This is a genomic window from Dyella sp. BiH032 (assembly GCF_031954525.1).
Lineage (GTDB): Bacteria > Pseudomonadota > Gammaproteobacteria > Xanthomonadales > Rhodanobacteraceae > Dyella_D.
On sequence record NZ_CP134867.1, the window covers coordinates 4,622,414 to 4,735,130 of the forward strand.

General features: G+C 65.0%; 106 protein-coding genes, 2 tRNA genes and 3 rRNA genes (1 of these 111 only partly in view). 38 read left to right on the top strand and 73 right to left on the bottom strand.

The window, feature by feature from the left end:
* Window positions 1-78, top strand: the end of a protein-coding gene (locus tag RKE25_RS20370; protein WP_311839907.1) for a TonB-dependent receptor. 2,544 nt of this gene lie to the left of the window's left edge; only the last 78 of its 2,622 coding nucleotides appear in the window; its start codon lies beyond the left edge, outside the window; its stop codon occupies window positions 76-78.
* A 139-nt stretch (window positions 79-217) separates the two neighbouring features.
* Here the strand turns inward: RKE25_RS20370 and RKE25_RS20375 are convergent, their stop codons facing one another.
* Window positions 218-1,111, bottom strand: coding sequence for a LysR substrate-binding domain-containing protein (locus RKE25_RS20375; protein WP_311842450.1), 894 nt, complete (start codon window positions 1,109-1,111; stop codon window positions 218-220).
* A 120-nt stretch (window positions 1,112-1,231) separates the two neighbouring features.
* Here RKE25_RS20375 and RKE25_RS20380 point away from each other — a divergent pair, with 120 nt between their 5' ends.
* Window positions 1,232-2,095, top strand: a complete 864-nt coding sequence (locus RKE25_RS20380; protein WP_311839908.1) for an aldo/keto reductase family oxidoreductase — start codon at window positions 1,232-1,234, stop codon at window positions 2,093-2,095.
* Window positions 2,096-2,194: 99 nt separating this feature from the next.
* Window positions 2,195-3,643 (top strand): FUSC family protein, encoded by a 1,449-nt coding sequence (locus tag RKE25_RS20385; protein ID WP_311839909.1) that lies wholly within the window; start codon window positions 2,195-2,197, stop codon window positions 3,641-3,643.
* Here RKE25_RS20385 and RKE25_RS20390 read toward each other — a convergent pair.
* The 10 genes from RKE25_RS20390 to RKE25_RS20435 form a co-directional block, all read right to left on the bottom strand.
* Window positions 3,601-3,873 carry a hypothetical protein gene (locus tag RKE25_RS20390; RefSeq protein ID WP_311839910.1) on the bottom strand — a complete coding sequence of 91 codons (273 nt, stop codon included), beginning with the start codon at window positions 3,871-3,873 and terminating at the stop codon, window positions 3,601-3,603. The genes RKE25_RS20385 and RKE25_RS20390 overlap by 43 nt on opposite strands.
* A 121-nt stretch (window positions 3,874-3,994) precedes the next feature.
* The gene (locus RKE25_RS20395; protein WP_311839911.1) at window positions 3,995-4,918 is read right to left on the bottom strand and encodes a M14 family metallocarboxypeptidase; all 924 of its coding nucleotides are present in this window, start codon (window positions 4,916-4,918) and stop codon (window positions 3,995-3,997) included.
* 78 nt (window positions 4,919-4,996) lie between these two features.
* Window positions 4,997-5,362, bottom strand: coding sequence for a hypothetical protein (locus RKE25_RS20400; protein ID WP_311839912.1), 366 nt, complete (start codon window positions 5,360-5,362; stop codon window positions 4,997-4,999).
* Between the two features lie 47 nt (window positions 5,363-5,409).
* Window positions 5,410-6,285, bottom strand: a complete 876-nt coding sequence (locus RKE25_RS20405) for an SAM-dependent methyltransferase (RefSeq protein ID WP_311842451.1) — start codon at window positions 6,283-6,285, stop codon at window positions 5,410-5,412.
* Window positions 6,286-6,334: 49 nt separating this feature from the next.
* Window positions 6,335-6,790: a hypothetical protein gene (locus RKE25_RS20410; RefSeq protein WP_311839913.1), complete on the bottom strand. Its 456-nt coding sequence runs from the start codon at window positions 6,788-6,790 to the stop codon at window positions 6,335-6,337.
* A 27-nt stretch (window positions 6,791-6,817) separates the two neighbouring features.
* Complete coding sequence (locus RKE25_RS20415; protein WP_311839914.1) at window positions 6,818-7,198, bottom strand: hypothetical protein; 381 nt, start codon at window positions 7,196-7,198, stop codon at window positions 6,818-6,820.
* Between the two features lie 104 nt (window positions 7,199-7,302).
* Window positions 7,303-7,893: a porin family protein gene (locus tag RKE25_RS20420; RefSeq protein WP_311839915.1), complete on the bottom strand. Its 591-nt coding sequence runs from the start codon at window positions 7,891-7,893 to the stop codon at window positions 7,303-7,305.
* Window positions 7,894-8,314: 421 nt separating this feature from the next.
* On the bottom strand, window positions 8,315-10,012 hold the full coding sequence (locus tag RKE25_RS20425) for a cyclic peptide export ABC transporter (protein ID WP_311839916.1): 1,698 nt from the start codon (window positions 10,010-10,012) through the stop codon (window positions 8,315-8,317).
* A 13-nt stretch (window positions 10,013-10,025) separates the two neighbouring features.
* Complete coding sequence (locus RKE25_RS20430) at window positions 10,026-12,890, bottom strand: type 2 lanthipeptide synthetase LanM family protein (protein WP_311839917.1); 2,865 nt, start codon at window positions 12,888-12,890, stop codon at window positions 10,026-10,028.
* Between the two features lie 71 nt (window positions 12,891-12,961).
* Window positions 12,962-13,150, bottom strand: coding sequence for a DUF6229 family protein (locus RKE25_RS20435; protein WP_311839918.1), 189 nt, complete (start codon window positions 13,148-13,150; stop codon window positions 12,962-12,964).
* 639 nt (window positions 13,151-13,789) lie between these two features.
* On the opposite strand from RKE25_RS20435, the gene RKE25_RS20440 reads away from it, so the two are divergent.
* Window positions 13,790-16,021: a prolyl oligopeptidase family serine peptidase gene (locus tag RKE25_RS20440; protein WP_311839919.1), complete on the top strand. Its 2,232-nt coding sequence runs from the start codon at window positions 13,790-13,792 to the stop codon at window positions 16,019-16,021.
* A 58-nt stretch (window positions 16,022-16,079) separates the two neighbouring features.
* Here RKE25_RS20440 and RKE25_RS20445 read toward each other — a convergent pair whose 3' ends face one another.
* The 5 genes from RKE25_RS20445 to RKE25_RS20465 all read right to left on the bottom strand — a co-directional run bounded on the left by RKE25_RS20445 (window position 16,080) and on the right by RKE25_RS20465 (window position 19,357).
* Complete coding sequence (locus RKE25_RS20445) at window positions 16,080-16,268, bottom strand: hypothetical protein (RefSeq protein WP_311839920.1); 189 nt, start codon at window positions 16,266-16,268, stop codon at window positions 16,080-16,082.
* Window positions 16,269-16,303: 35 nt separating this feature from the next.
* Window positions 16,304-16,735 (bottom strand): hypothetical protein, encoded by a 432-nt coding sequence (locus RKE25_RS20450; RefSeq protein WP_311839921.1) that lies wholly within the window; start codon window positions 16,733-16,735, stop codon window positions 16,304-16,306.
* A 138-nt stretch (window positions 16,736-16,873) separates the two neighbouring features.
* Window positions 16,874-17,641: a hypothetical protein gene (locus tag RKE25_RS20455; protein WP_311839922.1), complete on the bottom strand. Its 768-nt coding sequence runs from the start codon at window positions 17,639-17,641 to the stop codon at window positions 16,874-16,876.
* A 157-nt stretch (window positions 17,642-17,798) separates the two neighbouring features.
* Entirely contained in the window at window positions 17,799-18,380 is a 582-nt protein-coding gene (locus RKE25_RS20460) for a hypothetical protein (protein WP_311839923.1), read from the bottom strand.
* Window positions 18,381-18,490: 110 nt separating this feature from the next.
* On the bottom strand, window positions 18,491-19,357 hold the full coding sequence (locus RKE25_RS20465) for a LysR substrate-binding domain-containing protein (protein WP_311839924.1): 867 nt from the start codon (window positions 19,355-19,357) through the stop codon (window positions 18,491-18,493).
* Between the two features lie 253 nt (window positions 19,358-19,610).
* Between RKE25_RS20465 and RKE25_RS20470 the strand changes: the two genes are divergently transcribed.
* Window positions 19,611-21,155 (top strand): MFS transporter, encoded by a 1,545-nt coding sequence (locus tag RKE25_RS20470; protein WP_311839925.1) that lies wholly within the window; start codon window positions 19,611-19,613, stop codon window positions 21,153-21,155.
* Window positions 21,156-21,197: 42 nt separating this feature from the next.
* Here the strand turns inward: RKE25_RS20470 and RKE25_RS20475 are convergent, their stop codons facing one another.
* Together RKE25_RS20475 and RKE25_RS20480 are read right to left on the bottom strand one after the other, a co-directional pair.
* Window positions 21,198-21,788, bottom strand: a complete 591-nt coding sequence (locus RKE25_RS20475; protein ID WP_311839926.1) for a hypothetical protein — start codon at window positions 21,786-21,788, stop codon at window positions 21,198-21,200.
* Between the two features lie 82 nt (window positions 21,789-21,870).
* Entirely contained in the window at window positions 21,871-22,794 is a 924-nt protein-coding gene (locus RKE25_RS20480; RefSeq protein ID WP_311839927.1) for a winged helix-turn-helix domain-containing protein, read from the bottom strand.
* A gap of 235 nt (window positions 22,795-23,029) precedes the next feature.
* Between RKE25_RS20480 and RKE25_RS20485 the strand changes: the two genes are divergently transcribed.
* A complete protein-coding gene (locus RKE25_RS20485; RefSeq protein WP_311839928.1) occupies window positions 23,030-23,671 on the top strand; it encodes a YceI family protein in 642 nt (213 codons plus the stop codon).
* 63 nt (window positions 23,672-23,734) lie between these two features.
* Here RKE25_RS20485 and RKE25_RS20490 read toward each other — a convergent pair whose 3' ends face one another.
* The 3 genes from RKE25_RS20490 to RKE25_RS20500 form a co-directional block, all read right to left on the bottom strand.
* Window positions 23,735-24,484: a hypothetical protein gene (locus RKE25_RS20490; protein WP_311839929.1), complete on the bottom strand. Its 750-nt coding sequence runs from the start codon at window positions 24,482-24,484 to the stop codon at window positions 23,735-23,737.
* 7 nt (window positions 24,485-24,491) lie between these two features.
* A complete protein-coding gene (locus RKE25_RS20495) occupies window positions 24,492-25,748 on the bottom strand; it encodes an N-acetylmuramidase domain-containing protein (protein WP_311839930.1) in 1,257 nt (418 codons plus the stop codon).
* 208 nt (window positions 25,749-25,956) lie between these two features.
* Complete coding sequence (locus RKE25_RS20500; RefSeq protein WP_311839931.1) at window positions 25,957-26,652, bottom strand: TetR/AcrR family transcriptional regulator; 696 nt, start codon at window positions 26,650-26,652, stop codon at window positions 25,957-25,959.
* Between the two features lie 161 nt (window positions 26,653-26,813).
* On the opposite strand from RKE25_RS20500, the gene RKE25_RS20505 reads away from it, so the two are divergent.
* From RKE25_RS20505 to RKE25_RS20530, 6 genes are all read left to right on the top strand, one after another.
* Window positions 26,814-27,338 (top strand): hypothetical protein, encoded by a 525-nt coding sequence (locus RKE25_RS20505; RefSeq protein WP_311839932.1) that lies wholly within the window; start codon window positions 26,814-26,816, stop codon window positions 27,336-27,338.
* Between the two features lie 93 nt (window positions 27,339-27,431).
* The gene (gene motA / locus RKE25_RS20510; RefSeq protein WP_311839933.1) at window positions 27,432-28,301 is read left to right on the top strand and encodes a flagellar motor stator protein MotA; all 870 of its coding nucleotides are present in this window, start codon (window positions 27,432-27,434) and stop codon (window positions 28,299-28,301) included.
* Window positions 28,298-29,287 carry a flagellar motor protein MotB gene (gene motB / locus RKE25_RS20515; protein ID WP_311839934.1) on the top strand — a complete coding sequence of 330 codons (990 nt, stop codon included), beginning with the start codon at window positions 28,298-28,300 and terminating at the stop codon, window positions 29,285-29,287. Before motA ends, motB begins: the two co-directional genes overlap by 4 nt.
* Before the next feature lie 255 nt (window positions 29,288-29,542).
* Window positions 29,543-30,184: a hypothetical protein gene (locus RKE25_RS20520; protein ID WP_311839935.1), complete on the top strand. Its 642-nt coding sequence runs from the start codon at window positions 29,543-29,545 to the stop codon at window positions 30,182-30,184.
* 11 nt (window positions 30,185-30,195) lie between these two features.
* Window positions 30,196-31,671, top strand: coding sequence for an XVIPCD domain-containing protein (locus RKE25_RS20525; RefSeq protein ID WP_311839936.1), 1,476 nt, complete (start codon window positions 30,196-30,198; stop codon window positions 31,669-31,671).
* Window positions 31,672-32,163: 492 nt separating this feature from the next.
* Window positions 32,164-33,708, top strand: coding sequence for a glycoside hydrolase family 30 beta sandwich domain-containing protein (locus RKE25_RS20530; protein WP_311839937.1), 1,545 nt, complete (start codon window positions 32,164-32,166; stop codon window positions 33,706-33,708).
* A gap of 149 nt (window positions 33,709-33,857) precedes the next feature.
* On the opposite strand, the gene RKE25_RS20535 is transcribed toward RKE25_RS20530, so the two are convergent.
* The 4 genes from RKE25_RS20535 to RKE25_RS20550 all read right to left on the bottom strand — a co-directional run bounded on the left by RKE25_RS20535 (window position 33,858) and on the right by RKE25_RS20550 (window position 35,574).
* A complete protein-coding gene (locus tag RKE25_RS20535) occupies window positions 33,858-34,340 on the bottom strand; it encodes a hypothetical protein (protein WP_311839938.1) in 483 nt (160 codons plus the stop codon).
* Between the two features lie 37 nt (window positions 34,341-34,377).
* Window positions 34,378-34,590 carry a DUF3820 family protein gene (locus RKE25_RS20540; protein ID WP_311839939.1) on the bottom strand — a complete coding sequence of 71 codons (213 nt, stop codon included), beginning with the start codon at window positions 34,588-34,590 and terminating at the stop codon, window positions 34,378-34,380.
* A gap of 105 nt (window positions 34,591-34,695) precedes the next feature.
* Window positions 34,696-35,037, bottom strand: a complete 342-nt coding sequence (locus RKE25_RS20545) for a ribonuclease E inhibitor RraB (RefSeq protein ID WP_311839940.1) — start codon at window positions 35,035-35,037, stop codon at window positions 34,696-34,698.
* 45 nt (window positions 35,038-35,082) lie between these two features.
* Entirely contained in the window at window positions 35,083-35,574 is a 492-nt protein-coding gene (locus tag RKE25_RS20550) for a hypothetical protein (protein WP_311839941.1), read from the bottom strand.
* Between the two features lie 478 nt (window positions 35,575-36,052).
* Here RKE25_RS20550 and RKE25_RS20555 point away from each other — a divergent pair, with 478 nt between their 5' ends.
* The 4 genes from RKE25_RS20555 to RKE25_RS20570 all read left to right on the top strand — a co-directional run bounded on the left by RKE25_RS20555 (window position 36,053) and on the right by RKE25_RS20570 (window position 37,058).
* Complete coding sequence (locus RKE25_RS20555; RefSeq protein WP_311839942.1) at window positions 36,053-36,262, top strand: hypothetical protein; 210 nt, start codon at window positions 36,053-36,055, stop codon at window positions 36,260-36,262.
* A gap of 86 nt (window positions 36,263-36,348) precedes the next feature.
* Window positions 36,349-36,540 (top strand): hypothetical protein, encoded by a 192-nt coding sequence (locus RKE25_RS20560; RefSeq protein ID WP_311839943.1) that lies wholly within the window; start codon window positions 36,349-36,351, stop codon window positions 36,538-36,540.
* Window positions 36,540-36,839 (top strand): YkgJ family cysteine cluster protein, encoded by a 300-nt coding sequence (locus tag RKE25_RS20565; protein WP_311839944.1) that lies wholly within the window; start codon window positions 36,540-36,542, stop codon window positions 36,837-36,839. Before RKE25_RS20560 ends, RKE25_RS20565 begins: the two co-directional genes overlap by 1 nt.
* Before the next feature lie 69 nt (window positions 36,840-36,908).
* On the top strand, window positions 36,909-37,058 hold the full coding sequence (locus tag RKE25_RS20570; protein WP_311839945.1) for a hypothetical protein: 150 nt from the start codon (window positions 36,909-36,911) through the stop codon (window positions 37,056-37,058).
* Between the two features lie 91 nt (window positions 37,059-37,149).
* Here the strand turns inward: RKE25_RS20570 and RKE25_RS20575 are convergent, their stop codons facing one another.
* The 4 genes from RKE25_RS20575 to RKE25_RS20590 all read right to left on the bottom strand — a co-directional run bounded on the left by RKE25_RS20575 (window position 37,150) and on the right by RKE25_RS20590 (window position 40,310).
* On the bottom strand, window positions 37,150-37,560 hold the full coding sequence (locus RKE25_RS20575; RefSeq protein ID WP_311839946.1) for a pentapeptide repeat-containing protein: 411 nt from the start codon (window positions 37,558-37,560) through the stop codon (window positions 37,150-37,152).
* A gap of 53 nt (window positions 37,561-37,613) precedes the next feature.
* The gene (locus tag RKE25_RS20580) at window positions 37,614-38,951 is read right to left on the bottom strand and encodes a DUF6438 domain-containing protein (protein ID WP_311839947.1); all 1,338 of its coding nucleotides are present in this window, start codon (window positions 38,949-38,951) and stop codon (window positions 37,614-37,616) included.
* A 40-nt stretch (window positions 38,952-38,991) separates the two neighbouring features.
* Complete coding sequence (locus RKE25_RS20585; RefSeq protein WP_311839948.1) at window positions 38,992-39,609, bottom strand: cytochrome c oxidase assembly factor Coa1 family protein; 618 nt, start codon at window positions 39,607-39,609, stop codon at window positions 38,992-38,994.
* A gap of 161 nt (window positions 39,610-39,770) precedes the next feature.
* Window positions 39,771-40,310, bottom strand: a complete 540-nt coding sequence (locus RKE25_RS20590) for a hypothetical protein (RefSeq protein ID WP_311839949.1) — start codon at window positions 40,308-40,310, stop codon at window positions 39,771-39,773.
* A gap of 252 nt (window positions 40,311-40,562) precedes the next feature.
* Between RKE25_RS20590 and RKE25_RS20595 the strand changes: the two genes are divergently transcribed.
* The 3 genes from RKE25_RS20595 to RKE25_RS20605 all read left to right on the top strand — a co-directional run bounded on the left by RKE25_RS20595 (window position 40,563) and on the right by RKE25_RS20605 (window position 42,647).
* On the top strand, window positions 40,563-40,994 hold the full coding sequence (locus RKE25_RS20595) for a hypothetical protein (protein WP_311839950.1): 432 nt from the start codon (window positions 40,563-40,565) through the stop codon (window positions 40,992-40,994).
* Between the two features lie 582 nt (window positions 40,995-41,576).
* Window positions 41,577-41,942, top strand: coding sequence for a hypothetical protein (locus RKE25_RS20600; protein WP_311839951.1), 366 nt, complete (start codon window positions 41,577-41,579; stop codon window positions 41,940-41,942).
* Between the two features lie 285 nt (window positions 41,943-42,227).
* Entirely contained in the window at window positions 42,228-42,647 is a 420-nt protein-coding gene (locus RKE25_RS20605; protein WP_311839952.1) for a hypothetical protein, read from the top strand.
* Between the two features lie 154 nt (window positions 42,648-42,801).
* Here RKE25_RS20605 and RKE25_RS20610 read toward each other — a convergent pair whose 3' ends face one another.
* From RKE25_RS20610 to RKE25_RS20620, 3 genes are all read right to left on the bottom strand, one after another.
* Window positions 42,802-43,251 (bottom strand): hypothetical protein, encoded by a 450-nt coding sequence (locus tag RKE25_RS20610; RefSeq protein ID WP_311839953.1) that lies wholly within the window; start codon window positions 43,249-43,251, stop codon window positions 42,802-42,804.
* Between the two features lie 355 nt (window positions 43,252-43,606).
* Window positions 43,607-44,947: an XVIPCD domain-containing protein gene (locus tag RKE25_RS20615; RefSeq protein ID WP_311839954.1), complete on the bottom strand. Its 1,341-nt coding sequence runs from the start codon at window positions 44,945-44,947 to the stop codon at window positions 43,607-43,609.
* A 30-nt stretch (window positions 44,948-44,977) separates the two neighbouring features.
* Window positions 44,978-45,475: a hypothetical protein gene (locus RKE25_RS20620; RefSeq protein ID WP_311839955.1), complete on the bottom strand. Its 498-nt coding sequence runs from the start codon at window positions 45,473-45,475 to the stop codon at window positions 44,978-44,980.
* Between the two features lie 761 nt (window positions 45,476-46,236).
* Between RKE25_RS20620 and RKE25_RS20625 the strand changes: the two genes are divergently transcribed.
* Both RKE25_RS20625 and RKE25_RS20630 read left to right on the top strand, forming a co-directional pair.
* Window positions 46,237-46,539, top strand: coding sequence for a hypothetical protein (locus RKE25_RS20625; protein WP_311839956.1), 303 nt, complete (start codon window positions 46,237-46,239; stop codon window positions 46,537-46,539).
* A 162-nt stretch (window positions 46,540-46,701) separates the two neighbouring features.
* Window positions 46,702-47,634, top strand: coding sequence for a hypothetical protein (locus tag RKE25_RS20630; protein WP_311839957.1), 933 nt, complete (start codon window positions 46,702-46,704; stop codon window positions 47,632-47,634).
* Window positions 47,635-47,752: 118 nt separating this feature from the next.
* On the opposite strand, the gene RKE25_RS20635 is transcribed toward RKE25_RS20630, so the two are convergent.
* The 4 genes from RKE25_RS20635 to RKE25_RS20650 form a co-directional block, all read right to left on the bottom strand.
* The gene (locus tag RKE25_RS20635) at window positions 47,753-48,013 is read right to left on the bottom strand and encodes a hypothetical protein (RefSeq protein ID WP_311839958.1); all 261 of its coding nucleotides are present in this window, start codon (window positions 48,011-48,013) and stop codon (window positions 47,753-47,755) included.
* Window positions 48,014-49,166: 1,153 nt separating this feature from the next.
* The gene (locus tag RKE25_RS20640; RefSeq protein ID WP_311839959.1) at window positions 49,167-49,622 is read right to left on the bottom strand and encodes a hypothetical protein; all 456 of its coding nucleotides are present in this window, start codon (window positions 49,620-49,622) and stop codon (window positions 49,167-49,169) included.
* 119 nt (window positions 49,623-49,741) lie between these two features.
* Window positions 49,742-50,365 (bottom strand): hypothetical protein, encoded by a 624-nt coding sequence (locus RKE25_RS20645; RefSeq protein WP_311839960.1) that lies wholly within the window; start codon window positions 50,363-50,365, stop codon window positions 49,742-49,744.
* A gap of 76 nt (window positions 50,366-50,441) precedes the next feature.
* On the bottom strand, window positions 50,442-50,879 hold the full coding sequence (locus tag RKE25_RS20650) for a VOC family protein (RefSeq protein ID WP_311839961.1): 438 nt from the start codon (window positions 50,877-50,879) through the stop codon (window positions 50,442-50,444).
* Between the two features lie 1,198 nt (window positions 50,880-52,077).
* Between RKE25_RS20650 and RKE25_RS20655 the strand changes: the two genes are divergently transcribed.
* Complete coding sequence (locus tag RKE25_RS20655; RefSeq protein WP_311839962.1) at window positions 52,078-53,025, top strand: sce7725 family protein; 948 nt, start codon at window positions 52,078-52,080, stop codon at window positions 53,023-53,025.
* Between the two features lie 321 nt (window positions 53,026-53,346).
* Here RKE25_RS20655 and RKE25_RS20660 read toward each other — a convergent pair whose 3' ends face one another.
* From RKE25_RS20660 to RKE25_RS20675, 4 genes are all read right to left on the bottom strand, one after another.
* The gene (locus RKE25_RS20660; protein WP_311839963.1) at window positions 53,347-54,693 is read right to left on the bottom strand and encodes a hypothetical protein; all 1,347 of its coding nucleotides are present in this window, start codon (window positions 54,691-54,693) and stop codon (window positions 53,347-53,349) included.
* A 129-nt stretch (window positions 54,694-54,822) separates the two neighbouring features.
* The gene (locus RKE25_RS20665) at window positions 54,823-55,587 is read right to left on the bottom strand and encodes an NrdJb (protein ID WP_311839964.1); all 765 of its coding nucleotides are present in this window, start codon (window positions 55,585-55,587) and stop codon (window positions 54,823-54,825) included.
* 105 nt (window positions 55,588-55,692) lie between these two features.
* The gene (locus RKE25_RS20670; RefSeq protein ID WP_311839965.1) at window positions 55,693-56,223 is read right to left on the bottom strand and encodes a hypothetical protein; all 531 of its coding nucleotides are present in this window, start codon (window positions 56,221-56,223) and stop codon (window positions 55,693-55,695) included.
* Between the two features lie 115 nt (window positions 56,224-56,338).
* Window positions 56,339-58,501, bottom strand: coding sequence for an adenosylcobalamin-dependent ribonucleoside-diphosphate reductase (locus RKE25_RS20675; RefSeq protein ID WP_311839966.1), 2,163 nt, complete (start codon window positions 58,499-58,501; stop codon window positions 56,339-56,341).
* 505 nt (window positions 58,502-59,006) lie between these two features.
* Here RKE25_RS20675 and RKE25_RS20680 point away from each other — a divergent pair.
* The 4 genes from RKE25_RS20680 (at window position 59,007) to RKE25_RS20695 (ending at window position 65,619) form a co-directional block, all read left to right on the top strand.
* Window positions 59,007-60,380 (top strand): Do family serine endopeptidase, encoded by a 1,374-nt coding sequence (locus RKE25_RS20680; protein WP_311839967.1) that lies wholly within the window; start codon window positions 59,007-59,009, stop codon window positions 60,378-60,380.
* Window positions 60,381-61,175: 795 nt separating this feature from the next.
* Window positions 61,176-62,450 carry a substrate-binding domain-containing protein gene (locus tag RKE25_RS20685; RefSeq protein ID WP_311839968.1) on the top strand — a complete coding sequence of 425 codons (1,275 nt, stop codon included), beginning with the start codon at window positions 61,176-61,178 and terminating at the stop codon, window positions 62,448-62,450.
* Window positions 62,451-62,458: 8 nt separating this feature from the next.
* Complete coding sequence (locus RKE25_RS20690) at window positions 62,459-63,154, top strand: HAD family hydrolase (protein ID WP_311839969.1); 696 nt, start codon at window positions 62,459-62,461, stop codon at window positions 63,152-63,154.
* A 1,085-nt stretch (window positions 63,155-64,239) separates the two neighbouring features.
* On the top strand, window positions 64,240-65,619 hold the full coding sequence (locus tag RKE25_RS20695; RefSeq protein WP_311839970.1) for a leucyl aminopeptidase family protein: 1,380 nt from the start codon (window positions 64,240-64,242) through the stop codon (window positions 65,617-65,619).
* A 143-nt stretch (window positions 65,620-65,762) separates the two neighbouring features.
* Here the strand turns inward: RKE25_RS20695 and RKE25_RS20700 are convergent, their stop codons facing one another.
* On the bottom strand, window positions 65,763-66,128 hold the full coding sequence (locus RKE25_RS20700; RefSeq protein WP_311839971.1) for a DUF559 domain-containing protein: 366 nt from the start codon (window positions 66,126-66,128) through the stop codon (window positions 65,763-65,765).
* A 222-nt stretch (window positions 66,129-66,350) separates the two neighbouring features.
* Here RKE25_RS20700 and RKE25_RS20705 point away from each other — a divergent pair, with 222 nt between their 5' ends.
* Window positions 66,351-68,102, top strand: coding sequence for a M1 family metallopeptidase (locus RKE25_RS20705; protein ID WP_311839972.1), 1,752 nt, complete (start codon window positions 66,351-66,353; stop codon window positions 68,100-68,102).
* 197 nt (window positions 68,103-68,299) lie between these two features.
* Here the strand turns inward: RKE25_RS20705 and RKE25_RS20710 are convergent, their stop codons facing one another.
* The 14 genes from RKE25_RS20710 to RKE25_RS20775 all read right to left on the bottom strand — a co-directional run bounded on the left by RKE25_RS20710 (window position 68,300) and on the right by RKE25_RS20775 (window position 83,553).
* Entirely contained in the window at window positions 68,300-68,920 is a 621-nt protein-coding gene (locus tag RKE25_RS20710) for a DUF4126 domain-containing protein (RefSeq protein WP_311839973.1), read from the bottom strand.
* A 101-nt stretch (window positions 68,921-69,021) separates the two neighbouring features.
* A complete protein-coding gene (locus RKE25_RS20715; RefSeq protein WP_311839974.1) occupies window positions 69,022-69,984 on the bottom strand; it encodes a glutathione S-transferase family protein in 963 nt (320 codons plus the stop codon).
* A 115-nt stretch (window positions 69,985-70,099) separates the two neighbouring features.
* Window positions 70,100-72,337, bottom strand: a complete 2,238-nt coding sequence (locus tag RKE25_RS20720; RefSeq protein ID WP_311839975.1) for a carboxy terminal-processing peptidase — start codon at window positions 72,335-72,337, stop codon at window positions 70,100-70,102.
* 10 nt (window positions 72,338-72,347) lie between these two features.
* Entirely contained in the window at window positions 72,348-73,352 is a 1,005-nt protein-coding gene (lipA, locus tag RKE25_RS20725; protein ID WP_311839976.1) for a lipoyl synthase, read from the bottom strand.
* A gap of 10 nt (window positions 73,353-73,362) precedes the next feature.
* Window positions 73,363-74,031 (bottom strand): lipoyl(octanoyl) transferase LipB, encoded by a 669-nt coding sequence (gene lipB / locus RKE25_RS20730; RefSeq protein ID WP_311839977.1) that lies wholly within the window; start codon window positions 74,029-74,031, stop codon window positions 73,363-73,365.
* A gap of 146 nt (window positions 74,032-74,177) precedes the next feature.
* On the bottom strand, window positions 74,178-74,468 hold the full coding sequence (locus RKE25_RS20735; RefSeq protein ID WP_311839978.1) for a DUF493 family protein: 291 nt from the start codon (window positions 74,466-74,468) through the stop codon (window positions 74,178-74,180).
* Between the two features lie 13 nt (window positions 74,469-74,481).
* The gene (locus RKE25_RS20740) at window positions 74,482-75,717 is read right to left on the bottom strand and encodes a D-alanyl-D-alanine carboxypeptidase family protein (RefSeq protein ID WP_311839979.1); all 1,236 of its coding nucleotides are present in this window, start codon (window positions 75,715-75,717) and stop codon (window positions 74,482-74,484) included.
* Window positions 75,718-75,775: 58 nt separating this feature from the next.
* Window positions 75,776-76,717, bottom strand: coding sequence for a septal ring lytic transglycosylase RlpA family protein (locus tag RKE25_RS20745; RefSeq protein WP_311839980.1), 942 nt, complete (start codon window positions 76,715-76,717; stop codon window positions 75,776-75,778).
* Window positions 76,714-77,724 carry a lytic murein transglycosylase B gene (mltB, locus tag RKE25_RS20750; RefSeq protein ID WP_311839981.1) on the bottom strand — a complete coding sequence of 337 codons (1,011 nt, stop codon included), beginning with the start codon at window positions 77,722-77,724 and terminating at the stop codon, window positions 76,714-76,716. The genes RKE25_RS20745 and mltB overlap by 4 nt, the downstream gene beginning before the upstream one ends.
* A 132-nt stretch (window positions 77,725-77,856) precedes the next feature.
* Window positions 77,857-78,975, bottom strand: a complete 1,119-nt coding sequence (gene rodA / locus RKE25_RS20755; RefSeq protein WP_311839982.1) for a rod shape-determining protein RodA — start codon at window positions 78,973-78,975, stop codon at window positions 77,857-77,859.
* The gene (gene mrdA / locus RKE25_RS20760; RefSeq protein WP_311839983.1) at window positions 78,972-80,984 is read right to left on the bottom strand and encodes a penicillin-binding protein 2; all 2,013 of its coding nucleotides are present in this window, start codon (window positions 80,982-80,984) and stop codon (window positions 78,972-78,974) included. Before mrdA ends, rodA begins: the two co-directional genes overlap by 4 nt.
* Window positions 80,985-80,988: 4 nt before the next feature.
* On the bottom strand, window positions 80,989-81,477 hold the full coding sequence (mreD, locus tag RKE25_RS20765) for a rod shape-determining protein MreD (protein WP_311839984.1): 489 nt from the start codon (window positions 81,475-81,477) through the stop codon (window positions 80,989-80,991).
* Window positions 81,474-82,487: a rod shape-determining protein MreC gene (gene mreC, locus RKE25_RS20770; protein WP_311839985.1), complete on the bottom strand. Its 1,014-nt coding sequence runs from the start codon at window positions 82,485-82,487 to the stop codon at window positions 81,474-81,476. The genes mreD and mreC overlap by 4 nt, the downstream gene beginning before the upstream one ends.
* Before the next feature lie 19 nt (window positions 82,488-82,506).
* A complete protein-coding gene (locus RKE25_RS20775) occupies window positions 82,507-83,553 on the bottom strand; it encodes a rod shape-determining protein (protein ID WP_311839986.1) in 1,047 nt (348 codons plus the stop codon).
* 271 nt (window positions 83,554-83,824) lie between these two features.
* Here RKE25_RS20775 and RKE25_RS20780 point away from each other — a divergent pair, with 271 nt between their 5' ends.
* Window positions 83,825-84,760 carry a carbohydrate kinase family protein gene (locus RKE25_RS20780; RefSeq protein WP_311839987.1) on the top strand — a complete coding sequence of 312 codons (936 nt, stop codon included), beginning with the start codon at window positions 83,825-83,827 and terminating at the stop codon, window positions 84,758-84,760.
* A 776-nt stretch (window positions 84,761-85,536) separates the two neighbouring features.
* Here the strand turns inward: RKE25_RS20780 and rrf are convergent.
* The 5 genes from rrf to RKE25_RS20805 form a co-directional block, all read right to left on the bottom strand.
* Window positions 85,537-85,649 (bottom strand): 5S ribosomal RNA (gene rrf, locus RKE25_RS20785).
* 118 nt (window positions 85,650-85,767) lie between these two features.
* A 23S ribosomal RNA gene (locus tag RKE25_RS20790) occupies window positions 85,768-88,646 on the bottom strand.
* A gap of 188 nt (window positions 88,647-88,834) precedes the next feature.
* Window positions 88,835-88,910, bottom strand: a tRNA-Ala gene (locus tag RKE25_RS20795).
* 4 nt (window positions 88,911-88,914) lie between these two features.
* Window positions 88,915-88,991, bottom strand: a tRNA-Ile gene (locus RKE25_RS20800).
* A 110-nt stretch (window positions 88,992-89,101) separates the two neighbouring features.
* Window positions 89,102-90,646 (bottom strand): 16S ribosomal RNA (locus RKE25_RS20805).
* The 16S, 23S and 5S rRNA genes sit together here with 2 tRNA genes alongside, the layout of an rRNA operon.
* 449 nt (window positions 90,647-91,095) lie before the next feature.
* On the opposite strand from RKE25_RS20805, the gene RKE25_RS20810 reads away from it, so the two are divergent.
* Window positions 91,096-91,551 (top strand): DUF192 domain-containing protein, encoded by a 456-nt coding sequence (locus tag RKE25_RS20810; RefSeq protein WP_311839988.1) that lies wholly within the window; start codon window positions 91,096-91,098, stop codon window positions 91,549-91,551.
* 234 nt (window positions 91,552-91,785) lie between these two features.
* Here RKE25_RS20810 and RKE25_RS20815 read toward each other — a convergent pair whose 3' ends face one another.
* Window positions 91,786-91,974, bottom strand: coding sequence for a rubredoxin (locus RKE25_RS20815; protein WP_311839989.1), 189 nt, complete (start codon window positions 91,972-91,974; stop codon window positions 91,786-91,788).
* A gap of 88 nt (window positions 91,975-92,062) precedes the next feature.
* Between RKE25_RS20815 and thiE the strand changes: the two genes are divergently transcribed.
* The 4 genes from thiE to RKE25_RS20835 all read left to right on the top strand — a co-directional run bounded on the left by thiE (window position 92,063) and on the right by RKE25_RS20835 (window position 95,574).
* On the top strand, window positions 92,063-92,701 hold the full coding sequence (gene thiE, locus RKE25_RS20820) for a thiamine phosphate synthase (protein ID WP_311842452.1): 639 nt from the start codon (window positions 92,063-92,065) through the stop codon (window positions 92,699-92,701).
* Window positions 92,698-93,978 (top strand): glutamate-1-semialdehyde 2,1-aminomutase, encoded by a 1,281-nt coding sequence (hemL, locus tag RKE25_RS20825; protein WP_311839990.1) that lies wholly within the window; start codon window positions 92,698-92,700, stop codon window positions 93,976-93,978. Before thiE ends, hemL begins: the two co-directional genes overlap by 4 nt.
* Window positions 93,978-94,592: an HAD-IA family hydrolase gene (locus RKE25_RS20830; protein WP_311839991.1), complete on the top strand. Its 615-nt coding sequence runs from the start codon at window positions 93,978-93,980 to the stop codon at window positions 94,590-94,592. The genes hemL and RKE25_RS20830 overlap by 1 nt, the downstream gene beginning before the upstream one ends.
* A 115-nt stretch (window positions 94,593-94,707) precedes the next feature.
* Complete coding sequence (locus RKE25_RS20835; protein ID WP_311839992.1) at window positions 94,708-95,574, top strand: ion transporter; 867 nt, start codon at window positions 94,708-94,710, stop codon at window positions 95,572-95,574.
* A 9-nt stretch (window positions 95,575-95,583) separates the two neighbouring features.
* Here RKE25_RS20835 and RKE25_RS20840 read toward each other — a convergent pair whose 3' ends face one another.
* The 6 genes from RKE25_RS20840 to RKE25_RS20865 form a co-directional block, all read right to left on the bottom strand.
* Window positions 95,584-96,819 carry an acetylornithine transaminase gene (locus RKE25_RS20840; RefSeq protein ID WP_311839993.1) on the bottom strand — a complete coding sequence of 412 codons (1,236 nt, stop codon included), beginning with the start codon at window positions 96,817-96,819 and terminating at the stop codon, window positions 95,584-95,586.
* Window positions 96,820-97,377: 558 nt separating this feature from the next.
* Entirely contained in the window at window positions 97,378-98,715 is a 1,338-nt protein-coding gene (locus RKE25_RS20845) for a sigma-54 dependent transcriptional regulator (protein ID WP_311839994.1), read from the bottom strand.
* A gap of 199 nt (window positions 98,716-98,914) precedes the next feature.
* Window positions 98,915-99,337: a VOC family protein gene (locus RKE25_RS20850; protein ID WP_311839995.1), complete on the bottom strand. Its 423-nt coding sequence runs from the start codon at window positions 99,335-99,337 to the stop codon at window positions 98,915-98,917.
* A gap of 19 nt (window positions 99,338-99,356) precedes the next feature.
* Window positions 99,357-99,803: an HIT domain-containing protein gene (locus RKE25_RS20855; protein ID WP_311839996.1), complete on the bottom strand. Its 447-nt coding sequence runs from the start codon at window positions 99,801-99,803 to the stop codon at window positions 99,357-99,359.
* A 5-nt stretch (window positions 99,804-99,808) separates the two neighbouring features.
* On the bottom strand, window positions 99,809-100,627 hold the full coding sequence (locus RKE25_RS20860) for an NAD(P)-dependent oxidoreductase (protein ID WP_311839997.1): 819 nt from the start codon (window positions 100,625-100,627) through the stop codon (window positions 99,809-99,811).
* 83 nt (window positions 100,628-100,710) lie between these two features.
* Window positions 100,711-101,313, bottom strand: a complete 603-nt coding sequence (locus RKE25_RS20865; RefSeq protein ID WP_311839998.1) for an LON peptidase substrate-binding domain-containing protein — start codon at window positions 101,311-101,313, stop codon at window positions 100,711-100,713.
* Window positions 101,314-101,407: 94 nt separating this feature from the next.
* On the opposite strand from RKE25_RS20865, the gene RKE25_RS20870 reads away from it, so the two are divergent.
* Window positions 101,408-102,331, top strand: a complete 924-nt coding sequence (locus tag RKE25_RS20870) for an ABC transporter ATP-binding protein (protein WP_311839999.1) — start codon at window positions 101,408-101,410, stop codon at window positions 102,329-102,331.
* The gene (locus RKE25_RS20875) at window positions 102,328-103,740 is read left to right on the top strand and encodes a hypothetical protein (protein ID WP_311840000.1); all 1,413 of its coding nucleotides are present in this window, start codon (window positions 102,328-102,330) and stop codon (window positions 103,738-103,740) included. Before RKE25_RS20870 ends, RKE25_RS20875 begins: the two co-directional genes overlap by 4 nt.
* A gap of 6 nt (window positions 103,741-103,746) precedes the next feature.
* Here the strand turns inward: RKE25_RS20875 and mpl are convergent, their stop codons facing one another.
* A complete protein-coding gene (mpl, locus tag RKE25_RS20880; RefSeq protein WP_311840001.1) occupies window positions 103,747-105,117 on the bottom strand; it encodes a UDP-N-acetylmuramate:L-alanyl-gamma-D-glutamyl-meso-diaminopimelate ligase in 1,371 nt (456 codons plus the stop codon).
* A gap of 118 nt (window positions 105,118-105,235) precedes the next feature.
* Window positions 105,236-105,820 (bottom strand): adenylate kinase, encoded by a 585-nt coding sequence (locus RKE25_RS20885; protein ID WP_311840002.1) that lies wholly within the window; start codon window positions 105,818-105,820, stop codon window positions 105,236-105,238.
* A gap of 201 nt (window positions 105,821-106,021) precedes the next feature.
* Here RKE25_RS20885 and RKE25_RS20890 point away from each other — a divergent pair, with 201 nt between their 5' ends.
* Window positions 106,022-107,293, top strand: coding sequence for a 6-phosphofructokinase (locus RKE25_RS20890; RefSeq protein WP_311840003.1), 1,272 nt, complete (start codon window positions 106,022-106,024; stop codon window positions 107,291-107,293).
* On the opposite strand, the gene RKE25_RS20895 is transcribed toward RKE25_RS20890, so the two are convergent.
* Complete coding sequence (locus RKE25_RS20895) at window positions 107,283-108,002, bottom strand: NAD(P)H-dependent oxidoreductase (protein WP_311840004.1); 720 nt, start codon at window positions 108,000-108,002, stop codon at window positions 107,283-107,285. The genes RKE25_RS20890 and RKE25_RS20895 overlap by 11 nt on opposite strands.
* 135 nt (window positions 108,003-108,137) lie before the next feature.
* Here RKE25_RS20895 and gcvA point away from each other — a divergent pair, with 135 nt between their 5' ends.
* Window positions 108,138-109,007 (top strand): transcriptional regulator GcvA, encoded by an 870-nt coding sequence (gene gcvA, locus RKE25_RS20900; RefSeq protein WP_311840005.1) that lies wholly within the window; start codon window positions 108,138-108,140, stop codon window positions 109,005-109,007.
* On the opposite strand, the gene RKE25_RS20905 is transcribed toward gcvA, so the two are convergent.
* From RKE25_RS20905 to RKE25_RS20915, 3 genes are all read right to left on the bottom strand, one after another.
* Window positions 108,997-109,764 (bottom strand): alpha/beta hydrolase, encoded by a 768-nt coding sequence (locus tag RKE25_RS20905; RefSeq protein WP_311840006.1) that lies wholly within the window; start codon window positions 109,762-109,764, stop codon window positions 108,997-108,999. The genes gcvA and RKE25_RS20905 overlap by 11 nt on opposite strands.
* Before the next feature lie 3 nt (window positions 109,765-109,767).
* Entirely contained in the window at window positions 109,768-110,247 is a 480-nt protein-coding gene (locus RKE25_RS20910; RefSeq protein ID WP_311840007.1) for a hypothetical protein, read from the bottom strand.
* Between the two features lie 126 nt (window positions 110,248-110,373).
* Window positions 110,374-111,984 carry a methyl-accepting chemotaxis protein gene (locus tag RKE25_RS20915; protein ID WP_311840008.1) on the bottom strand — a complete coding sequence of 537 codons (1,611 nt, stop codon included), beginning with the start codon at window positions 111,982-111,984 and terminating at the stop codon, window positions 110,374-110,376.
* 229 nt (window positions 111,985-112,213) lie between these two features.
* On the opposite strand from RKE25_RS20915, the gene RKE25_RS20920 reads away from it, so the two are divergent.
* Entirely contained in the window at window positions 112,214-112,609 is a 396-nt protein-coding gene (locus tag RKE25_RS20920; RefSeq protein WP_311840009.1) for an RcnB family protein, read from the top strand.
* Window positions 112,610-112,717: the final 108 nt, after the last annotated feature.

Consider the following 112,717-nt stretch of genomic DNA (forward strand, 5'->3'; position numbering starts at 1 on the left):
AACGGCACGCCGAACCAGCCGTACAACGCCTACAAGAACGGCCGCACGTACACGCTGAGCATGAACTTCAAGCTATAAGAAGCACGCATCAGGACGGTCGACACGGGCCCGCGGAAAACCGCGGGCCCGTTTCCGTTTGGGAAGCGCGTAGCGAAAGCGAACCCTAACGATCGTCCCAGATAAGCCCTGCCGCGGTTCGCCTTCGGCTCACCGCGATCTAGGTCGCCTGCGAATCACCCCGTGCCTTCACGAAATCCACGAAGGCGCGCAAGGGCGCCGGCAGGTGCCGCCGCCCGGGGTAATAGAGAAACGGGCCGGAGAACGCCTGCCACCACGGCTCGAGCACCGGCTCCAGCGCGCCGCTGTCCAGGAATGGCTGCAGCATGTCTTCGTAGAGATGGATGACGCCAAGGCCCGCGACGGCCGCCTGGATCTTCAGATCGATCGCGCCGCCGGGCCGAGCGATCAGCGGGCCGGCGGGATCGACGCACACCACCTCGCCTTCGCGTTCGAACTCCCACAGCGGCATCGCGCCGCTGGCGAAACGCCCGCGCAGGCAGGCGTGCTCCAGCAGATCGCGCGGATGCTCCGGCCGGCCGCGCGCATCGAGATACGTCGGCGCGGCGGCCGTGGCGAAACGCTGCACGCGCGGACCGATCGGAATCGCGACCATGTCCTGCTCCAGCCGCTCGTCGTAGCGGATACCGGCATCGCAACCTTCGGACAGCACGTCCACGAAGCTGTCCTCGACGATCACGTCCATACGGATGTCGGGGTACGCCTTCATGAAGTCGATCAGGATCGGCGGCAGCACCGAGCGCGCGACGCCCGCGGGCACGTTGAGCCGGAGCGTCCCGGCGGGTCGGTCGCGGAAGCCATTGAGCACGTCCAGCGCGCCTTCCATCTCGGCGAGCGCCGGCGCCAGCCGCTCGATCAGGCGCGCCCCAGCTTCCGTCGTCGTCACGCTGCGCGTCGTGCGGTTGAGCAGGCGTATGCCGAGCTTCGTCTCCAGCCGCGTCACCGCGGCGCTCAGGCCGGAGGCGGAGACGCCGCCCACGCGGGCGGCGTCGCGGAAACCACCGGAGCGGACGACGGCAACGAACGCCATCAGATCGTTGACCTCGGCCATTGTTCATTCCTTCGCACAACCCGTGCACATTGAGCTGGATTATCCAACAGCCGGGGCTTCCCCATAGTGAGCGCCATGACCGCTCACCACGAGGAACATTTCATGTCGCCGCCTCCCTCCAGCTACCTCTTCGCCGGCCGCCCCGTGAACCGCATGGGCTACGGCGCCATGCAGCTCGCCGGCCCCCAGGTCTTCGGTCCGCCCAAGGACCGCGCTGCGGCCGTCGCCGTGCTGCGCGAGGCCGTGGCTGCCGGCGTCGACCACATCGATACCAGCGACTTCTACGGCCCCCACGTCACCAACCAGATCATCCGCGAGGCTCTGCACCCCTACCCGGACGACTTGCTGATCGTCACCAAGGTCGGCGCGTTCCGGGGCGATGACGCCTCCTGGCTGCCGGCGCAGGAGCCCGCGGATCTCGAACGCGCGGTGCACGACAACCTGCGCAACCTCGGCCTGGACGTGCTGGACGTGGTCAACCTGCGCGTGATGGGCGACATCCATGCCCCCTCGGAAGGCTCCATCGCCCGCCAGGTCGCCGTGCTGGCCGAGCTGCGGCAGCGTGGCCTGATCCGCCACATCGGCCTGAGCAATGCCACCTCCGCCCAGGTCGCCGAGGCGCAGGGCATCGTGCCGATCGTCTGCGTGCAGAACCACTACAACCTCGTGCACCGCGCGGACGACGCGCTGGTGGACGAACTCGCCGCCAAGGGCGTTGCCTACGTACCGTTCTTCCCGCTCGGCGGCTTCACGCCCATCCAGTCCGGCGAACTGGCCCGCATCGCCGGCACGCTCGGAGCCACGCCCTTGCAGGTCGCGCTGGCCTGGCTGCTGCATCGCTCGCCGAACATCCTGCTCATTCCGGGCACGTCGTCGGTGGCGCACCTGCGCGAGAACCTCGAGGCGGCGAAGCTTCCGCTCTCCGCCTCAGTGATGGCGGAACTCGACGCGCTGGGCGCGCGCTGACCGCCCGACGGAGCAGCGGCGCGGCCACGATGACGAACGGGCCGCGCCGGCCTTCCACGGCGCGGCTAGCATGACGCACCCTCCCGCGCCGGAGTGCCCATGCCGCTCAAGGACGTCGCAAGAACTCACGCAAGCCGCATCGACCGGACGGCGCTGACGCACGCGCTCGTCGATGCCGTCGCCACTATGCTGGCAGCGATCGCCACGCTGCTGTGCACGCTGGCCCTCGCTCCCGGTGCCGGCCCGGCCATCCTCGCGGTCGTGCTGTGTATCTCGCTGTCGCGCAGCCAGCTCGATCGCGATCTGAAAGGGCGCCTGGAAGCCGCCCTGGTGCTGCCTGTCGTAGGCCTGGTCGCCCTCGCGGTCGGATGGCTGCTGCGGCACGCCCCATGGGCAGGCGCCACGGTCTTCGTCGCCGGCATGTCCGTGTCCATCTGGTTGCGCCGCTTCGGCGCGCCGGCGCGCCGCGCCGGCAGCCTGATCGCCCTGCCCTTCGTCGCGCTGCTCACCGTGCCGCACATCCAACCGACGGCCGGGGCGCAACTGCCGAGCTGGCTGGTGCCTATCGTGGTCGCCTGGCTGGCGCTTCTCTGGGTCGCGGTCTTCCATGGGCTTGCCGATCGACTGAGCGCACGCAGGAAGGTTGCGCACGCTGCGCCGGCGTTGGTTCCTGCGCCGGCGGACGGCACGCGGCTGCCGGCCAGCACGCGGATGGCCGTCCAGATGGCCGTGGCGCTGGCCGCTGCGTTCGTCGCAGGGTTTCTGGCCTTTCCGGAGCGCTGGGGCTGGGTCGTGCTGACCGCCTTCATCGTCAACAGCGGCAACCAGGGCCGCCTGGACGTCGTCTACAAGAGCGGCATGCGCGTGCTCGGCGCCGGCGCGGGAACGGCGCTGGCCCTGATCATTGGCACGCATGCGGCCGCCAGCCCCGGCGCAACGACGGCATGGATTCTCGCCTCGCTCTTCCTCGGCGTGTGGCTGCGCCCGTTCGGCTATGCGTGGTGGGCGCTGTTCGTGACGGTGGCGCTGGCACTGCTGCAAGGCTTCGCCGACGCTGCCCCAGCCGCACTGCTATGGCTGCGCATGGAGGAAATCATGATCGGCGCGCTCATCGGCATCGCCGCCGCATGGCTCGTTCTGCCGGTGCGCTCCACGGACGTATTGCGGCGACGGTTAGCCGACGCGCTGGCCGTACTCAGCGAGGCCATGGATCCAACTGCGGAACACCGCCAGACCGTGGCATTCGACGTGGCGCTGGATCGGCTCGAACAGGTCGCCGCGCCATTCCGGGCCGTCCGACTGCTGAGCCGCCGGCGCCATGCCGAAGCCGCCGACTGGGCGGACGCGCTGCTCGACTGCCGCCGACCGGCCCGTGCGCTGGTCGACCTGGGCCAGGCGCCGGCCCAGGTACGCCGGGCGATCGGTGCCGCGCGACGCGCCCAGCGCGGACCGGATTCGCTGTTACCCGCGCTGCACGAGCTGCGCACCGTGCTGCGCAGCGCGGCTCAGCGCTCTACCGTTCCGTTGGCCGCCGACAACTCACCGTAGCGGCGAAACAAGGTCGCCGTGCCCCAGATCGCCACCGCCATGCCAGCCACCGAGAGCGCCAGTCCGATCCAACTCGCGATCACCTGCGCGCTTTCGGGAAGGGTGAAGGACGAGACCATCGGCAGGCACCAGATGACCGTGCTGCTGATCAGCAGCACGGACGCCACCACCAGGCGCACAAAGCTGGCGTGTCGATAACGCCGATACGCGTCGGCTTGCAACGCAAGCAAAAACAATTGCGCGGGATCGTGAATCCCACAGCCAGCAACCCGATCAGCTGAAGCTGTTCCGCAAGCGACCCCATACCCTTTCCTCCCTGCACGGCGGTGATGTCGACATCCGGCGAATCGTTCAGCCCGCATGCGCCAGCGCGAAATCGATCGCCGCGCACACCGCCGCCGCCTGCGCCGCATTGCACTGCTCGGGCGTGGCGCGCGGGCTGTCGGGATAGACCTCGGTGGTGGTGGTGTAGCGCGCCGACGTCACGCCCGCGCACAGGCCGAGCTGGCGCAGCGGGTAACGGATGACGCCCGGCGCCACCACCGGCGAGCCGATGATCTCGCCCTTGGCATCGGCCGGCGCGATGTGGGTGACCTTCGCCACGGCGTCGATCACGGCCTGCTGGAAGGCCGGCTGCGGGTTTTCCGTGTCGTCGACCAGATAGAAACCGTCCGGGATCTCGCCCGGCTCGAACGGCTTGCCGTCGCGCGCGGCCAAGGCCGGGCGGAACTCGCTCTCATCCGTATCGGTGGTCTCGTGCAGGTCGATGTGCATCAGCACGCGGTCGCGGAACGGCGCCACCAGCCGCCACAGCGCGGCCGACTCCTGCGCCGGGCTGTTCTCGCGGAACGAACGGTTCGGGTCGATGGCATGCGGGTTCCAGCGATGGATGCGCTCGTACGCCCAGGGACTGATGCACGGCGCCACGACCAGGTTGACGCGCCCGTCGTAATCGGCCGCGTGCCGGTCGAGGAACTGCAATGCGCCGTGCACACCGCTGGTCTCGTAGCCATGCACGCCGCCGGTCACCAGCACGATGGGCAAGCCATCGCGCCACGCGCGGCTGCGCACCGCCAGCAGCGGATAGCTGTCGGGGGCATAGTCCAGCCGGCCGTATTCGGCAACGTCGAAGCGGGAGCGCAAGGCGTCGATCTTGGTCAGCACGTCGTACGCGTAACTGCGCTGCTTGCGTTGCCGGTCGAGCCACGCGGTCTTCTCCGCTTCACCCCATGGGGTTCCGGGGGTGCCGATCGGGTAGAAGGCTTCGGTCGTCATGGCGTGGTTCGCTCGCAGGCATGGGGACAGGCGACGCACTTTAGCATCGCCCACGCAAGGCGCCGCCGACGAGGACGGCTACCGATACCTGGCGAAGTCCACCTCTTCCTTCACGAACTGCCCGGTGCGCAGCAGGGCCCGCTCGATATCGGCGATCACCGCGGCATGGTTCTGCGTTGCCGTCACGAACAACCCCCAGGTGTCGTCGTCGATCTCGTACGCGCCGCCGGCGTACGTCCAATAGCTGAAAAAGCGCTGATGCAGCAGCGCAATAACGGGCCTGTCCATGCCTTCGGGATGGGGCTCCCGCCGGGCACCCAGCTCGTGGCGAAGGATGCCGGCCAGGTCGGGAAAGCCGTCGACGCGATGGTCGTCGGCGATCTCCACCAGCAGTTCCGAACCGTGGTACACGGGACGCACGTAGAACCGTATGGGCTTCGTCACTGTCCTTCCCCCGGGAAAAACATCCTGTTGGCCATGCGGCCCTTCTCTCAGCGCCGCACCGCCAACACGCCATCCAGCGCCAGCTGCGCCTTGAAGCCCGCCTTCTCCAACCGCTTCGCGACTTCGCGCGGCACGTCCCGGTCGCTGGTCAGCTTGTTGGGGCTGCCGGTGTAATGGAACATCCGGCCGCCGCGGCGGATGACGCGCGCGAGCTGATCGTAGAACGCCTGCGCATAAAGTTCGCCGGCAATGCCGAAGCGAGGCGGGTCGTGCAGCACCGCATCCACCGACGCCGCGGGCAGCGCGGCGATGGCCTGCGATACGTCGGCATGCGTCAACTGCAGGCGGCCGCCGGCCGCCGGCGCTTCCGGGTCCGGCGACCACGGATTGAGCGTGCGCAGCCACAATACGTCGGCGTTCTTCTCGAACGACAGGAGGCGCATCACGCCGGCATCCAGGCAGCAGCCCGCGAAATAGCCCAGCCCGCCGCAGGTATCGAGCACCACCTTGCCGCGCGGCTCCACCAGCGCCACCTTCTGCCGCGCATCGTCGACGGGCGATGCCTTCGAGGTAGGCAGCATCTTGATGCCATCGATCTCGAACGTAGGCGCACCCCATTCGGTCGGCACCAGCTTGATCAGCGAGCCGGAGAACCGCGACACCGGCGCGAATTCGTCGCCATCCCAGTAATAGATGGTGCGCTCCTTCACCTTGCCGGGATACGGATAATGCACCCCCTTCCACGCCCAGGCATCGGCCTGCAGCGCAGCCGTGCCGCGCGAGCGTTCCAGGTCCAGCGAACCCGTCCACGTATCCGCGCCGGCACCGCGCGCGGCCAACAGCGACTCGGCGGCGGGCAAGGTGAGCAAGGGGCCGGAATAATGCGGCACGTCGGCGTCTTCTCCAGGGTGGGAGGCGAAGATTACCGGACTTGCGTGGTGTGATCCCGTATCTGCCAGGTCATGCCGCTGGTCAAGACGCCCGTCCGAAAACCTTTCGATAGATGCGCGGGGTCCCGGTGAGCATATGCCTGACGCGATCATCGGAAAGGCTACGCCAAGTCCAGGCGATCTCCAGCGGCGGTTGTTCGCCCATGGAGATCAACGCCTTCGCTGCCCCTGCCCTGACACTGCCTTGGCCGATCGCCACGGCGAAATGGCCATCGGTGTCCTGGCAAAGCCAGTTGGCATCGATGGCATAGACCACGCCGTAACGATCGGTTGCCGCATGGGTGCGCCATCGGTGCACCACGCGAAGCTCAGTCGTGGGTATTTCCTTGCCGTGGACCATGGCGCGCTGAGTCGTGAACGAGGCCCGCAACAGCTTCGCTCCAGTCCTGCCACCGAACCCGGACAGGTAATAGACGCCCAGAGGCAGTGCCAATACGAACACTGCAACGCAGAGTACGACTTCGACCGAAGCACCCACCTGCCGCTCCTACTTACGCGAAACGAGCTACCAGATCTCGATCGTCGGATGGAACGCGCCATCCGCATCCGGTTTCCAGGCCTTGATCACGATCCGGGCGGGCACGAAGCTGTTGCCCTTGTATTCCGGTGCGGCCGCGTACTGGGTCACCTGCCCTTCCTGGATCAGCTTCAGGATCGTCCCGTCGGCCATGGCCTTGGCCTGGCCCACGCCCACGGGAACGTAAGTGATATTCGCCAGCACGTCTTCGCCGCCGAATTCCAGCGGGAACAGGTGGATCTTCTCCAGCTGGCCCTGCCCGACCAGGGCCTCGGCTTTCTCGCGGGAATCGACGTGCGAGAAATCGGCGGCGCGTGCGGGCGGCTCTCCGCCGGCCTTGCCTTTCGTACCAAACCATTTCCCGAACATGTGGCCTCCCGGATGATGCCCGCGCGGGCTGGTACCCGTTCCCATCGAATCCGTGCCGGGGCAACAGCGCCGCGCCCGGCACGAAGCACGTTCCGCCGCAGCGGTCAGTGGATGTTGAAACGGTACTCCAAGGTCGCCGAGGCCATGTACGGGCTGTTGGTGCCGTCGATGATGCGCTTGGCCTTGGCGCGATAGTGATCGATGTTCAGACCCAGGCTGAGGTTGGGGCTGAAGTCGTAGCCGATGCCCGCGCCTACGTACAGGTTGGTGTCGGTGTTCGAATCCTCGCCAGTGAGATAGCCGCCGGCGGTGAGCTTGGTCTTGGAGAAGAACGCGCCCAGGCGCGCGCTGGCGTGCCAGTTGCCGCCGAACGTCCAGCGGCCGTTGGCACCCAGCGTCCAGCCCGAGACGTTGAGGTCGAGCTTGTACGGCTGGCCGTTGTAGAAGGCCTTGACCTGCGGCTTGCCCAGGTCGACGTAGCCGGCCTCGATACCCCAGGTGTCCTGCCAGCGATAGCCGAGGTTGAGGCCGTAGCCCCAGCTGTTCTTGTCGGTGAGGCCGGACACGTTGGAGTGCGTCACGCCCGCGCTGACGTTGACGAACATGTGGTCGGGGTCCGCGTTGCCGGCATGGGCGGCGAACGAAGCGGCGGCCAGGGCGACGCCCAGCGAGGCGGTCAGAAACAAGTGACGCATGAGTACCTATCCCTAGTGACGTTGAAATGCGTGGTGAGGTTGAAGTGCGTGGTGAGGTTGAAGTGCGCCCGCGGCGCGAGTGAAATCCCTCGGCAGGCCGCGGCGACCAAGGCGCGCACAGCTCGGCGCACCGGTTTCCGCAGCGGCGGACGGTGTCCTGGCGACCTGACGATATGGAACAGCCATCCCTCTGGCCGAAAGCGCATCCCTGCCCCCTGACTTGACCGGCAGCTTGCCGATCCGGCGCAAGACATTAGCAGCAAGCAGGCAGAGGCGCGAGTGAGCGCAGCCAACCTCTCCCGACCGCCCGCCCCTCTTTCCGCCGGGGAAAGGGCTGGGATGAGGGGACCTACGGAGCGCAGAAGCAGAAACCCCAAAACATGCCTCGCACCGCCGCGCTCACCTCACGAATCCCGCTCGCTCATCCGGACGTGACCGAAGGGATTTCCCGTGGAACCACCTTCCCCGCGGAAGAAAGACCGGACGCCCCCTGGCTGACCTGCCGCACATCCGACACCACCGCCCCCGCCTCCAGCGTGATCACCCGATCGGCCATAGAGAAATACCGGTCGTCGTGGCTGATGGCGATCACCGTCTTGCCGTTCGCCTTCAGCGCCGGCAGCAGGCTGCGATAGAAGTAATCGCGGAAGTGAATGTCCTGGTCCGCAGCCCATTCGTCGAAGAAGAAAATGTCGCGGTCCTCCGCATAGCACTGCAACAGCGCCAGCCGCTTGCGCTGCCCGGTGGAAAGGGCCAGCCGCGACAGCTCGCCCTCGTGCGTCTGCACCTGCTCGCCCAGGTCCAGCACGTCCAGCAGCTGGCCGATGCGCGCGTCCGAAAGCGGCTGGCCTTCCGCATCGAGCACGTGCGGAAAAAGAAAGAAGTCGCCGAAGACGCCCGTGAAGCGCTCGCGATACCAGCGCAGATCGGCATCGACCGGCGTGCCGTCGATCGCCATGCGCCCTTCATGGGGCGCAACCAGCGAGCTGAGCAGAAGCAGCAGCGTCGACTTGCCGCTGCCGTTGCCGCCGACGATGAAGAGCATTTCGCCGCGCGCGACGGTGAGATCGATGGGCCCGATCGTGGGCTTCGCTCCCGTGCTGCCCGGATAGCTGTAGCAGACGCCCTCCAGGCGAATCTGGCTCCAGCCCTCCTGCGCATGCGCCCCGGCCGCACGTGGCGCGGACTCCGGACGTTCCGTCGCGGTATCCAGCCCCATGCGCTCCAGATGCCTGAGGCTCGCGGTGCCGACGGCGACCTGCCGTCCCGCGCTCACGATGAAACCGACCGGCCCGCCGAGGAAGACCGCGCCGATCACGAAGTGCACGATGGTGTCCTGCGTCAGTCCCAGCAACGCATAGCCCAGGTACACGATCAGGAAGATGGCGCCGTACATCACGGCCATCGACCAGGCCTCGTTGAGGCCCAGGCCGGTATAGGCCCGCACCATCAGCCCGCGCGCGCGCAGAATCGCCGGCGTCATCAGCTCGCCGGTGAAATGCGCCGCGCGCGCGGCATTGAGGGTCATCTCCTTCTTGCCGTCGCTGATGAAGCGGAAGTACTCGAACACCTTTTCGTTGGCGCGCCGCAGCTCGTCCAGCTTGCCCCGCATGGCGCGCGCCAGGGCCAGCGATACCGCGAACGTGGCGCCGAGAAACACGGCCAGCATGCCCAGCAGGGGCAGCGACACGGTAGCGAGGTAACCCGCGTACAGCACGGCCAGCAGTACGTTGTAGGCCAGGAGCGGCGCCACCAGGGCCAGCGGTGCGATGTTGGCGACGTCGTCGATCAGCGAGCCGAACACCGTGTGCCGGCGCTCGGCCAGCTTCTCGTATTCCAGTTCGATGAAGCGCTTCGACAGCTCCATGCGCAACTGCGCCACCAGGTTGCCGCCAAGCCGGGCCAGCATCAGCTGCGCGCACGCGCTGGTCGCCAGCAGGGCGAGCAGCCAGCCCACGCCGACCAGCAGCGGCCGCAGGGACTGCCCGAGCACGCCCTGCGACGCCAGCCGGTTGATGTGCGACAGCAGGGCCACCGTGCAACCCGCGCTGGCGCAGGACAGCAGCGCCGCGCCGGCGAGCGCCCGATAGTGCCGATACAGGAAGCGCCTGAGGATCATCGCGCGGGCAGCCTCAGGCCGACAGCCGTTCGCGCTCGAACGCTGCCAGCTGCCCGCTCTCGCGGCTTTCCAGCAGCAGCGGCGACGGCATCGCGCAATCCGGATGCATGCGCACCAGCTGCAGGATGGAACCGGAGATGCCGCTCATCAGCCCCGGCGTGAATGCATCCCTGGCCAGGCCACCCACGATGCCGTGCTCCTCGATGCTGGAAAGGATCAGCGCGCTGTCGGGCATACCCGCCGGCGGCTGCAGATCCGGCGCGACCCGGCTCGCGCGCGACAGCAGCTCCCACAGACTCAGGTCGCCATGGCACAACGTGTGGCTGTAGCCCCAGCCGCTGCGCCTGGCCACGCGCACCGCGCGGCGCAGCACGTCCAGATGGCGCTCGCCACCCGTGCGGGCATAGAGATCGCACGCGGCAAGGCCGATGCCTACGCTGCCGTGGCACCAGGTATTGGGGAAGTCCAGGCTTTCCGGCTTGCGCACGTCGATCCAGTTGCCATGTTCAGGGCGGAACAAGGTTTCCTCGAAGTCGAACGCGCCCTCGCCCAGGGCGAGCCAGCGCCGGCGCTCCTCCGCGTGGCCGGCCGCACTCAGCCCGAGGCGGGTCAGCGCCCAGCCGATGCCGGTGGCGCCATGCGCGAAGCCGCCGATCGGCTCGTTGAACACAGACGCCGGCCAGCGCGCGCCGCGTTCATCGACGATCGCGGCCTGCTCCAGCCGCCGCCCGGCCTTCGCCGCCAATTCGAGCCAGCGCGCGTCCCCGGTCGCGTCGGCAAGCTGCAGCACGGGCACGATCGCGCCGGCCACGCCTTCCAGGATGTCCAGCACGCGCGCGTCGTCGAAAGGCCACTGCTCCATCGCATGGCCCTGCTTCACCGCCAGGGCGAGGAAGCCGGACTGCGGCTGCAGCTCATGCAGGGTGAGCCAGGCGAGGATCTGCGAGCCCAGCCCGATGAAACCGCCTACCGCCTCGGCGGGCCGCGCCTCCTCAGTGCTGCGCAACACCTTGAGCACGCCGCCCAGCGCTTCTTCCACGCCGTCCACCGCATCGACGCGGCCATGCCGCATTTCCTGCTGATAGGCGGCTAGCGCGATGGCAATGCCGCTCAGGCCGACGTAGAGATTCGCCTCCAGGCTGCGCATGGCCCAGCCGCTGCGGCCGAGGACCGGGCTGATCCAGGTGAGCGTGCCGTCCTGGCCGCGCACCGACAGTTGCAGCAACTCTTTCAGTGTCAGCGCCGCCATGGTGCGGCGGCGGCGGTCCAGATCGTCCGCGCTGGGCCGCGCCGGCCGCAGGTCGTAGGGCACGCGCCGGTCGTCGTTCAGGCGCGCATTGAGATGGGCCGTGACCATGGCACCGCGGATGGTGAGTTCCTCCAGGTCCGCGCGCATCGCCAGCCAGCCGTGGAAGACCTCGTCGAGCTGCGCCTGGTCGAGCGCGTTGGCGAACACCGGGATGTCGCCGTAGCGCATGTCGTCGATCTCGGCCGCGATGGCCGCCGGCTCAGACGGCGCGATCAGCGAGACGGCCGAGTTCTTTTCCAGCAGATCGCGCGCGCGCTCGATCGCGGCCGCCTCGTCGTGCAGCGACGCCGGATGCCACAGCATGCGCAGGATTTCCACGTAGACCTGCGTCGGCCGGCGAATGCGGCGGATGCGGCAGCCGAGGAACGCCGCCAGCTTCGGCGCGAGCGCGCCCTCGCGATGCATCGCCGCGAAGCGGGCGGTAAGCGCCTGGAAGCCATCGACGATGTCGGACCAGTAGTGCGCGATGTTCGGTTGCTCGCACGGGTGGTTCCTGGCCACGTCGATGTCGACGCTGACCAGGCCGAAGTGCGCCTCGGCGGTGCCATGCCGGATGATCTCCGGTACGCGGATCTTCGGCTGCTCGCCGGGCAGCGCGCCGATCGCCGAGATGTCCACGCCGTCCAGGCCAAGCACCGGCGCGCGGAACGGCACCAGGCCGGTGCGCAGTACCGACGAGCGGATCATCGCGTCGGCCAGGTCGACCGCCTGGCCCAGACCGGACGGCTTGCCGGGCGGATCGGGCACGAACAGGCTTTCCACGTCCACCACGTAGGGCACCGGTCCCGATGCAATCAGGTTCTCGTGATGGATGTCGGTGCCGCCGAGCAGGCGCATCACCGCCAGCCAATGGCCGATGTTGCGATAGAAGGTCTTGAGCTCCGCATCGTCGGCGCAATAGCGGTGTTCGGCGAAAGCCGTCCACCCGTAGGCGCCGCGATCGAGCACGGAAGGCACGCGGATAGGATCCGCCTCGCCTTCGAACAGGCCGTCGAGAAAAGCCGCCAATACCGCGTCTACGCGCAGCGAGCGCGGCTTGTACATCGCCTTGCCGCCGGCGAATGCGAGCTGCGCCACGGTCTGCCCGCCATCGTGCACATCGCCTTCGCCCAGCCGGACGGCCTGCAAGGCACCGAGGGGACGACCGATGAACGCCGACAGCGCTTCGCGGTCTTCGGCGATCCGCGCGGCCATGGTGACGATGGCGTTGCCCAGTTGCGCCAGCGCGCGGCCCAGCCGCGCCTCCAGCACCGGATAGCGCCGGCGCAAGGCATCCTTGAACGGCTCCTGCGTGGCCAGCTCCAGGAACTGCACGAACTTCTCGCGCTCGTCTTCCGCCGTGAGCTGCCCGGAGAGCTTGGCCGCGTGCAGTTCCAGCAGCAACACGCGGTTGAGCTTGCGCGAGGCGCTCTCGCGCAGCGCGCGCAACGCCTCCTGCAGGAGCACGGCGCGTTCCTCGGCGCCCAGTCCCGGCACCGACAGCAGCCGTTCCGTCATCGCCTGCCGGGCATCGGCCGTGAGGAAATCGATGATGACGAGGAACGTATCGTTCGAAGGCGCTTCGCTCATGCTCCATCCCCGGCGGTCAGGAAAAAGGTTCGTCCGCAGCCGTGGCGCGCCACGGCTGCGGCGAAGTCACATCAACAACACAGGACGGGGCGCGACGCCGTGCACGAGCTGCAGTTGGTCAGCAGCGCGATGTCGGTATTGGTCACGGCGGCAATGGTCACCACCTGGCCTTCGGTGTACAGCGGGCCCGCCGGGTTGGCGTAGCCGTTCACGCTATCGGAGCCCTTCAGCCAACCTTCCAGGATGTTCTCGGTCTGCATGGGTGTCACTCCTTACGTTGATTGAGTTGGAACAAGGCGCTCGATGGACGCACGTGCCTTACCGCAGTGAGCGCTGCTGCGATGAGATACCGACGCCTTGCGCGGCCGCGATGATCCGGCGTTCAGGCCGGTGCGGGGCGATACGGCGGAAAAGAAGCGCGGACGTCGCGCGGAGGCGAAAACACACACGAACACGGTGGCGCGATGGCGGTCCTGCGCATGGACAACGGCAGCGGGGTCATGCGTCGTGCGCGACGATGGACCGCTTCCTTGCCATCGACGTCCTTGCCATCGGTGACTCCCCTGGTGGCGATCCAGTCTCGCCCTGTCTGCTCCATCACGCGATGCCCCCTGCATGCGCTCTGGCCACCTGCTGTGGCCGTGTCCTTGAAATGCCCTGGCGGGCATGCCGATATGTCCGAAGATTTATCAATCAACGATCCGCGTGAAGGGAATGTGATCCCGCGTCGCCATTGGGTTTGCCGGTCGTCGATGCGCGTTTCTTCATCCCGGCCAGGTTTGTCCAATGCGATGGCGATCACATTCCGTCACGTGCATGACGAATGGCGGCGCGGATTCGCGGTTCCCGCTAAAACGCTACCCTTCGCCCACTCCCGCGCTTTCCCCGAGGACATCTTCATGGCTTGCAGCTCTTCGCCAAAACGTCAGCGGCTTGCTTTTCGCCTCGCGCTCGCCGTCTGTGCCTTCGCGCTGAATCCGCTATCGGCCCACGCCACCGTGACCGACGGGAAGACAGACGATCCGCCGCGGGCGCGGGCGGACGACGTGGTCGAGCACGTCTTCGGACAGACGCTGCACGATCCCTATCGCTGGATGGAAGGCGAGAACAACGCCGAGTTCCAGCGCTGGCTCACCGCACAAGGCCAGTACACACGCGCCAAGCTCGATGCGCTGCCCACGCTGAAGTCGTGGCAGGAGATCCTGCAGAAGACCAGCGGCGGCACGGTGATCCACCGCATGCAGCGCTATGCGGGCGGGAAACTGTTCTTCATCCGCCAGGAGGGCCAGGGCAGCGGCACGCTGATGGTGCGCGAGAAAGACGGTACCGAGCGCGTACTGCTCGATCCGGCCGCGCAGCAGGTCGAAGGCGGCCACGCTTCGATCACCCTTTACGTGCCTTCGCCCGATGGCAGCAAGGTGGCGGTGAACACCGACCGCGGCGGCAAGGAAGTGACGCGGCTGGAAGTGTTCGATGTCGACACCGGTAAATCGACCGGCGACGCGGTCGAACCCGTATGGGGCGAGTTCGGCGCGGACTGGCTGCCCGATGGCAGCGGCTTTGCCTATACCCAGATGGCACCACCGGACCAGCGCACCGGGGGCGATCCGATCCAGGACATGCGCTTGCGCTTCCACCGCCTCGGCACGCCCCCGGCGCAAGACCCGTTCCTGTTGCGTGCCGGCCACGGCGAAGGCAGCAACGCCTCCTTCCCCATTCCTTCCAACCGTTTTCCCACGGTGGACTTCCCTGCCGGATCGCGCTGGGCGCTGGCCGCGGCCTCCGGCGCGCAGCCGGAGATGCGCTATTGCGTGGCGCTCCAGGCCGATGCCGTCAAAGCGGACGCGAACTGGCGCTGCATCGCCGGCCTCGACGACAAGGTGCAGGCGGCCGCACTCCACGGCGACACGCTCTACCTGGTCTCGGCCCGCACGCACTCCAACGGACAGTTGCTCGCGCTGGACCTGGCGCGCCCCGACGCCACGCTCGCGGACGCGCGCCCGCTCCTGCCGCTGCAGGATGACGAGATCATCGTCGGCATCACGCTGACCGATACCCAGACGCTCGTCGCGGCGCGCGATGCGCTGTACGTCAAAGTGGCCAAGAACGGCACCGACAGCATCCGCCGCATCGACTACGCCACCGGCGAGGACGAGGCGGTACCGATGCCACTGCCCGGCACGGCCTCGCTGTTCCACGCCTATGGCGAGCAGGGTGGCTTCCTGCTCGAACTGCGCGGCTGGACCACGCCGCCGAAGTCGTGGCGCTACGACCCGGCCGATCGCACCATGCACACGCTCGGCCAGGACGAGGCGAGCCCCGCCGACTACAGCATGGTCGAAGTGACCGAGACCGAGCTGGTGAGCAAGGACGGCACGCGCGTGCCGCTTACCATCCTGCATCGCAAGGATGCCGCGACGAATGGCAGCCATCGCGCCATCCTGTACGCCTACGGCAGCTTCGGCCTCTCTGTGGTGCCGACCTTCGCGCCGGTACGGCTGGAATGGGTCAAGCACGGCAACGTCTTCGCCTATGCGCACGTGCGCGGCGGCGGCGAGAAGGGCGAGGACTGGCACATCGCCGGCAAGGGCCCGAACAAGCACAAGGGCGTAGAGGATTTCATCGCCGGCGTGGCACGCCTGAGCGAACTGGGCTACAGCCGTCCGGACCGCACCGCGCTCATCGCCGGCAGCGGCGGCGGCCTGCTGATCGGCAAGGCGGTGGACGACTATCCCAAGCAGTTTGGCGCGGCCGTGTTCCGCGTCGCGGTGCTCAATCCGGTGCGCCTGATGCACGCCGCCAACGGCGCCAACCTGATCGGCGAGATGGGCGACCCGCGCCAGGCCTCCGACTTTCCCTTCATGCTGGCGATGGACCCGTACCAGAACATCCGCCCCAAGACGGCATATCCGCCGGTGCTGCTCAACGTCGGCCTCAACGACAGCCGCGTATCGCCGTGGGAAACCGGCAAGTACGCCGCGAAGCTGCGTGCCTCCAACACCAGTGGCAAGCCGATCTGGATCCGCACCAATGCCAACGGCGGGCACGGCATCCAGGTTTCGCTGGGCGCCGAGGCGGCGGAGTATGCGGACATCTACGCGTTCCTCGACGCGCAGCTGCCGACGCCCTGAGCGTCCAGCACCGATGCGCCGCTGCTCACGACATGAGCGGTGGGCGCATCGACCAGCGCTATTCCTCGTCCACGCGCTTCCAGGCGTTCTCTTCCAGATCGGCCGGACCGGGCCGGCGTACACTTCCGGCCAGTCCGGCGAAGAAGCCCATCCAGCCGAACTGCCTGTCCACCGTGCCGATACAGCTCAGCGCGATCAGCGTGGCGCCGACCGCCCACAGGCCCCAGGACACATGCTTCCTCTTCATCGGCTCCTCCCTTCCCTTGCCGGGGTGTGTCGCTGTCACGCTTCCTGCGCCGCGCCTTCCGCGGCGAAGCGGCGGTAGGCAAAATTGCCACGCACGCCGCTGATGAAGCACAGCAGCAGAATCACGGCGATGAAGAACCCGAAGCTCAAGGTCTGCGGCTGGGTGGCGAGCTGGTAGATCTTCTCGATCAGGAACAGGCCTAGTCCGGCGACGGCGAAGACTTTCGAGCGCGCGCGGATCCGCCAGGCGATGACCGCGAAGAGCACGGCATCGAGATATGCGGCAGGCGTGACGCCCATGAGGCCGTTGGCGCCATGCGCCATGAAGATGCTCACCGTCGCCATGATGGCCGTGGCTGCGGCGCAGAAAGCCGCCGCCCACATGCCCTGATTGGACGCCTGGATGGCATCGGCGAGGTTGTCGAGCGTCGGCCAGTACCAGCGTACCGGCTGATGGCGATTAGCCATGGTTTTCCCCTGTGGACGCGGCTCCCCCAGCCGCGCCGGCACGTTAGCACGGGTGCCATGCGCCTGCACGGCGGGACCACCTCTTGGCAGATCGTCCTATGGTTGGCTTCCTCGCCTCGCTCCAGTCGCCAGGACAACCTACACAGCGCCAAGCTGCCTGCGCACTTCCTCGTATACGGCCGCCGCCAACAGCGGACTATGGGGCGACATCCGCTCGAGCTCTTCCTTGGACACCCAGTTCACCGCCTCGCGATAGGCGTCCTTCTGGCGCTTCATGCGTACCCGGCGCTGCTGCAGCTCGTCTTCGGTGTGCAGACATTGCGGACGCAGTCCGGGCGACTGCGCCAGCCGGCTCTTGAGGCGCGCAAAGTGATCTTCCATAACAGCGGACGCGGGCGTGCCATAGGGATGGAACGCGCTGTCGATGGTCGGCGGCGAGCCCATCATGCCCGCCGACTCCGCATTGCTGGTCACGATGAAATGGCCATCGCCGAACTCCGTGGTATAGCCCACGCAGTGCTTGGTCTTCAGCGTCTTGAAGAAGAATCGGGGAGCATCGCGCCAGCGCCCGTTGGCGAGGCCGCGCAGCAACATGCGCAGCAGTCGCCCCATGCGCGGCTTGACCTGGTAGTAGTCCGCGACCACCGTGCCGTGCGCGGAAACCATGCTGCGGATGAAGGTCCGCGCCACCAGCGTGGTGGGCGAGGCGGAAATCTCGGCGATTTCGATGTCGCTGAGGTACCGGAAATCCTTCGCTTCATGCTGGCCGAGAAATTGCCGATACGCGCCGAGATCGAGATGCCTGAAGTCCACCTCGCGGGCGGGCAGATAAGTGAAGTCGCCATGGTGCATGGCTTTCATCGTCGCAAGGATGCGCTGCGCCGCGCGCTGGACCGAATCATTCATGATTTCCCCCTTTGGCCGATGCCGCGGAACGAACGTCCGGCGCTCGGCAGGCGGAGCATAGCTCACGGTCGCACCGCGGGCGCTCGCATCGATCAGGCTTGCACGAGGCTGTCTGCGCAGCGGCCTTGCACGGGCCACGTCCCCGTGCGAAGAGGCCTCAGGGCGAGGCTTCGGCGATGTCTTCCACGTAGACCAGCTCGCACGCGCCGTTGCCGGTGTCCTCGCGCGTCATCGAGGTATGCCATTGCCAACCGTCGGGCCGGCTGGCATCGACCAGGAAGCCTTGCAGATGGACCACCTCGCCGGTATGCACGCGCTCCAACGCGCGCCGCACGACGTCGCTGGCGGGAATCATGTGCATGTTGGCGCTGGAGGTTTCGATGTCTCGCCGCGGAATCGGAAACTCGTCGACGTGCCAGTGGTAGAAGCGATTGCCCTGGCTGATCGAAATCTTCGCCAGCACGGCACCATCGGACATGGGCCCCCATCCCAGCGCAAGGTCCACCGGTGCCAGCGCGGCACCGGCGTCGAAGCGATAGTCCTCGCGCGACAGCACGCGGGCCGTCAGCTCGAATCGCGCGCGGGTAGTCAGCGTGAAGTCGCCGCGCTGCAGGCGCGAGCCGTGGTCCAGATCGTCCTGCCTGGGAACGTCCGCCACCACCGTTCCGGGCGGCGGCACACGCGGCCGCTGGCGCAGGCCGTGGAGCACGACCAGGCCGACCAAGACCGCGAGCAGCACAAGCCCCCATTTCCGCATGGCACCCGACGCCCCCATTCGTCGCGATGTCCCCTGACTGGCGCGCATGATCCTGGAAACCCGGCCCGCCGGGAATAGCCGCCCCACGCGGCTTACGCGCGCCGGCCCGGCCCCGTGCGCGTCATCTGCTCGATCAGCCGGCCGAACTCCAATGCAGCCTGCGTCCTGCCGCCGTCGCTCCAGACCAGGCTGAAGTCGACCTTCGACAAGGACGGCAGGCCATAGTGGCCGTCGACGATCCTCATGCCGGGCTCCACGTCGTCCCGCGCCAGCACCGTGACGGCCAAGCCCGCCAGGATCGCGGCGCGGATGCCCTGATGGCTCTGCGAAGTGAACACGACGTGCCAGGGAATCTGGCGCCCTTCCAGCGAAGCCAGGCCCACCTGGCGGTTGATGCAAGGCGAGGGAAAGAACGCGAACGGCAGCGACTCGCCCGGCGCCGGATCGAACGTCTCGGCGGCGACCCACACGAACTGGGTGCGCCGCAGCGGCGTCCCCTCCTTGCTGCCCGGCGCGAGCATCACCACCGCCAGATCGAGTTCGCCGGCCTTGATCATCGGCATCAGGTCGAGATTCATGCCGACGCTCACATCGAGCCGCACCGACGGAAAGGCCCGGCCGTACTGGCGCAATAGCGCGGGCAGCCGGTCGCCGAGGAAATTCTCCAGCACACCGAAGCGCACCACGCCGGAGATCGGCGACGGCCGGAAACGCTGCGACATGGTGTCCAGCGTGTCGAGGATCTTCTCCGCGTACTGCAGGAAATCCTCGCCATCCTCGGTCAGCGTCAAGGCGCGCGTAGTGCGGAACAGCAGCTGCCGGCCTACTTGTTCCTCCAGCCGGCGGATCTGATGGCTGATCGCGGATTGCGTCAGGTTCAGGCGCTGTGCCGCGCGGGTGAAGCCGCCGGCTTCCTTGACGACGACGAAGGCACGCAGCAGGGAGGGGTCGAAGTCCATGGCATCGATTGATGACGGCCTTTAATGGCGGCCACAAAAATAAATCATTTCCGTCATACACGCACGGCGCCGACAATCTCTCCTTGCCATCCATTCGCCGTCGCAACCGTGCCCCCTTCCGCCATGAAGCGGCCGGACGGTTACGCCGACGCCCCCAGCCTTTCGCGACGACCCGCACGCGACACGGACGACCGCGCGCCGGCGCCTGCGCGCATGAGCAAAGGGCCCTCACGCCACACTGCCGGAGCGAGCCGTGTCTCTTTCTTCCGCCCATCGCAACGCCGTTGCCGCCGTCGCCATCTGCCTTGCCGCGCTGATGTTCGGCCTGGAGATCTCCAGTGTGCCCGCCGTGCTGCCCACCCTCGAGAAGGAGCTGCATGCAGGCTTCAGCGGCGCGCAGTGGGTCATGAATGCCTACACCATCGCTTGCACCACCGTGCTGATGGCCGCCGGCACGCTGGCCGATCGCTACGGCCGCAGGCGCGTGCTGCTGCTGAGCGTGCTTGCCTTCGGGCTGACTTCGCTGGCCTGCGGATGGGCGCGCGATGCGTCAGTGCTGATCGCGGCGCGCTTCCTGCAAGGCATGAGCGGCGGTGCCATGGTGATCTGCCAGATCGCCGCGCTGTCGCACCAGTTCCAGCACGGAACGGGGCGCAGCCGGGCGTTCGCCGCGTGGGGCATCATCTTCGGCGTCGGACTGGGTTTCGGCCCGATGATCGGCAGCGCGATCGCCGTACTGCTCGATTGGACCTGGGTGTTCCTGATCCAGGCACCGCTGGCGCTGCTCACCATGGCACTGGTCGCGTGGAGCGTGGACGAATCGCGCGATCCGGAGGCGCGGCACCTGGACGTGGCCGGCATGCTGTCCATGTCGCTGGCGGTATTCGGCCTGACGTTCTTCATCACGCAGGGACCGGCGCTCGGCATGGGCAGCCCCGCGACGCTGGGCGCGCTGTCGGCGGCCGTCGCGAGCTTCATCGTGTTTGTCTACGTGGAGAAACACCGCGCCCATCCAATGTTCGATTTCGCGGTCTTCCGGATCCGGCCATTTGCCGGCGCGCTCTGCGGTTCCATGGGCATGAACTTCAGTTTCTGGCCCTTCATGATCTACCTGCCGATCTACTTCCAGTCGGTACTCGGCTACGGCACCGTCGCCACGGGCACGGCGCTGCTGGCCTATACCTTGCCGACCTTGGTGGTACCCCCGCTCGCCGAACGCCTGACCGTGCGCTACCGGCCGCGCGCCGTGATCCCGGCCGGCCTGTTCACGATCGGCCTGGGCTTCCTGGTGATGCAGCTGCATGGTTCGACCAGCCTGGGTCTGCCGGCACTGCTGAGCGGCTGCGTACTGGCCGGCATCGGCCTGGGCATGACCAATACACCGGTCACCAACACGACCACCGGCGCCGTGCCCGCCGCCCGCGCAGGCATGGCCTCCGGCATCGACATGAGCGCACGTCTGATCACGCTGGCGATCAACATCGCGCTCATGGGCTTCCTGCTGATCGAAGGCGTGATGGCGTATCTCCGGCATGTGGGGTTCGCCGACATCGATCCCGCGGTGCTGCGCGACCTTGCCAATCGCATGGCTTCAGGTGACCCGGCGTCGCTCGGTGCGGTGCAGGCCGGTACGGCGGCTGTCGCGCATGATGCGCTCAAGCAAGGGTTTCGCTGGGTGATGCTTTATGCCGGAGTCGGCGCGTGGGTGCTGGCCATCGCAAGCTTCGTGACATTTGGACCGGCGTCCAACGCTGCAATCGCTCCGCGTCGTTATGACGATCAGCGCCATGCGGCTTAGCCTGTCATCAGTACCAACCGGCGTCGCTCGCGATATCGCCGCTCAGGAACGCGGCGGGTCGTAATACACCGTGACGTAGTAGAACACCTGCCCCTGCGTCGTCGCGCGCCGCAAGCTGGCGAATACGAACTTATCCGCCGGCTGCCTTATGGGTGCCATCTGCGATTTTCCCGTCACCTCCGTGTTGGCGCCGCCGGCCGCGCCGACCTGCTCGGGCGTGAGCGCCTTGTCTTCACCGACGACATGAACGTCGGGGAGTTCGATATCGCCGAACATCGACTTCAGCGTGGCATAGGTCCGGCCCCAGGCCTTGGCGGCCTCTTTGAGATCCTGGCCTTCATAGAGATAGACGCCGATGCGCGCGAGCTTGCCGTCCTTGAAGAAGAACTGCACGTTCTCCTTGCGCCCGTCGAACAAGCCGGCATAGGTCTCCACGTCTCCATTGCCGAAAGCTCGGTAAGGACCATAGTCCGCGAACGCCGATACTTGCTGCGGCGTCATGCCGAAATGCCAGGGAGGCAATCCCCCGGTCTCCGCCGACGCCGCCCCGGACCACAGCCCGAACACCAGGGACAAGCCGGCCCACCGAAAGGTGCGATGCATTTTCCTGTCCCCCTGTTGCTGCCAACGCATGTCCATCCGCTAGCCCACTGCGCGGCTTGCGCAGGGCCGGTCGCACGCCCCTATTCATCCACCCGCAATACGAAAGACGCGCCTATGGAAGCGTCCGCTTCAACGCGTCGGCCGCTTCGCCGGCAATGTCGTCCTGCACCTTGAGTTTGTCTCCCAGCGGCCGGTCATAGGTGCCCGACCAGACCACGAAGCCGTCGCCCGCCCGCACCAGCCGCGCGGCGACGCGCATCGTCGCGCCCGAGGTACGCACGCTGCCGTCGAGGACATAGGTCACGCCGAGCGAGCGGGCGATGTCGGCGACCGGCACCCGCTTGTTCTTGTAATAGAACGAGGAGGTCGGCGCGGAGATCCGCAGGCCGGGATCGGCACTCAGTTTGTCGATCAGCTCTTCCGTCATGCCGTCGGCGAACGGTTCCTCGTTCATCGCATCGGTCAGGTCGAGGAAAGGCAGGACCGCGATCGACTTGGCCGCGTGCGCGTCGGCCGGACGATCGCGCAGCCACCAGTATGCGGACACCGCGCCACACAGAAGCAGCAGAATGCCGAGCGCCAGCGAGGCACGCACAGCCGGACCGAGTTCCCGTTTCGGCACCCCGCCGCGCTCCGGCCCCATCGCCTCGGCGGGCGCCGGCTGCACTGCGGAGGCCGCGCCTTCCGGCAAAGTGTCGACGGACGCGATCAGGCGATAGCCGCGCCGCGGCACGGTGGCGATGTACGCCGGTTGCTTGGGGTCGTCGCCGAGCAGGCGGCGCAGGGAAGTGATCGCCTGGTACACCGAATCGGGCGTGACAATGACGCCGGCCCAGACCTCGCTCAACAGCTCGTCGATGCTGACCACATCCCCGGCGCGGTGCGCCAGGCAGAGCAGGAGCCGCATCGTGCGCGCCTCCACCCGGACGACGGTGTCGCCCTGCGCCATCTGGTCGGCCGCGGGATCGACGATCCATGCGCCGACGCGCAACGTCCTGCGGATCGGCCGCTCGCCTGCGGATGGCGCGTCGCTCATGGATTCCCCGGCACGAATAGGCGGTTGGCGATCTTCGCACCAAGGCCCGGCGAGCGACAACTTGCGGTGGCGCAAGGCGGAGATGGGGGCGCCGGCCGGTCATTCAGAAGCCTTCAGAACGTTTCAGCGCCCCTTTCAGGACTTCGCCGACGCCCGCTGACACCTTGCCGGGGCACGCCGAGGCGCGTGCCGGAGACCGCAACCGTCCCGACGACCCCGCCCAGGAGCCTTGCCCATGATTCGCCGCATTGCTTTCGCCGCCGCATTAGCCCTCGCCACCTGCCCGCTCTGGGCGACGACTTACACATTGGAACCCAATCACACGACAGGCACGGTCCGCTGGAGCCACCTGGACTTCGCCCACCCCACGGCCCAGTTTTCGCGGGCGGAGGGCACGCTGGAGTTCGACCCGGCGCAGCCACGCAAGGCATCCGTGACGGTCACCCTCCCCCTCGCCAACCTCAGCAGCGGCATCCCCGACCTGGACGAGGATTTCCGCTCGCCCGCCTTCTTCGACCTGGCGCAGTATCCCGCCGCCACGTTCAAAAGCACGCGAGTGGAGACTACTGCGATGCCGAACCAGCTGAAGGTGACGGGCGATCTGACCTTGCGCGGCATTACCCGGCCCGTGACGTTCGACGTCACCATCAACAAGATCGGGACCAACCCGCGCCTCCACCTGCCCGCGATCGGCATCGAGGCGACGGCGACCTTGAAGCGCTCGGACTTCGGGCTCGGCAAGTTCGTGCCGCAGGTCAGCGACGAGGTCACGCTGCACATCACCACGCAAGGCGACGAGGCGAAGGGCTATGCGGCATACCTGAAGAAAGACGCGGAGGAAGCGGCGGCGGATGCGGCCAAGACAGGAAAGAAGTAATCGCGGCCGGCGGCAGGCGGTGGTGCCTGCCGCCGCGCTCTCCCGGCCGCGCGGCGCGATGGCCTATTTGCCGCGCGAGGAAGGTACGAAGCTCAGCTGCAGCGGCGGCTCGCCCTGCCATGTCTTCATCGGCGCAGGCAGTGCTTCGGCCGATACGTCCAGGGGAATGCCATCCAGCGCCGGTTCGTCGCCGAGCTGCCCGCAGTCGTTGATCCAGGCCAGGCGGAGACGCGGCGTGCCGTGGTCGGGCGCGAGATAGAACTGCGAGAGAGAGGCCTGCGTGATCCGCCGGTCGCAACGCGATCGGGTGGCAGCATCCAACTGGGTGAGCAAGGCCGGCAGAGACGCGGCGGGCGCGGTGCCGGCCAGGCTGCGTACCGCCTCGGTGCCGCGCAACGCGCGAAGTACCGCATCCGGCGGCAGCGCATCCGTCAGCGATGCCGGCTCGCCATCCGGCAAATGCAGGGCCACTACCGCTTGCGTACCCGCATTGCGCAAGGGCGGATCGCAATCGCCCGGCTGGGTCCGGTACACCATCCAGACACTGAGCAGATCGCCTTGCAGCGACAGCGGAGTCATCTCGATGTCGATCTCGCAGCCGGCCTCGTTCGCCGTACCCGGCATGTAACCGGAAGGGACGCGGCGAGCGGCGTAATCGGCGAGCGAGAAGCGCTGACCGGCGCGCTCGAACGTCATGTCGCTACCGGTGCGATGCACGACCCATCCGCCGGCAGCCTGCGCCGACGGCATCGCCGCAGCCATCAGCAAAGCCGCGAGGCTCCATAACCATTGCTGCAGACCGGGCCGTCGCAAGGCGCGCTCAGTGCCGGGTGACGGCTGGCGGGGCCGGCGGCTTCATGCCCGCGGTGACGTCTTCGAACGCCTGCGCGTAATTCTTCACGTTCTCGCCGTAGCCGGCGATGCCGCCGTTGTAGAGCTTGGCGAAGGCGTCGTAGTCGCCATCGTTGAGATCCTTTTTCAGTTCGGCGTTGGCAGCGATGTGATCGGTCATCGCGGCAAACTGGTTGTATGCACTGTCTTTCAACGCCTTGTACATCGCATCGGCCGAGGTATAGCCCACGCTGGTGTGATTGAAGCCCATCACCTGACCGGGCCCCATCGAGATGGAAGCGGCGGCGGCCTCGGCGTCCATGCCGTACGCATAGTTGAAGGCATCCCAGTTGATGTCCTGGTCCTTCGGGCTGCCGGTGGGATGCAAGGCATGCCAGTCGTCCGGGGCGCCGGTGGCGTTGAACTTGTGCCCCAGGTAGCCCTTTTTCGGCGCATGGTTGTACTGGAAATGCTGATCGAACTCCGCCTGCTGCGTGGGGTCGATGGCCTGCGCGAATTTATGCACCTCGAAACGGATGGTCATGCGCGCATAGGGATCGATCTGCGCGCTGGTTTCCTGGGTGATGATGCCCAGCACGTCCTTGACCTGGATGCCGGCCTTGTCGGCCAAGGCTTCGATGGTGCCGCCGTATTTGTTGTAGACGTCCGCCACGGTGCGCTGCACGCCGGTGAGGCCGGTGGTGTCGATGGCGCCGAGCTTGCCCGGCCCGGACTCGATGGACGGCGGCGCCGTCAGCATTGCCTGCAGCGCCAGCTGGGTGAGATTGGCCTGGCGCAGCGCATCGACCTTCACGCTGTAGTCCCGGGCGATCGACTCCATCGTCTCGCCGGACGTCACCACGTGATCCATCACCATGCGCGGATTGGCCGCGGGAATGGTGAGGCTGAGGCCGACCATCGGCTCCATGTTCTTCACCGCGTCCTGCAGCTCCGGCAACGAAGCGGTGACGTCGAAGCTGCCGCCGAGCGGATCGAGCAGGTCGGGGTTGGCTGCGCGGATGGCGTTGGCATCCACGTTGTAGCGCCCGGCGATCGAATCGACCGTCTCGCCGACGGCAACGGTATGGCTGAAGCTCAATGCCGGCGTGGCCGTCGGAATGCTCAGCGTCATGCCCTGCACCGCATCCGGCTGGGGCGAACCATTGAAAGTGGATGCAGGCGGACCGCTCAATGACTGCGATGCGCCATGATCGTTGCTTCCACCCACGCTACTGGTCGAAGTCATCGGTATCACTCCCTGGCCGAAGATGCTGGCTGTACTGCTCGAATGTAGGCCTCCAGGACCGGGCAGAGGTACTAGGGTGTTCCCTAGTTCGCAGGCATGGATGACAGGTGCGGGGACGTCAGAGCGCAGGCGGGCCTTTACGTCGGTGCGGAGCGCACAGAGATACCGCCCTGGTCGCGTCTGTCTGGCCGATATCCGACGCCTTGCCTCAACGGCGCTTCCTACCCGTACCTGGCTTGTCTCCCTGCCGACCCCCGGAGGTGCGGCGAGCCGTTCTCTGCGCGACCGGGAAAAGCAGCAGAAAGTCCTCCGTCGCCGCGGCGGCGCGGCGTTGGGCTTCCGCCGCGTCCGGCGCTTCCCGCAGGCGCAGCAGCAGACTCAGCATCAGGTCGCCCCACAGCAAGGACAGGTAGCGCTCGCCCATATCGATGGGATCACCTGCGCCGATCAGGCCGGCGGCCTGCGCCTGGGCCACGGCGTCGTACACGGACGTGCGTATCGATCGACGGGCGGTCCCGAGCGTGGCGGCCACCTCCGGCGCGCGTTGCGCCTCGGTGATGGCGAGCCGGAAAACCGCGATGACACCCGGATCGCCAACTTCACGGAGTACCGTGGCGCCCAACCCGGTGAGCGTATCGGCGAAGCCGTCGCGGCTTTGTGGCAACGGCAACCTGGCAGGCAGCGGCATGCTGCCCACCCGGTCGGCAATACATGCCGCCAGCATTGCCTGCTTGCTGCCGAACAGCGCGTACAGCTCGCGCTTGGAGACCTTGGACCGCGTCGCGATCTTCAAAGTGCTCGCCTCGGCGTAGCCGCTTTCCATGAACGACTCCATCGCCGCGCGCAGGATCCGCTCCCGCGGCGACCCGGCAGGCTCCGCATTCGCTCGCTTGTTCGCCTTCACAACAAACTCCTTGTATCGGTACCCGCCGGTACCGTAGCATGCCACGGTCGGTACTACATGGTACCAACATGAATCGCACCCTCGCGCGCCGGGAAACGACGCGTGTCATCACCATGCCGCTGCGAATGTTTCAGCAGTGCCCATGTTCACGGGAGACGCTCATGTCACCGGCCTATATCTTCAATGCGCAACTCGTTCTCGGCTATGTCGCGTGGCTGCTCTGCTACCGCACGTACATGCATCCCAGGCTCCAGGCGATGGACGCCATAGACGCGCACCGCGCCATCGCCACCTTGCACAGCTTCCGCTTCTTCGGCCTCGTGTTCATGATGCCCGGCGTGGTCGGCACGCACCTGCCGGACAGCTTCGCCACGTTCGCCGCGCAGGCCGACCTCGCCACCGGGCTGCTCGCGCTGCTGGCGCTACTCACCGTTCGGATGCGGCCGCTGTTCTGGGTGTTCGTCGTCGCGTTCAACACCGTCGGCGCTGCGGACTTGCTGCTGGACTACGGCCACGCCATCCGCGCCAATCTTCCTGCGATGGCGGGCGAGCTGGGTGCGGCCTATGCGATACCGGTGCTGTACGTGCCGCTGCTGATGATCACGCACGTCGCCGCGTTCCACCGGCTGGTGCGCCGGCCTGGGAAGAAACCCGCGGCCGATGTCGGCTTGCCCGCGCCGGGTTGAGCAGTGCGAGGCGCGGCGGGACGCTCAACTTTTTCCCGCCTGCGCCGATAAGTCCAGAGCGCGGAGTAACGGGCTCCGTTCATCGGAGCGAATATGCTGGTCCTGTTCGGCGCTTTCCTGGTCCTCGCATGCGTGCTCGGCGGCTTTCTGCTGTCGCATGGGCAGATGCTCGCCCTATGGCAACCGTACGAGCTGCTGATCATCGGCGGCGGTGCGGTGGGCGCGTTTCTGTCGGCCAATCCGGCCAAGGTCGTGAAGGCGGCCCTGCGCGACGCGCTCGGCCTGCTCAAGGGGCCCAAGTACCACAAGCAGGACTACGTCGATCTGCTGTCGATGCTCTACGACCTGTTCAGCCTGATCCGCAAGGAAGGCCTGCTCGGCGTGGAGGCGCATATCGAAGACCCGCAATCCAGCTCGCTGTTCTCCGCTTATCCGCGCCTCATGCGCGAGCATCACCTGATCGAATTCACCACCGATTGCCTGCGCCTGATCGTGGGCGGCAGCATGAATCCGCATGAGCTGGAACAGCTGCTGGAAGTGGAACTGGAGACGCATCACCACGAAGCCATGGCACCGGCCATCGCGGTGACGAAGATGGCTGACGCGCTGCCCGGCTTCGGCATCGTGGCCGCCGTGCTCGGCATCGTCACCACCATGTCGCAGCTCGACGGCGATACCACGCGCATCGGCATGCATATCGCCGGCGCGCTGGTCGGTACCTTCCTCGGCATCCTGCTCTGCTATGGCTTCGTCGGCCCGCTCGGCGCCGCCATGGAGAACCGCGTGCAGGAAGACGGCCGCGCATTCGAATGCGTGAAGGTGGCGCTGCTGGCGAACCTGCGCGGCTACAACCCGAAGGTGGCGGTGGAGTTCGCGCGCAAGTCGCTGTCCGCCCACACGCGGCCCGGCTTCCAGGATCTGGAGGACCACCTGAAGGCGCCGCGGGCCAAGGCCGCCGCATGAGCGAGCCGCGCGAGCTGCCGCCGATCATCATCCGGCGCGTCAAGCGCAAGGGCCATGGCCACCACGGCGGCGCCTGGAAAGTGGCCTACGCCGACTTCGTCACCGCGATGATGGCGTTCTTTCTGGTCATGTGGCTGATCGGCGCGGGCACGCGCGAACAGCGCGCGGCCATCTCCGAGTATTTCAAGAATCCCAGCATGACCCCGGGCACGGCGACCATGGCACCGCCGGGGCGCACAGGCCCCGGCGGTGCCAGCACCAGCATGATCAAGCTCGGCGGCGCGAAGGACCTGTCGCGCGCGCCCGGCGGCAACCAGCAGGGTACCGCGGCGGCCAGCCTCGATCCGAAGGACATCGAGAAAGAAGCGCGCAAGCGCGAGCGCGAACGGCTGGAAGAGCTGATGCAGCAGCTGCAGGCGGCGATCCAGAGCAGCCAGGCGCTGGCCCCGTTCAAGGACCAGCTGCTGCTGGACATCACGCCCGAAGGCCTGCGCATCCAGATCGTCGACAAGCAGAACCGCCCCATGTTCGACCTGGGCAGTGCGCAGCTGCGGCCGTATACCACGAAGATCCTCGAAGAGCTCGCAGGCTTCATCAACCGTGTGCCGAATCGCATCAGCCTCTCCGGCCACACCGACGACGCGCCGTACAACAGCGATCATCGCTACAGCAACTGGGAACTCTCCGCCGACCGCGCGAACGCGGCGCGGCGCGCGCTGCTCTCCGGCGGCCTGGCCGAGGACAAGATCGCGCGCGTGGTCGGGCTGGCCGCGTCGGTGCCGTTCGACCGCAGCAATCCCGCCGATCCGGTCAATCGGCGCATTAGCATCATTGTGATGAACAAGCAGGCCGAGGCAGCCTCGTTCTCGCAGGAGTCGGGGCCGGCCGAGATCAGGCCCACCGCCGGCCTGCTGCCCGCGGTCGCGCCGCTGGTTCCAGCCTTGTCTGCTGCCACCACGCAGACCGATTCCAGCGCGGATCGATAGCCCCGTCGCGATCGTACAGGCCGGCGCGCCCAGCAGCCGGGCGGAAGACCGCATTGCATGCGTGGCTTCGACGGGCACGGCCGCCTATGGTGAAGCCCAACCTACGGTGGGCAACGATGGATCGGCGCTCGCACGGTGCCGTCGAGGCGCGGGCTGCGGCCTGTGCGCTGACGCACATTCCAGCCCGCCTCGGCGCGGCTCCGCATGGTCCCGGGTGTTGCGCCCGACGAACGGTGCCAATCAGAATGTGCCACCATGACACCCGTGAACCCGCCCAGGCCAGGGTTAGGCCGCCGCTTGCTGGTGATGGGTGCCCTTGCCGTATCGGGCGCCCTGGTGTTTCCCAACGCCGCACCAGCGATGTTTCATGCAGACGTGAAGGACCATGACGCGATGACGACGCCAAGCCACTCCCCACCCCAGGATCTCTCCGCCACGCAGGCGCTCCAGCGCACGCTGGAATTGATCCGCACCATCCATGCCGTGACCGATGTGACGCCCGACCTGCTGCAGCGGGTCATGGGCAAGGACATCCATGCCACCGGCGAAGGCAGCTTCGGCTTCGGGCAGCGGTTGCCCGGCAACTGGACGTTCGGCGCGGAACGCTATCTGCAGCGGCCACACGACGTACCGCAGATGGAGCTGGGCTTCGATCCCGTACCGAACGCCGAAGCGGCGCCGCTCACCACCTGCGAGCCGGATTTCGCTGCCTTCACGGCCTCGCTGGAAGCCATGGGCTTCAAGCGCTACCCCGCCTACGGCGAACACGGCCGCTGGAAGTTCGACGCGTTCGACCGGCAGGGCCTGCGCGTCGAGGTGTATCCCATGTACGCCCAACCCAAGGATGACGAGCACGCACCGGGCACCCGCTGCGTCAAACGAGTGCTGGTGAGGTAAGGAGACCCCACATGCCGTTGAGCCCCCAAGCGAATGCCATCGTCGCTGACTTTGGCAAGCAGACCGGTGTGCCGGAATACGAACAGAACCTGCGCAACGCCATCGACCGCTCGCCGGTGCTGATGGACGAGGTGAACCGCGCCGTGGCGGACGGCGGGCTGAAGCGTTTCGAGCTGATGCCGGCCGGCTCCGATCCCAATACCGCGGGCCAGTACAACCCCGAAGCCCATACGGTCGAACTGCATCCTGATGCCATCAGCAGTTCGCTGGGCGCGGCCAACCAGAACCTCCGCGAGGGCCTGACCAATACCCTGGCGCACGAGGTGCAGCACGCCCTCAACGCCAAGCGCATCGAACAGGCCGAAGACCGTTTCCAGAACGAACTGGAAAAAGTCGCCAGCTCGCCACAGCGCGACCACGACTACACCAAGCCCATCGGCAACATGCTCAAGGAGAACCTGCGCGACGAGGCCGAGGGACGCATCGCGGGCTGGAACGCGGACGTGAGCGCGGCGCGCCAGGAGTTCGCGAAAGCCGGGCGCGGGCCGCTGACGCTGGAGGACATCTACAAGCGCAACGGCACCGACGCATCGGAGTTCATCGACGTCGGGCGCGGCGAGAACGGCGCGAAGACCTACACGCTCAAGTCCAACCTCAATCTCAACCCCGACCTTTCGATGTCGCCGAACGAGGCGAACGTCCAGGGGATCACCAAGAACGTGTTGACCAGCCACGACCTGGCGATGGGTGCGCGCGGCACGTCGGAGTACGGCAATTACTACGGCGCGGGCCTGGTGAGCGAAGCGGTGAAGGCCGAGCGCGCGTACAGCGTGGGCAGGCCGGCGGGCGAGCGCAGCGAGATGAGCGTCAACCTTGCCGAACTCGGGCTGGATCGCCGGACGCTCGAGCAGAACGGCCTGGCGCTGGGCGTCGATCGCAGCGCCATGCCGTTCCTCGACAAGAGCACCAACCCGCCCACGCCGTCCCATTTCCACGACACCCGCGATACTCACCAGTTCGTCGCCGAACCGCAGAAGCAGCACCAGGGGCCCACCCGGCTGGACGATCCCGCGCATCCCGACCACGGGATGTTCCAGCAGGCGCGCGGACACGTGCACGAGCTGGATCGCCAACTGGGACGTGCCCCGGACCAGCACAGCGACAACATCGCCTCCGCCGTCACCGTCTCCGCCCGCGCCGACGGCCTCAGCCGCATCGACCAGGTGGCGCTCAGCGAGGACGGCAGCAAGCTGTTCGCCGTGCAGACGCCGCCCGGCTCGCGCGACCACTTCTTCGACAAGGTCACCAGCGTACCCACGGCCGCCGCGAACACGTCCATGGAGCAAAGCGCGGCGCAGTGGCCGCAGGCGATGGACAAGTACCAGCAGCATGAGCAGGCACAGGGCCATGCCCAGGCCCAGGCGCAGCAACAGTCCGCACAGGCGCAGTCGCAGCAGGCTGGCCCGGTGCACCAGATGGGCCACTAGCGGCCGGGCTCCGCGGGCCGGTGAGGCTCGCGGAGTCGATACGAGGCCGGCGCCGCTTCCCCGCTGAGCGGCGTCACTTCGTACGGTTTGTCCTTCCTCCGCAGGCCGGCCGCGCATGGCGCGTGGCATGCGCCTGCCCCCTCGCCTTCCGTCTCCGCCGGCGTCGTCGAAGCCCGGCGCGCCGGGACCGGTGAAGGCCATCGCCGACCAACCTGGGCACTCGCTGGCCATGGCCAGCGCCCTGGGACGCACCCGGTTCCCCTTTGTGAAGACAGCCTGCGGCAGCTCCCGATGCTCCCGCCCCTTTACGTCCTCCCGGCCCGCGGTTACAACGGCAGCAAGGTTCACCCCGCCAGGCGCGGCGCCGCCCGGGACTGAAGGAAACGAAGCAGGCGCCGCTTCATGTATTCACCGAGTCCCGTTTTCGTACGTCGCCCAGAAGCTCAATGATCCAGAGGCATTGCAACAGGGGTGTGGGGCCCGCGCCGCGTCATGGATGAGCGCAGTCCAGCCACCACACGGATGGACAAGGTGCTCGTCGCCTTGATCACCCTGCTGACCCTGGCCGCGTTCTACGCCCCGCGCTTCGAACATTCCGCCACCACGGCCAGGACGCCGCCGGCGCCGCGGCTGATGCCTTCCGTCGAACTCTGGTTGAGTACGGCAGACCGGCGGCAGCAGCTGAAGCGCCAGCCGGACATCGAGATGAAGGCGCGCGGTTCGTCGACCTCCGACGTGGTCATCGACGTCCACAAGACGTTCCAGACCATGGACGGCTTCGGCGCCGCCATGACGGACTCCTCGGCGTGGCTGCTGCAGAACAAGCTCAACGCCTTGCAGCGCAGCGCCCTGCTGCGCGAGCTGTACGGCCCGCCGCCGCACCTCAACTTGAACATGATGCGCCTGACGATCGGCGCTTCCGATTTCTCGCTGCAGCCCTACACCCTGGACGACGTGCCGGCCGGGCAGACCGACCCGCAGCTGGAGCATTTCAACGTCGCGCCCAATCTGCAGGACGTGATACCCACCGTGCAGGAGGCCCTCAAGGTCAACCCGGGGTTGCGGATCATGGCCTCGCCGTGGAGCGCCCCGGCATGGATGAAGACCAGCGAGAATCTGATCGGCGGCAGCCTGCTCGAACAGTACGAAGGCACGTACGCGGACTACCTCATCAAGTACCTGGATACCTACCGCAGCAACGGCATTCCGATCTTCGCGCTGACCCTGCAGAACGAACCCGCGTTCGTGCCGATCACCTACCCCGGCATGCTCATGACGGCGGAGATGCGCGCACGCCTGGTCTCGCAACACCTGGGCCCGAAGCTCGCCAACCGCAAACCGAAAGTCAGCATCCTGGAGTGGGACCACAACTGGAGCCATCCGGAGGAACCGCTGGCGGTGCTCGGCGACCCCGAGGCCGCGCGCTACATCGATGGTGTCGCCTGGCATTGCTATGAAGGCAGCCAGTATGCGCAGGGCCGCGTGCATCGCGCCTATCCGCAGAAGGACGTCTATCTCACCGAGTGTTCCGGCGGCGACTGGGCCTCCAGCGTCAACGGCGAGCTGCTGTGGTTCGCGCGCAACCTGCTGGTGACCGGCACCCGGCAGTGGGCACGCGGCGTGGTGTACTGGAACCTCGCGCTGGACGAAAACCATGGCCCGCATATCGGCGGATGCGACCTGTGCAAAGGCGTGGTGACGATCGACTCGCAGACCGGCGCGGTGAGCCGCAACGACGAGTACTACGCACTGGCCCACTTCAGCCGCTTCGTGCTGCCCGGTGCCGTGAGGGTGGAATCCACCGCCACCGAGAAGGAAGGCATCGACAACGTGGCGTTCCAGAACGCCTCGGACGGGTCCATCGTGCTGGTGGTGGTGAACAGCCACGCCAGTGCCCGCCCGATCGCCGTGGCGAACGAGCAGAGCCGCTTCGAATACACGATGCCGCCGGCGAGCGTGGCGACCTTCGTATGGAGCCCCGATCCGGCGGTGGCGCTGGTGCGACGTGTGTTCTGGTGGTTGAAGAAGGTGCAGTAAAGGCGTTGTGGCCTACGGCAGCACGAAGAACATGAACTCACGAAACATCGAACGCAGCGCCAGACTAGGCCTGTCTGTGATGTGTCGTCGACGGCCATAGGGCCACCCTTATCCACGTTTCACCGATACGCGAGCGCGATCCGCGGAGACTAGTCGGCGCGCGCGAAGTAGTTCGTGCGCATGAACGGCAGGCCGTCGCTGCCCAGATAGGTCACGGTTTCCGTCATCGTCTTGCCGCCCACGTCGACGGTGTAAATGCGGGTCGACGCCGGCACGCCGCTCCTGCTCAGCGCCATCACCAGCACACCCGGCTCCGGCATCTTCAGCGCGACGGCATCGGCTTCCGCGCTGCCTTCGACCTTCGCGGCCTTGCCGTCAAGCGTGGCGATTCCCACGACATGACTCTTGCCGCCGCCCGCGTCGACGATGTCGACTTGCGTCTGCCAACTGCCCTGCCCCGGATCGCTGAAGGTGATCGTGACGCTCTTCGGCCGCGCGGCCGGCGCCATCGCCAGGCGGGATACGTCGACGGTCCAGCGCCCGGTCAATGGCGAAGCCGCGGGCGAATGCGCCAGTGCAGAGGTGCCGGGCAACAGAGCTGTCAACAGAACGAAGGTGCGAAGCGCTTTCATGGCAAACCTCCGGGATGCGAATGGATCGATCGGACCGCTACCGCTTCCTCAGCGGATCGAGCAGCCGCCGCAGGCCGTTGTGATCGATTTCCAGCGCCAACGCAAGCAGGTTCCCAAGACTGCCCGGCGGAAAGCCTTTGCGGGCGTACCAGGCGAGGTAGGCGCCGGGCAGGTCCGCGATGAGGCGCCCCTTGTACTTGCCGTAGGGCATGGCGGTGGTGACGAGGCGTTGAAGGTCTTCGGGTTTCACCGGACAGGCCGCTTTGTGTGGTGACGATGGAAGAATGCGTGCTGTGGCGGCTTAACGGAGGGCGTCGGCCGTCGAGCCACAGCCTGCTCAGGCGATAGTCGAGTATCAGCCCTGGACCTCGCATCCCCACCCGTCATTCCGCCCTCCAAAGGCAAGCGCCTCCTTCGCCAGGAGGTCTTCATAACCGGAGATGTTCTCGTGCGTGGGCTCCATGAAGGGATGCGCCAGCACCTGCCATGGCAATTCGTCGTGTTCTTCGTACTCGGAAAACGATACTTTCTGGCCGTTCTTCAACAGGTGCGTGGCGAACTTCAACGCCGCCTCTTCGGTCGGAAAGATAACGGCGAAATCGATCTCGCGCGGTATGGAGAGATCGTCGCCGTCCGCGGCCATCTGACTTAGCACCTGGCCGTTTTCGTCGTCGGGAAAGCGAGTCTGGCTATTCATAGGCCACATCCATTCGTTGTCGGTGCACTAAGCACGGTCACTTCGTCAGCCCTTCATCGCGGCCGAGCGCTCGATCTCGATGCCAAGTTCATTCGCCAAGGCCAGCACGCGATCGCTGGTGGCGCGATGCACCAGGATGCCGTGCAGCATGTCGTCGACGCCGCTTTCCATCAGCATCAAGGTGAAAGCCGGGGTGCGGGCTGCCAGCAGTTCGTCCAGCCACGTGAAGTAGGCGCTCGGCGGGAAATCCGCCTGGTTGGCCGGGTAGGGGAAAGGGGGCAGCGGGTTCTTGAAGAACTCGCTCACTTGCTCGTGGAATTCGTCGAGCTTGTCGCTCTCGGCGAAGAAGCTGGACAGTTCGAACATCAGCGCGATCTGCATGAACTGCTCGTCCGACGTACCCATCTCGTGCACCCAGTCGAACTCGGGATCCTCCTGCGCCTCCAGCACCGCCGCGGCGGTGGCTTCGATTTCGTCCTGCTCGACTTCGCCGCAGGTCAGCAACCCGATCAGTTCCACCAGCTTTTCGTGCGCCATGCTTGTACTTCCCATGAGTGTCGTTACTGCTTCGATCGCCAACGCCGCCGCCCCGCCCTGAACATCGCGCCCAAGAAGGCCTGCTCCTGGCTGCGGCAGCGCGCCATTATCCAACCGCCGACGAAAGCAAAGCCATGCCCTGCCCCGCTGGAGGTCAGGGATCGCTAGATGGCGGTGTAGCGCCCTCTCCCTGGGCGCGAGAACAAGCTGGCGCCTGGCTCTCGAACCACGAGGTGACGCGGGGGAACTCGTTGGCTGGCGGTATGGAGAAGGCGGCCCGCCCGGTTCAGGGCAACCCGCGTCCGGCCGCCCTCGCCGGCTCTGTCCCCCTTCGCACCTCACGGCAGGCCCAACCGCAGGGCGCGATACGGGAGAAACTAACATTCGCCGCGCCCTAAGCGCGTATGCTGGCCAGGGTTGGGGCCTCTTCTTCGGCTGCCATCACCAAGCGCGTATGGATGCTCGCCAGCAGGAGCGCATGAGCATCCAACGATCCGGCAAGTTGAACAGCAAGCAATGGGCCCTCTTGGGGGAGATCGTCAGACGCTGCCCGTTGCCGCTACGCACGATTGAACGCCTCGCCGATCTGCGCCGCCTCCGCGACGCCGGCCTGGTGAGGGTGGACCAGGCGCGAGTCTTTGCGACGTGCCTGGGCATGGAAGTGCTCTGGTACCACAGCCTGCATTAGTCGATCCGCCGTTTCTTTCCGTTCTGGCCTCCCGCTGCCGGGAGACCAAGGCGGCCCTTGCCTCCCCGATTGCCAAGGAACTTGCCATGTCACACCCGAACAAGCCGATCTCCTTGTCGGACATCCACGACGTCTACAGCGGCGCGCCGAAGAAGAAAGACACCACCGCCGAGGCCGCGCCGAACTACCGCAAGACCGACCGCTTCGCACGCGATGCGGGGCACCCCGGCGTGTCGCGCAACCGCCCGCCGACGCCGCCCGGCCGCAAGGGACGCTAGTGGCCGCCCACTGCTCCCGCTGCGAAGCGGTCTGCTGCCGCCTCACGGTGGTCCTCCAGCCGGAGGACCACGTACCCGAACACCTCACCACGCATACGCCCGAGGGCCTGCATGTGATGGCCCGCGGCGAGGACGGCTGGTGCGTGGCGCTGGACAGCGTACGCATGAATTGCGGCATCTACGAGACGCGGCCTGACGTGTGCCGGCGCTTCGTGATGAACGGCCCCTATTGCAGGGCCATCCGCGCGGAGTACAGCGACCCGCTCGCCGCACGCGTGCGTCACGAGACAGCTGCGTAGGCTTTACCGCTTCACGACAACACGGCGCGTAGCTTCCTCAAGACCGCCGCTCACGAACAGGAGCCACCTTTGGCAAAGACGAACTACACCTTCGAAAAGCGCCAGCGCGAGCTCGCCAAGAAGAAAAAGCAGGACAGCAAGCAGGCCAAGAAGATGGCCGCGCGCGAGGACAGCAAGGCCGAGCCCGCCGCGAAGACTTCCGGCGCCACGAGCGGCTGATTCGCCACACGCTCTCGCCAGGCGCTCTGCTTCGGATAGTTTCGAGGCTGCCAGCTGGCTGGCCTCAGGACCTGGCGGAGCGCTCGTTCTTTCATCCACGGGCTCTCTTGCCGTCGCCCGAGGCGAAGGGAACCAGGGCGGTACTCAACCCGTGCGTTCCGTCCTGGGTGCAGCCATACCAGCGGGAGTCTCTGAAGTCGCAGCCTGCGCCGAAGCTGTCCACGGTGAAGAGGCAGGCCTCGAACCGGCATTCGACGAAGCGGCAATCGGGGAACAGGCAGCCTCGGAAGACACAGTGCCGGAAGCTGACGCCCACGAAGGTGGCGATATTGAACATCCCCCAGTACATGTCGCACTGATCGAAACCGCAGTCGACAAAAATCGAAGAGATGTGGGTTCCTTCGCCGACGATGTTGCGGAACTCGCAGAAGACGAAAGCCTGCTCATCCCAGCTCACGCCCTTGGGCAGGCAGTTCTCGAAGACTTCATTGTCGATTTGCATGGCGATTCCTTGCCCATCCTGCACATGGAAAAACCCCGCCCACCGGCCGGCGCTTACCGGCGAAACGACTCCGGATGCGCGGCCAGCCACTGCGCCACCAACGGCATGCTGGCCTTGGCTTTCTGCTTGAGCGTCTTGCCGTCGTAGTCATACCGTCCAACGGGGCTCGCGCCTGCCTCCAGCAGCCGCAGGACGATGGCGTCGGTCCAACTGCCGAACACCATGCTCCGGCCGTTCTTCGACTTCACGGTGGCGTCGGCGCCGTGCGCGAGAAGCACCTCCAGGAGTTGCGGATTCTCCACGCCATACAGCGGCGTTCGCCCCAACTTGTCCCGGTGATTGGGATTCGCGCCACGCGCCAGCAGACGGTCGGCGGTCTGGATCCTGGCCGGCTCTTGCTCGCGACAGGTATACGTTCCCGCAAGCTCGGCGAGCGCTGTTTTGCCCTGGTCGTCGTCGTCTTCGCGCGGGTCGAAGACCGCATAGTCGATATCCACCCCGGCGTCCGCCGCGGCATCGACCAGCGCCGGCGAGCAGCCCGCGGCGCTCCGGCTGAGCAGTTCGGCGGCCTTCGTCTTGCCAAGTCGATCCAGCCATCCGGCCGCCGCCAGACGAGCGAACACGCCAGCGTGTCCGCGTCGGATCGACGCTTCCATGAGCATGGTGCCGGCGGCGCCTGTCCGTTCGGCGAACCGGCTCCGGAACGTCAGCGGCCGGTCGAGCGGCGCGCCATGATCGATGAGCGAGAGAACGGTGGCTTCGTCGGCACTATCGTCTTCCCCATTGACCGCCAGTTCCGCCGCTCCGGTCGAACGAAAGTCAAATCCGTTCCGCTCCAGCCAGGGGACGAGACCCGGGCCGCCCGTCACCCAACGCTCCGTGCCCGCGACGCGGTCGATGGCCGCCTCCAGGTCATGTGCCGCGAGCGGCATGCCGGCCGAGCGCCCGTCGTAATCCGTGACGGACTTCTGCCGATCCCCCACGGCGAGCGTGATCACCTGGGTCGGCAGGTCGGTGACATACGCCCGGTATTCGTCTTTGAGCTGCCAGAAGCCGGCCGCCTCGAACTGTGCGAGCAAAGCCTGCGCGGCTTCAGGCGAAACGCGGTCCTCGAGCGTGCCGGACACCAGCACGCCGCGTGACCGGCTGAATTGGCGATGGATCGCATCCACCTTATGCACCGGCGATGTGCGCGTGGTGAACTGCACCCGCCCATCGCCATGGATCGTCACCCGATACACGGGACAACTGCCGTAGCATGCCGACCTCTCCAGGCTCATCGCCACGTCGGGCGAGGCACTGTCGGCGGCCAAGGCGGGACAGGCAGCCATGGCCACCGCGAGCAGACCAGCCATTCTCAACGTGCCGAACAAGCCGAGCCCAAGTTTCATGATGACCTTTGCGTTCGATGGATAAGGCCGGTTGCCCCGGTCATGGCTCGCCGCCAGCGGCGTTCAGATCGATGCGTTGCTTCGTCGCTCCATCCTCGAACACCGCCTGATCCAGCCGCCACTGGCCCATCGATTCCACCGCCATGACGTAAACCGTGCCCTTGCCTTTGGGGCCGGTCGCACTGAACGCCAGGTTGGCTTTGCCGTTCGGACCCGAATACTGGATGTTGCCCATGGGAATGCCCGTGCTAATGGGCGTGCCGAGCACATCGACCGCGGCATGGCTGGCCTGCAGTTCGCTGACGGCGAGCTTGTAGGCGTCGGAGTTCTTCATGGTCGATATGACGGACCAGAAGAGGCCGCCGAACAGCAGCACGAAGAGCACGGGAACGATCGCGCCCCACATCGCCCACTTCCGCTGCGTCCGCTGGAAGTCCTCCACGCTGTCCCAGCGCTTGTTCTTCCACGCCCATGCACTGCCCCTGGCGCCGAGGATGAACCACATCGGCAAATTGACGATCGGCACGAACATGAGCAGCGCGATGAAGGTGTTGTTCCCGATGCCCCAGATCCAGGTAAGCAGGAACGCACCCCAGTTCCATCGATCGATCTCACGCGGCACGACGGCGTTGGCGCCGGTTCCTGAGGTGTTTTCCATGAGTATCCCTGTCCAGAAGTGATGGATGCTGATGAGTGAGCCTAGCGTGACTGTAAACATGGGCAGGCGTGCCGCCCTTGGATTTTCGTAGGATGACCCGCCCCTCGCCCTGACCAAAAAGTCGATCGATAACCTTTGCGGTACCTACAGAACTCTCGCCCTCAATCCATCACATGGACGAGCAGCCACTGATCGTGCTGGAGAAAGTAGACAACCGCGGCCGACTCCACCGTCCCAAAGTAGAAACCCGGCAGTTTGCTGACGATTGTCTCCGCCACGCCGGGCGACGGAAGAAACGGATAGGCCTCTGTGTGCTCATAGGTTCCCGGGGGAGCCACATCGACGTACAGACGCGTCACCGGCCCAGTCCAGGCGTTGAGCTCACGTAGCTCGAAACCCGATGGCTTGTTGAGCGCTACCACGAACCGGTAGCCGACCCCTGCCTTCTTAGGAAGCACCAGCGCAAGATCGGCGCGCCCGTCGCCATCGGCGTCAGCCTGGGCGACCAGGAGACAGGTCTTTCCCTGCTTGGTCGCATATCGGAGGTTTTCAGCATCCGAATCCGCCGCCAACCGTAGCCGCACGTCGGGGTAACGCTCCTCCAGCTTGCGCTCCAGTTCCGGGGGCACCAGCGAATGGCAAGGATCCGGCGGTGGATTCGCCGTGCCAAATGCAAGCCAGGCCAGCCATAGAGAACGCATGGTCTTCCCTCACCTTTCCGCGCTTGCCGCGATGCAAGCCCCGAATGAAAAACGCCGGGGGAACGTTGGTCCTTCGTCCTGCTGGCGCCGATCTTAGCCCGACACTCCTCTCCGGCGCCTCTGCCGCGTCCGCCGTCTTGGCGCATGCTGGCCCAACCCCGGGGGCGGGATACGCAGGTAGCGGGGGTGTCAGGGGGTCTACCCTCATAGCCGTTCGCTGATACAAAATCGCGAAAGGGGGTGTCCTTGACCATGAAGAAGATCGACCGACGTATCGCTCTAATCGCGGCGCTTATCGTGAGCGGCCTGACTCTATATCCAGCGGCATCGTTGGCGGCCTGTTATAGCGGCCACCCTGCGCCCAGAACGGAGTTCAGGGAAAGCAGACTGGTCATGATTGGCAAAGTGGTTTCCAGCAAAGACGTCATGTCTGGCGAAGATCCAGATACCGTCGGAAGAACCGTCTACACGGTAGAGGCCCGCAGGATCTACAAAGGGCATGCCCGCCCTGTCATCTCGATAGTGTCGGAGAACACGTCGTCGCGATTCCCCATGGACAAGGGTGTGGACTACTTGTTGTTTGTCAGCGAATACCGCGGCGAATACTTCGTTGACGCCTGCGGCAACTCCGGCCGCATTGATGACAGCCGTTCGTTGATGAAAGAACTTGGCCTGCATCATTGAGAGGGCATGAGTTCACTATGCCAGCACGCGCGTTGGGCGCTGTTCGACTACTGGTCTTCGTTTTACTGAGTCTAAGCGGTAATGCTGCCGCGTCGGGAGCGCGGCCTTCCGTCACGCCCATGTCGTCAACTGCTGATCAAGCAGCCTCGCCACTGACAGCCTCTTTCGTCAAATCCTCGATAGAAGACATTGCCGTCGCGGAATCGCTGAGAGCCAAGAGGGATAAGGTCCAGGCACTCAACCAGTGGGTGGTGCGTCATCCGAATGACGTGTCTACAGATGACATCGACGCGCTGGCAGGTCTCCTGAGCGACCCTGACGACGGCGTACGCGGCTGGATTGCCGGAGCGTTAGGAATACTGGGAGATAAGGCGCTAAGAGCAGCCCCTGCCCTTCAACGGGCACTGCAAGAGCGCCCATGCATCCATCAACCGCTGGCCTCTGCGGACGCCATTCGGCTCGCACTTTCGCGCATGGGCGTACAACCCGTACATACTCCCTGCACGGACCCATTCGGCACGTAATTGATCGGGATCGATCGGCTTGGATCCTTACGCAACATATATGTCAACGGAGGCGGCCATGCCTGATCGAAAGTCGCCACAGCGAGTGATCACCATGCTTGGAAAAACACTCACACTATGCATCGCCATGCTGCCCATGCTCCCTTGTGCCTCGGCGGAAGACGTGGTGAAAGGCATCAAGCTATCGTCATACGAACTCGCGGCGGTGACGGTTGCCACCGATCGATTCCGGGCGGATGGACATAAGTTGGATGGCTATCGCCTGATAGTCGTTGAGCGTGACGAAGGCATCGAGGTGACTTTTGTGCCTGAGCTTATTAGGAGCACGAACATGGTTGGCTTTGAGAAGTCCAGCGCGCCGGAGATTCATTACTATCTTGATGCGACTGGGTCGGCAATCCAGAGAATATTGCTTGGACAATAGGCTTCCCGCCTGGGCCGGTGCTCATCTTACGACGGCTGGCAACCACTAGCGCCTGGATTTGACCCTGCCAGTGAAGACGTATACGCAGGACCGAAGAACGGAATCAGGCTGGCGGAAAATTACACGCCGGAGAATCGGCGAAATGTCCCGTTTGCTCAGGTAATTCTGGTTCATATCACGAACGACCGAGCATTCGGCGCAGCAGCCGCAGGAGAAACTGCCAAACCCACGGGGTTCATTTTTTCCAGCGCTTCAACGACAAAGCGCTCGTCAGCTGCCGAAGCCGTGCTCAGGGCCGGCGAGCTTAGTCTTCCGCAGGCGGGCTCTGGATTTCTGCCAAGCACATTTGGCGCGCGAGTTGAACGATATGGCGGGTTTTCAGACCCTTGGAGTGAGCAAGCTTTCTGGAGTGCCGTGGCAATGAGATGGTCGAAAACGGGGATCTTCCTCGCGAGCTTGTTTTTTTCCTTCTCGATGTGGTGCTTGGTTTCCTATGCCAGGGGCGATTGGCAATGGCTGCTCATCATCGGCTACATCACCTTTCCCTTTTCGCTTGCCGTCGATTACTTATGTACTTCCCTTCAGTCCGTTTTTGGCCTGACGTACGCGGTAACGAGCTGGATGGAAGTCGCGATGGATGTCATCTTGGGGCTTATCGAGTTCTATTTCGCTGGGTGGCTATTGGAGCGACCATTTCGTCGTTAGCCGCCCAGCTGGGATCCTCCTTTATCGTTGGCGGCACATCGATGCGGCAAAACCATCGGACACTTTTGCCCTACATGATGCGCATGCGCGTCGCAGGCCTTACGTTCGCTCACCTGACACCCGTTTCCTGCCCGTCCGAATCGGCTCCTAGCATTCAGTCTCCAACATCGCATATGCGCCCCACGCGCTCGGCGCTGTACACCTTTCCATCGCAAGCCGTAAGCGACAGCTTGCAGTGGAAGGAATCGCCGTCCGCGGCGACGGGTGGTGCATCAGCGTCTCCGGCGCTACCGAACTGCACCAGGAGTCTGGCGCGGGTGATCAGGTAGAGGCTGTAGGCATTGTTGAGAAGCACGATGGCCAGATAGCCGCTGTAGTGCTCCGCCAAAGCCAATGCGACGGGGCCCTCCGGCCTGGCATAGCTGTGGATGATGTCGAGTTCGACGGCCATGGGCGATTGCCCTTCTAGCTCCCGGCGCAACTTTGCGATCGCCCAGCCACCCTCTTGGGTGGTGTTCCGGCGGACGAAGTTATCCAACAAATCGTTGGCCATGCATTCGAAGGCTTCCGGATGGGGCATGTCGATCGACCAGTCCTGGGTCATGCGTCGCGTCCTTTCTCATTCCGTTGATTGATCTCAGCAGCAGCGCTAGCCGCCGTTATCTGCACTTGACGATGTCCAAATGCCGCTGTGCACCGTCCTTCTTGCCTGCATTACGCCATCCCACTCATGGGATCAAAACGACGCGCCCCCGGGGGAATGTCCTCGAACCGGATGAGATCAGTAACGTGTCTGGCTAGAGACCAGACCTCAAACCAGGGACTCATGTCCTCCGTGCAACAAGGCTGGTTGTCCAATTCACCGCGGCACCCATCCCCCTGGCGTTCCATGATCCATACCCACATGCGTTCGCGTTCGTCGAAGAGGTTGTCGTTTCTCTGAGCGTCATGGTCGCCTCTCAGTGGACCATCTGCGCCCCTTGCTGCTGCGCCTGGCTTTGCTGCTGCACCTGTTGCTGCTGTTGAGCCTGTTCTTGCTGTTGGAATTGCTGCATGGCCTGCGGCCACTGGGCGCCGCTCTGTTCCATCGGCATGTTGAGCGCTTGCACGGTGTCCACCTGGCAATGCTTGTCGAAGAAGTGATCGCGCGCGCCGGGTGGCCGTTGTGCACCCCACAACGCGCTGGCGTCCTCGCTCAGGGCGACCTGGTCGATCCTTTGAAGCCCATCCGATCGCGCCTGGACCGTTATGGCCGAGGCCAGTTGGTCACTTCGCTCATCAGGCGTTCTTCCGTTCTGCCGATCCAACCCATAGACCAGATCTCGCGTCTTCAAATAGAACGCATGATCAGGGTGCGTCGGATCATCGAGGCGAAGCGGGCATCGCCACTCATACGAATCCTCCCTACGGTCGTGAGCCAGCGACTGTAGCTGCTCCTCGATGGCTTTCCGTGTCTCCGAACCAACAACACCATCCACGTGGAGCCCACGCTCTCTTTGAAACGATTCCACGGCGACCTTGGTCTCTGCACCGAAACGCCGATCCTCTTCAAGCGCGGCGCCGTCGCTGCCGGTATAGCCAAGCCGGTTGAGCTGAGACTGTAGCTCCCTGACATCATCGCCATGCGCGCCTTGCCGGAGGACATTGCCAGAGGGGTGCGTCCGGCTTTCGCCAGGGGTGTGGTGATTCCTGACATCGAATGTGGGGTCAACGGGAAGCACGCCGTGCTTCTTCTCATGCTCCGCCACGAAACTCTCGTACTGGTTGACGTAAGGAATGATGTGCTTTCGCGCCAGCTCCAAGCCGCCATAGTCGGACGCTGGCCCGTCGTGGTGGTACTTGTAGATGTACTCCTCACCCACACCTCGACTTCGGGCAATGGAAGCATTGTCCTTGTAGTGGGCTACTAGAGCCTCGGCTTGCTTAGTTACATCGTCACGATTGCTGGCATCGATGCCATACGCCGCACCGGTATCTTTCACGAACTGGCCCAGCCCATAGGCGGACGTCGTTCCTGCCGCCGCGTCAGGATTAAAACCTGATTCCGCTCTCGCCATCGCCAGTACGTATGCCGTCTCGTGCGCATCCAGACCGCCACGCTGTGACGCCTTGATCAACTCATCGATCACCCTGGATTGGACTTCTGGGCTGGCATCGCCGTGTATGCGAGAGTTTCCGGCCAACCTTCCCGGCGACGTATCGATGGGCGTGTTGTACAGGCTATGGCGATCAATTTGATCCGGCCTGTATGCCAAGCCCTTCGGTTGGATCATCGATTCGTAGATTGCTTCCTCGGCCATCGCAAAGAGTCCATTCGTTGTGAATATCCATTAGCGCAGGAACTCGATGTCCTGCTCCTCCAGGTCGAGTCGCTTGGCGGTCTCGTTGTATTCCTTATTGTTCGGATACTGCTGCTGAGCCGGGGGCAGCGTGGAGTCCGTCAGAACCGGGGGATCGCTATGAGTAAGAACCTTACCCTCCACGGTATAGAGGTGATACCACTCGCAGAACGCGCACCCCATGGGCCGCTCGCCATACTGGACCACGAAGTAGGCCTTATGGGCGGCAGACGCGCAGGCCATCCCCACCGGCGTATATGGCCCCATGCCTTTAGGTTTATCCAATGTGCGGACCTTGCCGTCTGCCGTCCGAATCGACAGCGTCGTTTGAGAACAGTCCGCGCTTCCCGCAGCACAACGAATAGTCATCGTTGCGGAGCCGCATTGCCTGCTGAGCGCCTTGGTCGCGCCTGCGGCGAAGGCATCCTCCGCACCTAGCATGCTGACGAGCGCGACAGCTGCGCCCATAGCAACGGAAGACAACTTCATCACATGCTCCTTTGCTGACCATCCCGCCGGAAGAATTCCAGATTCGGCCGCCGCTGTCTGTAGGTGTTCGCCTACCTGGAGGCGGCCGGAGCTGCCGCCCCGCATCCCCGCGCAGTGGGTAATCTGCAGCGAATTCGCAGTTCGCATTTTTTCGACGGTATGACGGGGATTGAACCCTCGCCATCGCCGGTCGATGCGACAAAACCAAGCGACATTTCCGCCCTACACAATTGCGCACGCGCACCGCAGGCTTTCCCCTACAGACAACGAAAAATGATTTTGCTAGTGTCGAAGGCGTTGCCCGCGGAGTGTGTCGATGCGCGTCGCGGGCAGCCATGGCAGAGATGCTGTGAGAAGCGCGGGCCAAGGGTGCGGCTAACACCCCTGACCCGCTGACCATCACCAACTACACGAGAGTTGATCATGGCTACCCCAGATCATACGGTACTTGCACGCCCGCCGATCCCCTCGGCGACATCCTCACCGCCTATCCGGGCCGTCTGCATTCCTCGCAGGCACGGTTGAAGAACCGCGGCCGACGCGGTTTTCGCTGGCATGAAGCCTAGCCGTGCAACCCGGCGCGTCGCCCCGTGCGGCGGCGGAAGTCGCTGACGCTGCAACCCACTTCGCAATCAAGCCGCCCGGCGCCCAGGCATGGGCCGTCGGTGAACCCTCGAGTCCGTGTGATCGCGGCACGCCGAGCTGTCGGCGGCGTGCCGTCCTGGGCACGGGGCGCGGCGCTTTACGACAAGGAGTTAGCTATGAACGCCTTTGGTGAACCCTGGACCACCCGCCACACCCACTATTTCTCCGACCCCGACGCGGGGCCGGAGGCGCTGTTGAACGACGCCACGGAATGGTTGCAGTACGCGCACAGCTGCGTGCAGGTGCTGACGGAACTGGTGCAGGAACGCGGCAGCCCGGACGCGCGCCGGCTGACGGTGATGCTGGAAGGCATCGGCGCATTCATCGAGATGGGCACGCGCAGCGCGACCCAGGCACATCTGCGGATGCAGTGGCAGGAGATACGGCGGCAGGCGGAGCAACCCGTCGCGACGCCGTAGGGGAACGCCGCGTCGCGACCCAGGCTTTCGCCTGAGCCTGCGTAAGGCATTTGCGAATCGGCGATACAACATTCGCTCTTGGCGCGGTGGTCCCGCGCCGAGGAGAGGGGCTTATGCGCCGCACGAAGGCCGCAAGCCCGTTCCATCGATCATGGAGGCAGTATGAAATTTCGGAGCATCATGAGCGTGTCGTTCCTGGCGCTGGCGGTGAGCGCCACGCCGCAGGCGCACGCGCTGGCCACCAGTACACCGGTAATGATCTGCAACAACTGCGGCAACCCGGTGATTCAACAACGGCTGCGTGACGAGTTCGGCACCTACTCCACGCAATATGTGCTCGACCTGGACCGGGGGTTCATCCGCCGCTTCGCCCGGCATGCGGACCGCACGTGGAGCGAGATCGCCGTGGAAGACGCCGAGCGGAACTACTTCAACATCCTGATGGAGCTATACAGCAAGACCGGTACGCTGTTTCTTACCGACTACCAGATGATGACCGGTGCGTCGTTCACCGGGCTCCAATCGCAGCCCATCAGCAAGAGCACGGCGGAGCGCATGGCCACCACGTCCAGCGACTTCGACGGCATCTCCGCATGGGACGTGGCCAATAGCGGCGCCCCTCGCGAAAAGGTGGTCGCGCATCTGAATGCCACCCAGGATTCCCTGTGGGTGCGCCTGGCCGGCAACGCGCAGATGGCGGTGGGCAGCCTGCGCATGCTCTTTGGGGTCGACAACCCGGCGGATGTCCGGCTGGGCGTGAGGGAACTGGCCGCCCAGGTCCACGTGACGTTCGGTGACGGCAGCACCAGCAAATTCGCGTGGGACCCCTACGCGAAGACCTTCGCGTACGTACCGAAGTCGTCGCGCGATTCCGACAGCAACATCATCCCGGACACCGCCGACGAGGTGACGGGCGGAAACAACTCCATCCGCCAGTACGACTTTTCCGGCACACCGGGCGGCGTGAACAACGCGGTCCGCTTCAATCAACGGGTGATGTTGTGGAACGTGTCGTCGCCCGCGGCGAGTGCACCGGCGGTGCTGGTGTGTACGCAGGTGGATTCGGGGCCGAGGTATTGTCGGTTGCAGCAGTGAGGGGGTTTTGAACGAGGCACCCGCTGCGGGTTGCGGCGGGTGTCTTTTGAGGCGTAGCGGGTTGGCAGCGGCCGTCTTCGCGCCCTTTTCCATACTCTGGCCGGTAGCGGACGCCGACTTAACGGCTGCCGTCGCCGCTTGGCGAAGCCTCCAACCCTCGCGCGATCAGATGAGCCAAGGGGCGCGAGAAAACGACCAGTGAGAGCCCAAAGGCAGCATAGGCGGCGTTGCCGATGACGGTATGCCATGGGTAGCGCTGCACTTGCACGCCAAGCGCCATCTCAAGGAGATAGGCGCTCCAAATAAAGGCGAAGAACGCCGTCCAGATGACTCCGACCAGCCGCAACACCAGTGCGGCGACCCGTTGATAGCTCGTCATGGATTCCCCTAATGAGTCCTTTTCCATTTGACTCACCGACATGAATATCTGGCGCAGATCGTATGCCTTCGGCTCTTAGATGGATATTGAACTAGCCGTCGGCTGCTCGCGAAAGCAGTGCTGACTCTAGGTCGTTGAGTATCTCTCGCCCCCTTAGGCGATCACGCCACGTTTTCGGGATGCCTGACAGTCCGTAGCGAATACCTGCGACACCACCTGCAACCGCCGCCGTGGTGTCCGTGTCGTTTCCGAGCGAGATCGCGCACCTAACGACCTCAGCAAAGTCCCTAGCCCCTTCTACGGCATAGCGCGCCGACCATAGGGTATCCAACACGTACCCAGTCCCCTTCACACGCTCAAGATGAGCCGGGTCAAGAGCAAGATCGATTTCCGTAGGCGGCAGACCAACAGACGGCCCTAGCATTCGCAAATGTGCAGCAGCCGCTTCCCAACTCGACGGGACCGAGGCTAGTTCAGCGCGAGCCCAAAGGCAGAGCATGGCGCACGCTACCGCCGAACGAGCGTGTCCGTGGGTTGGCAAGCACTGCCTAGCTGCCATAGAGATCAGCGAAAGGTCATCTCCGGTGTGCCACAGGGCGAGCGGCAGTACGCGCATCAAAGCCCCATTGCCGTTGTCGTATTCGCCCGCAGGCCCGGCTCGCTCAGGTACCTCCCCTGCCCTGAGCGCATCGAGCGCACGCTGAGTCTGTACGCCCACATCGAAGACATGGCCATCCACAGCCAGATATCCCCAATAGGCCCAATTGAGAAGGCGACCCGCAAAATTAGCTAGGTCAAGGCCCTCGCAATCAAGCAACGACGCCAGCAGGCAGAGCGCCTGGGCGCCATCGTCAGACCATGTTCCGGGCGGAACGCCATTATGAGAGCGCCGAAAACCAGCTGGAGGATCGAAATCGATCAATGACAGCGGCGGCAGCTCTGATGCCTCGTGGAACTCGTAAGGAACGCCAAGCGCGTCGCCTATGAGCAATCCTTGAAGGCCTCCCGCCATTCGATTCCGCCGCTCATCTGCGCTCCCATGACTCGCCATGTCCGATTGGCTTCCCGAATCTGATGTCCACGTGCATTGAAGTGGACTCTATCAAGATGCAAGCAAGGTCGGTGTCCATCCGATCCCGCTCTTCTCTAACGCTTATACCGACAGGTTTGCGTCCATCCAGCCGGTGATGAACACATCCAGCCCAACACGCGGCGGAACATCCAGACCAGTATCGCGCACGAACACTGTGGCCGCACGGATCAGCGACTGCCGTGCCACGCTGCTGGCTTGCCGCGCTGCCGCCTGCTTGCGCCGAAGCTGGACGATATGCGGCTCTGGCTTACCTGGCTTGGCGAACTTTTGGTAACGGCGTAACTCGTCGGCCACCAGCCGGCTATCGAAGGCCGCCTGCATGACCGCCATGCGTGCCTTCAACAGTGAGGCCAGGGATGCTGCCGCCGATGTCCCTCTTGATGGCTCGTCGGCTGACAGGATCAGGCGAGCGATGTCCGGCGACAGCTGCTTCTCCAATTCCATGCCTGCCGAGGCGTCGGAGCGCTCCAGCACTTCGAGAAGATGTGTGTAGGGCAAAGGAATGGGCGCGGTCACGACATGCACTCTGGGGAAACACGGCGCCTAGGGGGGCGAGTTCAAAAGCAACAGGCTATTTAACTACCTCCGGCCCATTAAGCGGGCAAGCGCACGCGGCTTGCCCGAAACGATGGTAGTTACGTACCCCATGCAGCCAGGAGCGAAATCCCCATGACCAGCGACAACAGGCCGGTGACCAGCTGCAGCAGCCGCAGGTACGGCTTTATTTCGTTGATGGAGCGGCCAGGCCGCAAGACCGCGCGCTGTAATCCAGCGGAACGGGGCAGCGCCGACGAAAGAACAAAGACCGAGACAAGCGCCAGCATCGTGAGCGGCCCCGGCAGACCCGGCCGGCTGGCGAGGTGGAACTGGTTGTCCGAGAAGATCAATACGTTCCAGACCACGATGACCAGAAGGGCGACGCTCCAGCGGAAGGCGAAACCAGAAGGCCGCGCCACCGCCTTGCCTTGCGGCCTGAAACCCACGCCGCGGATTTCATCCAGCACCGCATCCCTGTTTCCCATGCACCAGAACACGACTTTCTCCGGGTAGTCCACCCGGTTGTGGTTGATGCGAATGCCGCTGGCCAGGAACGGGATGGAGCCGTAGCGCTCGAACGACACCACTTCCTGATCGGTAAACGTATAGGTTCCCAGCGTTGAAAGCTTGAGCTCTTGCGCCCGGGCGGTCAGTGTTGCCAATGGCCACGACGCATTGACCAAGCCAATGCGCGACCCACCAGTGAACGACACCTCTTTCATGGCTTGCCTGTCCCTGCTGTTGACCGGCCTGAAGCTGCCGCGCCTTGTCGTACCACCGCTGCGCCTTCGCCTTCCCTTATCCGAGCTCCTGGGCCAGCCCGATGAGCAAGCCTTCAGGCCCGCGGATATAGCACAGCCGATAAACGCTCCCGTAGTCGACCACCTCGCCCACCAGCTGCGCACCATGCTTGCGCAGCCGTTCGAGCGTGTCATTGAGGTCGTCCACGGCAAACATCACGCGCAGGTAGCCCAGAGCATTCACCGGCGCGTTGCGGTGATCCGCGACGACCGCCGGCGCGAGGAACCGGGAGAGTTCGAGGCGGCTGTGGCCGTCCGGCGTGCTCATCATGGCGATCTCGACATGCTGGTCGCCCAGCCCGGTGACGCGGCCGGCCCATTCGCCTTCGATGGTGGCGCGGCCTTCCAGATTCAGACCAAGCTCGCGGAAGAACGCGATGGTCGCATCGAGGTTTTCGACGACGATGCCTACGTTGTCCATGCGTTTGATGGCCATGCGTTCGGTCTCCAAGCTGCCATTGTTCTGTACTTAGCTATCTCCGGCCCCTATCCCTGAGGTAGGGAGTTTGGCTCAGGGCACCGGCTGCGGGTGTGGCGGGTGCTTTCCTTTTCCAACAAAACATGGTCAGGCTGGCTTCCGAACTCCCATAGAAGTGAACCTGACCAGTTCTTGCGCCCCTCCTGTTTAAGAGCACTTGATTTCGGAGTAGCGACAAGGCCTCAATACACCTATTGTTACGTGCCAGACGGCCGGGCTTGTTCAAGAAGCCCCACACTTCAAGAAACATGAAAAAAGCGCTACAACTCGATCATTCCAGCATAAGGCTCCTCGCCAGAGCGCTGACTCGCCCTGCGTTTACGGCGCTAGCAAAGGGAGTTCCGCCGCAAGACGTATTTGCGTTTGTACCAGACGACCTAAAGTATTACCGACGTCGGCCGATAAGAACTGCGACGCTGCTGCAGAACATATTCTCGATACTGACTGAGTCATATAGAAGCGAATATGTCTATAAGAACTTCATAACCAGTAAAATCGTCTTCGGTAGGCACAGCCCTGCGACGGCGTCGGTACAAATAGAATTACCAGTCGGAAAGTCTTTTGTAGACGTCGCCATTTTCAATGGTTCTTCGACTGCGTATGAAATTAAAACTGAATACGACGGGCCAAGGCGACTTGAGACGCAGACTCGAGATTATCTAGCAGCTTTTGACAGTGTGTATCTCGTAACAAGTATCTCACTAGTTGAACGGTATCTCGAGATATGCGACCCCTTAGTTGGCATACTCGCCATAACCGAGAGGGATACGTTAAAGATCATTCGGCGTTCGTCAAGTCGTCAGACTCATCTTGATAACCGCACGATTTTCCGAATGTTAAGACGAGAAGAATACGTACGAGCCTTGGAAAGAGTGATTGGGAAACGAATCATCATGCCCAATGGCTTAATTTCTTCATACTGCGAAGATCTATTCGCCTCTTTGGAGAAAGGAAATGCGCAACAAATATTTCGTCAAGCGATGCGACAAAGGACTACAGCTCCTGCATTTGTCAATTTCATTCGTAGTTTGCCGCAATGTCTGCGAGCGCTAGCATACGCCACGCCACTTTCGGCACCTCAGCGAGAGCAACTGACACTCAGCTTGAGTGCGCCAGCCGCCCCGCCCTAGATGTTGGACCACGATAAGGAGATCACGTGTACAGCCCGTATCTATACGCCAGGCAATCAGAACTGCTAGCACTAAGAAGCTTACTTTCTGAAGGAAAGGATCTTTCGAAGCTTTTGCCGATTATTGAACCCGTTGTCACTAAGACTTCTGGAATAGTTCGGTGCATTGATTTGTTCGCGCAAAAGTCGCGGCCGATCATCATCGTAGTGAATCCAGACAAGCACGAATTCAAAGTTGATCCTCGCGGAGAGAAGCTGGGGAAGTTCACCTCAGATTGCACGAATCTCTTCTCGTCGGCGAAGGCAATCCCAGCCTACAAGGTGAGCTCAAGCACATCCAGGAATGACATCGATGCGTTCCTGCGGCTATACAAAAGCAGCGGGCCCTGCCTAATCTACGAGAGCCCATCGCTTAGCGATAGCTACCTCGGCAGGCTCGCTAGCGACGAGGACATTCGGTATCACATTTTAATCAACAACCGTATCTCTAGCGGGCAGGCTGCGATCTTGCCGTCGAAAAAGCTTATCGATGTGCGGGATTACTTTAATAAGCAGGACCGAAATGCTGACTACGGCGCCCCTGAGTTCTTCACGAGCCATCATAACAATATCGGTCAAGACTTTGCGAGCTATGGCGATTTCACAATCATTGGCGATGCGCTAGAGATCGGCGGCGGTAAACCTGCGGCAGTCGCGATCCACCTTACGTATAAGCGCCGAGGCAGGTCGGAGCTTTGGGTGGAGCACTTTGTTTCTGATGATATTGATAGAAACACGGGGACTGCCGCCTCAAAGTTTCTCGAGGCCGTCGACAAAGGGGTGGCGGAATTTACCCGCCGAAGGCCCGAGTTCGGGAACGACTTCGCGCTCTCAGAATATGAGAGGCACCAAAGAAACCGCAGTTTTCCACAACTAGGAAAGAATAAAGAACTGCAGATACATCATCATATAAGGTTAGTACTTGATGCGATCTAAGTAAAAAATAGCCGCAATGCTTGCGGCTATTTTTTTAACTAATAAATGGGCCGATCTCACTTGATCACATAAGAAAGTGAGCCCGCCTCGGTCCTGCAAAAAAAGGGGAACGCCCTACTTTGTTTCCTTCTGTTAGGCTGCACCTTCTTTTTAAGCGAAACGGTGTGTGCCCCGCCATCTCTTACGATCTTCAGAAGCTCCACCGTAGCCTCGCTGCTAAAATAGGGTCAGATTGACCTTTAAGCCCCATTGGAAGTGAATCCACGCCTATCTTCCATTTAATACCAGATCTTTGTCTGACGCCCTTAAAGCAGCGCACCTCTACCGATCTTCGTTCTCTGAGGCAGCCCCTATATCGGCTGTCGCAGTTTGAATATGTGATGGTGATATATGCGGGCTCTCACAATCACCCTCTGTCGCGGGTGAAATAGGGTTGCCTTGCGTCGGAATTTCCAGAGTCTCCAGGCTTAAGCGGAACGATTCGTTAAATATGCGCTCATAAGCAAGCTCAAATTCAGCAGACTCCCTAAACCAATTAAATAACGGCCAAGTCTTATATTCGGCCTTCCCAGGATGGCCGAACGACCCTATTTTTTCCATAACTCCTACAGCACTACCGTAATCACCTCTGAGCACATACTCTGCCAGCCTGAATTTATCCGATAGCGCACTCCAGTCGATCTTATCTAATAATGTATTGCAATCACTTATGCGTTCCTGGGCTCGCAAAGCAATCGCGTGATTAACGACGAGATAAAGTTCATTTTCCTTGTTAACGTGCTTCACTGCCGGATCTGCGGCAAAAGAAAGAATCTTTTCCGCCAATTTATAATCAGCTTGCACAAGAAGGTCAAAAGAAATATCAATAAAAGCCTTATCCGCTTCTTCCAACTTTCCAGGGAGCAGCTTTCGCCAGACCACCTGACTTAGTTTTATCACAATTTCACAGAAGCAATCGCAAGCCGTCGAAAAATATTCAGGTGTTACATCAAGCTTACTCCCCGACACACATTCGGCAGCTATGACGATGCCCGCCTTACGGCAGACATTGAGGTACTGAGCGCCGACTATGCCATCAGCGTGCACAAACGTATTCCGCCTTTCGGTTGCCTCGATGAAAACTGGCCATGCATCAAGGTTCTTGCGCAAGGATAGCCCCAGCTTTGCCTCCAGCCATTCAAACTGCGCTGTATGGCTATCTCGCAATAAAGACTCAACCTCCATTTCGACCACGTGATCGCGCGCCGCCTCAATGGAGGGAAATTCAGTGAGCTGCGCAAAAGTTAATTGACGCCCCGAACCGCTCAGCATTTCGGGACGCAGCTTATAAATCAATCGCACCAAGCGACCAAGGTAAGCGTCATAAAGGCTAACTAATGAGACCAGAGCCATGCGAGGCAGAAGCTGGTAAAAGATTGTCGCATCGCCCAATTTTCCGATAATTATCTTTGCACGATGTGCGAATTCTTTCTTTACCGAAAACTCAACAAGATCATTGTTCTCATCCAGTATTTTATTACCACCGTGCTGATCTACTAGTTTTACTAGATCTGTGCTTGCCCTGGCGATTTGATCTCCTGCAGACGACTTAACGAATGGGAGCATCCGCTTGAGGCTCCCAGCGCCCATGACAAACCATTTCGCATCTCTAGAGAAGTCGCTATCCATGTCCCCCCCGTACAATGTTAATTGCAAGCTTTTTTATTTTGGCCAAGTTTATTTGAGGTGAAGACACCCCACTAAGTCCATACAAAAAAGGCGGCAATAACGCCGCCTTTTTTCTTTATAGAAAATCTTTCACCCACACTTGCTATACCCACAATTCAAACAAGTCTGGCACCCATCCATCAACACCAGCGCCTTCGTATTGCACTTGGCGCACAAGGTAGCCCCCGGCGGGAAACCATTACCGCCCGCCTCCCCTTCCGCCACCGGCTCGGCGGCTGCGACAGTCGGAGCTGCGCTTACTTCAGAGTTTTTTTTTGCCGCGCCAGCCTCATAGGCAGCGCGCTTCTCGGCAATCAACCGCTTGGTCGACTCGTCCATCTCCGGATCGTGGATCAGGCCGATGGTTTTCATGTGCTGCTCGATCACCGCGCCGATCTCGGCGACGATGCTGGGCATGTAGATGCCGCCGGGCTTGAAGTAGCCGCCGCGTGGGTCGAACACCGCTTTCATCTCTTCCACCAGGAAGGTGACGTCGCCGCCCTTGCGGAACACGGCGGAGATGATGCGGGTGAGCGCGACGATCCACTGGAAGTGGTCCATGTTCTTCGAGTTGATGAAGATCTCGAAGGGGCGGCGCTGCTCGTAGGGGGTGCCGGCGTTGAGCACGATGTCGTTGACGGTGACGTACAACGCATGCTCGAACAGCGGCGACTTGATCTTGTAGGTGGAGCCGACGAGCGTCTCGGGGCGCTCCAGGCTCTCGTGCATCTGGATGACCTCTGCCTTGGGCGCCTCTTTGGGCGCGGCGGGGGCGGCGGCTACGGCGGGCGCGGCCTTGTCCTCGGGCTTGACGACGTTGTAGCCCTTGATCTTCTTTTCGATCTTGATCGCCATAGGGATGCTTCTTTTTTCAAATGTTGGCGGGAGAACGGCGCTGCCCGGCGAAAGCCGGAAACGCACCGGCCCGGCACGAGGGCCGGGCCGGTACGCGGGTGCTGCTTACTTCTTGCGGGCGGCCTTCTTGGCCGGCTTGCGCGCGACCTTGCGGGCTGCCTTCTTGCTGGCAGTGGACCTCTTGACCGCTTTCTTCGCGGTCTTCTTACCGGCGGCCTTCTTGGCCGTCTTCTTCACGGCCTTTTTGGCCGTCTTCTTGCTGCTGACCTTCTTTGCAGCCTTGCGGGCCGTCTTCTTCACGGCCTTCTTGGCGGTCTTCTTGGCGCCGGCCTTCTTGACCGCCTTCTTGGCGACCTTCTTGGCAGCGGCTTTCTTGACCGCCTTCTTGGCGGTCTTCTTGGCGCCAGCCTTCTTCACCGCTTTCTTGGCGGCTTTCTTGGCAGTCTTCTTGCCCGCGGCTTTCTTGGCAGCCTTCTTGACGGCCTTCTTCGCAGCCTTCTTGGCCGGAGCGGCCTTCTTGGCAGCCTTCTTGGCCGGCTTGCGCGCCTTCTTGGGGGCGGCCGGGGTTTCGGCAGCAGCCGGGGCTTCCGGCATGGCCGGGGTGGCAATCGAATCGAAATCGGTATCAATGGACATCTGGGTTTCCCCTCCGACGTGAGTTCAGTACTTGGCGTGGGCCTGCGTGTATCAAGGCTTCTAGACAGCTACCCGGGCACAGGCCGACGGTTGCAGGGCAACCGCCGGCCTGTGCTCAGAACTTGCCGTAATAGCCTTCCTTCAAGGCATCAAAGAGGTTTGCGGCGGTATGCAGCTCCCCGTCGTATTCCACTTCTTCATTGCCTTTCAGTTCGATAACGCTACCGTCTTCCAATTCGAAGCGGTAGAGGGTGTTCTCAAGATCGGCTTCCTTCACGAGCACGCCCTGGAATGCGGCAGGGTTGAAGCGGAAGGTGGTGCAGCCCTTGAGGCCCTGTTTGTAGGCGTAGAAGTAGATGTCCTTGAAATCTTCGTACGGATAGTCGGTGGGCACGTTCGCGGTCTTGGAGATCGAGGAATCGATCCATTTCTGCGAGGCGGCCTGGATATCCACGTGCTCTTTGGGCGTGATGTCGTCGGCGGCGACGAAGTATTCCGGCAGCTTGGCCTGGGGGTCGTCGGTGAACGGCATGGCGCTGGCATTGATGAGGGCGCGGTAGGCGAGCAGCTCGTAGCTGTACACCTCGACCTTTTCCTTGGTCTTGCGGCCTTCGCGAATGACATTGCGCGAATAGTGGTGGGCGAAGCTCGGCTCGATGCCGTTGCTGGCGTTGTTGGCGAGCGAGAGCGAGATGGTGCCGGTGGGCGCGATGGAGCTGTGGTGGGTGAAGCGGGCACCGGTCTCGGCGAGCTCAGCCACCAGGTTGGGCGCCACCGAGGCCACGCGCTGCATGTAGCGGCTGTACTTGGCGTGCAGCACGCGGCCGGGGATGGCGTCGCCCACCTTCCAGCCGTCGGCGGCCATTTCCGGGCGCTTGCGCAGCATGTCGCCGGTGACGGTGAACTCCTGGGCCAGGATGGGCGCGGGGCCCTTTTCCTTGGCCAGTTCCAGCGCCACTTCCCAGCCGGCCACGGCCATCTCGCGGGAGACGTCCTCGGTGAAGGCCACGGCGTCGGGGTTGCCGTAGCGCATCTTGAGCATGGTGATGGTGGACCCTAAGCCCAGGAAGCCCATGCCGTGGCGGCGCTTGGAGAGGATCTCGTTGCGCTGCTGTTCCAGCGGCAGGCCGTTGATCTCCACCACGTTGTCGAGCATGCGGGTGAACACCTTCACCACTTCGCGGTATTCGTCCCAGTCGAAGCGGGCCTTGGGGCCGAAGGGATCGCGCACGAAGGTGGTGAGGTTGATCGAGCCGAGCAGGCACGAGCCGTACGGCGGCAGGGGCTGCTCGCCGCAGGGGTTGGTGGCGCGGATGTGCTCGCACCACCAGTTGTTGTTCATCTCGTTGACCTTGTCGATCAGGATGAACCCGGGCTCGGCGTAGTCGTACGTCGAGACCATGATCATGTCCCACAGGTGGCGGGCGCGGATGTGGCCGTAGATCTTGCAGGCGACCAGGCCGTCCTCGCGGGAGACATAGTTCTGGTGGGTGGGCCACTCGCGCCAGACGACCTGGGCGGCGTCTTCCAGGTCGACCTCGGCCTGTTCCTTCACGTGCACCGGGAAGACCAGCGGCCAGTCCTGGTCGTGCTCCACGGCCTGCATGAAGCCGTCGGTGACGAGCAGGCTAAGGTTGAACTGGCGCAGGCGGCCGTCTTCGCGCTTGGCGCGGATGAATTCCTTGACGTCCGGATGGGCGACGTCGAACGTGCCCATCTGCGCGCCGCGGCGGCCGCCGGCGGACGACACGGTGAAGCACATCTTGTCGTAGATATCCATGAAGGACAGCGGGCCGCTGGTGTAGGCGCCGGCGCCCGAGACGTACGCGCCGCGCGGGCGCAGCGTGCTGAACTCGTAGCCGATGCCGCAGCCGGCCTTCAGGGTGAGGCCCGCCTCGTGCACCTTCTCCAGGATGTCGTCCATGGAGTCATGGATGGTGCCCGACACGGTGCAGTTGATGGTGGACGTGGCCGGCTTGTGCTCCAGCGCGCCTGCGTTGGAGGTGATGCGGCCGGCGGGGATGGCGCCACGGCGCAGCGCCCACAGGAAGCGCTCGAACCAGTGTTCGCGCAGTTCCGGCGTGGCTTCCACGTCGGACAGCGCGCGCGCGACGCGCTGGTAGGTTTCGTCGACGCTGCCGTCGACCGGTTCGCCGGTCTTGGCCTTCAGTCGGTACTTCTTGTCCCAGATGTCGTAGGACGCTGGCTGCAGCGGGATCATGGCAGTGCCATCGCGATTGATTTCCGGACCCACGGCTGGTGCACGCAAAGTGCTCATCGGCTTCCTGACCTCCCGGTATGGCCTCACGGCCCCGTTGGTTTCTTCTTGTTTGGTGTTATCCGTCCGCGTTCGTCGCTCTGTGCGAGGCCGTGCCTGACGGTTCCCCCTGCCGAGTTCTGCGACAACTCCCCCTAGAGCTGTCTAGATGGCACCAGCACTAGTTGGAACGCCGGCGCCCATACACAAGATGTTGTGGTGCGAACGGAGGTGCAAGTTACCCCCGTGATCGCCTGATGTCAAAGATTTTTGCGCGGGATCACGTTTGGAACTGTCGGCGTTCTGTTCCGTCGAAGTGAGCGCCTTTCCGTAAGGCTTGTCGTCGTGCGTGGGGCGCGTGTGTCGGTGCTTGCCGGCGGCTTTGTCGGGGTTGTCCGACACGCGCGGCGCCCACACCGTCGGAGGCCACGGAGCCGATGCGCGGTGCGGTTTTAAGATGCCCGCGGGTCGGCCAGCACTAACGCGTCCGAGCCGACGCTTCCAATTCGATAGGGAGTTCCGTTCCATGCCGCTACGTCGTTTCCGCCCCCTCGCCGCTCTGTTCGCCGCCCTGCTTGGCGCCGCCGTGCCGCTGGCCAGCCACGCCGCCCTGCCCACCACGGTGGACGGGCAGCCGATGCCCTCGCTGGCGCCGATGCTGGAGAAGGTGACACCGGCGGTGGTGAACATCTCGACCAAGACGCGCGTGCAAGTGCGCGACCCATTCTTCGACGACCCGATGTTCCGCCAGTTCTTCGGCCTGCAGGGCGTGCCGCGCGAGCGGGTGGCGCAGAGCCTGGGCTCGGGCGTGATCGTGGACGCGGCCAAGGGTTACGTGCTGACCAATAACCACGTGGTGGGCGGCGCGGACGACATTACGGTGACCTTGCAGGACGGGCGCGACTTCAAGGGCAAGCTGATCGGCACCGACCCGGACACGGACGTGGCGGTGGTGCAGATCCAGGCCACCGGCTTGCAGGCGCTGCCGCTGGCGGACTCGGCCAAGCTGCGCGTCGGCGATTTCGTGGTGGCCGTAGGCGACCCGTTCGGCCTGGGGCAGACAGTGACCTCGGGCATCGTGTCGGCGCTGGGGCGTTCCGGGCTGGGCGGCACGGGCTACCAGAACTTCATCCAGACGGATGCCTCGATCAACCCCGGCAACTCCGGCGGCGCGCTGGTGAACCTGCGCGGCGAGCTGGTGGGCATCAACACGATGATCTTCTCGCCCTCGGGCGGCAACGTGGGCATCGGCTTCGCCATCCCCACCAATCTCAGCCGCGACGTGATGCAGCAGCTGATCGCGCACGGCAAGGTGAGCCGCGGCAACCTGGGGCTGGAAACGCAGGAGATCACCCCGCGCATCGCCCAGGTGCTGGGCCTGAAGAACACCAACGGCGTGGTGGTGACGCGGGTGAGCGCCGGCTCCGCCGCCGAGAGCGCCGAAGTGGAAGTGGGCGACGTGATCACCGCGATCGACGGCAAGCCGCTGCGCAGCGCACAAGACCTGCGCAACGCCGAAGGCCTGCTGCCGGTGGGCAGCACGGTGAAGCTGACCGTGCAGCGCAACGGCACCAGCCGCGACGTGACCGCCAAGCTGGTGCCGGAGAAGCTCGCCACCGTGGACGGCGCCTCGCTCGACGCACGCCTGACTGGCGTGATCTTCAGCGAGCTGTCGCAGAACCTGCGCAGCCAGGGCGTGGCCGGCGTGACCGTGCAGAGCGTGCGCCCCGGCAGCCGCGCCGCGCTGGCCGGGTTGAGCGCGGGGGATGTGGTGCTTGGCGTGGGCAACGCGCGGATTCCGAACCTGGGCACGTTGAAAAGGCTGGCCGGCGTGAAGCCGCGGCAGCTGGTGCTGGTGGTATCGGATGAGGATGGGGTGCGGTATGTGGATGTGCGCTGAGGTGGAGGCGGCGATGTGAGCGATGCGTTTGCTCCCTCTCCCCGCCGGGGAGAGGGTTGGGGTGAGGGGCGCTACGGAGCGGAGAAGCGGGGACGTTGAGACGAGCGAAGGAAAAAGCTCTGCGCTTCGCTTCGTTGCCGGGTCTTGGCGAGCACCCGCCCCTCATCTGCTGTGACCGAAGGGAATCCCGTGGGACCGGCATCTTCTCCCCGGAGGGGAGAAGAGTTCGGGGGTGGAGGCCCGTGGCGCGTTTGAGCTTTCCTAGTTCCCAGAATCTGATGAGCACTCCTCCGCCTGACCAACGACGCGCTCCGCCCCCTCTCCCCGCCGGGGAGAGGGTTGGGGTGAGGGGTCCTTATGGAGCGGTGATGCGGTGGACTTGGAAGGAGCGAGGCCTGGGGCTTCGCTTCGTCGATGCGCTATCGCGAGCACCCGCCCCTCATCTGCCTGCCGGCATCTTCTCCCCGGCGGGGAGAAAAGTTCAGACGTCGGGGACCGAGGCTCTCCCCACCATCCGTGAACGCCTTCACGCACCCGTGAAGACGCAGCGCCCAACTCGCGGCTCGCGTCGCAAGAACCCCTGATATCAGCCCCGTCCGTCAGCCCCCGTTTCGCTTTCTTGCGCCACGATGCCGGACGAGGGAGATTCAGGGCGTTTTTTCTGGCCCTAAAGCGCATTGATTCGCTTGATTGTTCTTAGGCGGCCGGATGAAATACCGCAGCTTCATCCGACGCATGCGCGCCATGACGGCAGTACGCGGTCCATCTCAGTCGAACCCGGGGTTTCCCACACATATGTCTTTCCGTCTCGCACGCATCCTTTCCGTCGCGTTGCTCGGCGTGGCCGCCGCCACCGCCGTGCATGCCGCACCCAAGGCCAAGTCCTCCAAGAAAGCCGCCCAGCCGGCGGCGCCCACGCTGATCTGGCGCGGCGACCAGGCGACCGCGCGCGGCCTGGTGACCGACGTGGCCAAGGCCTATGAGAAGTCCGGCAAGGGCAAGATCGAGGTGCAGCCGTTCAATACCGCCTCGGGCCTGGATGCCGTGGCCAAGGGCACGGCGGATTTCGCCGGCAGCGCCCGCGGCCCGGACGGCACGGCCGAGCGCAGCCTGGTGTTCACGCCGGTGGCGTGGGACGCGCTGGTGATGATCACCTACCCGTCCAACCCGGTGAACAGCCTGACGCTGAAGCAGATGCACGACATCTACTACGGCAAGATCACCAACTGGAAGGAAGTCGGCGGCAATGACGAGCCGATCAACCTGTATGCCGTGGCCAGCCCCGGCGACGGCGTGGAATACAGCCTGCGCAAGCTGCTGTTCGGCCGCGGCAATCAGCCGGTGGCGGCGCCGCGCCTGTACGTGAATACCGCGAAGCTGGAAGAAGCGGTGACGCTGGACCCGAAGGCGCTGGGCGTGACCACGCTGGCGGGCATCACCGGCAACCGCAAGGTGAAGGCCCTCAGCGTCAACGGCGCCCCAGCCAGCCCGGCCACGGTGAAGGACGGCAGCTATCCGCTGTTCATCCCGGTCTACCTGATCACCAACGACAGCAGCCCGAAGGCCGCGCAGCTGAAGGTGTTCATGGACTTCCTGACGACCGCCCCGGCGCGTGAGGTGGCCCGCAAGCACGACCTGGTGCCGTACGACGAAGCGCCGGCGCTGGCGGACCTGGACGCGTCGCGCCGTCCGAAGATCCTGGCCGAAGTGGGCGCCCGCCCGGTGGTGGAAGAGCCCACCCCGACGCCGGTCGCCGCGCCGGGCGCCACCTACGCTTCGCGTTCGGCCATCGCGCCGACCTCGGAGCTGACCCAGCAGGCCAAGCAGGACTTGCAGGCCCGCAACGACGCCACCACCGAGAAGAAGGCCGAAGCCAGCGCCGCGGCGACCGCGAACGCGACGGCGGCTGCTACGTCCGCCGCGCTGGACAAGACCTACACCGTGAACAAGGGCGACACGCTGTCGGTGATCGCCAAGAAGTACTCGGTGACGGTGACCGACCTGCGCAGCTGGAACGGCCTGAAGAACGACAACGTGAAGATCGGCCAGGTGCTGAAGGTGAGCCTCTGAGGCTTCCCTTGCGCATCCGCGCACTCACGCTGGACCTGGACGACACGCTCTGGCCGGTGCTTCCCGCGCTGGAGCGTGCGGACCTCGAGCTGGACGCCTATCTGCGCCAGCATTACCCCGACGTCGCGCGCGCCTGGCCCATCCCGGCCATGCGCGCGCTGCGCGCCCAGGTGGCGCAGGAGCGCGTCGACCTGGCCCACGATTTCACCGCCCAGCGCCATCTGACCATGCAGCGCGCCTTCGCCGCCTGCGGCCTGCACGACGCTCCGCTGGACGTGCTGTGGGACATCTACTTCACCGCGCGCAACAGCGTGGAGCTGTACGCCGACAGCCTGCCGGCCCTTGAGCGCATCACCGCGACCCACCCGGTCGCCAGCCTGACCAACGGCAACGCCGACCTGGACATGATCGGCATCCGCGCCCACTTCTCGCACCACGTCTGCGCCCGCGACACCGGCGTGGCCAAGCCCGACCCACGCATCTTCGTCGCCGCGGCGGAACGGCTGGGCGTGGTGCCGGAGGAGATTCTTCATGTGGGGGACGATCCGGTGTTGGACGTCGTTGGTGCGAGGGATGCCGGACTGAAGACGGCTTGGATCAACCGCACGCGGGTTGCGTGGCCTGAAGAGCTTGGCCCTGCGCCGGATCTGGATCTGGCGGATATGACGGCGCTGGCGGATTGGTTGGAGGGGCAAGAGCGGTGAGTTTGAAGGTAACCGTGTGTGGGTAGTCACGGTTTCCTTACGTCATACCGGAGAGCGCACAGCAGAGGCTGCGATGCCCGGCTGGTTTGCGCTCTGGGTTTGGCCTGATGGCCTCGGCAAGCGGGTAAGGCGGACCTAAACGTGTCGGGTTGGGGTTCGTGCGCTCAACGCAATCTACGCGAGCGCTGTGGCTCTAGCCGCGTCTTCGCGAGCACCCGCCCCTCATCCCGCCTTCTCCCCGGCGGGGAGAAGGAGAAGTGCCGTACCGCGGCAAGAAAAAAACGAGAGCGAGCGAAGCGACGCTCCGTGTCGCTCTTGATCTTCCGGGTTCCCTTCGCGGCGATGAGGGCTGGACGATCAGGCCGCCAAAGGCGGGCGGGGACAGGACGTCCCCGCCTTTTCGATTCGGGCAGGGATGCCCGATCGAAAAGCCCGGCCAGCCCTCAACGCACCCGGAGCAGCGAAGGCTGCGGAGGGCGCCGCGCAGGGGCCCTTCTTCTTGGTTACTTCTTCTTGGGCAAGCAAGAAGAAGTAACTCGCTCTCCGGCAGGAGAGCGAAACCCTCGCCCCGCGAGGGGCGAGACCAGACTGGCGACCACGTCGCGACGACCGAGCCATGTCGCCGCTAGATGACTCGCAGCTCTCGCCCCTTCGGGCGTTTTCTGCGCGACGCGCTCCATCCGGCCTACGCCGGAATGACGAGTAGGTAAACGGGCGGCGACCCTTAGCGCCCATTGGGGTTCGCGGGCTCACCCCAACCTACGTCGCTTCGCGCTGCGTGCCCGTCCGGCCCGCGCCGGCATGACGGCCATATGAAAGCGCGTGGCGATCCTCAGCCCTCCGCGGTTCGCGAGCGAGAACCCCAAGCTGCGGTGGCAAGGATGCGGAGCCGCGCTCCGTAGGGCCCCTCACCCCGGCCCTCTCCCCGGCGGGGAGAGGGAGAAGAATCAAGGGCGTGATCGCTTCCACTTCGCTTAGCGGGCTGCGGAACCATCGCCCAGATATTCGCCGACCCACAAAAAAGCGCGCATCATGGCGAGCCAAACCCGCAAGCCAGGCGCGCACGGCGCGCCGAATGGAGTCTCATGTCCCTGATCGAACGCAAAGCCGGCGACCGCCAGAGCATCGCCATCGAAACCACCGACGCCACTCGTCTGGCCGCCACGAAAAAGCGCCTGAGCGCCGCGCAACGGCGGTGGCTGGAGCAGAGCGGGTTCGAAGGCGCGCCGGGCACGTTCGCGCTGGTGGCGGACGCCAGCGGCAAGCTGGAACGCGTGGTGGCCGGCGTGGATGCGGCGGATGCGCTGAACGCGATCGCCCACCTGCCCCGCGCGCTGCCGGAAGGCAACTATCACCTCGCCGACGAAGGCGTGCTCGCCGACAAGGCGCAGGCTGCGCTGGGCTGGGCGCTGGGCGCGTATGAGTTCACCCGCTACCGCAAGGCGAAGCGGGCGCCGGCGAAGCTTGCCGTGCCGGCCGCGGAGCTGAAAGCGCTGGCACCGCTGGTGGAAGCCACCGCGCAGGTGCGCGACCTGGTGAATACGCCGACCGAGGACATGGGCCCGAAGCAGCTCGCCGAGGCGGTGAGCCAGCTGGGCAAGGCGTACAAGGCCAAGGTGCGCGAGTGGGTCGGCGACGAGCTGTTGAAGGACAACTTTCCCACCATCCACGCTGTGGGCCGCGCCAGCCATCGCGCGCCGCGCCTGGTCGAGCTGACCTGGGGCAAGCAAGGCGACCCGAAGGTGGCCGTGATCGGCAAGGGCGTGTGCTTCGACACCGGCGGCCTGGATCTGAAGCCGGCGGACGGCATGCGCTGGATGAAGAAGGACATGGGCGGCGCCGCGCACGCGATCGCGCTGGCGCGCCTGATCATGGAGGCGAAGCTGCCGGTGCGCCTGACGCTGTTGATTCCCGCCGTGGAAAACGCGGTGAGCGGCAACGCACTGCGCCCAGGCGAGGTGATCGTCACGCGCGGCGGCCATAGCGTGGAAATCGACAACACCGACGCCGAGGGCCGCCTGGTGCTGTGCGACGCGCTGGCGTACGCGGGCGAGCAGCAGCCCGAGCTGATCATCGACTTCGCCACGCTCACCGGCGCGGCGCGCGTGGCGCTGGGGCCGGACCTGCCGGCGCTGTTCGCCAACCGCGACGAGCTGGCGGAACAGGCGCTGGCCGCCGGCCGCGCGACGAACGATCCGCTATGGCGCCTGCCGTTGTGGCGGCCGTACCGGAAGATGCTGGAGTCGTATATCGCCGACTTCGCCAACAGCGGCGCGTCGCGCCATGCGGGCGCGATCACCGCGGCGCTGTATCTGGAACGCTTCGTGTCGGACAACACGCCCTGGCTGCACCTGGATACGTACGCGTGGAACGACGGCGACCGCCCCGGCCGCCCGCGCGGCGGCGAGGCGATGGGCCTGCGCGCGATGTTCGCGTTGCTGCAGCAAAGGTACGCACGCGGCTGAAGCGATTGGCTCATGCGTTCGGAGCGGCCCGCCATTCGGCGGGCCGTTTTCGTTTGGGCGCCGGACAGAGCGGCGTAGGTTGGAGTGAGCCGCAGGCGAACTCCAACAAGGGCGATCCGGACCGATGGATGCGTCGAGGGGGTTCACATGGAGACCATGCGAGGGGCATGGCTGAATCGCCCGAGTTCGCGCCAGATGTCCGCCAGCACGCGCTGCTTGCGCAGCAGCACGTCCTCGCTTCGAAAACGGCGCAGGCGGAAGCCTTTGCTTTCCAGCATGACGGTGCGGGCGGAGTGGTAGGACGGGGCGGCCTGCACGCGACCGTCTTCGATCTCCACGATCAGTCGGCCGGGGATGCAGACCATGTCGACCAGGTAGCCGGCGATCAGGTGATGGCGGCGAAACCGGTAGCGGACCATTTCCTCGCTCTGCAGGGCCAGCCACAGATGGCGCTCGGCCTGGACGCATTGATCGCGGCGGCGGTCGAGCTGGCGGCGTAGGTAGTGCATGCGTTCGCTCCTTGCGATGGGGTGGGAACAGTTAGCCGTCCGCACCCCATCCCTCGCCATCGGCCGCATGCGCCGCGTCGCGTCGGGTTCCGCTGTCGATCGAAGCCGGCCGCCGGCCGGTTCCCGCTGGCCGCCGCCAGTGCCGGTTGGCATGACCTTCGGCGATGTTGCCTAGGACACTTCGCTGCCATCCTATGGGCTTCGTTCCTAGGGATCCCCTCCATGCCGACCCTTCGCTCCCGCCTGCTTACCTTGGGCCTCGCTGCGCTGCTGGGCAACCATGCGGCCTTTGCCGCCGACACGTCCGCCAAGGACCAGCCACCGCTGAGCGAGCAGACCCAGCGCTCCGGCGGCATGCTGCCGGCCGAGCAGAAGCGGCTGAACTTCGATCACGCCGAGCTGCATTTCGCCGTGGACACGACCAAGCAGACGCTGGACGCCACCGCGCGGCTGACGTTCAGCGCGCGCGAACGTGCGGATGCATTGCTGCTGGACCTGGACCCGAACCTCAAGATCAGCAGCATCACGCTGGACGGCAAGGCGCTTCCGGCTGGCGCCTGGAGCAATCCTGACGGCCGCCTGCGGATTTCCCTGACAAAGCCCCTGGCGAAAGGCGAACGGACCACCGTGGACATCCACTACGGCGGCAAGCCGCACGTCGCCAAGCGCGCGCCATGGGACGGTGGCTTCGTGTGGGCCAAGACGGACGACGGCCAGCCGTGGGTCGCCACGGCGGTGGAAGGCGAAGGCTGCGACCTGTTCTGGCCGTGCATCGATCACCCGATGGGCAAGCCGGACCTAGTGGATACGTACATCACCGTGCCCAAGTCGCTGGCCGCGCCGGGCAACGGCACGCTGGTGGAGATCACGGACGAGGGCGCGAACCACACGTATCACTGGCGTGCGAAGCATCCGACCACTTATGCCATCTCGCTCAACATCGGCCCGTTCGACGTGCTGAAGGGCGACTACAAGAGCCGCTACGGCAACACCATCCCGATGCAGATGTGGTACCTGCGCGGGCATGAGGCGCAGGCGAAGCAGCTGTTCGGCGAGTTCCCGCGCATGCTGGATTTCTTCGAGGAGCAGATCGGCCCGTATCCGTTCGGCGACGAGAAGATGGGCGTGGTGGAGACGCCGCACCTGGGCATGGAACACCAGACCATCAATGCGTACGGCAACGGTTATCCGCGCAGCGAGTTCGGTTTCGACTGGCTGCTGCAGCACGAGTTCTCGCATGAGTGGTTCGGCAACCAGGTGACCAATGCCGACTGGGACGACATGTGGATCCACGAGGGCTTCGGCACGTACATGCAACCGCTGTACGGGCAGTACCTCTACGGCGACATGCCCTACTTCGCGATGCTGCAGACCGAGCGCACGCAGGTGAAGAACGCGTTCCCGATCGTGGCCGGCCGCAGCCAGTTCGAGCACGAGGTGTACGACGCCGGGCATGGGCCGGCCAACGACATCTACTACAAGGGCTCGCTGATGCTGCATACGCTGCGGCAGATGATCGGCGACAAGGCCTTCTTCGAGACCGTGCGCCGGCTGGTGTATGGGCGCCCGGACCCGAAGCCGGGCAACTTCGCGCCGCATTACGCGACCACGCGCGACTACATCGACATCGTCAAGCAGGTCACGGGCAAGGACCTGCGCTGGTTCTTCGACGTGTACCTGTACGAGGCGGCGCTGCCGTCGCTGGAAGTGAAGCACGAGGGCGACGCGCTCTCGCTGCATTGGAAGGTGCCGCACGACAAGCCGTTCCCGATGCCGGTGGAGGTGCAGGTGGGCGACGCCATGCACACGCTGCCGATGACCAACGGCAGCGGCACGCTGGCGGCGCCGGCCGGGGCGCTGGTGATTGTCGACCCGCGCAGCAAGGTGCTGCGCGATCTGCCGCATATGGCGGAATTCCAGCAGTGGAAGAAGGAACAGGCGGAAAAGAAGATGAAGGCGGAGAAGAAGGGCTGATCTTGCCGGGCCGGTAGGGGCGAGCCGAAGGCGAGCCCAAAGATGACCGTGCCAGGTCCGCTTCATTCGCTTTGAGGAGAGTTCGGGCGGGGACGAGACATCGTCTTCGCCTCCGCCCGGGTTCTCCGCTTTTCCCGACAGCGACCTTTGGGCCGGCGACGGAAGAAGGGGTCAGCTCCGTCGGTTGACGAAAGAAGTCACCGCTCCAGTGGCGCGGCGTCCTCCGTTCCACCCAACAGCCGCCGCAACGTGCGCACCACCGCGCGCAGCCCGCGCAGGATCTTCGGCAGCAGCCAGAGCATCAGCAACACGAACAGGCCCAGCGCCACCAGCAGCGCCAGCGGGTGCTGCCACATCAGGTAGAACATGCCGGCCCAGGTAAGGTCTTCGCCGACGCTCGCGCCCCAGTTGCTGAAGGGTTCGGGCGAGGTGTTGATCAGCGCGCGGCTGCCGGATTTCGCCAAATGCGTGCTGGAGACCAGCGCGCCACCGAGCAGGGCCGCGGCGGCCTGCATGGCGGGCGAGGCTTCCTTGAATACGCCCCAGGCGAGCAGCGTGCCGGCGGGGATGCGGATGAAGGTGTGGATGGCGTCCCACACGCTGTCGAAGGCGGGCACCTTGTCGGCCAGGAATTCCCCGACCATCAGCACGCCGGAGACGCCGAGCATCCAGGGATCGGCGAGGATCTCCAGCGCGGACGGCAGGTGCACGTAGCCAAGGCGGCCAAGCAGACCCGCGAGAAAAACCGTGGCATAGAGGCGGATGCCGCTGGCCCAGGCCAGGCCGCCCGCGAGCGCGACGTTCGACAGCATGTCCATGACGGGCTCTCTATGGCGGCGGGCAACGCCTGCCTATGTACGCCGCGCCGCGCGCCAAGTCCATGGCGCGGGCGGTGCCGGTTCAGCGGCCGTCGCGAGCCTCAGGCCGACAGGTGGGGTTCGGGGACGTAAGGCATCCAGTCGATGCCCTGGAACCAGCGCAGCCTCAGATAGGCCGGCAGTCCGGTGAGCAGCGTCCAGGGGCTGATCGGGTGGATATCGTTACTGGCCACCTCCAGCGACGCGGCGGGCGGCAGGTCGGCTTCGCCGCGTCGCTCGCGCAGCCAGCGTACCTGTCCGCGCATCCAGCCGCGGCGTAAACGCTGGGCGCGAATCGCGTCCTCGTAGGGAAAGGTGGCGTCGCGGCCATGCTCGCGGAACAGCCGTTCCTGCCAGGCGAACAGCGACAACAGCCGCGGGTGGTGGCTGAAATGCGGCACGATGCGCAGCGGACGCAGCAGCGAGGCGAGCGTCAGGTCCGCGGCAGTGAACTGGCCGCCCACCAGCCAGCGCTCCGTCGCCATCCGCTCGGCGAGCGGCAGCAGCAGCGTCTCCAGCCGCTCGTAGATGCGATCGTGGCGGTTGCGGTGAAAGCGGAAGCGCAGCGTCAGCATCATGCCCAGCACCGGCGCGGCCAACCGGCGCCAGCCGCGCCGCGCGAACAGGCCGCCCCAGACCTGGGGCATGAATAACTGCGCCAGCGTCTGCGGGCACTCCATGATCAATTGCGTGTAGCCCAGGCGCCTGGCATACAGGCCGAGGGTCGAGTCGAGCCGGAGCATCCATTGCCAGACCGCTTCGCGCCCGGCGGGATCGGCGGGAAAAAGCGGGCGCTCGGGATAGGTCTCCTCGAGATAGCGGATGATCGGCGAGGAATCGCCAATGGCCGCTCCCGTGGCCGGGTCGTGCAGTAGCGGCACCGTCCGCGCGCCTTCGAAGCGGCGCATTTCCTTCTTGGTGAACGCCACGATGTCGATGCCTCGCCAGGGCAGCCGCTTGTAATCCAGCGCCCAGCGCACCTTTTCCACGTAATGGGACCAATGCAGCTTGTACAGCTCGAGCATGACGTTCACTCCTTGGACGTCAAGCTCGGATGGGGGCGACGCCTCTCCACCGCAAGCAACGCGCGGGCATAAAAAAGCGGCGCTTACGCGCCGCTTTTCGTGAAACCCGGTGACCTCAGCGGGAACCGGGCGCGGTGGCCGGCTCCGAGGCCGCGGCCGTGCCGGCGGAGAACTTGCCGCCGTACGGCAGGACTTCGGCGGCCAGCTTGGCGTCGCCCTTGATGAGGCCCACCGCGTCGAACAGGATGTGCGCGGTTTCGTCGAGCTGCGGGTCGGCCGCCTTCTTGGCTTCCTTCTCCTGCTTGAGCTCGGACTTCAGGCTGCGCTCGTTCGGGTTGAGGCCGTCGTCCAGCGAATCGCGGTCGTCGTCGAAAGCGACGCCGTCGATGGCCTTGTGGCGGTTGCGGAAGTCCGCCTGGATGGCGTCCTGGTCCTTACGCTCGGTCTGGCGCTGGGCGAGGTTGAGCGAGATGGAGGTCTTGTCGCGCATCTTCCGGTACTGCGCCAGCTCGTCGAGCATCAGCTTCCAGGACGGCGACTTGACCACGCGCGCGTCGTGCTTGGCCTGCAGCTGGCCGAGGTAGGCCTTGAGGTCCGCCACGGGCTTGTAGTCCGGCGCGGGCGCGATCTGGGTCCACTGCAGCGCGTTGTCGTAGGTGGATTCGCCGAAGTCCTTCTCGTCGCCGTTCTTCGGGAAGTTGATGTCCGGGGTCACGCCCTTGAGCTGAGTGGAACCGCCATTGATGCGGAAGAACTCGGCGATGGTCATCTTCAGTTCGCCCAGCTGCGGCTTCTCCTTGGCGCGGCTGGTGAAGCGGTCGAGGTCGACCAGGTTCTGCACCGTGCCCTTGCCGAAGGTGGGCTGGCCGATGATCAAGCCGCGGCCGTAGTCCTGGATGGCGGCGGCGAAGATCTCGGACGCCGAAGCGGAGCCGCGGTTGACCAGCACGGCCATGGGGCCGGACCAGGCCATGCCCGGATCGTCGTCGCCCTGCACGTCCACCTGGCCGCGCGCGTCGCGCACCTGCACCACCGGGCCCTTGTCGATGAACAGGCCGGTGAGCTCGTTGGCTTCCGTGAGCGAACCGCCGCCATTGTTGCGCAGGTCCATGATCACGCCTTCGACGCCGGCCTGCTTGAGCTCGCCGAGCAGCTTGGCGACGTCGCGGGTGGCGCTCTTGAAGTTCTTGTCGCCTTCGCGGCGCGCGCCGAAGTCGGAGTAGAAGGTGGGCAGCTCGATCACGCCGATCTTGCGGCTGACGTTGCCGTCCTTGATGTCGATGATCTTCTTCTTGGCGGCCTGCTCTTCGATGCTCACCTTCTGGCGCACGAGGGTGACGACCTCATGCTTGCCGTCCAGGCCGGCGTCGGCAGGAAGGATCTCCAGCCGCACGGTAGTGTCCTTCTTGCCGCGGATGCGGTTGACCACGTCGTCCAGGCGCCAGCCGATGACGTCGATCATGGGGCCATCGGTGCCCTGCCCGATCGCGACGATGCGGTCGCCCACGTGCACCTTGCCGGACTTGGCGGCCGGGCCGGCGGGCACGACTTCGCGGATGGCGGTGTATTCGTCGCGCGCCTGGAGCACGGCGCCGATGCCTTCCAGCGACAGCTTCATGGAGATGTCGAAGTTCTCCGCCGCGCGCGGGCCGAGGTAGTCGGTGTGCGGGTCGGTGGACTCGGCGTAGGCGTTCATGAAGGTCTGGAACGCGTCTTCGCCGTCGAGCTGGCGCACGCGCTCGATGTAGCCGGCATAGCGCTTGTCGAGCGTCTTGCGGATGTCGTCGTCGCTCTTGCCGGCCAGCTTCAGGCGCAGCCAGTCGTTGGTGGTGCGCTGGCGCCACAGGGTGTCGAGCTCGGCCTGGTCCTTGGGCCAGTCGGACTTCTTGCGGTCGTAGGTGTAGCTCTCGTTGGTGTTGAGGTCGATGCCCTTCTTCAGCAGCTCGCGCGCGAAGGTCATGCGGTCGACCGCGCGCTGGATGTAAAGGTTGAACACCGAGAACGGACCGGTGAGGTCCTGGTTCCAGATGGCATCGTCGAACTGCGACTTCAGCGGCGCGAACTTGGCCATGTCGGCCTGGGTGAAGAACACCTTCTCGCTGTCCAGCGAATCGAAGTAGGCCTTGAAGATCTTGGCCGACATCGCGTCGTCGAGCGGTTGCGCGTCGTAGTGGAAGCGAGTGAGGAAGCGCGCGGAGAGCTGCGCCGCCTGTGCCTGGGTGAGCGTAGCCTTGAGCGGCAGCGAGGAGGCCTTGCGCCCGCCGCCCGCACCGAGGTCGGCCGCCGATTGCGCGTGCGCGCCGCCGACGGTGAAAGCGAGCAGTAGCGCGAGCGATACGTTACGCAGGTTCATGAGTCTCTCTTTAGGCATGCTCGGTGACACCGGCGGCGTGGGCCTGGAGGTCGGCGTGGTAGGACGAGCGCACCAGCGGACCGGAGGCGACGTGGCCGAAACCCATCGCCTCGCCGGCTTCGCGCAGCGCCTCGAATTCGTCGGGGGTCCAGTAGCGCACGACCGGATGGTGATGCGGCGTGGGCTGCAGGTACTGGCCAATGGTGATCATGTCCACGTCATGCGCACGTAAATCGCGCATGGTCTCCAGCACCTGCTCCATGGTCTCGCCCAGGCCCAGCATGATGCCGGACTTGGTCGGCACGTCCGGATGCTGCGCCTTGAAGCGCTTGAGCAGGTCCAGCGACCACTGGTAGTCGGCGCCCGGACGCACTTCGCGGTAGAGGTGCGGCACGGTTTCGAGGTTGTGGTTGAACACGTCCGGCGGGAAATCCTTGAGCACTTCCAGCGCGCGCTCCATGCGGCCCTTGCCGCGGAAGTCGGGCGTGAGAATCTCGATCTTGATGTTCGGGCTGGCGTGGCGCGTCGCGCGGATGCACGCGGCGAAATGCTCGGCGCCGCCGTCGCGCAGGTCGTCGCGATCGACCGAGGTGATCACCACGTACTTCAGGCGCATGTCGCGGATGGTCTCGGCCAAGCGGGCGGGCTCGAGCGGATCGGGCGGCGCCGGGCGGCCGTGGGCCACATCGCAGAACGAACAGCGGCGGGTGCAGACCTCGCCGAGGATCATGAAGGTGGCCGTGCCCTTGCTGAAGCACTCATGGATGTTCGGGCACGAGGCTTCTTCGCACACGGTGACCAGCGCGTTCTCGCGCAGGCGCGCCTTGAGCTGCTGCACGGCATTGCCCTGCGGCAGACGTACGCGAATCCAGCTGGGCTTGCGCAGCACGGGCGTCGCGGTGTCGAAGCCGGCGCGGTTGCGCGCGATCTTGTCGTTGCCGAGCTGCTTCTCGACGGCGGGCGTGCCGCTGACGACGCTGATCGGGATGACCTTGGAGGGGGAGGTTTCGCTCATGTAGGCAAGCTCAGACCGCTACGCGAGCGGGGAGTTCGGGAAGAACGGGAGCGGCGGACTCGGCCGTGAAACCGAACTGGCGGCAGAACTCCTGCACCAGCGCGTCTTCCACGTCCGCCAGCCGCGACGGACCGCCCAAGTCTAGCACCTGGGTGACCTGCAAACCCTTGTAGCCGCAGGGGTTGATGCGGTGGAAGGGTTCCAGGTCCATGTCGACATTGAAGGCCAGCCCGTGGAAGCTGCAGCCCCGGCGCACGCGCAGGCCCAGGGCGGCCACCTTGGCGCCGGCCACGTAGACGCCGGGGGCGCCTTCCAGGCGCTCGGCGCCGATGTTCCAGTGGTCCAGCGTGTCGATGATGGCCTGTTCGATCTTGTGGACCATCTCACGGACGCCCACGCCGGCCCGCCGCAGGTCGATCAGCGGATAACCCACGATCTGGCCGGGGCCGTGGTAGGTGACCTGCCCGCCGCGGTCGACCGGCACCACGGGGATGTCGCCGGGCGCCAGCACGTGCTCCATCTTGCCGGCCTGGCCGAGGGTGAACACCGGGTCGTGCTCGAGCAGCCACAGCTCGTCGGGCGTGTCCGGACCGCGTTGGTCGGTGAACGCGCTCATGGCTTTCCAGGTCGCCTCGTAGGGCTGGCGGCCGAGACGGCGGATTTTCAGCGGCAGGGACATGGGGAAACCGGGAAAACGGGAGGGGTCGGGAGAACGTGCGGCCGGCGGCCGCGGCTTGCAAGGCCAACGGCCGGCGTCTCCGCGGGCCGGATACTGCCCGGCCCAAACGACGGCGGGCCGGGGAATGCCCCGGCCCGCGCGCGTCTTCAGAGGGTGAAGCGGATGTCCGGGTCCGCGCGCAGCGTGCTGTGCGCGAGGTCGTACTGCTCACGGTTGTCGCAGCGGAAGCTGACAGTCACCGAGAGGAAGTTGCCTTCGCGCGAATGACGGTGCTTCACCGTCTCGTGCAGCACGTGCAGGCCGATGCTCTCCAGGATCGCCGGTACCCGCTTGGGCAGGTCGGCGCTGGCGTTGCCCATGGCGGTGATCTCGAACTCGCCCGGGAACTGGAAACCCTGCCCGTCCTTCTGCGCCTTGATCGAATCTAGGTCCTGCATGGCGGCACCTCGCTCACTTCTTCTCTTCGTCAGGCTTCTTGTCGCTGTGGAACCACAGCATGATGCTGTCCCACAGGCGGCCGAAGAAGCCGGCCTGCGGCGCGTCTTCCAGCGCCACCAGCGGCAGGTTCTGGACCGGCTGCCCGTCGAGGGTGACGCGCAGCGTGCCGACCTGCTGGCCCTTGGTGAACGGCGCGACGAGGGTGGCGGGCACGTCCACGGTAGCCTTGAGCTTCTCGTAGTCGCCGCGCTTGACGGTGACCAGCACGTTCTCGGTCACGCCCAGCGGGATCTGGTTCTGCTTGCCCTTCCACAGGCGCGGCGTGGCCAGCGGCTTGTTGGCGTCGTAGAGCTTGTGCGTCTCGTAGAAGCGGAAGCCGTAGTTCATCAGCGACATGGCGGCGTCGGCGCGCGCCTTCTCGCTGCTGGCGCCCATGACGATGGCGATCATGCGGGCTTCGCCCTGCTTGGCCGAGGCCGCCAGGCAGAAGCCGGCGGCAGCGGTGTGGCCGGTCTTGATGCCGTCCACGCTGGGGTCGCGCCACAACAGCAGGTTGCGGTTGTGCTGCTTGATGCCGTTCCACTCGAAGTCCTTCACGGCGGAGATGGCGTAGTCCTCCGGGAAGTCGTGGATCAGCGCGCGCGACAGGATCGCGATGTCGCGGGCGGTGGTGTAGTGGTTGGCGATGGGATAGCCGGAGGCGTTCTGGAAGTTGGAATTCACCATGCCCAGCTGCTTGGCGTAGGCATTCATCAGGTTGGCGAACGCGCCTTCGGAACCGGCGGTGTGCTCGGCCAGGGCGATGGCGGCGTCGTTGCCGGACTGGATGATCATGCCGGACAGCAGGTCCTTCAGCGGCACCTGGCTGTTGAGCTTGAGGAAGCTGGTGGAACCGTCGGTGCCGGCGCCGCCGCTGCGCCAGGCGTTCTCGCTGATGGTCACCTGGTCGTTCATGTGGATCTTGCCGTTGGCGATCTCGGCGGAGACAACGTAGTCAGTCATCACCTTGGTGATCGAGGCAGGCTCCAGGCGCACGTCCGGGTCCTTGGCGGCAAGCACCTGGCCGGTGGCGTAATCCATCAGCACCCAGCTCTTGCCGTCCACATCCGGCGGCGGCGGTACCGGCGCCTCGGCGACCACCGGGCGCGGCACCGGCGAGGGCTTGGGCGGGGTCTGCTGGGCGACGGCGGTGCCGATCACCAGGGCGGCGACGGCGAGCGAAGGAAGGGTACGGCGGAGGAGGTTCATCGTTCTGAGTGTTCCGGTCTTGATAGGGCTGGCGCCGGAGCGCCGAAAGGGCAAAGTGTCAGTCTACCGCGACCTGCGGACGCGGCAGACCCATGTTCTGGATCTTGGCGGCCACTTCGTCGGCGCTGTCGACGTCGGCCAAGGGCCCCACGCGCACGCGCCGCACGCTGCGGCCGTTGACCTCGGCATCGACCACCTGCACGGGGGCGAAGTTCGCCGAGCGCAGCTGTTGCGCGACGCGTTCGGCATTGGCGTTTTCGCCGAACGCGCCCACCTGCAGGTAGATGCCGGGCTTGGACGCGCTGGCGGCCACCGGCGGCGGTGGAGGCGGTGGCAGATCCTGCAGCGGTTCGCCCGGCGTGATGGCGCGCACTTCCACCAGGCCCGTGCCTTTGGGGTACACGCCGATCTTCACCGCGGCGGCGTAAGAGAGATCGATCAGGCGGTTGTCGTGGAACGGCCCGCGATCGTTGATGCGCACGACCACGCTCTTGCCGTTCTCCAGGTTGGTGACCCGCGCGTAGCTCGGCAGCGGTAGCGTCTTGTGCGCGGCCGTGAACTGGTACATGTCGTATTCCTCGAGGCTCGAGGTCTTGTACCCGTGGAACTTGTTGCCGTAGAACGAAGCGATGCCGCGCTCGACGTAGCCGTTGGCGTTGGGCAGCACGGTGTAGGTCTGACCCAGCACCGAATACGGCGATTTGTTGCCGTAGAGCGCGCGCGGCTCGACCTTCGGCACCGGCTCGACCAGCTTGCTGATGTCCGGCGGCGGACCATCCGGCACGCTGTCCGCGCCATCGCGGTAGCGGCTGCTCTGCGGCCGCGACACATCGTCGTAGATGCCGCCCCGGCGGCCGCCGTCGGAAGCACGGGATACCGTGCCGCCGCTGCGCCCCGAGGGATAGCTGCCCGGCTTGGACGGCCGCGGCTTGCTGCCGCTGCACCCGGCCAGAGCGAGGATGGCGACGGCCAGGAGCGGCAGCGCCAGCGCGGATTTCATCGCGTGGCCTCGCTCTCCCGGACGCCCGCGGCAATGGCCTGCGCCAGCTGGTGCACTGCCAGTGCGTAGAGCGGGCTGCGGTTGTAGCGGGTGATGACGTAGAAGTTCTGGAAGGTGAACCAGTATTCCGGCCCGGCCGGCCCCTCCAGGGTCTGCAGGCTGCTGGGCAGGCCCGGGTCGAGCGGCTGCAACGGGGCGTAGCCCCAGGCCGTCAGCTGTTCCAGCGGCCACTGCGGCTTGGAATCCTTCACTTCGATCGGCCGGGCCGCGGCATCGGGCTGGGCACGTGCCACGACCGGGGCGCCGGTGACCCAGCCGTGCTTGGCGAAATAGTTGGCGACGCTGCCGAGGATGTCCGGCAGTGAATCGTGCAGATCGATGCGGCCGTCGCCGTCTTCGTCCACGCCGAAGTCGCGGATGCTCGACGGCATGAACTGGCCCCAGCCCTGCGCGCCCGCGTAGGAGCCGGTGAGCGTGTCCAGCGGGCCGCCGAGCATGTGGTCCGGCAGGCTCAGCAGCACCTTGAGCTGCTCGCGGAAGAACGCCGCGCGCGGTGGGTAATACAGGCCCAGCGTCACCAGCGCGTCGAGCACCTTGTACTTGCCGGTGTTGCGGCCGTAGGAGGTCTCCACGCCGACGATGGCGACGATGTATTCGGGCGCCACGCCGTACTGGCGGCCGATGCGTTCGACGAGGTCGCGGTGCTCCCGATAGAACGCTACGCCGTCGTCGATGCGCTTGTCGGTGAGGAAGATCGGCCGGTAGTCCTTCCACGGCTTGGCTTCGGCGGGACGGCTGATCGCATCGAGGATGCTCTGCTGCTTCTTCGCGCCGTCCAGCAAGGCGTTGAGCGCGGCGGGACTCTTGCCCGTGTCCTTCGCGACTTCTGCCACCAGCTGTGCCTGTCCCGGGTGGGTCTCGGCCCCGGCGGGGGTCAGCGCCGCGGCGGCGGCGAGGCCCAGAGCGGCAATCCATTGCAGGGGACGGGACATGGCAATCACGGTCATCAGGCTACTTCGCTGGCAGGGATTCACCGACGGAAACGTTCGGGCGCTTCCGACTGGAAAACGGCATGCGCGCAGAGCCTAGCACGCATGGCGGCGCAAACCCGGGCGGAATGCGGGCGCGCCGGCGTTTGTTCAGTCGTGCATCTTTCGGTTGGCATGGATGGACATGAGCACGCCGAAGCCGGTGAGCAGCGAGACGGCGGAGGTGCCGCCGTAGCTCACCAGCGGCATCGGCACGCCCACCACCGGCAACATGCCGGCGACCATGCCGCCGTTGACGAACACGTAGACGAAGAAGCTCATGCCGATAGCGCCGGCGAGCAGGCGCGAATAGGTGTCGCGCGCCTCCATGGCGATCCACAGGCAGCGACCGATGATGAAGGCGTACAGCGCCATCACGGCCGTCACGCCGACCAGCCCGAATTCTTCGGAGAAGACGGCGAAGATGAAGTCGGTGGTGTGCTCGGGCAGGAAGTCCAGGCGCGACTGCGTGCCGTGCTGCCAACCCTTGCCGAACACGCCGCCGGAACCCACCGCGATCTGCGACTGGATGATGTGCCAGCCGTTGCCCAGCGGATCGGATTCCGGATCCAGCAGCGTGCGCACGCGATTGCGCTGGTACTCATGCAGGAAATGCCAGGCCACCGGCACCATGCCGCCCACCGCGGCCAGCAGGCTGCCGATCTTCCACCAGGCCATGCCGGATAGGAACAGCGCGAACGCGCCGGCGCCGGACACCAGCAGCGCCGTGCCAAGGTCCGGCTGCTCGGCGATCAGGCCAGCGGGGATGCCGATCAGCACGCCGACGACGATGATGTCCTTCCACGAGGGCGGCAACTGGCGCGGGTGCAGGTACCAGGCGACCATCATCGGTACGGTCAGCTTCAGCAGCTCGGACGGCTGGAAGGACATCACGCCCAGGTTGAGCCAGCGCTTGGAGCCGCTGCGGATCTCGCCGACGCCCGCCACCAGCAGTAACAGCAGCACGCTGCCGGCGTAGAGCCAGGGCGTCCAGCCGCGCAGCACCGACGGCGGAATGCGCGAGATCAGCAGCAGCAGGATGCCGCCCATCACGAAACGGGCGGCCTGCCCGGAGATCATCGCCATGCTGCCGCCACTGGCGCTGTAGAGCGTGACCAGGCCGGTCGCAGCCAGCAGGAACAGGCCGAAGGCCAGTGGCAGGTCGATGCGCGGGCGCGTAAGCACGCGGCGCAGGAAGCGCTGCAGACTGACCTGGAGTTCGTCGATCATGGATGGCCTCCATCGTCCTGCTGCCCGCCGCCGTCGTGGTCGCCCGGCAACTGCGCGGGAACGTCGGCAGGGGTGGCGATGGGTGTGTCTTCGGGTACGTCGGACGTGCTGGCGGCAATCGCGGGTGCCGCCGTTTGCTCCGGCGCGTTCCGCGCAGGCACCGCGCCGCCCTGGGATGCCAGCCATGCTTCCATGATCTTGCGCACGATCGGGCCCGCGTCCTGGGCGCCCCAGGCACCCTGCTCCAGCATCGCCGCCACCGCGATGCGCGGCGCGTCGGTCGGCGTATAGCCGATGAACCAGGCGCGGTGGCGAGTGGCCAGGTACGCGGTGTTCTTGTTGCTGTCGTAGTCGTTGGTGCGGCGGGAAAAACGCTCGGCGGTGCCGCTCTTGCCGGCCACGACGTACGGGAAGCCGGTGAACTGGCCCCTGGCGGTGCCGCCGGTGATCACCGCCTCCATGCCTTGGTTCACCACGTTCCAGTAGTTGTCCTTGTGGATCAGGCTTGGGCCGCTGGGCGGGTTGGGCAGCGACACGGGGCGCTCCTTCACCGCGGAGGTGGCCATGACCAGGCGCGGCGCGTAGGGCGTGCCGTGACCGGCAAAGGTGGCCGTGGCATGGGCGAGCTGCAGCGTCGTCACGTTCCAATAGCCCTGGCCGATGCCGGCGAGGATGGTTTCGCCGGGAAACCAGCCGTACTTGCTGCGGGTCGCCTTCCATTCGCGCGAAGGCAGGATGCCTTCGGCTTCGCCGAGCAGGTCGATGCCGGTCTTCTTGCCGAAGCCGAGGCTGCCCATCCAGCCGCTGAGACGGTCGATGCCCAGGTCCAGGGCCAGCTTGTAGAAGTAGGTGTTGGTGGACAGCTGGATGGCGCGCACCATGTTCACCGTGCCGTCGCCGCCGCGCTTGTCGTCGCGATAGCAGCGCTGCTGTCCGGGAATGCAGAACTCGCCGGTGGACAGCACCGTGTCTTCCGGGCGCCGGACGCCGTATTCCAGTCCGCCCAGTGCGAGGAACGGCTTCACTGTCGAACCCGGCGGGTAGGCGCTCTTCAAGGCGCGATTGAGCAGCGGCTTGTCCTCCGCCGAGGTATAGGCGGTGTAGTCGGCCTTGCTGATGCCGTTGACGAAGAGGTTCGGATCGAAGCTCGGCACGCTGACCATGGCCATGACCTGGCCGTTGCGCGGATCGAGAGCGACCGCCGAACCGGGGCGGCCGCCGAAGGCCTCGGTGGCCGCCCGCTGCACCTTCGCATCGATACTCAGATACAGGTTCTTGCCAGGCTTGGGCGGGTGCGTTTCCAGCACCCGCTGGACGCGGCCGTCGGCATTTACTTCGACCAGCTCGTAGCCGGGCTCGCCGTGCAGCATGTCCTCGTAGGAGCGCTCCAGGCCGCTGCGGCCGACGTGGCTGGTGCCCTTGTAGCGATCGGCGTCGAGGCGGTTGAGGTCGTCCGCATCGATGCGACCGACATAGCCGATGACGTGGGCGAACAGCGGTCCGTAGGGATAGCGGCGGGTCAGGTAGGGGACCACGTCCAGGCCGGGAAATCGCCAGCGATTGATGGCGAAGCGGGCGATCTCGTCCTCGGTGAGGTGCAGTTTCAGCGGCACGCTGTCGAAGCGACGGTTCTGCTTGAGCTGCTTCCTGAAGGCTTCGACGTCATCGTCCCCGAGCGGGATGACGTCGCGGATGCCGGCCAGCATCGCCTTCATGTCAGGCACCTGCTCGGGCACCACTTCGAGCCGGAAGGCAGGCACGTTGTCGGCCAGCAGCACGCCGTTGCGGTCGTAGATGAGGCCGCGCGCCGGCGGGATGGCGCGCGGCTTGACGCGATTGTTCTCCGAGCGCAGCGCGAACTCGTCGTGCCGCTGCACCTGCAGGTAGCTGTAGCGCACGACCAGCGCGGCAAGGCCCAGCAGGATCAGGGCGAACCCCACCAGCGCGCGCACCCGGAACAGGGTGCTTTCGCCTCGGGAGTCCTTGATCGAGCGGCGGCGGGGCGGCATGGCGCTACTGCAGGCGGAAGCGCAGGCGCAGGTCGTCCATCAGCAAGAACAGGAACGGCCATAGTGCGGCGCCGACGAACGGCGAGAACCACCAGGTGGCGGGCGGCAGCGATTCCCCCGCGAAAGTGCGAACGATCAACAGTACGACGCGATCGTTGAGCAACAGGGCCAGGACCGCCAGGGTCTGCTGCCACATGGGGAAGAAGCGCAGGCGCGAACGGAAGCGGAGCGCGATGAAGACCAACGCGCACAGGCGCATGGCCTGTTCGCCGAGCAGCAGGCCATCGAGCAGGTCGGCGCACAGGCCGATGCAGAAGGCCAGCCCAAGGCTGACCCGCTGGTCGCCCGCCTCGAGCGCCCAGTAAAGCAGGAACAGCGCGGGCCAATAGGGCTTGAACGGCTGCAGCACGCCCGGCAGCGGCACGAGCATGGACAGCAGCGCGAAGACCAGGGAGCCGGCGAACCAGAGCGTCGCGACGCGTTGCTTGCTCATGGCAGCGCCCCCGTAGCGGATGCCGAGGACGCCGGAGCAGGCGCGTTCGGCACGCCGGTGGAGGGCGATCCGCCGGCGGATGGCGGGGACGCGGACGTTGAGGAAGGCGCGGGTGCCATGTCGGCCGGAGGACCGGCGGGTGATGCGGGCTCGGGTGGGCCGACCGGCTCGGCCTGGTCGTGCAGCAGGAGCACGTCCTCGCTGCGGTCCAGGTCCGCCGTGGGACGCGCACGCCCTTCCAGGAACATGCCCGATGCCGCGGGTTCGACGCCGCGGATTTCGCCCACCGGGAAGCCTGGCGGGAAACGGCCGCCAAGGCCGGAGGTGAGGAGCTTGTCGCCCTGGCGTACGTCTGCCGCCATGGAAATGTTCGGCAGGCTCAGCTGGTCGCCTTCGCGGGAACCGTAAGCCACCGTGCGCAGGCCCGTGCGCTCGATCACTACGGGTATGGCGTGGTCCGGATCCGTCACCAGCATGACCAGCGAGGTGCGCGGCATCACTTCCACCACCTGGCCCATGACGCCATGGGCATCGATCACCACCTGCCCCTTCTTCACGCCGTCCCGTGCCCCGACGTTCAGCAGCATGCGGTGGCGGTAGCTGCCCAGGTCCACGTCGATGACGCGGGCGAGCTGCACGTTGAGCTCCAGGCTGTGCTGGGTGGCGAGCAGTTCCCGGAGGCGCTCGTTCTGCTCCGCGACGGAAGCCATGCGGTTGAGCTTGGCGTTGGCCAGGAGCAAGTCCTCGCGCAGGCGCTGGTTCTGTTCCGTGAGCAGCTTGCGGTCGGCGAACGCGACGCTGACGTTCCGCATGCCCGCCGCCGGCAGGCCGGCCAGGCGATAGACGGGCTCGACGACGATGGAGGCGGCATAGCGGATGCGCCACATCCAGCCGTTCCGGTGGTCCAGGACCATCAGCACCATGGCGAACGCGAGATACAGGATGAGGCGGAGGGTGCCGGCGACAGTGCCGGCAAACAGGGGCGAGGAGTCCTCGCGAGCGAGTGCCATCCCCTGCCCCCGTCAGCGCTTATTCGGCGGCGAAGAAATCGCTGCCGTGCTGGTCGATCAGCTCCAGCGCCTTGCCGCCGCCGCGGGCGACGCAGGTCAGCGGCTCTTCGGCCACCTGCACGTGCAGGCCAGTCTCTTCGGAGATCAGGCGGTCCAGATCGCGCAGCAGGGCGCCGCCACCGGTGAGTACGATGCCGCGCTCGGCCACGTCGGAGCACAGTTCCGGCGGAGTCTGCTCCAGCGCCGACTTCACGGCGGCCACGATGCCGGAGAGCGGCTCGTGCAGGGCTTCCAGCACCTCGTTGGAGTTGATGGTGAACATGCGCGGCACGCCCTCGGCCAGGTTGCGGCCGGAGATTTCGATCTCGCGCACGTCGGTCTGCGGGAAGGCGCAGCCGATCTCCATCTTGATCCGCTCGGCGGTGGACTCGCCGATCAGGGTGCCGTGGTTGCGGCGGACGTAGTTGATGATCGCCTCGTCGAAACGGTCGCCGCCGACGCGGACCGACTGGGAATAGACGATGCCATTGAGCGAGATCACGGCGACCTCGGAGGTGCCGCCGCCGATATCCAGCACCATGGAGCCGCGGGCTTCGTGCACCGGGATGCCAGCGCCGATCGCGGCGGCCATGGGCTCCTCGATCAGGAAGACGTCGCGGGCACCGGCGCCTTCGGCCGACTCCTTGATGGCGCGGCGCTCCACCTGGGTAGACCCGCAGGGCACGCAGACCAGCACGCGGGGGCTGGGGCGCAGCAGGCGCGAGCGGTGTACCTGCTTGATGAAGTGCTGCAGCATCGCCTCAGTCATGGAGAAGTTGGCGATCACGCCGTCCTTCATCGGGCGCACGGTGGCGATGTTGCCGGGCGTGCGGCCGAGCATCTTCTTGGCGTCGCTGCCGACGGCGGCTACCGCGCGCGGGCCACCCGGACCGCGATCCTGGCGGATGGCGACGACAGACGGTTCATTGAGGACAATGCCTTGCCCACGCACATAGATCAGGGTATTGGCGGTGCCGAGATCGATGGAGATGTCGTTGGAGAAGATCCCGCGAAACTTCTTGAACATGGGTCCGCCGTGCGTCGATCTGGCTAAAAAGTAAGCGCGCCAGTCTAAAGACGCAGCACCTTGCGCGCAAGGACAATATCGTTAAGAAAGCCTTGCAGGACGGGGTGATATGCGAACTTTCGCTCGGGCTAGGTGAGCTGGCTTTTCCGAAGGAAGTCGCCGCGCGGCTCCGATATCGGTAAAATTCGCAACTTTGGCCGGACAGCCGTCCGACCTTCGGTTAGACCGCGCTCGCGCGGCCTGTTCACTAGCCCGGGGACACCCACGAATCATGTCTGCCGTTATTTGCGGTTCGTTGGCATACGACACCATCATGGTCTTCCAGGACCAGTTCAAGAACCACATCCTGCCCGACCAGGTGCATATCCTGAACGTGTCGTTCCTGGTTCCCCGGATGCGGCGCGAGTTCGGCGGATGTGCCGGCAACATCGCCTACAACCTCAAGCTGCTGGGTGCCGACCCGCTGCCGGTGGCGACGGTGGGGCAGGACTTCGGCCCTTACCGAGCGCACATGGAGCACTGTGGCATCCGCCTGGACTACGTGCGCGAGTTCGGCGACCAGTTCACGCCGCAGTGTTTCATTACGACCGACCTGGACAACAACCAGATCACGGCGTTCCACCCCGGTGCGATGCTGAGTGCGCATGAAAACCACGTGCGCGACATTCCCGACATCAGTTTCGCCATCGTCGCACCGGATAGCCGCGAAGCGATGCTGCAGCATGTGGATGAATTCGCATCGCGTGAAGTGCCTTTCATTTTCGATCCGGGCCAGGCCATGCCGCTGTTCAATGGCGATGAATTCCGGGCGATGATCGAAAAATCCACGTATGTGATCGTCAACGACTATGAGTCCCAGTTGTTGCAGTCGCGCACGGGATGGAGTGCGGAAGAGATCGCCGGACGCGTGAAGGCTTATATCGTCACGCTCGGACCGCGCGGCTCGCTGATTCATGCGGACGGCGTGGTGCACGAAATTCCGCCGGCGCGCGAGCGCAAGATCGTCGATCCCACAGGTTGCGGCGACGCTTATCGCGCGGGGTTGATCTTCGGCATCATGCGCGCCAAGGATTGGCCGACGATTGGCCGCATGGCTTCTCTGATGGGCGCGCTGAAGGTGGAGCATCCCGGCACGCAGAACCAGCGATTCAACTATGCGCAGTTTGCGACGGAGTTTGAAGAGCAGTTTGGGTATGGGTTGGATTGAGTCTTTCTAAGTTTTGCGAAAAAAGGCCTTCCGTTTGGGAGGCCTTTTTTGTTTGATGGGCAAAGTGCTTGGCTGGTGCAGGATGCGGATGGATCCGCTGGCGTATCAGATGGCGACGCCTGGATGTTGGTCGTGGATGGGCGGCGATGCCTTTTTCTCGAAGTTCAATTCCGGAGTGCTCTGGAGAGCAGATCCGCGATGCGCAATGCTCAGAACTCAGACTTGGCATAGCGATTTGTTCGAGGTGATTTGTCGAGGGGCTTGCATGGTTCCCGGTACACGACATAGTTGAAGCGTGCAGACCTTCGGCGTGACGCAACGTCAGCTCGACTCTCGTGCATACGACGGCCGATCTCATTCTTGAGAAGGCAAGTAGCAGGTACGTGGGTGCGCGACTGGCGGGAAACTGGAACTGGCCATGACCGCAAAGGCGTAGCGCTATCGGACGGAGCGCAGAGAGAAAGCCCTGTATTTGCGCGAGTAGTTGCGCCTTTGCCGTTCGATGGTCGCCTGCGCTGGCTGCGAAGCGATACCAACTGCGCAGAGAGGATCGACCTGTTAGAAAGCCTCAGCCGGGCGCGGAAGATTGCCGATGCCGTCGGGAGGGTGACGCTCGCGACATGGCCGAGCGGCAGCCCGATGATCGTGCGACGGTGCAGCGAAGTGCTGCGGTCGAGGCACTGCAGGTGCTTATGTGCGAAACAGGCTGGAGAAGGGCTGAGGAAGAGCCATAAAAAAAACCCTCACCGTGAGGTGAGGGTTTTTCAGGATAAAGCCCCTGGCGATGACCTACTCTTGCATGGCAAGCCACACTACCATCGGCGCAGCTGCGTTTCACTTCCGAGTTCGGGATGGGATCGGGTGGGACCACAGCGCTATCGTCGCCAGGGAAAGGGTGCTGGACAGCGCTAGGGAGCGCCGGTCCGGCAGATGGAGTAAACGAGTGACAAACGTCTTGGATGAACTTTGCGAGATGCTCGCTGAGCTGCGAAGCGTCTTGGGGTTATATGGTCAAGCCGCACGGCTCATTAGTACGCGTAAGCTCAATGCATTGCTGCACTTCCACACCGCGCCTATCAACCACCTAGTCTAGATGGGGCCTTAAGGAGTCTCTAGGACTCGGGAGATCTCATCTTGGGGCGTGCTTCCCGCTTAGATGCTTTCAGCGGTTATCACTTCCGTTCGTAGCTACCGGGCAATGCCATGGGCATGACAACCCGAACACCAGCGGAACGTCCACTCCGGTCCTCTCGTACTAGGAGCAGCCCCCCTCAAATCTCCAACGCCCACGACAGATAGGGACCGAACTGTCTCACGACGTTCTGAACCCAGCTCGCGTACCACTTTAAATGGCGAACAGCCATACCCTTGGGACCGACTACAGCCCCAGGATGTGATGAGCCGACATCGAGGTGCCAAACACCGCCGTCGATATGAACTCTTGGGCGGTATCAGCCTGTTATCCCCGGAGTACCTTTTATCCGTTGAGCGATGGCCCTTCCATACAGAACCACCGGATCACTAAGACCTACTTTCGTACCTGCTTGATCCGTCGATCTCGCAGTCAAGCACGCTTATGCCTTTGCACACAGTGCGCGATGTCCGACCGCGCTGAGCGTACCTTCGTGCTCCTCCGTTACTCTTTGGGAGGAGACCGCCCCAGTCAAACTACCCACCACACACGGTCCCCGATCCGGATTACGGACCTAGGTTAGAACGTCAAGCACTTCAGGGTGGTATTTCAAGGATGGCTCCACCGAAACTAGCGTCTCGGTTTCATAGCCTCCCACCTATCCTACACAGAAGAACTCAACGTTCAGTGTGAAGCTGTAGTAAAGGTTCACGGGGTCTTTCCGTCTTGCCGCGGGAACGCTGCATCTTCACAGCGATTTCAATTTCACTGAGTCTCGGGTGGAGACAGCGCCGCTGTCGTTACGCCATTCGTGCAGGTCGGAACTTACCCGACAAGGAATTTCGCTACCTTAGGACCGTTATAGTTACGGCCGCCGTTTACTGGGGCTTCGATCAAGAGCTTCGCCTTGCGGCTGACCCCATCAATTAACCTTCCAGCACCGGGCAGGCGTCACACCCTATACGTCCACTTTCGTGTTTGCAGAGTGCTGTGTTTTTGATAAACAGTCGCAGCGGCCAGGTTACTGCGACCCTTCTCAGCTCAGCTACGCATGTAGCCACCAAAAAGGGCGCACCTTCTCCCGAAGTTACGGTGCCATTTTGCCTAGTTCCTTCACCCGAGTTCTCTCAAGCGCCTTGGGATTCTCACCCTGCCTACCAGTGTCGGTTTACGGTACGGTTTCTCTGCAGCTGAAGCTTAGTGGCTTTTCCTGGAAGCGTAGTATCAGTCACTTCGCCCAATAGGGCTCGTCTCGGTGCTCGGTGTATGTGATCCCGGATTTGCCAAAGATCACCACCTACCGCCTTTCCCCGGGACAACCAACGCCCGGTAGACCTAACTTTCTCCGTCCCCACATCGCACTGCAGACAAGTGCCGGAATATTAACCGGCTTCCCATCGACTACGCATTTCTGCCTCGCCTTAGGGGCCGACTCACCCTGCGCCGATGAACGTTGCGCGAGGAAACCTTGGGCTTTCGGCGTGCGGGCTTTTCACCCGCATTATCGTTACTCATGTCAGCATTCGCACTTCCGATACCTCCAGCAGGCTTCTCAACCCACCTTCACAGGCTTACGGAACGCTCCTCTACCGCGCACACAAAGTGTGCACCCCGAGCTTCGGTGTAGTGCTTAGCCCCGTTAAATCTTCCGCGCAGGCCGACTCGACCAGTGAGCTATTACGCTTTCTTTAAAGGGTGGCTGCTTCTAAGCCAACCTCCTGGCTGTCTATGCCTTCCCACATCGTTTTCCACTTAGCACTAACTTTGGGACCTTAGCTGCGGGTCTGGGTTGTTTCCCTTTTCACGACGGACGTTAGCACCCGCCGTGTGTCTCCCGTACAGTCTGTCCTGGTATTCGGAGTTTGCCATGGTTTGCTAAGTCGCGATGACCCGCTAGCCATAACAGTGCTCTACCCCCAGGAAGATACATACGAGGCGCTACCTAAATAGCTTTCGAGGAGAACCAGCTATCTCCGAGTTTGTTTAGCCTTTCACTCCTATCCTCAGCTCATCCCCATCTATTGCAACAGATGTGGGTTCGGTCCTCCAGTGCGTGTTACCGCACCTTCAACCTGGCCAAGGATAGATCACTCGGTTTCGGGTCTACTGCCAGAGACTATGCGCCCTATTCAGACTCGGTTTCCCTTCGCCTCCCCTAGACGGTTAAGCTCGCCACTGACAGTAAGTCGCTGACCCATTATACAAAAGGTACGCAGTCACCCTTGCGGGCTTCCACTGCTTGTACGTATACGGTTTCAGGGTCTATTTCACTCCCCTCTCCGGGGTTCTTTTCGCCTTTCCCTCACGGTACTTGTTCGCTATCGGTCGGTCAGGAGTATTTAGCCTTGGAGGATGGTCCCCCCATGTTCAGACAGGGTTTCACGTGCCCCGCCTTACTCAATTTCACACAACGTGCCTTTTCGCCTACGGGGCTATCACCCGCTATGGCCGGCCTTTCCAGACCCTTCGACTAAAACATGCTGTGCTTTTGGGCTAGTCCGCGTTCGCTCGTCGCTACTGACGGAATCTCGGTTGATTTCTTTTCCTCCGGGTACTTAGATATTTCAGTTCCCCGGGTTCGCTTCCAGCACCTATGAATTCAGTACTGGATACTGCCGAAGCAGTGGGTTTCCCCATTCGGACATTGCCGGATCAAAGCTTGTTGCCAGCTCCCCGACACTTTTCGCAGGCTGCCACGTCCTTCATCGCCTCTGACCGCCAAGGCATCCACCGTATACGCTTGGTCGCTTGACCATATAACCCCAAGTCGCCTCAGGGCTAACGCCAAACAACGCGTTCGCTTAATTGCCTCAACGACACATCTCGGTTTGGTTTCAAACCAAGACGCTTGTCACTCGTTTACATTGTCAAAGAACACGAAAGCGGCCACAGTGCCGTCTCGCTTCAAAATCTTTTCGTGTGCGCTACATATCCGCGTGAACTGGTGGAGCCAGTCGGGATCGAACCGACGACCCCCTGCTTGCAAAGCAGGTGCTCTCCCAGCTGAGCTATGGCCCCAAAGTGGTGGGTCTGGGAGGACTCGAACCACCGGCCTCACCCTTATCAGGGGTGCGCTCTAACCACCTGAGCTACAGACCCATAAAGCTATAGGCCCCCACATCGAATGGGATGGGCCAGGCATGTCTTTTACATGCGGATATGCAGGTGTCTTGTGTGGACGTCTTGCGGAGGAGGTTCTGTCGTTCTCGAAAGGAGGTGATCCAGCCGCACCTTCCGATACGGCTACCTTGTTACGACTTCACCCCAGTCATGAACCACTCCGTGGTCGTCGCCCTCCTTGCGGTTAGGCTAACGGCTTCTGGAGCAACTCACTCCCATGGTGTGACGGGCGGTGTGTACAAGGCCCGGGAACGTATTCACCGCAGCATAGCTGATCTGCGATTACTAGCGATTCCGACTTCATGGAGTCGAGTTGCAGACTCCAATCCGGACTGGGATCGGCTTTCTGGGATTGGCTCCACCTCGCGGTATTGCAACCCTCTGTACCGACCATTGTAGTACGTGTGTAGCCCTGGCCGTAAGGGCCATGATGACTTGACGTCATCCCCACCTTCCTCCGGTTTGTCACCGGCAGTCTCCTTAGAGTTCCCACCATTACGTGCTGGCAACTAAGGACAAGGGTTGCGCTCGTTGCGGGACTTAACCCAACATCTCACGACACGAGCTGACGACAGCCATGCAGCACCTGTGTTCTGATTCCCGAAGGCACTCCCGCATCTCTGCAGGATTCCAGACATGTCAAGGCCAGGTAAGGTTCTTCGCGTTGCATCGAATTAAACCACATACTCCACCGCTTGTGCGGGCCCCCGTCAATTCCTTTGAGTTTCAGTCTTGCGACCGTACTCCCCAGGCGGCGAACTTAACGCGTTAGCTTCGACACTGATCTCCGAGTTGAGACCAACATCCAGTTCGCATCGTTTAGGGCGTGGACTACCAGGGTATCTAATCCTGTTTGCTCCCCACGCTTTCGTGCCTCAGCGTCAGTGTTGATCCAGATGGCCGCCTTCGCCACTGATGTTCCTCCCGATCTCTACGCATTTCACCGCTACACCGGGAATTCCACCATCCTCTATCACACTCTAGCTTCCCAGTATCCACTGCCATTCCCAGGTTGAGCCCGGGGATTTCACAGCAGACTTAAGAAACCGCCTACGCACGCTTTACGCCCAGTAATTCCGATTAACGCTTGCACCCTTCGTATTACCGCGGCTGCTGGCACGAAGTTAGCCGGTGCTTATTCCTCAGGTACCGTCAGCCCCACCGGGTATTAGCCGGTAGTATTTCGCTCCTGATAAAAGTGCTTTACAACCCGAAGGCCTTCTTCACACACGCGGCATTGCTGGATCAGGCTTTCGCCCATTGTCCAATATTCCCCACTGCTGCCTCCCGTAGGAGTCTGGGCCGTGTCTCAGTCCCAGTGTGGCTGATCATCCTCTCAGACCAGCTATCGATCGTCGCCTTGGTGAGCCATTACCTCACCAACTAGCTAATCGAACATCGGTCCATCCAACCGCGCGAGGTCCGAAGATCCCCCGCTTTCTCCCGTAGGACGTATGCGGTATTAGCGTAAGTTTCCCTACGTTATCCCCCACGTCTGGGCAGGTCCCGATGCATTACTCACCCGTCCGCCACTCGCCACCCATGGAGCAAGCTCCACTGTGCTGCCGTTCGACTTGCATGTGTTAGGCATGCCGCCAGCGTTCAATCTGAGCCAGGATCAAACTCTTCACTTAAGTTTTCGATCAACCGAAGTCGATCTATCTTTCTGAAGCGTTGTCCTAACCGTAAAACGTCAAGCTTTGAATTGACTCTTAGGTTAGACGCTTGCATTTGTGGACAGTTGTTCCATCCACCGCAAGGCGCCCACACAAGTCACCTGCGCACACTGTCAAAGATCAATCACTTGCGACTCTTTCTTCGAATCGCTCCAGAACATTTCGTCCCGGGTGAGCCGCCCATTCTACATCGTCTTTCCTGTCCGTCAACACCTGCGAGAAACAATTTTCGTCGTTGGCGTTTCGGGGGAAACCCTTCGTCGAAGGCGTCTCGTCGAAGGGGCGAGAATCATATCGCCCATCCCGGAACCTGTGAAGGGGTTGCGCGGAATTTTTTTCCGCGAGATGACACCCACCACCCCGCTACACTCGCGCGCATCTGTCCAAACCAAAGAACCGAGGTAGCGATGAAAAGGCTGCTGGCCCCTCTGATGTTCCTCACCCTAGCTGGCCCTGCGCTCGCCGCCGCCGCGCCAGCAGCGACACATAGCGTGACGCTGCACGGCAAGCGTTTTTCCGCCGAACTGGCCACCAGCGACGAAACACGCGCCCGCGGCCTGATGATGCGCAACGAACTGGCGGCCGATCACAGCATGCTGTTCGTCTTCCCGGATACGCAGGAACGCTGGTTTTGGATGAAGAACACGCTCATCCCGCTCGACATTCTGTACTTCGACGACAACCGCAAGCTCGTGTCCATGCAGTTGGACGTGCCGCCGTGCAAAGCAGACCCCTGCCCCAGCTATCCCAGCGACCGACCGGCGCGCTATGTACTGGAGTTGGACGCGGGCACGGCCCGGCGCATCGGCGCCGCTATTGGGGACGAGCTGACGGTGGAAGGAGCGATCGGCAAGGTGGAGTGATCGGCCGTTGCGGCCATGTCATGTGCGCAGGGCACGCCGACGCGGAAGGGAATCAACGAGGCGGGATGCAGCTTTTCCAGGGCATCCCAATCGTCTTCGAAAGGTACGAACTGTTGCATGTGACGGCTCCCTGCTAGCTGTGCCCCTCAGCGAGGGGCACGGGAGCATCTGAGCACACGACCCGGTCAACGGAATGGCAATTTGGGGCCGCGTGCTGACAAGGATGGGAGAAACTCAGTCCACTTCGACCATTTCGAAGTCCGCCTTGGTGGCACCGCAATCCGGACAGGTCCAGGTTTCGGGCACATCTTCCCAGCGGGTGCCTGGTTCGATGCCCTCATCGGGCAAGCCCTCGGCTTCGTCATAGATAAAGCCGCAAACCACGCACATCCACTTCTTATTGTTGGAAGAATCCTGGCTCATCGTTGCCGTGCTTGAAAAGGAAACAAGAGCCGCATTCTCGCAACTCAGCCGGCCGTGCGAAAGCGTACGGCGGCAATCCACCACAACCATGCACCCAAAACTCAAACATCCTGGCCTCTACGCCATCACAGACGGCCCACGCGCCGATCTCCTGGAAGCCGTCGCCGCGGCCCTTTCCGGCGGAGCCCGGCTGGTCCAATACCGCGACAAGACGGCCGACCACTCCCGACGCCATCAAGAAGCCAGCGCGCTTCGGCTGCTCTGCGACCGGCACGGCGCGGCCCTGATCATCAACGACGACATCCGGCTGGCGGCTGCCGTCCATGCCGATGGCGTCCACCTGGGCGAGACCGACCCGGCGCTCGCCGCCGCACGCGACGTGCTGGGCGACCACGCCATCATCGGCGTCTCCTCCTATGACTCGCTCGAGCGCGCGCGCGACATGGCCGGCGCTGGCGCCGACTACATAGCCTTCGGTGCGTTCTTCCCCTCACCGACCAAGCCCCTGGCCAGGCGCGCCTCGCCCGACCTGCTGCGGCAGAGCGCCGCGCTGGGCGTGCCCCGTGTAGCGATCGGCGGCATCACGCCTGAGAATGCCGGCTCCCTGGTAAGCGCCGGCGCCGATTACCTCGCCGTGATCTCCGCCCTTTTCGCCGTCGCCGATGTGCGCGCCGCAGCGCAACGCTTCACCGATCTCTATCCGCCCCATTCCGGAATTTCACGATGACTAACCACGAACTCTTCCAGCGCGCCAAGCAACTGATGCCCGGCGGCGTGAACTCGCCCGTGCGCGCCTTCAAGTCGGTCGGCGGCGAACCGTTCTTCACCGCACGCGCGGACGGGGCCTATCTGTGGGATGTCGAAGGCAAGCGCTACATCGACTACGTCGGTTCCTGGGGGCCGATGATCGTCGGCCACAACCATCCGAGGGTCCGTGAGGCCGTCGAACGCGCCATCAAGGACGGGCTCTCCTTCGGCACCCCCTGTTCCGCCGAGGTGACCATGGCGGAGACCATCACGCGCCTGGTGCCTTCGGTGGACATGGTGCGCATGGTGAATTCCGGTACTGAGGCCACTATGTCGGCCATCCGGCTCGCCCGCGGCGCCACGGGTCGCAGCAAGATCGTGAAGTTCGAAGGCTGCTATCACGGCCACGGGGACAGCTTCCTGGTGAAGGCCGGCTCGGGCGCACTCACCTTCGGCGTCCCCACGTCGCCCGGCGTGCCGAAGGCCGCGGCGGACCTCACGCTCACCCTGGCTTATAACGATTTGGACGCGGCCAAGGCTCTGTTCGAGGAGCATGGCGACGACATCGCCGGCCTCATCATCGAGCCGGTCGCCGGCAACATGAACTGCATCCCGCCGAAGGAGGGCTACCTGCAGGGGCTGCGCGAGCTATGCACGCGCCACGGCGCCCTGCTGATCTTCGACGAGGTCATGACCGGTTTCCGCGTGGCGCTCGGCGGCGCCCAGGCGCACTACGGCATCACGCCGGACCTCACCACCTTCGGCAAAATCATCGGCGGCGGCATGCCCGTGGGCGCTTATGGCGGGCGCCGCGAGCTGATGGAACAGATCGCCCCGGCCGGCCCGATCTATCAGGCAGGCACGCTCAGCGGCAATCCGGTGGCGATGGCCGCCGGGCTGGCCATGCTGGAACTGGTCCAGGCACCCGGCTTCTACGACAACCTCGCCGCCCGCACCCGCCTGCTGGCCGATGGCCTGCAAGCCGTGGCCGACGGCGAAGGCGTGCCCTTCAGCACCAATCGCGTGGGCGCCATGTTCGGCCTGTTCTTCACCCGCGAGAAAGTCGAAAGCTACGCCCAGGCCACGGCGGCCGACACGGCGGCATTCAATCGCTTCTTCCACGGCATGCTGGAGCGTGGCATTTACCTGGCGCCATCGGCATTCGAGGCCGGTTTCCTGTCCAGCGCACACAGCGATGAAGATATCGCCGCGACGCTGGAAGCCGCCCGCCAGACGCTCCGCGCGGACCGGGCCTGATGGAGGAACCGCTGCACTGTGTGCTGTTCGACCTGGACGGCGTGCTGGCTGACTACGACCGCCAGGCGCGCGTAGCGCACCTGGCGGCGCTGATCGGGGTCACGCCGGACGCGGTGCATGCGGCCATCTACGAATCGGGCGTCGAGGAGGCGGGGGACAGCGGTGTGCTGGACGCCGCTGCCTACCTGGCCGCCCTCGGCGACCATCTGCAGCGGCCGGTGCCTGCCGACGCCTGGGTCGAAGCGCGCCGAGTCGCCACGCAAGCTCGCCCGGCGGTGATCGACGTCGCGTCTCGCCTGCAGGGCCGCGTGACGCTTGGCCTGCTCACCAACAACGGCCACCTCATGGCAGACCAACTGCCGCGCATCGTCCCGGAGCTGTTCCCCCTGTTCGCCGGCCGCGCGTATGCGGCGGCCCGGTTCGGTGCCGCCAAGCCCGCCGCTGCGGCCTACCTCGGCTGCCTGGCCGAACTTGGGGTCCTCCCGGCACGCACGCTCTTTATTGACGACAGTGCCGCCAACGTCGACGGCGCCCGAGCCGCGGGCCTGCACGCCCACCACTACCAGGATCGCGCCGGCCTTCGGCAGGCCCTGATCGCCTTCGGCCTGGGCTGAACCGCCGGCAGGTCTCACTGGACCTCCCGCGCCGCGCCGCTATGCTGCCATCCGCGCGGTGCGCAGGCGCCGCAAGGCACGGGCGATGTCGGACCGCCACCTGGGAGCTTCCGTCATGAACAGACCGTCGCACGACGCGCACTCTCGCCCCTGCGGCCCCGCTACGGCGAGCGGCTGGCGGGCACGCTGGTTTCACATGATCTTCGACCACGACGACCGGCCCAGCCGTCTTTTCGACGTCGTGCTCATCGTCGCCATCCTTTCCAGCATCCTGGTCACGGTGCTGGATTCGGTCGCAGACCTGCATGACCGCGCCACGCGTCTGTTCTACCTGCTGGAATGGCTCTTCACCCTTCTATTCACGGCCGAATATCTGCTGCGTATCGCCGTGGTGGATCGGCCACGGGCCTACATGCGCAGCTTCTTCGGCGTGGTGGACCTGCTCGCCGTACTGCCCACCTACCTGAGCCTTTTCTTCGTCGGGAGCCAGTACCTGCTGGTAGTGCGCGCCCTGCGCATCCTGCGCATCTTCCGCGTGCTGAAGATGACGCGTTACATCAACGAATCGAATCTGCTGTGGTCGGCACTGCTGCGCGGACGGCACAAGATCCTGGTGTTCATCACCACCATCCTGACTCTGGTGCTGATCTTCGGCGCGCTGATGTACCTGGTGGAAGGCCCGGACAACGGCTTCAGCAGCATCCCCAAATCGATGTACTGGGCGGTGGTCACCTTGACTACCGTCGGTTTCGGCGACATCACGCCGCACACCACTCTGGGCCAGTTGCTGACCTCCGTGATCATGCTGGTCGGCTACGGCATCATCGCCGTGCCAACCGGCATCTTTGCCGCCGAACTGGCAGCCGGCATGCGCGAAGCGCGCCAGCGAATCGCCTGCCCCGCCTGCCGCCTCGCCGACCACGAGACGGACGCGCGCTACTGCCGCCACTGCGGCGCCGCGCTGGAGCACGGCGCCGAGTAGCGGAACAGCTCAAGGCTTCGCGACGAAATCGCTCAACGCCGCGCGCAGGCGAGCCAGGCCTTCGGCCAGATCCTCATCCTGCAGGTTGAGCGGCGGCACGAAACGCAGCACGTCGGGGCCGGCCTGCAAAACCAACAGCCCTCGCGCGGCGGCATAATCCAGGATCTCGCCGGCGCGCCCCTTGTAGGCGTCGGCGAGCACGGCGCCGATCATCAGGCCGCGGCCACGCACCTCGGCGAACAGGCCAAGCTCCGCATGGATCGCCGCCAGGCCATCGCGCAGCGCCTTGGCTTGCTTCGCGACATTCGCCATCAGTTCCGTCGACGCCAGCTTGCGCAGCGCCACCCGCGCCACCGCCGCCGCCATGGGGTTGCCGCCGAAGGTCGTGCCGTGTGCGCCGTACTGCATGACCTCGGCCACCTTCGGGCCGGCCAGCATCGCACCGATCGGGAAGCCGCAGCCGAGCGCCTTGGCCAAGGTAACGATGTCCGGCTTCACGCCGTCCTGCTCGTGCGCAAAGAGTGTGCCGGTGCGGCCCATGCCGCACTGGATCTCGTCGAGCACCAGCAGCGCCTCGTGCGCGTCGCACAGTTCGCGGGCGCGGCGGATGAACTCCGGCGTGGCCGGCAGCACGCCACCTTCGCCCTGCACGGGCTCCAGCATCACGGCGGCGACGTCGCCCTGCGCGAACGCGGCTTCGAGTCCGGCAACGTCATTGAAGTCCAGATAGCGGAATCCGCCCGGCAACGGCTCGTAGTGCTCCTGGTACTTCGGCTGCGCGGTGGCGGTCACCGCCGCCAGGGTGCGGCCGTGGAAGGAACCGCGGAAGGTCAGGATGACGCGCCGATCTGGCGAACGTCCCTTGGACGCCGCCCACTTGCGCACCAGCTTGATCGCCGCTTCATTCGCCTCGGTGCCGGAGTTGCACAGGAATACGCGCTCCGCGAAGCCTGACGCCTTCACCAGCTCCTCGGCCAGCCGCAGCGGCGGCTCGGTGTAGAACACGTTGCTGCTGTGCCAGAGCTTGTGCGCCTGCGCCACCAGCGCGTCCACCAGGTCGGGGTCCTGATGGCCGAGCGCGTTCACCGCGATACCCGCGCCGAAATCTATGTAGTCGCGACCCTCGGTATCCCACACGCGCGCGCCTTTGCCATGATCCAGTACCACCTCGCGGGGTCGGTACACCGGCAGCCAGTACCGCTTGCCGAGGTCGATCAGGGACGACGATGAATCCTGCGCGTGCATGAGGGGCTCCTGGCATTGCCATTCGGGCAACACCATCGAATGGTTGGTTGGGGACGTGGCCGCATCGCCCGCGCAAGCCGCGCGGCGGGGCCTCGCGCATCGTAGAACCAGCGCCCCGGCTTTTCCATGCGCTTCCCCGCCGAAGTCTGCTGTACGGCCGGACGTTGCACCTGCTGCAGCGGCGATACACCTGCCGAGCGGCGCGCGAACCGCAATGGCTGGCGGTTCCCGGCCGATGCCCCTGCCTCGCCGCCGCCACGCTCCTGTTACATCGGCCACACGGACGGGCTGACGCAACTCATTGAAATAAATGGCACAAAGCCTTGCACACACGATGGCACGCAGCTTGCCATGTATGCAGTGACCCGAGTTCAAGGCCACCGCCTGGTGGCGACGCGGGCGGTAACCCGGTCTTCCCTGTGACCGGGCACCAGCGGAGGCCCCCGGCTGACCCCTGTAGGCCGGGGGCCCTCCGTCTCTTTCAGGCATCGCGCCCGGCCCCTCTTGCGCACGCACGGCGCCCTCCCGGCGCCCGGGCGGCCAGCATCGGATGAAACCTCAGCGCAGCTGATCCAGCGAAAGCCCGTGCTTCTTGCAGAGCCGGTAGATGGTGACGCGCGAGACCTTCAGCCGCCGCGCACATTCGCTGACATTGAAATGGCATTCCCGCAGGCAGCTGATCACCGCCTCGCGTTCGGCCGCGACGCGCGCACCGCCCAGGCTCGCCCGGCCCAGCGGCATCTGCGAGACATGGACCAGGTCCAGGTCCTCCGGCGTGATCAGCGCGTCCTCGGCGACCACGGCCGCACGCTGCACGCGGTTGAGCAACTCGCGCACGTTGCCCGGCCATCCGAAGTGGCGCATGGCCTGCCGGGCGGCACTGCTGAAGGTGCGCGCGTGGCTGCCGTGGTGCTCGCGGAAGGCGTCGAGGAAATGCTGGGCCAGCAGCACGACGTCGTCCTCGCGCTCCCGCAGCGCCGGCATGTGGAGACGCAGCACGTTGAGCCGGTAGTAGAGGTCTTCGCGGAAGCGCCCCTGCTCGACCGCTTTTTCCAGGTCCACATGCGTGGCCGCCAGCACGCGCACGTCGAGCTTGATCGATTGGCTGCTGCCCACGCGCTCCAGCGTGCCCTCCTGCAGGAAACGCAGCAGGCTGGTCTGCGCATCGGCCGGCAGGTCACCTACTTCGTCGAGGAACACCGTGCCTCCCGCAGCCGATTCGAAATGGCCGATGCGGCGTGCATTCGCGCCTGTGAAGGCACCGCGTTCGTGGCCAAACAATTCCGACTGCACCAGGTTCGGCGGCAATGCGCCGCAATTGATCGCGGCGAACGGACGGCCGCTGCGACGGGAAAGCCCATGCAACGCGCGTGCGGCCACCTCTTTGCCGGTGCCGGTCTCTCCGGTGATCAGCACCGGCAAATCCACCGGAGCGTACTTGCGAACGCTGGCAATGACCGCGCGCGTCGCCTTGCTGTGTCCGGTGATGCCCAGGTCGTCCGTTTCGGCGGGGACGATGTCGCCGCCGAGATAACCCAGCGAGTCCAGCAGCCGGTCGACGTCGACCGGTGCGGTGAACACATCGACGCAGGTGTCGATCACGCCACCCAGGTCCGGATCGCCGGCGGGCATTTCCGACGGCATCAGCGCCACCCAGGGCAATCCTGGATAAGCGCCCATGACGTGCTGCATGGCCGATATGGCGGCGGCGTCCGCCTGGCGCAGATCGGCCACCGCCACCACGGTATTGCCGGCACGCGTGCCGATGCCGCCGATGGCCGAGGCATCCGCCACGCGGACGTACCACCCGGCGCGATTCAATCGCATGTGCTCCGTAGCGCTGGGCTGGCCAAACCACACCACGCAGCGCTTGGCGTCCACCTTGCTTACGGCCATGCCCCCTCCCCTGATTCCGGTTCCCGGGCGCGGCGCCCTTCCGCCGCGTGGCCGGTCACGTTCCGCAGGGCCTCCCCAGGGCTGCTACAGAAGTGTGATATGGATCACACGTTATACGTGTCGACCAAGCCTGGGCACCCGCCAAACGGTCAGCACGGGGTCTGCCAGAAGGAGGAGCGGGAGCGGATGCCCGCAGCCGTTACCAGGCGCCGGTATTGGCCATCGAGGCCCACGGCTCCTGCGGCGCCAGGTGGCCGCCACGCTGGAGCAGCTCGATCGAGATCAGGTCCGGCGAGCGCACGAACGCCATGTGGCCGTCGCGCGGCGGGCGGTTGATGGTGTAGCCCATGTCCTGCAGGTGCCGGCAGATGTCGTAGATGTTCTCCACCTCGAACGCCAGGTGGCCGAAGTTGCGGGCACTGCCATAATCCTCTTCCGAACCCCAGTTGTAGGTGAGCTCCACCTCCGCGTCGGGCGTTTCCGGCGCCGCAAGGTAGATCAGCGTGAACTTGCCGGCAGCGTTCTCCATTCGGCGCGTCTCCTTCAGGCCGAGGCCTTCGCAATAGAAACGCAGGCTCTGGTCGAGGTCGCGGACGCGAACCATGCTGTGCAGGTACTTCATGGGGATTCTTCCTCTTGTCTCAGATACGGTGGGGTGCCGGGCCGCTCAGCGGCAGGTGCGGCCGGATGCGCGCCGCCAGCTGCTCGAGCGCGTCGCGCCGCGCCGGCGCCGGCAGGCCCTGCGGATAGACCCGGAACAGCCCGTCGCCGACCCGGCGCGGCTGCACGTGCAGATGCAGGTGCGGCACTTCCTGGCCACCGGCCGCGCCGTTGGATTGCCACAGATTGAGCCCCGCCGGCTGCAGGCTCGCCTGCAACGCCTTGGCGACGCCCGTGGCCAGCACCATCAGTTCCCCGCCAAGGGCCGGGTCCAGCTCGAAAATCGTTTCCACGTGCCGGCGCGGGACCACCAGCACGTGGCCGGGAACGGCCTGCCGCAGATCCAGGAACGCGATCGCCGCCGGCGTCTCCGCCACGATGCTCGCCTCCGCCTGGCCGGCGACGATCGCACAGAACGGGCACGTCATCGGCATCAATCCAGGAACAGGTCCGGCAACAACGGTTGCGCCGGGTCGACGGCGTAGCGCGAGAAGTCGGCGACTCCCGCTTCGCGCAGGACCTCTTCATCGATGAGGAAATGGCCCGAGAAACCGGCGGCGGGCTTCACCAGCACGGCGTGCGCGGCGTCGGCGACGATCTCCGGGGTGCGGCAGCGTGGCACGTCCACGCCGGGGATCATGTTCAGCGCATCGGTCGCGACGATCGTGCGCGGCCACAGCGCATTCACCGCCACGCCCTTCGGGCCGAACTCGCCGGCCAGCCCCAGCGTGACAAAGCTCATGCCCATCTTCGCCAGCGTGTAGCCCGTGTGCGGCGCCCACCATTTCGGGTCGAGCGATGGCGGCGGCGCCAGGGTGAGAATGTGCGGATTGGCCGACTTCAACAGATGCGGCAGGCAAGCCTGCGCGCACAGAAAGCTGCCGCGCGCATTCACCTGCTGCATGAGGTCGAAGCGCTTCATCGGTGTGTCCAGCGTCCCGGCCAGCCAGATCGCGCTGGCGTTGTTGACCAGGATGTCGATGCCGCCGAACGCCTCGACCGTCGCGGCCACCGCCGACTTCACTTCGTCCTCTTCGCGGATATCGCACCGGAGCGCCAGCCCCTTGCCGCCCGCAGCCTCCACCTGCGACGCCGCGGTGTGGATGGTGCCGGGCAGCTTGGGGTTGGGCACGCTGCTTTTTGCGGCGATGGCCACGTTGGCGCCGTCACGCGCGGCGCGCAGCGCGATCGCCAGGCCGATGCCGCGCGAGGCGCCGGTGATGAACAGAGTCTTGCCCTTGAGGCTGGCCATGGCGCTTCCGTCCCGATGGAAAAGAGGCCAAGTGTAGGAGCCCCCGGCGGGCACGCAAAGCACGCGAGTAATCGGACGGACGCCTACGCTTTCTGGAATCGCGGCAGGATCGTCTGCAGTTCGGCCAGGCGCCGCAGCGGATCGGTCAGCTCCAGCATGCGCTGGTGTTCCTCGCGTTCCAGCGGCAACAGCTCGGCCAGGCGGAAACCCAGCCAGCTCGCATCGTCGTAGTCCGTGCTCGTCGCGTGGCGCCAATGCGGCGCCATGTGTTCGAGCAGGCGGCCGAGGATGGTCTGCAGCAAGGCGAATTCCACCGGCACTGTCTGCGCCGGCTCCGCGGGCCAATGCACTACCTGGCCAGACACCAGGCCATCGGAGCGGATGCGCGTGCGTGTCACGCGGAAGCGTTCGGCACCTTCCGCCACGATGCCCAGCAGGCCATCGTCTCCGTGACTGAAGTCGATGATGCGCGCCATCGTGCCCACTGCCGCGGGCACGGCCGGCTCGCCTACCTCCCGGCCGTGCAGGATCTGGCATACGCCGAAACCAGTGCCGCGGCGCGAGCATTCGCGCACCATGTCCAGGTAGCGCGGCTCGAACACGCGAAGCTGCAGGCGGCCGCGCGGATACAGCACGGTCGAGAGAGGAAACAGCGGCAGGTCGTCGGAAAGGGGCGTCTCGGCCATGCGGGAAGTGTAGTGGCCAAGATGCGCGTGCGATCACTGGACGGCGGCATGCCATCGACCGCACAGTGTCCCGATCCAGGAGGAGCCTGCCGGAATGTCCGCCGCTGAACTGCCGCTCACGCTCGTCGATCCCGTCGGCCTGCCCGCCGCGCCCGTGCTCCAAGTGGCCGGCCTGTCCAAGTCCTTCGGCAAGCGGGAAGTGCTGCGCGGCGTGGACTGGACGGTGCCCGCGGGCCGCGTGGTCGGCCTGCTCGGACGCAACGGCGCGGGCAAGACCACGCTGCTGCGCTGCCTGCTCGGGCTGTCGCCCATCGATGGCGGCGAAGTGCGCCTGCTGGGCGCGCCGATGACCGAGCCCGGTGGCGAGCGCATGCATCGGATCGGCTTCGTGCCCCAGACCTTCGATCTGTTTCCATGGATGAAGGTGCGCGCCTATCTCGATTTCACCGCCGCGTTCTACGCACGTTGGGACCACGCCCTGGCCGAACGCCTGTTGGCGGGGTGGGAGCTCGATCCGAAGCAGAAGATCGGACAGCTGTCGCAGGGCCAGCGCCAGAAGCTCGCCATCGTGCGCGCCATCGCGCCCCAGCCGGACTTGCTGGTACTCGACGAACCCGTCGCCAGCCTCGACCCGCAGGCGCGGCGCGCCTTCATGACCGAACTGCTAGAACTGATGCGCCATCCCGGCAAGACGGTGATCTTCTCCACGCATATCACGGCCGATCTGGAGCGCGCCGGCGCGGACATCGCCCTGCTGCGCGACGGCCGCATCCAGTTCACCCGCCCCCTGGCCGAGCTGCGCGAGCGTTTCCTGCGCGCGGTGCTGGTCCGCGCGGAAGGTTGGCCGGAGCCGCCATCCATCGCCGGTTCCCTGAAGGCAATCGTCAGCGGTGCGGAGTTGCAGTTACTGATCGAAGACGCCGACCCGGCCGCCCTTCGCGCGCTGGCCGAGGAACTCGGCGCCAGCCTGCGCCTCGAAACGCCGTCGCTCGAAGACCTATTCGTGGAACTGGCATGAAACCGGTCTGGCAGCTTTGGCTGCAGCTCTGGAAGCGGCTGCCGCTGCTGGCCGTGCTGTCCACGCTGCTGTGGCTGACCGGGCTCGTGCTGTTCGGGCTGGCCTCCGAATACGAAGGCCTGGCTTACCTGGGCGCCACCACGCTCGCGTTCGGCTCCTGGTTCTGGCACATCGGACAAGGCCAGGTGCTACGCGGGCTGTGCCGCCCAGAAAGCTTCTTGTTGCCCGATTTTCGCCGCCACCTGGCCGGGTTGGGCGCCGTCGTCGCCCTGCAATGGATCGGGTTGCCGGCCGCGCTGATCGCCAGCGTCCATCTGCCGTATGCATGGCTGATGAGTGCCGGCCTCGTCCTGGCCGCGGCGCTCGGGCTGGCGATCGGCTGCGGCCGCCGCGTCAGCCTCGCGCTGTGGGTGGTGTTCATCGCCGCCGGCTGGATGCCGCATCTCGCCTCGCGCATCACCCAGGCTGCGCTCGCCTCGCCATGGACCGCGCCGGTGTTGTTGCTCAGCGCGATGCTTCTGCTGCAGTTCGCGCTGTCGCCGCTGCTGCGCATCGAAGATCGCGAGACGCCGGCGTCGCCGCTGGAGAACGCCAGCCTGGGCCGCACCGCTTCTTCCGGACTCGAAGAAGCGCCGGCGCCGCGCAGCGCGGTGGCCCGCTGGATTTCCGACCTGTTCGACCGCGCCGCCCAGCGCGCGATGGAAGACACGCTGCGCGCCTACCGGCGGCGCCCCACCGCGGCCGGCCGGCTCGCGCTGGTACGACGGCTGCTGCTGCCGCATGACAACACCCAGGCGATCGCGCTGCGCCTGGTGCTCGTGGCAGGCATGGTGGCGATCTATTTCCTCGCGGTCATCCATCGCCAGCAGTTCAATGCCGCCGTGATCGGCGCCTACGCCATTCTGCTCACCATGGCGCGCTTTCCGCAGCTGGGCCGCGGCATGCTGCGCATGCGGCCCAACCTCGCCGATCTCTATCTCACGCTTGCACCATCCACGCGCGCCGAATATCAACGGATCGTCGTCGACGCGCTGATGCTGCTGGTGCCGATCAGCGTGCTGACCGCGTTGACGTACACCCTGCTCGGGAGCCTGCTGACCCATGCCGCCGAGCCGGCGCGCATGATGCTCACCGCCGGGATCGTCGCCACCTCCGCCAGCCTGGTGGGGCTGGCCATCCATCTGATCGGCCCGGAAGGCAGCTTCGGCCGCGCGGCCGTCAATCTCGTGCTGATCTTCGGCGCGATGGCGGCCTACTGGGCCGGATACTGGGTGCTCGGCGCACTGGGGCTGGCGTGGGGCGCGCTCGCGCTGGGCGCGGTGACGATCAGCTTCGGCGCCGCGGTGTGGTTCGCCGCGCAGCGCGAATACCAACGTCGCAGCCCGAGCTTCGACGCACCGCTCGGTTGACCGCACTCAGCCGCGCAGCGCCTCGACGAAGCGCCTGGGCGCGTTCTCGAAACCGCCGTTGGACATGAACACTACGTAGTCGCCGGCGCGCGCCTGTGCCTGCAACGAGGACACCAGCGCGTCCACGGTCGGCACGGTGGCGCCTCGCCCTTCCAGCGCCGCAGTCACGCGTTTGGCGTCCCAAGGCAGTTCGGGCCGGTGCAGGAATACCACGCCGTCCGCGTCCGCCAGCGAGGGGGCGAGCGCTTCGGCGTGTGCGCCCAGGCGCATCGAATTGGAGCGTGGCTCCAGCGCGACGAGGATGCGCGCATCGCCGACCTTCGCGCGCAACCCGGCCAGCGTGGTCGCGATGGCCGTGGGGTGGTGGGCGAAATCGTCGTACACACGCACCCCGCCCACTTCGCCGACCAGCTCCATGCGCCGCTTGACGCTCTCGAACGCGGCGAAGGCCGGCAGCAGCGCGCGCGGGTCCGCGCCCGCCGCAGTGGCGGCGGCCAGCGCGGCCAGTGCGTTCATCACGCTGTGATGGCCCAGCAACGACCAGCGCACCTCGCCCAGCGGCTCGTCGCCGCGATGGACGAGGAATGCCGAACCATCGGCTTCGGTCAGCTCCGCCCGCCAGTCGCCACGGCCGATGCCGAACGTTTCCACCGGCGTCCAGCAGCCCATCGCCAGCACCTCGGCGAGGCGCTCGTCGTGCGCGTTGACGATCAACCGCCCGTTGCCGGGCACGGTGCGTACCAAGTGATGGAACTGGCGCTGGATCGCGGCCACGTCAGGGAAGATGTCCGCGTGGTCGTATTCCAGATTGTTGAGGATGGCGATGCGCGGCCGGTAATGGACGAACTTGGAGCGCTTGTCGAAAAACGCGCTGTCGTATTCGTCCGCTTCGATGACGAACGCCTTGCCGCGGCCCAGCCGCGCGGAAATGCCGAAGTTGCCGGGCACGCCGCCCACCAGGAAGCCGGGCTCGAGCCCCGCGCTTTCCAGCAGATGCGCCAGCAGACTGGTGGTGGTCGTCTTGCCGTGCGTGCCGGCGACGGCCAGCACCTCGCGGTCCGCCAGCAGCGTCTCGCCCAGCCACTGCGGGCCGGAGACGTAGCGCAGCTGCTCGTTAAGCATGTACTCGACGGCCGGGTTGCCGCGCGTCATCGCATTGCCCACCACCACCAGATCCGGCTTGCCGTGCCCCGGGGTGGCCTGCAGATGTTCGGCCTTGTAGCCCTGCATCAGGGTGATGCCCAGCGCCTGCAGCTGGTCGCTCATCGGCGGATAGACGTTGGCGTCGGAGCCTTCGACGGGCCAGCCCATTTCGCGCGCCAGCGCGGCGACGCCGCCCATGAAGGTGCCGCAGATGCCGAGGATGTGCAGACGCATGGAGAACCTGTCGACGCGGAAGAGCGGCATGGCCGCCGGATAAAGCTTGGTTGATGAGACGCCACGCGACGGCGGCCCTTACGAGACACGGGCCGCTCGTGGCGGCCCGTGGAGAAGATCAGCCGTTGGCGGCGGCCTTTTCCCGGTCGAGGGCGCGCTTGACCCGCGCCGTGACTTCGTCGAGCTCGCCGACGCCGTCGACCACCTGCAGCTGGCCGCGCTTGGCGAAGAAATCCGCTACCGGCGCGGTCTGCTCGGCGTAAACCTTCAGGCGGTCGCGCACCACGGCCGGGTCGTCGTCCTTGCGATGCTCGGCCTTGAAGCGGATTTCCACGCGGCCGATGATCACTTCATCCGGCACGTCCAGCTTCACCACCGCATCCAGCGGCTGGCCGATCTTGGCCAGCAGGTGCCCCAGCGCCTCGGCCTGGGCCACGTTGCGCGGGTAACCGTCGAGGATGAAGCCGTTCTTCACGTCGTCCTGCGACAGGCGCTCCTCGAGCATGGCCAGCAGGATGTCGTCGGAGACCAGCTTGCCCGCATCCATCACCGCCTTGGCTTTCAGACCGGTCGGCGTGCCGGCGGCCACCGCCGCGCGCAGCATGTCGCCAGTGGAAATGTGCGGGACGCCGAGTTCAACCTTGAGGCGCGCAGCCTGGGTACCTTTGCCCGAACCGGGCGGGCCGAGAAGGACGAGTCGCATAATGCTCCACGAAGTCCGCTTTGCCGCAGCACACTGCCACGGGCTGCCGGAACAGAAGAAATTGACAGCCACGTTAACGTCTGCCGGGGGTGTCGTCAAACGAGAAACGCCGCCCATTTGCGCCAAGTCACTGTTGTCCAAAGCCTTCTCTCGCCGCTGTCCGATTGCCGCAGCGCATGATCGACCCACTGGAGGAAGTCCATGAAGCGTTCGTCCCGATCCCCCGCCGGCCGCCTGCTCTACGCCCAGTCGGGCGGCGTCACCGCGGTGATCAATGCCACCGCCGCCGGCGTGATCGAAGCCGCCCGCGCCAGCGGCGTGCAGGTTTACGCCGCGCACAACGGCATCCTGGGCGCGCTGCGCGAGGAGCTGATCGACACCTCGAAGGAACCCACGGCTGCCATCGCTGCCTTGCGCCACACACCGGGCGGCGCGTTCGGTTCCTGCCGCTACAAGCTGAAGTCGCTGGAAGCCAACCGCGCCGAATACGAGCGGCTGATCGACGTCCTGCGCGCGCACGACATCCGCTGGTTCCTCTACAACGGCGGCAACGATTCGGCCGACACGGCGCTGAAGATCTCGCAGCTGGGCAAGGCCATGGGTTACGACATTCGCTGCATCGGCGTGCCCAAGACGGTGGACAACGACCTGGCCGTCACCGACTGCTGCCCCGGCTTCGGCTCCGTCGCCAAGTACACCGCCGTGGCAACGCTAGAGGCCAGCCTCGACGTCGCCTCGATGGCCGACACCTCCACCAAGGTCTTCATCCTCGAAGTGATGGGCCGGCATGCGGGCTGGATCGCCGCCGCCGCAGGCCTCGCCGGCGAAGGCGCCGACGCGCCACCGCATCTCATCCTGTTTCCGGAGCGCGTGTTCGACGAGGAAGCCTTCCTCGCCAAAGTGAAGGCCACCGTCGAGCGCGTGGGCTGGTGCACCGTGGTGGCATCCGAGGGCATTCGCAACAAGGAAGGCCAGTTCCTCGCCGAGGCCGGCACCCGCGACGCCTTCGGCCATGCGCAGCTCGGCGGCGTGGCGCCGGTACTGGCCGCCCTGGTGAAGGAAAAGCTCGGCTACAAATACCACTGGGCACTGCCGGATTACCTGCAGCGTTCCGCGCGACACCTCGCCTCCAAGACCGATGCGGACCAGGCCTACGCGGTCGGCAAGGCCGCGGTCGAGTACGCGCTGGCCGGACAGAACGCGGTGATGCCGGTGATCGTGCGCACTTCGGACGCGCCCTATCGCTGGAAGATCGAATCCGCGCCGCTGGCCAAGATCGCTAACCGCGAGAAGAAGATGCCGGCGTCCTTCTTCACCCGCGACGGCTTCGGCATCACCGCCGCCGCGCGGCGCTACCTCGCGCCGCTGATCCAGGGCGAGGCGCCCCCGCCCTACGGCAAGGACGGCCTGCCCAAGTACGTGCAGCTGAAGAACGTCGCGGTGGGCAAAAAGCTGCCCCCATTCAAGCCGTAGCGACGCGGGGGCTCGCGGCATCGGCACGCTTGTCGAGCAACGCATCCACCAAGGCATCGACGGCCGCCTCAGCTTCCTGCAGCGAGGCGGCCAGGCGTTCGCCGCCGAACTCGTCGTACTCCACCGCGATGCTCCGCACGTCGGTGATGCCGATATAGCCGAAGGCCGTGCGCACCGCCGGCTCGACATGGTTCATGGCGGCTATGCGCTCACCGGGCCCGTAGCCGAAGTCTCCGCGTGAACCCAGCAGCACTAGCGTGCGCGGCCGCTCGGCCAGCAACGGCCAGTAGGGTTCTCCCTGACGTGCGCGGTCGAAGCCGAACGTGCGGCCCACGCGCACGATGTTATCGATGTAGGCCTTGAAGCCGCTCGGCACACCGAAGTTGTACATGGGCACGCCGGCCACGATCAGGTCGGCATTTACCAGCTCGTCCACCAAGGCGTCGCTTTCGCTCAACCGCTGCCGCATCCACGGCATGCGAGCGGCCTCCGGCGTGAACGCCGCGTGGATCCACTGGCCATCCACCGGCGACGGCGGGCATTGGCCGAGGTCGCGGTAGTGCACCGGATCGTGAGTACGAGCCGCGCGCCACCGCGTGACGAAGCGGGCGCTGAGCCGACGCGTGTGCGAACCATGGGCGTGCACGTCGGAACGACCCGCACGGGCGCTGGCGTCCAGATGGAGAAGAGTCGTCGCTTGAGTATTCATGGATGAATGCTGTTTCACATCGATGGCGTTGGGGCGCATGCTATGGACGATATAGACATACGAAAAACGATTGCTTTTCACGTCATGCATGAAGTGAATTCATCTCGTGCCCGCCGTCTGCCACCCCTGGCGGCCTTGCGGGCATTCGAAGCGGCCGCGCGCCATCTCAGCTTCCGCCAGGCTGCCGACGAGCTGTCGGTGACGCCAACTGCCGTGAGCCACCAGATCCGCCAGCTGGAAAGCCTGCTCGGCGTCGCGCTGTTCGAGCGACAGGTGCGCAAGGTGATACTCACGCCCGAAGGTCGTGCGTTGTTCCCGGCACTGCGCGACGGCTTCGATCGCATGGCGGAGGCCATCGCACCGCTGCTGGGGCCGAAAAGGCGACGCATCCTGACCGTGTCCGCGACGCCGGCCTTCGTCGCGCGTCTGCTCGTGCCGCGCCTGGCCGCCTTTCAGGCCGCGCATCCCAGGATCGATCTGCGGCTGCATGCCTCCACGCAGCCGGTGGACTTTGCCGCGCAGCAGATCGATGCGGCCATCCGCTACGGCCAGGGCCCTTATCGCGGGCTGCGACACGAACCCCTCTTGCACACGCGCTTCGCGCCCATGTGCAGCCCCGCGCTTAAGTTGCGCAAGCCGGCCGACCTGGCGCGCCATCCGCTGCTGCATTTCCAGTGGCAACCGATCTTTCGCGAACCGCCGGACTGGGCCACCTGGCGACGCGTGGCGGGCCAGCCCGCACTGGACGTCCGGCGCGGCATCACGTTCACCGACGAAACCCATGCCATCGACGCCGCCATCGCCGGCCAGGGAGTGGCACTGCTCAACACGGCACTGGTCGCCGATGCGCTGGCGCGCGGCACACTGGTGATGCCGTTCGGCCCCGAACTGGAGGGCCTGCCTTACCAACTGGTCTATCCGCCCGAGGCGGAACACGATCCCGCGATCGCCGCCTTGCGCGCGTGGTTGCGCGATGTCGAGCGTTCTGCCGCTGCTATTGCATGAAGCGCGTCAGATCGACGCGGTATTCCGGGTAATCCTGGATGCTGTTGTGGCCGGCGTCGGCCACCACCTGCTCCAGCGGACGCACCGCAAAACGGGCGGCCAGCGCCGCCGTGCGTGGCGCGGCCACCAGTTCGTCCTGCTCCGCACGAAGGATCAGGACCGGGCAAGACACCTTCGTCGCATAGCGCCAGGATTCGAAACGCTCGCGCGCCAGCCAGTCGATCGGCATCCAAGGGTGGAAGGCCTGGGCCACGCGCACCATGCTGTCGAACGGCGTCACCAGGGCCAACCGTTCGACCGGCCGAGCCGCCGCCAACTGCACCGCCACGCCACTGCCAAGGCTGCGGCCGATCACCGCGACAGAGACATGCGCAGCGGCCGTGCGATCGAACCACGCGACTGCATCGGCCACCAAGGCACGTTCCTCCGGCTCGCCTCCGCTCGCCGCATAGCCCCGGTAGGGCAGCAGATAGATCGTGCGGCCGGGAAACCATGACGCCCACGCATCGCGCAGATCCTCGACGCGCTCCCCGTTGCCGCCAAAGTAAAGCAAGGCTCGCGCCCGCCCCGGATTAACCACCCAGCCGCGTAGCGTCACCCCTTCATTGACCAGCTCGACGTCTGGCGCATGCACCACGCGCCAAGTCGCCTCGGGGTGGTAGAGCATCTGCCGCTGGTTGAAGTAGAGCACTGCGGCGGCACCGATATAGAGGAGGGCTGCCAGCGCCGTCATGGCAGCGATCGTGCGCCAGAACATCGCTCAGCTGCCCTTCGTGGAGCCGCCGTCGCCGTCGAGCGTCTCGATACGCGTCACCTTGCCGGCCTTCAGCGTCACGCGAATGGTCCGGGCGCCTCCCGGCGCCGGGCGCGCAAGCGCCGTCTCCGACAGCACCAGTTCGCCGCTGAACCAGCCGGCGAACACCACCTGCCCCGGCGCGGCGCCGAACAGGATGGGCAACGTGGCGCGCCGGCATCCCGCGCCATCGCTGATGCCACCCCCGCATAGCCAGGTGTCGATGTCGACCAGATAGAGCCGATCGTCCTCCAGCCGCCAGCGGCCCGCATAACCGCGCCCGGCGCCGGCGTCCCGCCCCGGCTCCGCGTGGAATCGGGGCCGGCCCTGTCCGCCCGGATAGCGCTGCTCCAGCGGCTCGCTCAGGAGGTCATACGTCTTGCCGTGCCACTCGAGGCGCTCCGGCCCCGCCGGTAGGGCGAGGGACAGCCCCGGCAACCATGCCATGCACGACAGCGCCAGCCATCCCGGCCACCGGCATGCGCGCCTGTTGGTTCTTCGGATCATGGCGGCAGCTTGCCACAAGGCCTGCGGGGGACCTGTACACCTTTCGGAGGAGGCGCGCGAGACGCGTCACGCTTTCGTGCCCCCGATCGGCGCTTCGGCCGCGAAACGGAAGTAACCCACCAGCCGGGTCAGATCCCCCGCCTGCGCGCGCAGCGTTCTGCTGGCCTCCGCCACCTCGTCGACCAGCGCGGCGTTCTGGCGGGTCGTGTCGTCGATGGCCCGTACCGCGACGCCTGCCTCGTCGATGCGCGCGGATTGCTCACGGCTGTTGGTGCTGATCACTGCCACCGCGCTGGAGACCTCGGTCGCACTGAGGACGATGCGCTGCAGGACCTCTCCCGATCGTTCCGCCAGTTCGGCCCCGGTGTCGACCTTGGCCCGGCTGTCGTCGATCACCGCGCGGATGTCGCGCGCCGCACTCGCGCTGCGCTGGGCGAGCTGGCGGACCTCGTCGGCGACGACGGCGAATCCGCGTCCATGTGCGCCTGCGTGCGCCGCCTCGATCGTCGCGTTCAAGGCGAGCAGCCGGGTTTGGAAGGCCAGCGTATCGATGGCGGCCAGCATGCCGCCGACGCGGCGGTTGGCGGCATCGATCGCCTCGACCGATCGCTGCGTCTCCACCACGATGCCGCTGCCCGCCTCCGCATGCTCACGCGCCGTCGCGGCGATGCGGTCCGCCAGCGCGGCGCTGCCCGCGTTGCCGCGGACCGCTTCGGTCATCCGTGCCATCGCGGCGGCCGTCACGGCCAGGCTTTGGGCCTGATCGCGCGTGCGTTCGCGCAAGGTGTCGTTGCCCAGCGCCAGCCGTTCGGCGGCCAGTGTCACGCTCGCCGCCCCTTGCTGGACCTGCCGCACCACCTGGGCGAGACGCCGATCCATCTGGCGCAGCGTGCGCATGAGCGCACCGATCTCGTCCTCGCGACCGGTAATGAAGGCGTGGCCCAGCTCGCCATCGGCCATGCGCTGCGCCGCGGCTGCGGCATGGCGCAATTGCGTGGTGAGCGAGCGAATCAGCAGACCATCCAGCAGCACCGCGGCCGCCAGGCCGACGGCAAGCATGGCCAGCAGGCCGATCAACACGCGCCGGCTGGCGCGCCGCGCGGCGGCGGCCGCGTCGTCGCCAGACTGCAAGGCTTTGGCGAAGAGGTTGGCGAAGTCCGCATGCAGCGGCACAAAGGCTGGCTGGACGTCCGAGGTGATCTGCAGCTGGGCGAGATCGTACTGTTCGCCGTCCAGTTGCTTAAGCGCATCGTCGATCGCCTGCTCGGCCGCCTTGCGATGCGCGTCGGCCACCGCGATGAGCTGCGCCTGCTCCCGAGCGAGGCCGCTGCCCAGGAACTGCTTCCAGCGTCGCTCGATATCCACGCGGTTGGACTGAATCTGGGTCTTGGCCTCGTCCAGTGCCGACGGCAACCGGGTCAGGCCGGCGTGGGTCAGCGCATTGAGGCTGTCCGCGTAGTCGTTCTGGATGCGGCCGACGTCGGAAACCGGATTGAGCGCGTCGGCCACCAGGGCGCTCATGCGCCGGTCCGCATGGAGCAGCGACCACGCTGCCGCACCGCCGAGCGCCAGCAGCAGGAGCATCAACCCGCACAGACGCAGGATCAGGCGGGCACGAAGGGAAACCGCCGAAAAAGCGAGCCACCGGAAGCGAGCCGGGAAGGAGGGAAAGCGCATGGGACACCTTGCTCGGGGAAGCGGGGATGCCCCTGGATCGGCCGCCCGGCGCCCGGCTTTAGAGATTTTTCCCTTTTAAATCAATTATTTCACTCCAATAACAGCAAGATGTCCTCCGGGTGACGCCAGCTGACCGATCGATGAAAAGTATGTGACGGATACGCCCCGTCGTTCAGACGCATCTTTTTACGATGCCTCCCAACGACGGCGATCTGTCGGAGGAGCGCTTATGAAAAACCTCAGCAAACTGTTCCTCGCCCTCGGCCTGCTCGCGGGCAGCGGCGTCGCGCTGGCCGACGGTCATGGTCACGGTCACGGCGACCGCCATGGTCACTACGACCGGGGCGACTGGGGCCGCCACGACCACGACCGCCGCGATCATTGGCGCGGTCCGGATCGGGGCTGGCACGATGATCGCCGTTACTACTATGGCGGCCACTACCGCCCCCACCCGCATCGCTGGGCGCGCGGCGAGCGGTACTACGGCCCGGTTTACGTAGTGAACGACTACCGCTACTACCGCCTGCGCCCGCCGCCGTACGGCTACCACTGGGTGCGTGACGACGGCGGCTACCTGCTGGTCGCCATCGGTACGGGCATCATCCTGGACATGGTGCTGAACTGAGCGGCGAACGAAGCTCCACACGGTGCGTTGGTGAAGGCGGTGTCTACGGACACCGCCTTTTTCGTGCGCCGTTGCGTCGCACAACATAACGCCCGCCGACCTCTGCCT

Excerpts from the sequence above, each read along its gene's own strand:
- RKE25_RS20380 (WP_311839908.1), top strand. The coding sequence starts at position 1,232 with ATGTCGCCGCCTCCCTCCAGCTACCTCTTCGCCGGCCGCCCCGTGAAC.
- RKE25_RS20385 (WP_311839909.1), top strand. The coding sequence starts at position 2,195 with ATGCCGCTCAAGGACGTCGCAAGAACTCACGCAAGCCGCATCGACCGG.
- RKE25_RS20395 (WP_311839911.1), bottom strand. The coding sequence starts at position 4,918 with ATGACGACCGAAGCCTTCTACCCGATCGGCACCCCCGGAACCCCATGG.
- RKE25_RS20415 (WP_311839914.1), bottom strand. The coding sequence starts at position 7,198 with ATGTTCGGGAAATGGTTTGGTACGAAAGGCAAGGCCGGCGGAGAGCCG.
- RKE25_RS20420 (WP_311839915.1), bottom strand. The coding sequence starts at position 7,893 with ATGCGTCACTTGTTTCTGACCGCCTCGCTGGGCGTCGCCCTGGCCGCC.
- RKE25_RS20425 (WP_311839916.1), bottom strand. The coding sequence starts at position 10,012 with ATGATCCTCAGGCGCTTCCTGTATCGGCACTATCGGGCGCTCGCCGGC.
- RKE25_RS20430 (WP_311839917.1), bottom strand. The coding sequence starts at position 12,890 with ATGAGCGAAGCGCCTTCGAACGATACGTTCCTCGTCATCATCGATTTC.
- RKE25_RS20435 (WP_311839918.1), bottom strand. The coding sequence starts at position 13,150 with ATGCAGACCGAGAACATCCTGGAAGGTTGGCTGAAGGGCTCCGATAGC.
- RKE25_RS20440 (WP_311839919.1), top strand. The coding sequence starts at position 13,790 with ATGGCTTGCAGCTCTTCGCCAAAACGTCAGCGGCTTGCTTTTCGCCTC.
- RKE25_RS20445 (WP_311839920.1), bottom strand. The coding sequence starts at position 16,268 with ATGAAGAGGAAGCATGTGTCCTGGGGCCTGTGGGCGGTCGGCGCCACG.
- RKE25_RS20450 (WP_311839921.1), bottom strand. The coding sequence starts at position 16,735 with ATGGCTAATCGCCATCAGCCGGTACGCTGGTACTGGCCGACGCTCGAC.
- RKE25_RS20455 (WP_311839922.1), bottom strand. The coding sequence starts at position 17,641 with ATGAATGATTCGGTCCAGCGCGCGGCGCAGCGCATCCTTGCGACGATG.
- RKE25_RS20465 (WP_311839924.1), bottom strand. The coding sequence starts at position 19,357 with ATGGACTTCGACCCCTCCCTGCTGCGTGCCTTCGTCGTCGTCAAGGAA.
- RKE25_RS20475 (WP_311839926.1), bottom strand. The coding sequence starts at position 21,788 with ATGCGTTGGCAGCAACAGGGGGACAGGAAAATGCATCGCACCTTTCGG.
- RKE25_RS20480 (WP_311839927.1), bottom strand. The coding sequence starts at position 22,794 with ATGAGCGACGCGCCATCCGCAGGCGAGCGGCCGATCCGCAGGACGTTG.
- RKE25_RS20485 (WP_311839928.1), top strand. The coding sequence starts at position 23,030 with ATGATTCGCCGCATTGCTTTCGCCGCCGCATTAGCCCTCGCCACCTGC.
- RKE25_RS20495 (WP_311839930.1), bottom strand. The coding sequence starts at position 25,748 with ATGACTTCGACCAGTAGCGTGGGTGGAAGCAACGATCATGGCGCATCG.
- RKE25_RS20505 (WP_311839932.1), top strand. The coding sequence starts at position 26,814 with ATGTCACCGGCCTATATCTTCAATGCGCAACTCGTTCTCGGCTATGTC.
- motA (WP_311839933.1), top strand. The coding sequence starts at position 27,432 with ATGCTGGTCCTGTTCGGCGCTTTCCTGGTCCTCGCATGCGTGCTCGGC.
- motB (WP_311839934.1), top strand. The coding sequence starts at position 28,298 with ATGAGCGAGCCGCGCGAGCTGCCGCCGATCATCATCCGGCGCGTCAAG.
- RKE25_RS20520 (WP_311839935.1), top strand. The coding sequence starts at position 29,543 with ATGACACCCGTGAACCCGCCCAGGCCAGGGTTAGGCCGCCGCTTGCTG.
- RKE25_RS20525 (WP_311839936.1), top strand. The coding sequence starts at position 30,196 with ATGCCGTTGAGCCCCCAAGCGAATGCCATCGTCGCTGACTTTGGCAAG.
- RKE25_RS20530 (WP_311839937.1), top strand. The coding sequence starts at position 32,164 with ATGGATGAGCGCAGTCCAGCCACCACACGGATGGACAAGGTGCTCGTC.
- RKE25_RS20535 (WP_311839938.1), bottom strand. The coding sequence starts at position 34,340 with ATGAAAGCGCTTCGCACCTTCGTTCTGTTGACAGCTCTGTTGCCCGGC.
- RKE25_RS20545 (WP_311839940.1), bottom strand. The coding sequence starts at position 35,037 with ATGAATAGCCAGACTCGCTTTCCCGACGACGAAAACGGCCAGGTGCTA.
- RKE25_RS20550 (WP_311839941.1), bottom strand. The coding sequence starts at position 35,574 with ATGGCGCACGAAAAGCTGGTGGAACTGATCGGGTTGCTGACCTGCGGC.
- RKE25_RS20555 (WP_311839942.1), top strand. The coding sequence starts at position 36,053 with ATGAGCATCCAACGATCCGGCAAGTTGAACAGCAAGCAATGGGCCCTC.
- RKE25_RS20560 (WP_311839943.1), top strand. The coding sequence starts at position 36,349 with ATGTCACACCCGAACAAGCCGATCTCCTTGTCGGACATCCACGACGTC.
- RKE25_RS20575 (WP_311839946.1), bottom strand. The coding sequence starts at position 37,560 with ATGCAAATCGACAATGAAGTCTTCGAGAACTGCCTGCCCAAGGGCGTG.
- RKE25_RS20580 (WP_311839947.1), bottom strand. The coding sequence starts at position 38,951 with ATGAAACTTGGGCTCGGCTTGTTCGGCACGTTGAGAATGGCTGGTCTG.
- RKE25_RS20585 (WP_311839948.1), bottom strand. The coding sequence starts at position 39,609 with ATGGAAAACACCTCAGGAACCGGCGCCAACGCCGTCGTGCCGCGTGAG.
- RKE25_RS20590 (WP_311839949.1), bottom strand. The coding sequence starts at position 40,310 with ATGCGTTCTCTATGGCTGGCCTGGCTTGCATTTGGCACGGCGAATCCA.
- RKE25_RS20595 (WP_311839950.1), top strand. The coding sequence starts at position 40,563 with ATGAAGAAGATCGACCGACGTATCGCTCTAATCGCGGCGCTTATCGTG.
- RKE25_RS20600 (WP_311839951.1), top strand. The coding sequence starts at position 41,577 with ATGCCTGATCGAAAGTCGCCACAGCGAGTGATCACCATGCTTGGAAAA.
- RKE25_RS20610 (WP_311839953.1), bottom strand. The coding sequence starts at position 43,251 with ATGACCCAGGACTGGTCGATCGACATGCCCCATCCGGAAGCCTTCGAA.
- RKE25_RS20615 (WP_311839954.1), bottom strand. The coding sequence starts at position 44,947 with ATGGCCGAGGAAGCAATCTACGAATCGATGATCCAACCGAAGGGCTTG.
- RKE25_RS20620 (WP_311839955.1), bottom strand. The coding sequence starts at position 45,475 with ATGAAGTTGTCTTCCGTTGCTATGGGCGCAGCTGTCGCGCTCGTCAGC.
- RKE25_RS20625 (WP_311839956.1), top strand. The coding sequence starts at position 46,237 with ATGAACGCCTTTGGTGAACCCTGGACCACCCGCCACACCCACTATTTC.
- RKE25_RS20630 (WP_311839957.1), top strand. The coding sequence starts at position 46,702 with ATGAAATTTCGGAGCATCATGAGCGTGTCGTTCCTGGCGCTGGCGGTG.
- RKE25_RS20635 (WP_311839958.1), bottom strand. The coding sequence starts at position 48,013 with ATGACGAGCTATCAACGGGTCGCCGCACTGGTGTTGCGGCTGGTCGGA.
- RKE25_RS20645 (WP_311839960.1), bottom strand. The coding sequence starts at position 50,365 with ATGAAAGAGGTGTCGTTCACTGGTGGGTCGCGCATTGGCTTGGTCAAT.
- RKE25_RS20650 (WP_311839961.1), bottom strand. The coding sequence starts at position 50,879 with ATGGCCATCAAACGCATGGACAACGTAGGCATCGTCGTCGAAAACCTC.
- RKE25_RS20660 (WP_311839963.1), bottom strand. The coding sequence starts at position 54,693 with ATGGATAGCGACTTCTCTAGAGATGCGAAATGGTTTGTCATGGGCGCT.
- RKE25_RS20665 (WP_311839964.1), bottom strand. The coding sequence starts at position 55,587 with ATGGCGATCAAGATCGAAAAGAAGATCAAGGGCTACAACGTCGTCAAG.
- RKE25_RS20670 (WP_311839965.1), bottom strand. The coding sequence starts at position 56,223 with ATGTCCATTGATACCGATTTCGATTCGATTGCCACCCCGGCCATGCCG.
- RKE25_RS20675 (WP_311839966.1), bottom strand. The coding sequence starts at position 58,501 with ATGAGCACTTTGCGTGCACCAGCCGTGGGTCCGGAAATCAATCGCGAT.
- RKE25_RS20680 (WP_311839967.1), top strand. The coding sequence starts at position 59,007 with ATGCCGCTACGTCGTTTCCGCCCCCTCGCCGCTCTGTTCGCCGCCCTG.
- RKE25_RS20685 (WP_311839968.1), top strand. The coding sequence starts at position 61,176 with ATGTCTTTCCGTCTCGCACGCATCCTTTCCGTCGCGTTGCTCGGCGTG.
- RKE25_RS20695 (WP_311839970.1), top strand. The coding sequence starts at position 64,240 with ATGTCCCTGATCGAACGCAAAGCCGGCGACCGCCAGAGCATCGCCATC.
- RKE25_RS20700 (WP_311839971.1), bottom strand. The coding sequence starts at position 66,128 with ATGCACTACCTACGCCGCCAGCTCGACCGCCGCCGCGATCAATGCGTC.
- RKE25_RS20705 (WP_311839972.1), top strand. The coding sequence starts at position 66,351 with ATGCCGACCCTTCGCTCCCGCCTGCTTACCTTGGGCCTCGCTGCGCTG.
- RKE25_RS20710 (WP_311839973.1), bottom strand. The coding sequence starts at position 68,920 with ATGGACATGCTGTCGAACGTCGCGCTCGCGGGCGGCCTGGCCTGGGCC.
- RKE25_RS20715 (WP_311839974.1), bottom strand. The coding sequence starts at position 69,984 with ATGCTCGAGCTGTACAAGCTGCATTGGTCCCATTACGTGGAAAAGGTG.
- RKE25_RS20720 (WP_311839975.1), bottom strand. The coding sequence starts at position 72,337 with ATGAACCTGCGTAACGTATCGCTCGCGCTACTGCTCGCTTTCACCGTC.
- lipA (WP_311839976.1), bottom strand. The coding sequence starts at position 73,352 with ATGAGCGAAACCTCCCCCTCCAAGGTCATCCCGATCAGCGTCGTCAGC.
- lipB (WP_311839977.1), bottom strand. The coding sequence starts at position 74,031 with ATGTCCCTGCCGCTGAAAATCCGCCGTCTCGGCCGCCAGCCCTACGAG.
- RKE25_RS20735 (WP_311839978.1), bottom strand. The coding sequence starts at position 74,468 with ATGCAGGACCTAGATTCGATCAAGGCGCAGAAGGACGGGCAGGGTTTC.
- RKE25_RS20740 (WP_311839979.1), bottom strand. The coding sequence starts at position 75,717 with ATGAACCTCCTCCGCCGTACCCTTCCTTCGCTCGCCGTCGCCGCCCTG.
- RKE25_RS20745 (WP_311839980.1), bottom strand. The coding sequence starts at position 76,717 with ATGAAATCCGCGCTGGCGCTGCCGCTCCTGGCCGTCGCCATCCTCGCT.
- mltB (WP_311839981.1), bottom strand. The coding sequence starts at position 77,724 with ATGACCGTGATTGCCATGTCCCGTCCCCTGCAATGGATTGCCGCTCTG.
- rodA (WP_311839982.1), bottom strand. The coding sequence starts at position 78,975 with ATGATCGACGAACTCCAGGTCAGTCTGCAGCGCTTCCTGCGCCGCGTG.
- mrdA (WP_311839983.1), bottom strand. The coding sequence starts at position 80,984 with ATGCCGCCCCGCCGCCGCTCGATCAAGGACTCCCGAGGCGAAAGCACC.
- mreD (WP_311839984.1), bottom strand. The coding sequence starts at position 81,477 with ATGAGCAAGCAACGCGTCGCGACGCTCTGGTTCGCCGGCTCCCTGGTC.
- mreC (WP_311839985.1), bottom strand. The coding sequence starts at position 82,487 with ATGGCACTCGCTCGCGAGGACTCCTCGCCCCTGTTTGCCGGCACTGTC.
- RKE25_RS20775 (WP_311839986.1), bottom strand. The coding sequence starts at position 83,553 with ATGTTCAAGAAGTTTCGCGGGATCTTCTCCAACGACATCTCCATCGAT.
- RKE25_RS20780 (WP_311839987.1), top strand. The coding sequence starts at position 83,825 with ATGTCTGCCGTTATTTGCGGTTCGTTGGCATACGACACCATCATGGTC.
- RKE25_RS20810 (WP_311839988.1), top strand. The coding sequence starts at position 91,096 with ATGAAAAGGCTGCTGGCCCCTCTGATGTTCCTCACCCTAGCTGGCCCT.
- RKE25_RS20815 (WP_311839989.1), bottom strand. The coding sequence starts at position 91,974 with ATGAGCCAGGATTCTTCCAACAATAAGAAGTGGATGTGCGTGGTTTGC.
- thiE (WP_311842452.1), top strand. The coding sequence starts at position 92,063 with ATGCACCCAAAACTCAAACATCCTGGCCTCTACGCCATCACAGACGGC.
- hemL (WP_311839990.1), top strand. The coding sequence starts at position 92,698 with ATGACTAACCACGAACTCTTCCAGCGCGCCAAGCAACTGATGCCCGGC.
- RKE25_RS20830 (WP_311839991.1), top strand. The coding sequence starts at position 93,978 with ATGGAGGAACCGCTGCACTGTGTGCTGTTCGACCTGGACGGCGTGCTG.
- RKE25_RS20835 (WP_311839992.1), top strand. The coding sequence starts at position 94,708 with ATGAACAGACCGTCGCACGACGCGCACTCTCGCCCCTGCGGCCCCGCT.
- RKE25_RS20840 (WP_311839993.1), bottom strand. The coding sequence starts at position 96,819 with ATGCACGCGCAGGATTCATCGTCGTCCCTGATCGACCTCGGCAAGCGG.
- RKE25_RS20845 (WP_311839994.1), bottom strand. The coding sequence starts at position 98,715 with ATGGCCGTAAGCAAGGTGGACGCCAAGCGCTGCGTGGTGTGGTTTGGC.
- RKE25_RS20850 (WP_311839995.1), bottom strand. The coding sequence starts at position 99,337 with ATGAAGTACCTGCACAGCATGGTTCGCGTCCGCGACCTCGACCAGAGC.
- RKE25_RS20855 (WP_311839996.1), bottom strand. The coding sequence starts at position 99,803 with ATGACGTGCCCGTTCTGTGCGATCGTCGCCGGCCAGGCGGAGGCGAGC.
- RKE25_RS20860 (WP_311839997.1), bottom strand. The coding sequence starts at position 100,627 with ATGGCCAGCCTCAAGGGCAAGACTCTGTTCATCACCGGCGCCTCGCGC.
- RKE25_RS20865 (WP_311839998.1), bottom strand. The coding sequence starts at position 101,313 with ATGGCCGAGACGCCCCTTTCCGACGACCTGCCGCTGTTTCCTCTCTCG.
- RKE25_RS20870 (WP_311839999.1), top strand. The coding sequence starts at position 101,408 with ATGTCCGCCGCTGAACTGCCGCTCACGCTCGTCGATCCCGTCGGCCTG.
- RKE25_RS20875 (WP_311840000.1), top strand. The coding sequence starts at position 102,328 with ATGAAACCGGTCTGGCAGCTTTGGCTGCAGCTCTGGAAGCGGCTGCCG.
- mpl (WP_311840001.1), bottom strand. The coding sequence starts at position 105,117 with ATGCGTCTGCACATCCTCGGCATCTGCGGCACCTTCATGGGCGGCGTC.
- RKE25_RS20885 (WP_311840002.1), bottom strand. The coding sequence starts at position 105,820 with ATGCGACTCGTCCTTCTCGGCCCGCCCGGTTCGGGCAAAGGTACCCAG.
- RKE25_RS20890 (WP_311840003.1), top strand. The coding sequence starts at position 106,022 with ATGAAGCGTTCGTCCCGATCCCCCGCCGGCCGCCTGCTCTACGCCCAG.
- RKE25_RS20895 (WP_311840004.1), bottom strand. The coding sequence starts at position 108,002 with ATGAATACTCAAGCGACGACTCTTCTCCATCTGGACGCCAGCGCCCGT.
- RKE25_RS20905 (WP_311840006.1), bottom strand. The coding sequence starts at position 109,764 with ATGTTCTGGCGCACGATCGCTGCCATGACGGCGCTGGCAGCCCTCCTC.
- RKE25_RS20910 (WP_311840007.1), bottom strand. The coding sequence starts at position 110,247 with ATGGCATGGTTGCCGGGGCTGTCCCTCGCCCTACCGGCGGGGCCGGAG.
- RKE25_RS20915 (WP_311840008.1), bottom strand. The coding sequence starts at position 111,984 with ATGCGCTTTCCCTCCTTCCCGGCTCGCTTCCGGTGGCTCGCTTTTTCG.
- RKE25_RS20920 (WP_311840009.1), top strand. The coding sequence starts at position 112,214 with ATGAAAAACCTCAGCAAACTGTTCCTCGCCCTCGGCCTGCTCGCGGGC.